The organism is Kribbella sp. NPDC004138 (assembly GCF_053603655.1).
The window spans coordinates 1-114,076 of the sequence record NZ_JBSGFZ010000011.1 but is presented as its reverse complement, the minus strand read 5'-3'; the positions used below and the strand labels follow the sequence as shown (position 1 = coordinate 114,076).

The window sequence follows — 114,076 nt, the reverse complement described above, 5'->3', positions numbered from 1 at the left end:
GGCGCCGTACCTCATGGGGCTGCCCCAATTGGGTTCGAGGCCGCGCCGGAGCTCGCGCCGCCCCAGCTCGACGGTCTCCTGACTCAGGACGCGGGAGCCGTCGACGTCGCCGATCAGCGACGCGTAGAACCGGGCCATCCCGCGGGCCGTCGCGTAGCCGCCGACCGCGGCCAGTCCCGCGGTGCGGTACTCGGCGCTGTTCCAGATTTTCTCCGAGCCCGGGATCCACAGCGGATTCGGCCGGTTCAGCTCGGTCCACGGCCCGTCGACGAGGACGCCGTCCGGCGCCGCCATCGTCGCGGCGCGCCGGTGCAGGTCCTCGGGCAGCCCGATCCACACCTCGAGGCCGAGCGGCCGCGCGAACTCGTCCGCGAAGAACCGGCCGATGGTCCGCCCGTCCACCCGGCGCACCAGCTCGTCCAGCAACCAGCCCCAGGTGACCGGGTGATAGACGAATCCGGCCCGAGCGTCCGCCGCCGGGGCCTGAGCGGCCAGATGGGCTGCCATCGCGTCGTGGTCGAGCAGATCGGCGTACCCGGCGTCCACCCACGGCAGCCGCGCCTGGTGGGACAGCACGTCGGCGATCGTGATCGACTCCTTGCCCTGGGCACCGAATTCGGGCCAGTAGCGGCTGAACGGATCGTCCAGCCGGAGCTGTCCGCCCTGCACCAGCAGGAGAACGCACGCGGTCGTGAGCCCCTTGGTCCCGGAGAACATCAAGTGGATCGTGTCGCGATCCCAGGCCCTGCCCGTGCCGGGATCAGCCGTCCCGCCCAGAGGTCCACCACCAGTTCGCCCCGGTGGTACGCCGCGAACGCCGCACCCACCTCGCCGCGCTCGGTGAAGTTCCGCGCGAACGCCTCAGCTACTTGTTCCCACATGACGAATGATAGTACCGATCGTTCTTATCTTGGTCCAGCTCGGTAGGGTGGCGGTGGAGGTGGTGGAGGTGGTGGCACGATGCCGGTGAAGGCTGGGGAACGGCTTGATCCCGAGGCGACCCGCGCGCGGATCCTGAAGGCGGCCGCGGAGGTGTTCGGCCGGCGCGGCATCCACGCGGCCGGGATGAACGAGATCGTCGAGACGGCCGGCGCGTCCAAGCTGACGATCTACAAGAACTTCGGCTCCAAGGAAGGGCTGGTCGAGGCCGTCCTGACCGACCGTACGCAGCGGGTCCGCGCCTGGCACAACGCGGCGGTCGACGCGGCGCCGGCCGGTCGTGAGCAGATCCTGGCGGTGTTCGAGCTGATCGCGACCTGGTACGCCGAGCCCGGGTTCCGCGGGTGCGCGATGATGAACGCGGCGACGGAGGATCGCGGGCAGGACGGGGCGCCGCGACGGCTCGCGCAGGACCATCTCAGGTTCTACCGGCAGCTGTTCGAACGCCTGCTGACCGGCGCGCGCAACCCCGAGGTGACCGCGCGGCAGCTGGTCGTCGTCCTGGAAGGTGCGACGCTGATCAGCGCGGTCGACCAGGACCCCGGGCTGGGCGCCGAGGCGCGCGTCATCGTCGAGACCCTGCTGGACGCGGCATTCTGAGCAGTACGGCGACGCACGCGAGTCCCGCACCGGCGGCCACCAGGAAGGCCGCGCGGAACCCGGCCCGCTCGGCGACGAGCCCGCCGAGCGGACCCGCGACCATCACCCCGAGATCCCAGAACGACGTCATCACCCCCATCGACACGCCGGGCCGCAGCCCGCGCACGCGATCCAACGTCATCGACACGCACGCCGGATAGATCAACGCCAATCCGACTCCGGCCGCCGCGATGAACACCAGCGCGCCGACAGGTCCGCTCGCCGACGCGATCCCGGCCAGCGCCACGACTTCCACCGAGATCGTCGAGACGGCCACGACGCGCCCGCCGTACCGGTCGACGAGCGGACTGCCGGCGAACCGGACGACCAGGAACGCCGCCGCGAACACCGCCAGCGCGACGCCATCGACCTCGAGGTGATCGGCTCGCAACCGCAGCACGAGCAGCGCAGCCACCGTCCCGTAGCAGTAGGCGGCCAGCCCGATCGTCACCCCCGGCAACGGAACTCCGGGCGGCACCAAACCCCGGAGCCGCACCAACGGCTCGCGCAGCCCTGGGTCCCGGCGAGTCGTCAGCACGAGCCCCACGGACACGAGCGACAACGCCACGACCACCCACCAGACCGCACCACCCGCAGCAGATCCGACGAGCGGGCCGGTGGCGAGGCCGCCCCACATCGACAGCCCGAACCAACCCGCCAACCGGCCGCGCTGCGCCGGTCGCACGCCAGACAACACCCACGGCAACGCGGCCGAGAACAGCGCCGCCTCCCCCACCCCCATCACCAGCCGCGCGACCAGCAGCACCCCCAGCCCGGGCGCCCACAGTTGCCCCAGGCCACCAATCGCCGCGAGCACTCCCCCGGCAAGCACGACCGGCCGCGACCACCCCGCATCAGCCAGCCGGCCCGCGAACGGCCGTCCGCACGCCGTGGCGAGAAACGCGATCCCGATCGCGGTCCCACTGGCCAGCGCGCCGCCGCCGTACCTGTCCGGCACGTACGACGGCAGCACCTGCAGCGCCGCCCCGAACGCGAGATACCCGCACAGCACCGCCACCCACAACCGCCGGACCGGAACCGTCATGGGCTAGATGGTACCGCTCGTTACTATCTATGCGAACCCGCCGTCCGGGGCGATGTGGTCGAAGATCTGGTCGACCAGCGCGACGACGTGCGGGTCGTCGACGGTGTAGATGTGCCGCCGCCCCGCCCGGCGGACCGTGATCAGGCCGGCGATCCGGAGCTTGCCGAGATGCTGGCTCGCGGTCGCGACGCTCACGCCGGCACGCTCCGCCAGCGTGCCCACGTCGTACTCGCCGTTCGCCGCGAACCACACCAGATGCAGCCGCACGGGCGGCGACAGCAGCCCGAAGGTCCGAGCCGCGGCGGCCAGCTGCCGGCGGGTCGGGGCGATCCGCCCGGACCTGACCGCGGCCGCCGCGGGCTCGGAACCGTTCATCTCACCTGGTCATCTCAGTAGATGTTCGAGGGCCGGACCATGCCCTCGGCCAGGTCGCCGAAGCCCGGGGCCAGGATCGCGCCGGGGTTGCCAATGACCTCCTCGACCACCGCGGTCTCGGTCGTGATCAGCAGCGCCGCGATCGACGCCGCGCTCTCCAGGGCCGCGCGGGTCACCTTCAGCGGGTCCATCACGCCTTCGTCGAACATGTCGTCGTAGTGCCCGGTCAGCGCGTTGAACCCGTGGCCCAGCGGCAGGCTCGCCACCTTCGCGACGACCTCGTCGCCGTCGTACCCGGCGTTGATCGCGATCCACCGCAGCGGCTCGGGCAGCGCGCGCCGGACGACCTCGCGGCCGATCGCGTCGTCGCCGGTGAGCTCGACGCGCGACACCGCCTCCTGCGCCTGGACGAGCGCCGTACCGCCGCCGGCCACCACGCCCTCCTCGACCGCCGCCCGGGTGGCGGCCAGCGAGTCCTCGACCCGCAGCATCCGCTCCTTGAGCTCGACGCTCGTCGCGCCGCCGACCCGGATCACGGCCACCCGCCCGGACAGCCGCGCCATCCGGAGCTGCAGGCTGTCCCGGTCGGCGTCGATCCGGGCCCGCTCGAACTGGGTCTCGAGCTGCCGCAGCCGTGCCTCGACGAGCGCCGGGTCACCGTGCCCGCCGACGATCGTCGTACTGGCCTCGCTGATCGTGATCCGGTCACAGGTGCCGAGGTGCTCCAACGCCACCTCGGCGAGCTCGAGCCCGGTGTCCTGGGCGATCACGTGCCCGCCGAGCGCCACCGCGAGGTCTTCCAGCTCGGCGATCCGCCGGTGCCCGAAGCCGGGGGCCCGGACCACGACCGACTGCATCGTGCCGTGCATGTTCCCGCCGACCAGGAACTGCAGCGCCGGCCCGGTGACGTCCTCGGCGAGCACGACCAGCGGCCGGTCCGCGCGCTTGGCCACCTCGACCGTCGGCATGATGTCCTGCACCTGGCTGATCTTGCGGTTGGTGAGCAGGACCAGCGGGCGCTCGTGGACGGCCTCCATCCGCTCCTTGTCGGTGACCATGTATGCCGAGGTGTAGCCGTGGTCGAACTCGATCCCGTCGACCACCTCGACCGACATCCCGAGCTCGTCGGACTCCTCCGTGGTGACGACGCCGTTGCGCCCGACGCGCTCGACCGCCGCCGCGATCACCTCGCCGATCGACTCGTCGTCACCGGCGGCCATGGTCGCGATGTGCCGCAGGTCCTGCCCGCCGCCGACCTCGGCCGCCCAGGACCGCAGCGTCGCCACCACCACCGGTACGGTCTGTTCGATGCCGCGGCGGACCCGCATCGGGTTGGCGCCGGCGTCGACGGCCCGCAGGCCCTCGCGGACCATGGCCTGGGCGAGCACCGTCGCGGTCGTCGTCCCGTCGCCGACCACGCCGTTGGTCTTCATCGCGACTTCCTTCACCAGCTGGGCGCCCATGTTCGCGAACGGTTCGCGCAGCTGGATCTCCCGGGCGATCGTCACCCCGTCGTTGGTGATCGTCGGCGGCCCGGTCAGCTTCTCCAGGACGGCGTTGCGTCCCTTCGGTCCCAGCGTCACCTTCACCGCGTCGGCCAGGGTGTTCACCCCGGCCTCGAGCAGCCGTCGTGCTTCTTCGTCGAACCGCAGTTCCTTGGCCATGGTCGGGCCGCCCTTCGGGTTTATGGGATGAGAATCGCCCGGCCGCGGACCAGTCCGCGGTCGAGGTCGTCGATCGCCTGCTGGAAGTCGGTGAGCGGGTACTTGCTGGTGTGCAGGGTGACCTTGCCCTGCGCGGCGAGAACCATCAGCTCCTGCAGGTCGGTGTAGGAGCCGACCAGGTTCCCGACGAAGTTGATCTCGGTCGAGATGACGTCGATCGTCGGTACGACGAGGTCCTCGCCGTAGCCGACGACGTAGTAGTTGCCGGCCCGGCGCAGCATCGCCACGCCTTCCGCGGTCGCCCCGCCCTCGCCGACGAAGTCCACCACCGCCTCGGCGCCGCGGCCGCCGGTGAGCTCCAGGACCTGCCGCACCTGGGTGCCGTCGGCAACGATCCCGTGGTCGGCGCCGATCGAGACCGCGAGCTCGACCGCGGCGGGGTTGCGGTCGACGACGACCAGCGTCGCCGCCGAGATCGCCTTCAGCACCTGGATCCCGATGTGCCCGAGTCCGCCGGCGCCGATCAGCACGCACACGTCGCCCGGGTGCAGCGCCCGCGCGGCCTTGCGCACCGCGTGGTACGCCGTCAGCCCCGCGTCCGCGAGCGCCGCGACGTCGGCCGGTTCGAGACTGTCGTCGATCCGCACCACGCTGCGGGCGGTCGTCTTCAGGTACTCGGCGTACCCGCCGTCGGTGTCGATCCCCGGGAACCGGCTGTTCTCGCAGTGCACGTCGTCGCCGAACCGGCACGCACGGCACAGCCCGCAGGTGACCAGCGGATGCAGGATCACCTTGTCGCCGGGCCTCACGTTCGTGACCGCGTCGCCGGTCGCGTGCACCCAGCCGGCGTTCTCGTGCCCGATCGTGTAGGGCAGCATCACGCCGGACTTCTCGGCCCACTGTCCTTCGAGGATGTGCAGGTCGGTCCGGCACACCCCGGCTCCGCCGATCCGCACGATCACGTCGAGCGGCCCCTCGACCTTCGGCTCCGGTACGTCGTCCAGTTGCAGACCTGTGTGGTAGCCGACCACCCGGACCGCTCTCATGCCGTGCTCCCGTATCTCGTAGCCAACAGTCCACGACAGAAGTGCGCGTTGCCCTCCATCGAGATCCGCACCGACTTCGCGAACCGCAGCCGGAGCGGGACGTCCTCGGGAGCCAGCGACTGCCCGTCCTCGGACACCACCAGCGGATCCGCAGGCCGTACGCCGAGCCCGACCGCGACCCGGCGGCGCAGCAACGCCTCCTTGTGCGGCCCTGCGGGGACGTCGGCGAGCGTGACCCGGTGGAGATCGTCCACGGTCACGTCAGTGGTCCGCAGAAGGTGCTCGGCGCACCGTTCCATCGCCGCGGTGTGCGCCTTGCGGTGGAAGATCTCCCGCAGCTCGTCGAGGCTTTCCTCGGCCTCGACGCCGAACGTCCCGACGTACCCGGCGTCCGCGGCCAGTCCGGCGTTGATCTTGTCCGAGTCGTGGTGGTCGTCCAGCCGGACGACCACCTGCCCGATCCGTTCCACCTTCCGGAGGGCGTCCAGTGCGTCGGACGCCATCAGGTAGGCGAAGTTCGGCGAGCAGAACGACGTCGGCAGCCGCAGGTGCACGGTGACGCACGCGTTCTCGATCCGGATCGAGCGGACGAAGCCGAGCTCGGTGATCGGCTCGTCCAGCTCGGGATCCGTCACCCCCGACAGGGCCGCCAGCACCCTGTCGGACAGTGACGTGGAGGACGTGGAGGACGTGGAGGACGTGGAGGACGTGGCGGACGTGGCGATCGCGATCATGACCGCGCGCCCGCAGCCACCTCGACGGAAGCGTCGCCGGCCTCGGTCGGCAGCCGCAACTCGGCCGGTACGTCGAGGTCGTACATCGCCGCGGCGTTCAGGCCGAGGATCTTCTTCTTCTGCGCCGTGGTGATCGGCGCGTACTCGGTCAGCTCCTCGGGGATCTGGAAGTCGACGAACTTCTCGACCAGCCACTTCGGCGTCCACAGGGCGTAGTCGCTGGAGAAGAAGATCTTGTCCTCGCCGAGCCAGTAGAGCAGCTCCCCGATGATTTGGGCGAAGTACTTCGGCCGGGTGTGGATGAACGGCATCGCGACCGCGAGACCGCCGTACACGTTGGACTCCTGGGTGGCGATCCAGCAGAAGTCCTCCAGCCGCGGCAGGCCGACGTGCTCGACGACGAAGTTCAGGTCGAGGTAGTCGGTCGCGACCTTGTCGATGTCCGCGACGTCGAACGCGTCCCGGTCCAGCGGGCGGATCGTGGGGCCCTTGTGGATGTGGATGTTGTGGATCCCGAGTTCGAGACACTCCTCGAGGTACCGCCGCGACCACGGGTCGTCGAGCTTGTAGCCGCGCGAGTCGCCGTGCCATTCGGCGGTGTAGAGCTTGACGCCCTTCAGGTTCATCCGCTCCGCGTCCCGGCGGAGTTGCTCCAGGCCGGCTTCCCCGTTGCGTGGATCGTAGGCGTGGTTGTACGTCAGCTTGTCCGGATGCTCCTGCGCCAGCCCGAACGCCTCCTCGGTCTGCCCGAACCCGTTGCGATAGAACTCACCGAGGATCGCCGGCTGGAAGATCGCGTGGTCGACGTAGCCGTCGTCGAACAGGTCCTTCATCAGCCGCTGGCCGCCGTAGTACGTGTAGGTGTCGTAGTCCCACAGGACCTCTTCCGGGCTGAGGTTCTTGTGGTAGTCGTAGAAGCAGTCGATGAACTGCTTGCCGTGGATGTTCTTGTGGTTCGACGCCCGCCCGTCCCACAGGGCGATGTGCGCGTCGACCACGAAGTACTTCTCGCCGTCCTTGTCGTACATGCGTGCCCTCCTAGTGGGCGGTGAGGTCGAAGCCGATGTACTCCGCGGCGTCCTCCGGGCTCGCGAACAGCAGCGTCCGCTCGTCGAGGTGGACCATCCGCCCGTAGTGCGTCGAGCTGATCTCCTCGAACACCGACCCGTCGAACTCCGACCCGAGCGCGTCGGTCAGCTCGGCGTAGTCGAAGTCCAGGACGCCGGTGCCGTCGACGCGGATCATCGACGGGTACTCGGTCAGCTCGACGCCGTCCTTGGTGCCCATCACCCGGGCCACGACCCGGCCGATCGGCGTGTTCATCAGGGTCACACCGCATTTGTTGGAGAACTCGGTGTCAGATCCGAACTGCATGCTCACTGGTCCAGCTCCTTCGGAACGTCGAGCCCGAGGTCCTCGAGCAGGGAACGGAACTTCTGCTTGGCCGCGTCCAGGCTGACCGCGAACGTGACCGACTTGTCGGCCGGCTGCGACCAGATCGGCTGCAGCGCGTGCGCGGCGTCGAGGCAGCGCGGCACCCAGGTCGCGAGCCAGTCGCCGAACAGTGCCTTGTTGGCCTCGCCGTACTCGGCGTCGCGGGTCAGCAGCCGGAACAGGCCGCGGGTGTAGCCGAGGTCGCGGTCGTAGTCGTGCTCGCCGGTGCCGACGATGGTCGGCGTGATGTAGTCGCCGTTGCGGGCGGCGATCTGCATCACCAGCTCGGTCCGGAACAGCGAGCCGACCAGCTGCTCGAACACGATGTTGGTGGCGAACAGCAGCTGGCACCAGTCACCGACGGCGGTCAGCCGCTCGACCACCTCGCGGGTCGGCTGCCACTCCGGCGCCGACTTCCAGACCTCCTTGTGCGCGGACCCGTCGAACGGTACGTCGGCCTCGGCGAGGTCGAGGTTGAACAGCGCGAGGTCCTGCGCGAACCGCATCTTGTGCGCCGCGTTGACCGCGACCGCGGTGTTGATCATGTTCGTCGGACCGGACCGCTGGATGCTGGTGAAGACGTGCAGCGCGAGCCCGTTCTCGGCGTGCATCCAGGCGCCGAGGTTGCGCTCGATGAACTTCAGCCAGGCCGGGTTCCAGCTGTCGTACGCCCTGGCCCGCTTGGCGTTCTGCAGGCACAGGTCGACCTGCCGGACGACCGCGGAGTTGTTCCGGTAGATGGTCTGGTTCCACTCCTCGTTCGGGTCGAGGAAGGCGTGCCAGTTCGACGACTTCGCGGCCGTCCACTCCTTCGGGTAGCCGCCGGGGCCGTCGCCGAAGCCGTAGATCCAGCCCTGCGTCAGGTGCCGGTCGGGGTCCGGCTGGACGTCGACGGTGACGTCCTCGTACATCGTCGCGCGCAGCTTGGCCGGCTTGTAGTAGTTGTAGCTGCGGCTGGTCGAGCTGGGGAACTCCAGCGCGCCGGCCTCGGAGTCGGTGAACTCGATCCTGGGGAAACTGCGGGGCTTGGTCTGTGTCATCTCAGACTCCATCGGTAGCTGGGCTGGTGAACTTGTCGTAGAAGACCTGGTCCTTCGGGACGGCGTGGTTGTCGAGCAGGGCGAGCGCGGCGTCGACCATCGGCGGCGGACCGCACAGGTACGCCTCGCACCTGCTCAGCTGCGGTTCCCGGCGCTCGACGACGTCGGTGACGTTGCCGACCTCGTACTCGCCCTCGGGCGACTCCGACAGGCAGGGCACGAACTCGAAATCGGTCAGCGTCGCCCCGAGGTCGCGGATCGCGTCCAGGTAGAAGAGGTCGGCCGCCGTCCGGGCGCCGTAGTAGAACCGGACCGGCCGGGTGCTGCCGGTCGCGCCGAGGTGCCGCAGGATGGACAGGATCGGCGCCATCCCGGCACCGCCGGCGATACAGACGACCGGCAGCACGTGGCCGTCCTTCAGCGTCGACGAGCCGTACGGCCCGGTCATCGACAGCTCGTCGCCGGCCGCGAGGCCGTCGTCGAGCAGCCCGGAGAACCGGCCGCCGGGGTACTTCTTGATCAGGAACTCGATCTCACCCGCCGGGGTCGTTGCCATCGAGAACGACCGGTGCTCGTCGGTGCCGGGGATGGTGAGGTCGACGTACTGCCCGGGCTTGAAGTCGAACTCCTCGGCGGGCTTCAGCCGCAGCGACACGATGTCCCGGGTGACCGGCTCGATCGCCGTGACCATACTCGTCACGGTGCGGATCGGAATGCCGCCGAGCAACTCGTCCTCGTCGAAGTTCAGCAGCTCGATCGTGCAGTCGCTGAACGCGTGTGACTTGCAGAGCAGCACGTAGCCTTCCGCGACTTCGGCGTCGTTGCAGGCGAACGTCGAGTAGCGCTCCATCTGGATGTCGCCCTCGAGCAGGTACGACTTGCACGCCGAGCACTGTCCCTCGCGGCAGCCGTGCATCAGGTGGATGCCCTGCCGGAACGCGGCGTCGAGGATCTTCTCGTCCTCGTCGACCTCCATCTCGATGCCGACCGGTTCGAACTGGATACGATGTTTGTCGGCCACCCGGACCACCTCAGCCCGCGCGGTACGCCGCGACGTGCGCCTCGCGGTCGGCGTCGGACATCTCGTTCAGCAGCACGTTCGGGCTGTTGAAGGTGTTGCCGCGGACGTCGTCGAGGGTCCACATCTTCTGCGGGTCCAGGTCGAGGTGCGGCTGCCCGATCAGGGTCTTGCCGTCGTCACGGACGTACCCGAGGTCGGAGACGATGTCGGCCAGGTCCTTGCCGTGGTGCAGGGTCTCCCACTCGCGGAACCCGGTCAGCCGGCCCATGTTCGGCGTCGGCCGGCCGTCGTACTCGCCGCGGAACGCGACCGCGTCGGTCCAGTAGCAGGTCTCCGAGCAGTACGTCCGCCACTGGTCGTCGACCTTCTCGACCACCATGTCCTCGCGGATCAGCGCCGGCACCATGCAGGTCCAGCAGCGGTGCGGGTACTGGTAGCCGACGTCCTCGAAGGCGATCGGCTTGTTCCGGCCCGGGTAGGCCAGCCGGTTGTAGTTCTCCCACCACTTGCCGTACTTCGAGTACCAGCCGGGGTACTTGTCCTCGAACCACGCGAAGTCCGTGTCCGTCATCGTGTCGATCCGCCAGTAGTTCACCGGCCAGCCGGTGGCGAAGAACCGGGCCACCTCGTGCACGTAGCCCTTGTTGGTGATCCGGTTCCACGCCTCCTCGACCAGATCGTGCGGAATCGTGAGGCCGTACTTCTCCAGCGGCAGCAGGTAGCTGCGGTAGTAGTCGTCGTAGATCCAGCGGCGCCACATCTCCGCATAGCTCTCACGATCCTTGCGCCGGTCCTTCGTGCCGTACTCGATGAACGTGCCGATGGCCGCGTCCACGACACAGTGGTTGTTCCACCACGCGTAGCGCAGGTCGCGCTCGAGCAGCGGGCGGTTGCGTTCGTCGGCCAGCGCCATCAGCAGGATCGAGTACCCGTTGCTGATGTGCCGCGACTCGTCGGACTGCACCGAGTGGAACACCGTCGGCAGCAGGTAGTCGCCGTTCGCGGCCGCCTCGTCGGGCATCGCGACGAACAGCGTGTTGGTGAACGCGGTCTCGGCGACCACGGTCAGGTAGATGTTCGCGGCGGTGATCGCGTCACCGGTGATGAACCCCTCGCCGAACTGCCGGCCGATGGTGCCCGCGTAGTTGTTCGCGAACGCCTTCTCGGTCATGTCGAAACCGGCCGGGTCGATGTAGTTGTTCATGTAGAGCCGCTTGAGGTTCATCTGGATCGTCGAGTGCCGGACCTCGTCGATCATCTGGACCGCGAGCCCGTTGTGGATCTCCGGGTTCGGTACGGCGTCGATCGCCATCGGCATCGCCCGCGCCGCCGAGATCTCCGGGAACGGGATGATGCTCAGGAACAGCTTCTGCCACTCCAGCCAGCGCTGCTGGACCTGGCGGAACATGTTGCCGCGGATGGCGCCGTCCATGGCGCCGTACACGCGGTTGTCCTTCTCCTCCTCCATCGGGAAGTACGACCGCATGATCTGCTTCAGCGGGTCCTTCTTCGGCGCCTTCTCGAACGTGTAGTCGGTGCCGAACCGGGTCGCCGGGGTCGCGAAGGTCGGCTCCCACGAGAGCTCGGTGATCTTCGCGTGGGCCTTGGTGAGACTCTGCCTGCTCATGTGCCTGCCTCCAGGGGTCGGGCTGTTGGCTGGAATGAAAGCGGGCGGGCGCAGGCGCTGCTGTCTCAATGTGAGATACCGGTCACACGGTTGCGGAACTACCTTGAGGGGTGTTCGCTGGCCTGACCCGTCGATGCAGGAGGTGGGAGATGCCGTCCAGCCGATCGGTCCGCGACTCGATCCTGTTGTCCTGGCAGCGCTCCGAGGCGTCACTGGTCGACGCCGACCAGCCCTCACCGGCGTACTTCGCGGGGATCGACGTGGACACCACGCTCACCCGGGCCGCCCGGCCGGTCATCGACGCGCTGGCGTCGGAGCTCACCAACGAGCCGGTCTGCATCATCCTCACCGATGCCAAGGGCATCGTCCTGGACCGTCGCGGCGGCGATCCGGGGCTGATCCGCAAGCTCGACTCGGTCGACCTGTGCCCCGGTTTCACCTACGCCGAGTCCGAGGTCGGCACCAACGGGATCGGCACCGCCCTCGAGGTCGGCGGCCCGATCCTGGTGCTCGGTCCCGACCATTACAGCGGTGTACTGCGGCGTTTCGCCTGCGCCGGCGCACCGATCACGCACCCGGTGACCGGCGGCCAGCTCGGCGTCCTCGACATCACCACCCAGGCCCAGAACTCGAACGCGGTCCTGCTGTCGTTCGCGAAACTCGCCGCCAGGCGGATCCAGGAGCGCATCGTCGAAGAGGCGAACGCGCTCGACCAGGCCCTGCTGAGCGACTACTACGCGGCCTGCCGGCACACCGGCGGATCGGTCATCGCGCTCGGCGACGAGGTCTTCATGATCAACGCGCACGCCCAGGCGCACTTCGACTCCGCCGACCAGGCCGCGCTCATCGACCGCACCCGGGACGCCCGCGGCGGGACCAGGCCGCGCACGTACCTCGCCGACCTGCCGAGCGGGATCACCGCGCGGCTCGCTTACCAGCCGACGTTCCTCGGCCACCGGCTGGCCGGCGGAATCGTCCAGGTCCGCGAGCAACGGGCCGGTCTCCGGAACGCCGGCGGTCCGGCCCGGGTGCCGTCGCTGCCGGGCGTGGTCGGCAGCAGCGCCCTGTGGCGGCGCACCACCCAGGAGGTCCTGGAGTCCGCGAGCCGGGCGGAGTGGATCGTCGCCGAAGGTGAGCCGGGCACCGGCAAGCTGACCCTACTGCGGGCGGTGCACAACTACTCGAGGTCCGGCCACCGGCTGGCGATCGTCGACGCGGACGATCCCGCACTCGTCACCGCCGTCGCGAGCGAACTCGAGTCGGGCTCGGACCTGGTACTGCGGCACGCGCACCTGCTGTCCACCGATGCCATCCACGCCCTGGTCGACGTCCTGCAGGGCGTCCGCGACAGCCTCGCCGAGGATCCGTGGATCGCGCTGACCGTCGCCACCGGTCAGTCCGGTGCGCAGGACGAGCTCGACACCCAGCTACTGCGGTTCTTCCCGCGCACGGTCGCCGTACCGCCGTTGCGGCATCACCTCGACGACGTCCAGGCGCTCGTACCGCACCTGCTCGCGCGCACCGGGGTCGCCGGGGTGACGCTCTCCCCGGCCGCGATCAGCCAGTTGATGCGGCTGCCGTGGCCGGGCAACGTGACCCATCTGCGGACGGTCCTCGCTGAGGTGGCACGGCGCCGCCGGTCGGGTGTCGTGGAGCTCGACGGCCTGCCTGCCGAGTGCCGCGCGACCACGCGCCGGCACCTGACCCGGATCGAAGCGCTCGAACGGGACGCGATCGTCGACGCGCTCGCCGCCCACCAGGGCGACAAGGCAGCCGCCGCGACCGCGCTCGGCATGTCGCGGGCGACCATCTACCGCAAGATCCGCGACTACGCGATCGTCACCTGAGGCGGTCGAGCAGGACGACCTCGCAGTCGTAGTGCTGCGACGCGGTCATGTGGCCGCGGAACCAGAGCAGCGGGATCCGGCCGGGGTCGCCGGGGGCGACGATCGGACGGAGGTTGTCGCCGGTCGAGTTCTCGGTCACCGGCGTCCACGTCCAGGTGGCGCCGGCATCGGTCGTCCGGCCGTGGAAGATCTCGTGGTACTTCAGCGCGCTGCCGTCGCGCGGGTCGATCGGCGTCGAGGCGTAGAGCGAGTCCAGGTCGTACGGGTCGATCGCGACCAGGCCTGTGTAGTCGTTCTCGTGCACGAGCAGGCCGTGGCCGGCCTTGGCCAACTGGCGGACCTGCCAGGCGCCTTCGGTGAGGCGCGCGTAGAAGAAGCGGTGGTCCGGTACCGGGTGCTCCCGGGCGAACGCGTCCTCCGGCTTCTCCGGCGTGTCGTGCCGGGCCAGCAGGATCGTCGCGACCTCGTCGCCGACACGACGGATGTCGACCGTCCAGCAGTGCGTCATCGGCTCGCCGTCCCAGACCGAGTCCGCGGCGAGGAGCGTGGTCAGCTCCGCCTGTGACGGCGCGGCGGCGTCGAGCGCGTGCGGATCCACGACGGTCCCGTCCGCCCGGTGCAGCGCGCCGGCTTCCAGGTAGCCGTGGTAGATCGAGTTGTTGTAGTCGCGCGGGTGGTGATCCGTCGTGATCAGGTCGATGCGGGCCGGCGTGGAGACGTATCGGGTGTAGCCGTTGACGTAGCCGACCTTGGGGCGGGTGAAGAGCTTCCCGGCGTACGCCCAGGTGTCGCCCTCGTCGTCGGACACCAGCGCACACGGGTCGTCGTTGACGGCTCGCGCGAAGCAGTAGAGGCGGCCGTCGAGTTCGTGCAGGTTCGAGTACGTAACGCCGCGGCCGCCGGTGAACTCGCTCCAGTCGACGGTCTGCTCCGGGCCCCACGTGCGCGGGTCACCCGGCTCGCTGATCCGCCACCGGGTCAGGTCGTCGGTCTTGTGCTTGGTGTACACGGCCAGCCAGCGCCCGTCGCGGCGCCGCCACAACGCCGGTACGTCGTGGTCGTCGGCCTCGAACCGCTCGTGCAGGACGACGACGTCGGTGGCGCCGGACCGCAGGTCCACCACGGTCAGCTCGACGTTGCCCGCCCGGCCGTCGCCGCCGGGGCCCTCGGGCGCCGCGATCGATCCGGCGACCAGCACGCCGGCGTCCGGATCCACCACCGCCCGCTCGTCCTGGAACCAGCACCAAGCACCGTTGTCGTTGATCACCCGAGCCGCATCCATGGGCACCCAGTGTCGCAGAGATCCCGTCTCATCGGTAAGCGTTTGCCAGCATGTGGTCAGTACCACCTGCGACGATCGGGATATGCCGATCGACCAGCACCTCCTGCTCGCGTTCCTGCTGACCACGACGATCGCGATGATCACGCCGGGACCCGACATGTTGTTCATCCTCGGCTGCGGTATGCGCAGCGGCCCGCGGGCAGGTCTGCTGGCGACAGCCGGTGTGGCGACGAGTGAGGCGGTGCACGTCGCGGTCGCGGCCGCCGGGCTGGCCGCCTTGTTCGCGGCGGTGCCGGTCGCGTTCACGACGGTGCGGATCGTCGGCGCGGCGTACCTGGTGTATCTGGGTGTCCAGATGATCCGGCACCGCAACGATGCCGTCGACGAGGCGCCGGCCGGTCAGGCCGCGATGTCCGGGCGGAAGGCGTACTTCGCCGGGCTGACCACGAATCTGCTGAACCCGAAGATGGTCACGTTCACCATCGCGTTCCTGCCGCAGTTCGTGGTGCCGGCGCACGGTCACGTGTGGCTGCAGTTCGCGGTGCTCGGCGCGATCCTGATCGTCCTGGAGTTCCTCGTCGACGGGACGGTCGGCCTGCTGGCCGGGCGGATCGGGGGCTGGCTGCGCACCCGCCGTACCGCCCGGCGCCGGATCGACACCGCGACAGGCGGCATCTTCATCGGGCTCGGCGTCCGTCTGGCCCTGCTGCGTTAGACGAGCGCCAGGCCGCCGGTCCAGGCGACCTTCTCGCCGACGGCGAGGGTGAGCTGCAGGAAGCCGGCGGCCTCGAGCTCACGAGCGCGCTTGAGCGCACCGGCGTCGACCGTCTGCAGGCCACCGGCCGAGACGATGCCGGCCAGCAAGGCCTTGGCGTCCGCGTCGTCGCCGGCGATCAGGACGGTCGCCGGCGCCTCGCCGGCCTTCCCGGTCGCGACCGTGGCGGCGAAGTTCGTGTTGAAGGCCTTCAGCACCGTGGAGTCCGGGAGCTTCGCGGCCAGCTCGGCCGCCGCGGAGCCGTCCGCCGGGACCACCAGCGAGTCGAAGGTCTCGAAGTTCAGCGGGTTGCTGATGTCGACGACGACCTTGCCGGCCAGCTGCTCGGCACGGTCGGCGAGCACCTGGTCGAAGGCCGGGTACGGCGTCGCGAGGATCACGACCTGACCGGTGACCGGCTTGTCCTTGTCGGTGGAGTTGAACAGCTCGACGGTGTTGCCGCCCTTGGCGACGACCGCCGCGATCGCCTGTCCCATGTTCCCGCTGCCGATGATGCTGACGTGCGTCATGCTCTCGCTCCTTTTGGTTGTACCTTCAACTATCACGATAGCGCATGATTGTTGTAGCTACAACCATTAAGATGAGGTCGTGAGCACCCGATGGCTGGACGACACCGAGATGACCGCGTGGGTGCGGCTGGCCGCCGTACTCGAGCTGCTGCCCGGCGTTCTCGACTCGCAGCTGCGCCGGGACGCGGAGCTGACCCACTACGAGTACTACGTGATGGCGATGCTGTCCGAGGCGCCGAAACGGACGCTGCGGATGACCGCCCTCGCTCAGCGGACCAACGCCACGCTCCCCCGGCTGTCACACGTGGTGAAGCGCCTGGAGGACCGTGGCCTGGTCGAGCGGTTCCCGTGCCCGGAGGACGCCCGCGCCACCAACGCGCGGCTGACCGCGCCCGGCTGGAAGAAGATCAAGGCGACCGCGCCCGGCCATGTCGAGACGGTCCGGCAGCACGTGATCGACGTACTCACGCCGGAGCAGATCTCCCAGCTCGCCGCGATCACCGGGGCGATCCTGGAGTCGGTCGACCCCGACGGCAACCTCAGCGCTGTGTATCGCCGCTGAGGTCGAGCAGCACCTTCGACGCGACCGTCCGGTCGCTGGCGAGATCGAACGCGGCGCGCGCCTCGTCGAGCGGGAACGCGTGCGTGACGATCGGGTCGACGTACAGCCCGTCGGCGAGCAGTGCGATCGCGGTGTCGAACTCATGGTCGAACCGGAACGCGCCGGTCAGCGTCAGCTCGCGGGTCATCAGCAGGCTCCCGGCGAACGCGGTGTCCCCGCCCGGCAACGAGCCGACCTGGACGACGGTGCCGCCGCGGCGTACCCGTTCCAAACAGGTCCGCAGGCCGCCCGCCGTACCCGATGCCTCGATCGCGACGTCGATCTCGTCCGGCCAGTCCGTCGTGTCGGCCCGGATCGTCTGCGTCGCGCCGACGTGGGACGCCAGCGCCAGCGGGGCTTCGTGCAGGTCCGTCACGACGACCTCGACCGCACCGGCCTGCCGCAGCGCCGCGGCCACCAGCAGACCGATCGGCCCCGCGCCGGTGACGAGCGCCCGCTTCCCGTCCACGGCTCCCTCGCCGGCCTGTCGTACGGCGTGGATCGCGACCGACAACGGCTCCGCGAGTACGGCGGTGCGCAGCGCGAGCTCGGCGGGTAGCACTCGCACCTGCTCGGCCCGGACGATCAGCTCCTGGACGAACCCGCCCTGGATGTGTGGGTCGCGGGCCGCGCTGCCCAGGTAGCTGCTGGAGGCGCAGATGTTCCGGCGGTCCCGAGCGCATTCCGGGCACGCGCCGCAGGGTGTCGCCGGGTGGATCCCCACCGGCGTGCCGGCTTGGAGATCGCCTCCGCTGATCCGGCCGACCACCTCGTGCCCGAGCACCAGCGGTTCGCGGATCCGGAAGTTCCCGACGCCGCCCTCGTGGTAGTAGTGCAGATCCGATCCGCAGATCCCGCCGTACTCGATCCGCACCGCGACCTGTCCCGCGCCGGGCTCGACGGCCGGCCGCTCCTCGACCCGCAGGTCTCCCGCGGCATGCACCACACAGGCGTACACGTCATCCACCATCCCGGAAATCGCTGTCCGCCCGACACTATCCGCCCGCGCCGCCGGGCAACTGCGGTGTATCGCGAGGTGGTCCTGGATCCTCCGTCCGGGTAGGGGCTGACCAACTTGGGGGGAGACAGGCATGGCGACGACGTACAAGATCCATCCGGCGATCGGTATCGCGCGGGTCGGGAACAGTCCGGACGAGTTCTTCGTCGGACCGGAACGACTCCGCGAACGGCCCGAGCCGGCGGGTGGGTTCAAGGACGCGCAGTGCCGGGTCAAGCGGCAGGCGGCGCGGTTCCGGATCTTCGCGCACCACGACGACGGCAGCGTCGAGGAGCTCACCGACGCCACCGCCGAGATCTCCTGGACCGTGCATCTGGTGAACGCCAAGGCCGCGCACCCGAACCGCGGCAACAGCGAGCCGGCCGGTCAGCTCACCATCGACCCCGGCCCGCGGACGCTGACCGGGCCGGACCAGCGGGAGCTGTTCGACACCGGCTCGATCGACTTCTCCGGGCAGCCGGCGGTGACGGTGCCGCTCGGCGAGATCCGCAGCGACGACGACAACCACCTGCTCGTCCTCGGCGGGCACGGGACCTCCGCGTCGCCGGCCGGCAACGTGATCGGCAGCTTCTGGGGCAACGCCGGCTGGTACGACGACGTGTCGGACGGACCGGTCACCGCGACGATCACGCTGCGGGCGGACAACTCGTCACCGGCGGTCGAAGGCGCCTGGGCGATCGTCGCGCCGCCCAAGTTCGCGCCGCACCAGGACAGTGTGACGACGCTGTACGACCGGGTCCTGCAGCGGATGATCGACCTCGGGCTCGCGGCGGCGCCCACCACGACGTCGTACACCGAGGACGTCTACCCGATCCTGCAGCGCGCCCGCGACATGCGCTGGGTGGAAGGGATCTTCGGCGCACACAGCTGGCCGGACCCGGTCACCGCGCAGCCGCTCGTCGACGCGATCTTCGCGCGGCTGCGGCCGCCGGGCGACATGCCCCGGCTCAACGGCGGCGATTCCGCGCTGACGCCGACGCAGTACGCGCACATGCAGCGCTGGCAGGCCGGCAACTACGCCGCCGACTGGACCGGAGTACCGCAGCCGCAGACCGACCTGACCCCGGACGGGATGGATCGCGCGGCGCTCGAAGCCTGTGTCGGCGGCGCGTTCTTCCCCGGGATCGAGGCCGGCGGGCTGTCCGCCGGCGACCGGCCGATCATCGAGACGTCGTACGCCGAGGCGTTCCGGCTCGCGTCCTCGGTCGGCGCCGGCACGATCAGCCAGGCGATGGCGCTGCCGTGGCAGGCCGACTTCAAGGCCTGCGGTGACAACTGGTGGCCGGTCCCCCGGCCCAACGACGTCATCGCCCAAGACACCGGCAGCCCCGCCCGCTGGGACCGCGACGTCGCCAGCATGGACGACATGGTGACGCTGTGGCACACGCTCGGCTTCGTCGTCGAGCAGGGGTCCGAGCACGTCGAGGTCGAGCACTGCGACGAGGCGTCGATCACGCTGCTCACCCCCGAGCTGCGGTTCGTCGACGTACCGCAGGGACCGATGGGCATGGTCCGCGAGGCCGCGCTGGCGATCACGTTCGAGGTGCTGTCGCCGGGGTCCGCGGTCACGCTCGACTACGCGCCCGGAGGTGCGCCGGCGCATCCGCAGCTGGTCGCCGCGACCACCTCGGTCACCGTCGGCCCGACCGCGCCCAACGGCGTCGCGACCGCTCGGCTGTGGGTCGTGTACCGCACCGGCGCGGCACCGTCGTCGATCCCGCCGCAGGTCCTCACGGTCCAGGAAGCCACGTCCGGTCAGACCTGGCAGGTGACCGTCACCGGCAACACCGTCGCGCGGACCACGGCAGCGACCGCCCTGGTGCTGGACCGCTCCGGCAGCATGAGCGAGGACCGCGGCGACGGGCAGAGCAAGCACGTCGCGCTGCAGCAGGCCGCGAACATCTTCGTCGACCTGATGCTCGAAGGCGACGGCGTCGGCATCGTCCGCTACAACGAGGACGCGCAGCCGCTGCAATCCGTCCTCGAACTCGGCGCGGGCGGGCTGTCCGACCTGAACCGCAGCGCGACCCACGACACGATCAACGGCACCGGGCTCGATCCGCAGGGCGCAACGTCGATCGGCGACGGCATCTTCGAGGGCCGCGGTCTGCTCGACGCGGCGCCGCCGTACGACGTGAAGTCGCTGGTCGTCCTCACCGACGGGATCGAGAACAGCCCGCGCTTCATCTCCGACGTCGCCGCGCAGATCAACGAGCGCACGTACGCCGTCGGTCTCGGGCAACCGCAGAACATCAGCGTTCCCGCACTGCAGACCATCGCCGGCAACAACGGCGGGTACCTGCTGGTGACCGGCGCGATCACCACCGACAACCGGTTCCTGCTGCAGAAGTACTTCCTGCAGGTGCTGGCTGGGATCAGCAACGCCGAGGTCGTGCTCGACCCGGACGGCGAACTGACGGTCGGCGCGGTGCACCGCATCCCGTTCCAGCTGTCCGACGGGGACTCGGGTGTGGACGTCGTCCTGCTGACGCCGCGGCCGGACGCCGTCGACTTCCGGCTGCAGACGCCGAACGGCCTGCTGATCGAACCGTGGCGGGCGCAGTCCGAGCCGGCGATGCGGTACGTGACCGGGGAGGGCGTCGCGTACTACCGGCTCACACTGCCCGTCCAGCTCCGGCCGAACCGGTTCGACCAGGCAGGGACCTGGCACGCGTTGCTGACCATCGGCCGGCCACACACCGGGAGGACTCCGGATGACTCCGACGGCGTCGACCTGTCGATCCTTCGCGGCCGCGCGCATCCGGCCGTGCACGCTGCTCCGCCCGCGCGGCGTCCGTTCGAGTTCGAGCGCGCGTTCGCGGTGGCGCAGGAGCCTGCCGTCGGCGAGCAGCCCGGGCGGCGCGGTCTTCCGTACAGCCTGGTCGTGCACTCCTACTCGAACGTGTCGTTGCGCGCCACGGCCGACCAGCGATCCTTCGAGCCCGGCGCCGCGGTGACCATCAACGCCTCCCTCACCCAGTCCGGCGTACCGGTCTCCGGGGATCCTTACGTGTGGGCGGAGGTGACGCGGCCGGACGGGTCCGTCGTGACGATCGTGCTCGATCCGTTCGCGGCTGGGGAGTTCGAGGCGAGCTTCCGTACGACGGCTCCGGGCGTTTACCGGATTCGGGTGCGGGCTCGCGGCCGGACGCGCATCGGGCGGCCGTTCACGCGGGAACGCACGCTCACCGCGGCCGTCTGGCGTGGCGGCGACAACCCGCCGCCGGTGGGTGGCGGCGATTCGTGCTGCTGCGAGTTGCTGTCCTGCGTGCTCAAGGGCTTCGACGACAAGCTGATCGAGCGGTTGCGGCGACTCGGGTTCGACCTCGACGCGCTGCGCAAGTGCGGTTGCTGATGTCCCCGACGTACGACGTCGTTGTCGCCGGTGGTGGCCCCGCCGGCGCAGCGACCGCCCTGCGCCTGGCCCGCGCCGGGCACTCCGTCGCGGTGCTCGAACGCAGCCGCTTCGAGCACCCGCGCGTCGGCGAGACGCTGGCCCCGAGCATCCAGCCGCTGCTGCGCACGCTCGGGCTGTGGTCCCGGTTCGTTGCCGCGGGCCACCTTCCGTCGTGGGGGACGCGGAGCCTGTGGTCCGGGGCGGGCGAGCACTCGCACCTGACGAGCGCGTACGGAAGCGGCTGGCACGTCGACCGGTGTACCTTCGACCGAATGCTCTTCGACGCGGCAGGTGACGCCGGGGCGTCGACGCGCCTCGGTTGTTCTTTGAGCTCGTGCTCGTACGACGGGATGTGGCAGCTGACCTGCTCCGACGGCGGCCGGCTGACCGCCCGCGTGCTGATCGACGCGACGGGCCGCTCGGCAGCCGTCGGGCGCTGCCTCGGCGCGCGTCGTATCCCCTTCGACCGTCTGGTCGGGATCACCGCGCGTTGGCCGGGCGTCGACGTGACGGACGAGCACTACCTACTGATCGAAGCCGCTGCGCATGGCTGGTGGTATACGGCGCCTCTCGCCCACAACGCGATGATCGCCATGCTGATCACCGACGCCGACATCTGCCGCCGTCACCACCTCTCGTCCCCTATGGCCTGGACGACCGACCTGAACCACACCTCCGCCACCTCCGCCCGTCTCCACAACAAAATCGCCGGGGTCGCGAGTTCACCTCGGGTGTGCTCGGCGGCGAGTCAGCGGTTGATTCGGTCGCGGGACCTGCGGCCGTGGCTGACCGTCGGCGACGCGGCTCTTGCCGTCGACCCGATCTCCGGCAGCGGCGTGCCCCGCGCGCTCCGCACCGCGGAAGCCGCGGCCGAAACAGCCACCCGACTCCTCAGCCACCCGTCCGACGCCGCGAACCTGATCACGCAGTATGAATCCGACCGCAACACCGAATGCACCACCTACCTGACCACCCGCGCCGGCTACTACAACGCCGCCGCCCACCACCCCACGCCCTTCTGGACCCGCCGCCGGACCCCCGTTCCTCGAGTCGTGGAATACGGCTGACCACCTGTTCGTCGAGTCGTGGGATGTGGCTGTGGAAAGCGACCACGATCCACGACTCGGCGTTCCCGCCACGAACCGATTGCCACGACTCGGCGTGCGAGCGTGTGGCTTTCCAGGAGCTCGAGGTACGTCGGACACCGCGGTCATCTGAAGTCGCGGGACTTGGTGCGGGCGGCCAGGGGGAGGTGTTGGAGGTGCTCGGCGGAGAGGTTGGTGACTTCGCCGGCGCGTTCCACGCGGCCCCGGATGATGAGGGCGGCGGCGTTGCGGGCCACGGCGGCGTAGTGGTGCCAGCAGCCGACGGTGATGACGATGTTGGCCATGCCGGTCTCGTCCTCGAGGTTCATGAACGTGACGCCGGACGCGGTGGCGGGGCGCTGGCGGTGGGTGACGACGCCGGCGACCCGGACGCGGGCGCCGTTCGGGGCGTTGCGCAGCTCGGCCGCGGACAGGATGCCGTCGGCGCGGAGTTGCTCGCGGACGCGTTGCATCGGGTGGCTCGTCGTGGTGATCGAGGTGGACCACAGGTCGGCCATGTCGGCTTCGATGTCGCTCATCCCGGGCAGCGTCGGCGGCGGACCGGCCGCCGTGATGCCGGCCAGTTGACCCGGGCGCTCCTCGGCGGCGCGGCCCGCCTCCCACAGCGCCTGCCGCCGGTCGAGCCCGAAGCAGTCGAACGCCCCCGCGGTCGCCAGCGCCTCGACCTGGGCCGCGGTGATCCCGGTCCGCCGGACCAGGTCGGCCATCTCCGTGAACGGCCCGCCCCGCTCCCGCTCCTCGACGATCAGCTTCGCGCCCTTCTCCCCCACCGTCCGTACCTCGGCCAGCCCGAGCCGGACCGCGAACGCGCCGTCCCGCCGATGCACCGTGGTGTCGAACGGAGCCTTCGGGTCGAACGGGCCCACCACCGGTTGCGGATCCGCCAGGCACGCGTCGAGACCGGTCGGGCCGGTCAGCTCCTGCCCCTCGACCAGCAGCTCGAGACCCGCGTCGACACCCGAGAGATGCAGGTGCGGGCGGCGGACCTCGACACCGTGCCGGCGGGCGTCGGCGACCAGGGACTGCGGTGAGTAGAAGCCCATCGGCTGCGCCCGGAGCAGCGCGGCCAGGAACGCGGCCGGGTAGTGCAGCCGCAGCCAGGTGCTGGAGTAGACGAGCAGCGCGAAGCTGATCGAGTGCGACTCGGCGAACCCGAAGTTCGCGAACGCCTCGATCTTGGCGTAGATCTCGTCGGCCAGCTCCCCGGTGATCCCGTTGCCCGCCATCCCGGCGTACAGCTTGTCCTTCAGCGACGAGATCTTCTCGATCCCGCGTTTGGACCCCATCGCGCGGCGCAGCAGGTCGGCCTCGTCGCCGTCGATCTCGCCGACCGCCATCGCCATCTGCATCAGCTGCTCCTGGAACAGCGGCACGCCCATGGTCCGCTCCAGCACCGGCCGCAGCTTCGGGTGCAGGTAGGTGATCGGCTCCTCGCCGGTCCGGCGGCGGATGTACGGATGTACGGCGCCGCCCTGGATCGGGCCGGGCCGGATCAACGCGATCTCGGTGACCAGGTCGTAGAACCGCCGCGGTTTCAGCCGGGGCAGCGTCGCCATCTGCGCGCGGGACTCGACCTGGAACACACCCACCGAGTCCGCCCGGCAGAGCTGGTCGTAGACCCCGGCTTCCTCCCGCGGGATCGTGTGCAGCTCCCACGACTCCCCTACCTGCTCGCGGACCATGTCCAGGCAGTACTGCAGCGCGGCCAGCATGCCGAGCCCGAGCAGGTCGAACTTCACCAGCCCCATCCACGCGCAGTCGTCCTTGTCCCACTGCAGGACCGTCCGGTTCTCCATCCGGGCGTGCTCGATCGGCACCACCTCGCCGACCGGACGCTCGGTCAGCACCATGCCGCCGGAGTGGATCCCGAGGTGCCGCGGGAACTTCAGCAGCTCGGTCGCCATCGCCACCACCTGCGGCGGGATGTCGTGTTCGGTCGAGGTGATCTCCGGGCTCCAGCCGTCCACCTGTTTCGACCACGCGTCCTGCTGACCGACGGAATACCCGAGCGCCTTGGCCATGTCCCGGACGGCGGACTTCGGGCGGTAGGAGATCACGTTCGCCACCTGGGCAGCGTTGTGCCGGCCGTACTTGGCGTAGACGTGCTGGATCACCTCCTCCCGGCGGCCGGAGTCGAAGTCGACGTCGATGTCCGGCTCCTCGGCGCGGGTGGTGGCCAGGAACCGCTCGAACGGCAGGTTGTAGAGGATGCTGTCCACCGCGGTGATCCCGAGCGCGTAGCAGACCGCCGAGTTCGCCGCCGATCCCCTGCCCTGGCAGAGGATCCCGTGGTCGTGGGCGAACCGGACGATGTCCTCGACGATCAGGAAGTACCCCGGGAAGCCCTTCTCCTCGATGACGTCGAGCTCCCGCTCCAGCCGCTCGTACGCGTCCGGGCGCTGCTCGCGCGTCCCGTACCGCTTCGCGGCCCCGCGGAACGTCAGCACCCGCAGCCACGACATCGGCGTCTCCCCCTCGGGTACGTCGCGCAGCGGCAGCTTCGGCTTCGCCCGGGCGAGGTCGAACGCGAGCTGGTCCGCCAGCGTCACCGACCGCGCCACCGCCCCGTCGTACCGCCGGAAACGGGCGGTCATCTCGGCGCCGGAGCGCACGAACGCCATCCCGCTCGACGGCAGCCAGCCGTCCATCGCGTCCAGGTCGCGACGGGCCCGTACGGCGGCCAGCGCGGCCGCCAGTTTGTGCTGCGCCGGGGTGGCGTAGTGAACGTTGTTCGTGGCAACTACCGGGAGACCGCGGTCAGCGGCCAGACCGGCCAGGATCCGGTTCCGCGTGGTGTCGGCGGGAAGGTGGTGGTCGATCAGCTCGACGACCACCCGGTCCTTGCCGAACAGCGCGGTCAGCCGGTCCAGCTCACGTCCGGCCGCGGCCGGGCCGTCGGCGCGCCCGCCGAGCTCGAGCGCCTGCCGGACCAGGCCCTTGCGGCAACCGGTCAGGATCACCCAGTGGTGACGGCCTTTCTCGGCCAGCCGCTCCAACGAGTAGACCGGCTTCCCCTTCTCCCCACCGGCCAACTGCGCCTCGGTGATCTCACCGGCCAGCCTGTGGTATCCCTCTTGCCCCTCGGCCAGCACCAGCAGGTGACTGCCCTCCGGATCGGCCACCCCGTTCTGCGGGCCGGTCAGATCCAGCGACAACTCGGCGCCGAACACGGTCGGCAGCGAGTACGCCGCCGCGGCCTCGGCGAACCGCGCCGCACCGTAGAACCCGTCGTGATCGGTCAACGCCAGCGCGTGCAGCCCCTGCCGGACAGCAGCCTCGACCAGATCCTCGGGCTGGGAGGCGCCGTCCAGGAAGGAGAAGTTCGAGTGCACGTGGAGCTCGGCATACGGCACGGCGCGCTCAGGGCGATGCACCACGTCAGGCACATACGGCCCGCGATGCTGCGACCAGGCAGGACTGTCCCCGCCGTCCGCCGTCACCGGACGCCCACCATGGCTGCCCGGACGCGAGCGGTCCGACAACTTACGCTCGAGCTCCGACCACTTGATCGGCGGATTGTTGTAACCCACGCAACCATATTAGAACATAGGTTCCCTTAAGCTCAGCCATCAGCTGTCCCGTCGTGGACATCATCCGCCTCGACTTGCCGCGCGTCACGGGACGGGAACCGAGTCACCCAGACCGGCGTACAGGTAGCGGTTGCCGAACGCCTCGCTCAGTGCCAGGAAGCCGGGTTCACCCGTGCAGTGGCCTGGGGCGACGGTCCGCACTTGCCACTCGTCGCGGAGTGCCTGCGCGACGCGACGCACCTCGGGCTCCTCGGCCAGGACGAGGTGGAGCCCACCGACGATGCAGTGGACACGGTCGTCGATCGCGGCAGTGGCCTCCAGGATCCGCTCGATGCCCGGGTGCGAGCACCCCACCACCAGCACCAGTCCCTGCGAAGTCAGCAACGCGAGGGAGATCTCGCGCAGCTCACGCGTTCCCGCCACCTCCGAGACGACGGGGATCAGCCACGCGCCGCTTCCCAGCGGGGTCGACTCCTCGATCCAGGTGAATCGTGCGCCCGGCCACGGCGTGCCGTGGCGGATGACGTCGGGCGGCTCGCCGTCGTAGTACTGCATGGACCGCGGCAGCGACGGGCGGCGCGGGTAGAAGTGGCCGGGAAGGCTCGAGCCGAACACGCCGTACAGCTCGGCCGGCGCGTAGACCGGCACGTCGGGGTTGACGTGCAGCAGGTGATCGAGCCCGGAGGTGTGGTCGCCGTGGCGGTGCGAGACCACGACGAGATCGATCGTGCGCAGGTCGACACCGAGGGCGTCGGTGTTGGCGGCGAACGTCCGCGAGTCGTTCCCGGTGTCGAAGAGGATCCGCCGGCCCTCGAACTCCACGAGCGCAGCGAATCCCCAGTCCTTGATCAGGCCGGGGCGGCTCCCGAACGCGTCGTGGAGGACCGTGATCCGGTTGGCCGTCCCTCCCCGAGGCTCCATGCCCTCACCTGACCACACCGCACGGCGTACGTCGAGTGGGCACAGACCGCCGTGCCCGCGGATCTCCGCGACTGTCAGGGGCTACGCGCCAAGTAGCCACGTCCAGGCGAGCTCAGTCCGGTCGGTGCAGGGCGTCGAAGACGTCTCGGACGAAGTAGGTGTCGGCCAGGGCGTCATGGATCGCGTACGACGACTGGTCGATGCCGACGGTCGCCGACATCTCGCCGACGTCCGCGGTCGGCGGGTGTTTCGTGTGGCCCAGCAGTTGGCTGATGACGCAGACGAGGCGAAAGTCCCACGGCACGTCCGCCGCATCCTCGGCGACCAAGCCGTGGAGATGCATCAGATGCAGTACGTCGGTGGCATCCATCCACGGCGCGGCCCCGACCCACAACGGCTCGTCCGCGGTCAGCTCGACCATGAGCTCCGCGACGTCCCGGCCGCTGCACACATCCTGTTCGGATCCGTTCAGCGACGGGTGACGATGGAAGCGGCTGATCTCCAGCGCCCGCTCGGTCGCGGCCGACAGGTCCAGCTCGTCCAGCCGGACGAACCGGTTGTACGCCGTCTCTCGCCCGTCGTCCTCGCGGCGGATCACCGCCAGCTGCCAGATCTGCCGGCCGCCCGGGAGCCACGGTTCCCGGACGCTGGTGGTTTCCAGATCAACGAAGAGAATCGCCATCCCGCAATCCAACCAGGGCGATACGGTGTCGGCATGTTGAGGCAGGTTGCGGAGGGTGTGCTGGTCCACCGGAGCGAGTTGATCCAGAACAACACCGTCGTCGTGCAGGGCCACGAGGGTGTGCTGCTCGTCGACCCGGGCATCACGGGCGAGGAGATGGCCTGCCTCGCGGACGACCTTCGGGCGATGGGCCAACCCGTCGTCGCCGGCTTCTCGACGCATCCCGACTGGGATCACACACTCTGGCATCCCGAGTTCGGCGACGCGCCCCGCTACGCCACCGCCCGCGGTGCGGCCTTCCTGCACGAGCTCCTGTCCGACGCCACCTGGAAGGACCGCGTCGCCGAGGGCTTGCCGCCGGAGATCGCCGACCAGATACCGCTGGACCTGTTCGGCCGGGTCACCGCCCTGCCGGCCGGCGCCACGAAGCTTCCATGGGACGGACCCGAGATCCGGATCGTCGAGCATCCGGCGCACGCCCAGGGCCACGCGGCGCTGCTGATCGAGGAGCCCGGCGTGCTGATCGCGGGCGACATGCTGTCCGACATCCTGATGCCGTTCCCCGACCCGGGCGCCGCGGATCCGCTGGCGGACTACCTCACCGGGCTGCAGCTCCTCGAGGGTGTCGCGGACGCCGTCGAGGTCGTCGTCCCCGGTCACGGCTCCCCCGCCGCCGGAGCCGATCAGGTCCGCATCCGGATCGCGCAGGACCGGGCGTACGTGCAGGCCTTGCAGGACGGCCGTCTTGCCGACGACCCGCGGATCGGCCCGTCGGCCACGTACGGCGCGGACTGGCTGCCCGCGGTGGCCGAATGGCATCTCCAGCAGTTCGGCCGGAAAACCGATTGACCGGCACCACGGCCGCGCTGGTACCGTGCCGTGGTCCGTGACATCACACCAGGAGGTGAGGCCCCGATGAACGCTGTAGCGCAGTGGGTGCTCCCCCTCTCGTGGTCACGGGCGGGCGATTGACGTAGGTGTCGTCGGGAGCGCCGCGAGAAGCTCCCGAAGGGAAACACCTATGAACTCTTTGCCTTTCAGTCCGGGCGTCGGCGCGGTGACGATCTCACGCGTCGCGGACAACCAGTGGCACGCGATCGAGAACGATCTCGTCGTCGGCCGCGGTCACGCCTCCCGGCGGCTCGACGGCCGGACCTTCCTCAGCATCGACACCTGGCGCGACGCCGTCTTCGACCGGCTCGCCGCCGCGATGCTGGCCGACCTCACGGGCCCGCTCCACACGGTCGTCGACGAAACCGACCGTGACCTCACGGCCAACTGGGAACGCGCTGGACTCACGATCTGGCGCCGCGAATCGGAGTACGTCGTACCCACCCGGCCGATCGCGCCGTCAGCGCCGTCCGGAGTGCAGATCGTCACCGATGTCGCCGAGGCGCCGCTGCGCGAGCTGGACCAGGCGATCCGCGACGAGGTCGGGTCCACCGTCGGCTGGCACACGATGCCCGCGGAGGTGCTGCCCTGGCAGGGCGGGACGCGGCCGATCGACCCGTCGAAGTACACGGTCGCCGTCCGCGACGGCCGGTACGTCGGATTCGTCCGGGTGGCCACGAGGACGCGGCGCCCGCGCATCGGGCTGGTCGCGGTCCTGGCGGCGGAGCAACGCCGAGGCATCGGCCGGGCGCTGCTGGGCCACGTGCTCGACGGGTTGCACCGCGCCGGCGTCGAGGCGGCCACGGCGGAGGTCGACGAGACCAACACCGCGGCGACGGCACTGCTCGAAGGGATCGGCGCCGAACGCACCGGCCGCACTCTCGAACTGATCACCGGGAAGGCCTGACCATGCCCAGAGCAGCAGGCGGTATCGAGATCGAGGGCACCGTCGTCGAGTGCCTCCGCAACGCCACCTTCCGGGTCGAGCTCAGCAACGGGCACAAGGTCCTGGCGCACATCAGCGGCAAGATCCGGAAGAACTACATCAAGATCCTCCCCGAGGACCGCGTCCTGGTGGAGCTCAGTCCCTATGACCTGAACCGGGGCCGGATCATCTTCCGCTACCGCACCTGATCCATCTCACACGCCACCCGTCTGATCAAGACTAGAACATGTGTTCGACGAAGCGGTAATCTGAAAACATGCTTGGTCGGTTCACGGTTCGGCCGTCCGACGACGGATCCACTGGATTCGGCGTCTGGGACGGTGCGGTCAACGGGTGGCGTGCAACAGGTATCGGCGACGAGGCGAAGGCGCGGGAGCTCGCCGCCGATCTCGACGTGCAGTACGACGCCCACGGTCCCCGGGCGGCGGACGCCGTGCGGCACGTCGACCCCGCGCAGCCGGTGCAGCGGGCGACCTGGTCCACCGGCGAGCTGGACGTCTGGATCCGCGACAACGGCGTCTGGCTGGGCCGGTTCCGCGACAAGGACGGGCGGATCACCTGGGTGCCGGGCACGGACCTCAGGCCGCTTTAGCCGGGCGGCTTCGGCTTGGCGGCGTCGGCGGGCTGGGGGTTCGGGTCGCCGATCAGGCGTTTCGGCGGCGCGACGAAGCTCTCGGCGGACAGGCCGCGGAGGGCGCCCTGCATGGCGGTCTTCCAGAGCGGGCCGGCGGTGCCGGAGCCGGTCGGGTCGGCGATGTCCTGGCCGTTCAGCGTGTGCCGGTACATCAGGTTGGTGTACGGCAGGTTGGCGTCGGCGACCACCGCCGCCGCGGCCAGGTTCGGGGTGTACCCGGCGTACCAGACGGCCAGGTTCTCCTGGATCGTTCCGGTCTTGCCCGCCATGTCACGGGTGCCGAACCGCAGCCGGCCGCCCGTCCCGCCCGGCATCATCACCGCGCTCAGCACCCGGTTCACGCCGTCCGCGACCGCCCGCGGGAGGACCTGCTTGCAGTCGTACCCAGGGCCCGGTACCGGGCGCCAGGACTTGTCCCGCACCGACGTGACGACGATCGGCGTGCAGTACTTCCCGCGCGCCGCGAACGTGGCGTACGCGTTCGACAGCATCAGCGGCGTCACGTACCCGACACCGAGCGTCATCGAGATCACCTGGTCGAGCGGCTGGCCGGTCTGGCCGTTGTACATCCCGAGCTCGGCCGCGACCGTGGCGACCGCGCACAGCCCGGTCCGCTGCGACAGCTGCAGGAAGTAGGTGTTCGTCGAGAACCGCGCGGCCTCGACCATGGTCAGGTTGCCGCTGTGGGTCGAGTTCTTCGGCCGGTACGTCGGGTCGCGCGTCCAGCCGTGGCAGGTCCGGAACTTCTTGTTGCTCAGATCGATCTGCTGCGGCGAGTTGATCCGGTAGTCCATCGGGATGCCCTGGGACAGCGCCGCGGCGATCGTGAACGCTTTCATCGTCGAGCCGTTCTGGAATCCGCCGTACCCGCCGGCGTAGGACTTCTCGACGTTGTAGTTGTAGTTCGTGTGGAACTTCCCGTTGCCGTACGGGCGGCTCTGCACCATCGCCTTCACCAGGCCGGTGCCGGGCTCGACGATCGTGATCGCGGCGATCGCGGAGTCGGTGCGCTTGCTGTGCTCCTCGATCGACGCCTGCGCCGCCGCCTGGATCCGCGGGTCGATCGAGGTCCGGATCAGCAGCCCGCCGGTCTTCAGGTAGTGGTCGCGGTCCTTCACGGTCGCGCCGAGCGCCGGGTTCGCGAGCAGCTTGGAGACCACGTAGTCGCAGTAGAACGGATACCGCGAGTTGGCGCACCCGTTCGGCACCGGCTCGACCTTCGCCAGGTCGATCACGGGCGTCTTCAGCGCCTGGTTCGCCTGGTGCACCGTGACGACGCCGAGCTCCAGCATGCGTTTGATCACCACGTCCCGGCGGGCCTTGGCGCGGACCAGGTCGTTGGTCGGGTCGTAGCCGGTCGGGTTCTTCACCAGTCCGGCCAGCATCGCGGCCTGCGGGAGCGTGAGATCGGCGGCGGAGGTCCGGAAGTAGTGCTGGGCCGCGGTCTGGATGCCGTACGTCCCGTCGCCGAAGTTCGCCAGGTTCAGGTACCGCTCGAGAATCTCGTCCTTGGACAGCTCGCTCTCGACCGCGATCGCGTACCGCAGCTCGGTGAGCTTGCGCTGGTACGAGACCTCGGTGGCCTTGGCCCGCTCGGCCGCCGTCTTCGCCTTCTCGACCAGGCTCATCTTCACGTACTGCTGGGTGATGCTCGACCCGCCCTGCTGCACCTCGCCGCCGGTCTGGTTGCGGACCATCGCCCGCACGGTGCCCTTCAGGTCGAGCGCGCCGTGGTCGTAGAAGCGGGAGTCCTCGATCGCCACGATCGCCTTGCGCATGATCGGGCTGACCGAGCTCAGCGGCACCGGCACCCGGTTCTGCTCGTACAAAGTCGCGACCAGCGTGCCGTCCGCGGCCAGGATCCGGCTGCGGACGGCCAGCGGGTCGCTCTCGAACTCGCGCGGCAGGCTCTGCACGGTCTCGGCGACCTGCTCCGAGCCGCGTCCGGCGAAGCCGGCGAACGGGATCACGAGCCCCGCCGCCAGCGCACCCGAAAGTACGCTCACGCCGATGAACAGAATCAACGACCGAGCCTTACTGCGACCGCCCCTGCCGGTACGCACCCTTCCAGGCTAGACGAGTGATCAAGCTCCGGGTACCCCGGAATTGATTGCCTCGATCAACTTCGGCCGCAGTTCCCGGGCACTGATCACCGCGTCGACCGACCCCACGTCGCGGGCCCGCTCGATGCTGTGCACCCGGTCGAACTCGGCCGCGACCTCGCCCAGTTTCTCCGCCCGGACGACGGTTCGCACGTCCGCGAGCTCCGTGGCCAGCGCCGCGCGCTCCGCTCCCGAGGCCTCGCCGACGCGCTCGGCCAGCGACGCCACCCGCGGATCCGCGGCGGTCCGCGCGTCGACCTCGGCCGCGAACACGACCGCCGCCGCCGGCGCGCCGCCGAGCACCGACGCGAACGAGCCCTCCACCGCGAGCACGGTCATCGACGGGTTCAGCGACTTCGAGAACACCACGAACGCGCCGCCGTGGTACCGCGACACGACGCAGAACACGATCGGCCCGCGGAAGTTCACCATCGCGCGCCCGATCTCGGCGCCGTACTCGAGCTGCAGGTTCCGCATCGAGTCCGGCGACCCGTCGAACCCGGACAGGTTCGCGAGCACCACCAGCGGCCGGTTCCCGCTGGCCGAGTTGATCGCCCGGGCGACCTTCTTCGACGACCGCGGGAACAGCGTGCCGGCGGTGTAGGTGTCCGGCCCGTCGGTGGGCGGGAACCCGCGCCGCGGCACCGACCGGGACTCGATCCCGACCAGGCACACCGGGAACCCGCCGAGCCGTGCGTCCTGCACGACCGCGGTGTCGGCGTCGGCCATCCCGGCCCAGCGCTCCAGCACCGGGTGGTCCTGATCGGTGACGGCCCGCATCAGCGTGCGGATGTCGAACGCCTTCTTCCGGTCCGGGTTGGTCGCCGCCGAGAAGATCTCGCCGATCGTCTTGAAGTCGCTCCCGGCCACCTCGTGCGGGTACGGCGTGACGTCGCGATCCGCCGGGTCGGACGTCTCCGCCCGCCGCGGCCCGCGCTCCCCCGGCGCGACGTACGTGTGGTCGTAGTACGTCATCAGCACGTCCCGGGCGCCCTTCAGGTCCGGCGCCCAGTACTGCCCCTGGCCGTTCGGGCCCATCACCCGGTCGTAGCCGCCGATGCCGAAGTTGTCCTCGGCCGAGACGCTGCCGGAGAAGTCGAGCGTTTGCTTGCCGGTCAGCACCATCGCGCTGTCCGGCGTCATCACCAGGATGCCCTTGGTGTGCATCAGCATCGTCGCCTCGGCGTTCCAGTACGGCTGCGCGCCGACGTTGATACCCGCGACCACGACGTTGATCTCGCCGCCGGCCTGGGTGAACTCGACGATCCGCTTCAGCGCCTTGGCGACCCAGTCCATGTTCTCGGTGCCGGAGTCCATCGAGATCCGGGCGCCCGCGGACAGCGAGTACCACTCGACCGGGACCCGCATCCGCTCGGCCAGGTCGAGGGCCGCGATGATTCGCGAGCACTCCGCCTCGGCCACCGCGCCGAGCGCCTTGGTCGGGTCGCCGCTCATCGCGACCCGGGTGACGCCGTCCGGGTACCGGTCGGTCGGGGTGCTGACGATGCCGACGATGATGCCGGCCTTGTTCAGGCCCTTCGGGCGGTCCACAGGCACCAGGTTGCCGCTGTCGTCCAGGTCGTGCTCGACGAACGAGCCGCCCTGGCCGGCGACCATACCGCTGACCTCGTACGGGTAGATCGTGTTCCGCCGCCGGGAGCGCTGCACCTTCTGCGCGTAGTCGTCGAGCGGCAGCAGCCGGCCGGTCGGCGGCTCCTCGATCGACGTCACGACCCCAGCGCCGTGCTGGTAGTAGAACCGCGCCGCGACCGGGTTGACCGACCCGTCCGGCGCCGCGACGTCGCCCTGCACCAGGACCTCCTCGATCCCGGCGCCGGCGGTCATCGGGGCGATGTTGCGCTGCAGCGCGGTCACCTCGTCGACCTGGACGTTCACCACCGGCCAGATCTGCACCCAGACGTGGTTCATGTCGAGTTTCGCGCCGGCCGCGCCGCGCGCGGTCCGGGCCCGGCGGATCGCCTCCAGGCAGTTCGAGATCGCGCGCTCCGCGTGCGGCAGCGACGTGACCTGGCCGTCCTCGTCCCGGGCGACCGCGAACTGGCGGACCTGCGCCAGCGCGACGAGCCTCCGGTCGGCCTCGTTGTCGCGGGCGACGCAGTAGTAGAGCAGCACGTCCTCCGGCGCGTCCAGCCGGGTGATCCGGAAGTCGCGCAGCCGCCAGAGGTTCAGGCGGCGGCCGACCATCGGGTGCACGCCGCGGACGTTGTCGTCCTCGGCCATCGACCCGCCGGCCGGCCGGTAGGTGAAGTACGAGACCGGGCGGCCCTGTCCCGGGGCGACCGCGACCGAGATCCGCCGGACCCGCTGGGCGATCGGCAGGTCCGCGACCATCCGGCGGTACAGGTCCGAGGCCTCCTGCTGCGACTCGGGCAGGTCCGGGCCGTACAGGTACAGCTCGAGGACGGCCTCGTGGCCCGCCGTCCGGGCTTCGATCCGGTCGGTCAGCGCGCGCGACAGGCCGCTGTCCCGGTCGGCCAGCTCGGCGACCGTGCCGACCGTCGTGACCAGGTGGCTCGGGCGATCGTCGATCGTGTAGTCGGCGGTCGCGAACGGCCGCCCGTCGACGGCGAACTCGCGCAGGTCGTGCAGTTCGTACTCGCGGTAGTGCCGCCGGACGAGCACCTCGAGCATCGGCTCCCGCTCGCCCCAGCCGTGCTCCAGCCGCTCGGCGAGGAACCGGACGATCGGCTCCGGGATCGCGGCCAGCGCATCGATCCGGCGCTGCCGGTCCGGCGAGTCCGGGTGCGCGGCCAGGTCGGCGACCTCGTCGCCCACGCCCGCGATGATCGAGGCCCGCTCGGCGTCGACCTGGGGCTGGTCGAACCAGCGGAACCGCACGCTCCGGGCCAGGTCCCCGACGACCGGGAAGCGCAGCTGCGTGGCCAGCACCAGCCGGTCGAGCAGCTCGTGCACGGCCTCGTCCAGCGGCGCGTCCGGCAGCGGCTCGGCGATCCACCGCTGCAGCACCGACGTCACCAGCAGCACGTCCGGAGTCGAGCGCTGCTGTGCCAGGAAAATCCGGAAGACCGCCTCCTCCAGCTCCGGGCTGCGCTCCAGCCCGGTCACGCCGTAGTGGCTCAGCACGCGGGTCAGGCGGGCCTGGAACTCGGCCGGCAGCCCGCCGCGGTCCGGATCCAGGCTCTGCAGGTAGGTGTAGAAGTACTCGCGCGGGCTGTGCACCCGGTTCTCGAGGGTGGTGTCGGTGCCGGCCGGCCGGTTGCGGCTCAGCTCGGCGAAGTCCGCGAACACCGTCAGCAGCTCGATCTCGGCGCCCACCGGCGGCTCGGAGCGCTGGTGCGCGAGCTCCGACCGCGCCGACAGGTAGTCGGCCAGCATGCCGCCCTCGTCCTGCGGGTCGATGTCGAAGCCGAGCAGCATGCTCCGCAGATCGTCCAGCCCGCGCTCCACCCGCTCGGCCGCGGACTTCTCCCCGGTCCCGTTCGGCAGATCCAGCTGTACGCCGTTCTGCACCGGAGCGGCCTGCTCCACCGCCGCCTCGTCCGCCACCGGCTCCAGCCGCAGCAGCGGCGCACCGGTCTCCACCTGGCTACCGGTCGAGACCTGCAGTTCCTTCACGGTGGCCTTGAACGGCGCGTACAGCACCGTCTCCATCTTCATGCTCTCGAGCACCAGCACCGGTGCGCCGGCCTCGACCTCGGCACCGGCCTGCACCGGCGTGGCCACGACGAGCGCCGGCGCGGGCGACCGAAGTACGCCGCCCTCGTCCCGGCTCACGCGGTGCGTGACACCGTCGACCTCGACCAGGTGCACCGGGCCGTGCGTCGCGGTCACCAGCCGGAACCGCTGCCCGCCGACGACCAGCCGGCCGCGGTAGTCGTCCAGCCGCTCCAGCTCGGCGTCCACCACCTTCAGGTGCTCGTTGCCGTTGCCGACGCCGACCCGGAACCGCTCCGGCCCGATCCGCGCGATCGTCACCCGGTAGCTCGCGCCGCGCAGCTTCAGGTCGATCGCGCGGCCGACCTCGTGCTGGACCTGCGGACGGCCGCCGTGCGCGGTCTCCAGCAGCCGGGTCCGCTCGACCTGCTCGGCGTCCTCGTACCCCTCGATCGCGGCCGCGACCAGCGCGACGCCCGAGTGCCGGTGCGACACCAGACGACCCTCGCCGCGGACCCGGTCGATCCAGCCGGTGTCCGCACTGCCGTCGATCACCTCGGGCTGGTCGAGCAGCTCGAGGATGAAGCTCTTGTTGGTCGCGCCGCCCTCGATCAGCACGGTCGTCGCCTGCATGGCGCGCCGCAGCCGCGCCAGCGCCTCCTCGCGGGTCCGCCCGTAGCCGATGATCTTCGCGATCATCGAGTCGAAGTCGGCCGGGATGCTGTCCCCGGCGCTCACCCCGGTGTCGACCCGGATGCCCGGGCCGGCCGGCAGGTCCAGGACGACGATCCGGCCGGGCGACGGCGCGAAGTCGCGGTCCGGGTCCTCGGCGTTCAGCCGGGCCTCGACCGCGTGCCCGCTCTCCACCGGCCGGGCGCCTTCCAGCCGGCCGCCGGACGCGACGTGCAGCTGCGCCTTCACCAGGTCGAACCCGGTGGTCAGCTCGGTGATCGGGTGCTCGACCTGCAGCCGGGTGTTCACCTCGAGGAACGCGAACGACTTCTCGCCCGGGTGGTACAGGAACTCGACCGTCGCGGCCCCGCGGTACCCGACCGCGATGGCCAGCCGCTCCGCCGACGCCTTCAGGTCCTCGACCTGCGACGCGGACAGCAGCGGGGACGCGGACTCCTCGATCACCTTCTGGTTGCGGCGCTGCACCGAGCAGTCCCGGACGCCGAGCGCCCACGCCGTCCCCTCGCCGTCGGCGATCACCTGGACCTCGACGTGCCGGGCGCCGGTGACGAGGCGCTCCAGGAACACCACGCCGCTGCCGAAGGCGCGCGCGGCCTCCTCACTGGTCCGCGCGTACGCGTCGGACAGCTCGTCGGCGGAGCCGACCATCCGGATCCCGCGGCCACCGCCGCCGGCCGTTGCCTTCAGCATCAACGGGTAGCCGATCCGGTCGGCGGCCGCGAGCGCGGCGTCGAGCGACTCGACCGCTCCGCGGCTCCACGGCGCGACCGGGACGCCGACCTCCTCGGCGATCAGCTTCGAGCCGATCTTGTCGCCGAGCTTGCGCATCGCCGCGGCCGACGGGCCGATGAACGTGACGCCGATCCGGTCGCACAGCTCGGCGAACGCGGGGTCCTCGGCAACGAATCCCCAGCCGACCCAGGCGGCGTCCGCGCCGGTCTCGCGCAGCGCGCGCTCCAGCACCCCGAGGTCGAGGTACGGGCGGGCCGACGCCGGGCCGAGCGGGTAGGTGATGTCCGCGGCCCGCACGAAGGTCGCGGTGCGCTCGCCGTCGGTGAACAAGGCCACGGTCTCGATCGGGTCACCGCCTTCGGCGTTGACTTCCCGGACCGCGTTGATCAGCCGCATCGCGGCCTCACCCCGGTTCACGATTGCGATACGCTTGAACATCGACCGCCTCCCTGTCGCACCCTGCCTTGTATTGCTGGGATCGCCAGCTCTGGCACAGGTTTTCAGCACATCACCGTTACCGTCGAGTCGGCCCCCTGTTCAGGCGTGTTTCGACCTCTGGTACCACGTCTCGCGCGAACCGGATCGTCTGCTCCAGCGGGTCGGCTTCCGGCCAGAACACGAACGCCCGGAACGGCTGCCGCGTGACCAGCTCGGTGACGAAGTCCGCCCACTGTCCCGGCGTCCCCCGCAACGGAGCGTCACCGTGCGTCGTGTCGGTGTCACCCGGCCCGTCGGTCACCGTGCCGACGATCTGCGCGATCCGCAGCACGTCGGCCGGATCGCGGCCCGACGCCTTGGCCGCCTCGTCGATGATCGCGTTCGCGGGCGCCAGATCCTGGTACGGCAGGTAGCTCGGGATCGGCGCCGCCCAGCCGTCGGCCAGCCGCCCCGTCAGCCGCAGCGACCGCGGGCCGATCGAGCCGATCCAGATGCCGATGTCGTGCGGCGGCGCCGGGACGGGGCGGGTGTTCACCGCGTAGTACTTGCCCTCCGCAACCACTCGCTCGGCGCCGGACCACAGCCGCCGCAGCAGGCCGATCCCTTCCTCCAGGGCCTCGATCGCCTCGCCCGGCGTCCGGTCCGGACCACCGAAACCCTTGATCGCGCGCGGGATGCCGCCGGCGCCGATGCCGAGCTCGAACCGTCCGCCGGACACCCGGTCGAGCGTCGCCGCGAGATTCGCGAGCATCGTCGGCGGACGCAGCGGCAACGGCGTCACGTCGGGGAAGAACCTCAACCGCTCGGTGCGGCTCATCAGGTCCCCGATCACCGCCATCGCGTCGAGCTGCGCCGGAGCGTACGGGTGGTCCTGCACACCGACGTACGTCAGGCCGCCCTCCTCCGCGGCGGCCACGACCTCGCGGTGTTCGGCGAGGTCCGGGGTCGGTGTCACCTGTACTCCGAAATCAACCATGTCTCGAGCATGACCCCAGGGTGCGGAAAACTGCGCGGCAGGGCTTTTGGGAGGGGAACCGAAGTGACGCAGGAACTGATTACGCAACTACGCAGCGAGGTCGCCGGACCGGTGTTCGCGCCGGGTGACGAGGGGTACGCCGAGGAGCTGTCCGGGTTCAACCTGGCGGTGACGCACACGCCGGACGTCGTGGTCGGGCTGACGTCCGAGGACGACGCGGTCGCGGTCGTGCGGGCCGCGGCGGCGAGCGGTACGCCGGTCCGCGTGCTGGCGACCGGCCACGGCATCCCGACCCCGATCCGGGACGGCATCGTCGTGACGACCGGCCGGATGACCGGCGTGACCGTGGACGCCGAGGCGCAGGTCGCGCACATCGCCGCGGGCAGCCGCTGGGCCGAGGTGGTCGCGGCGGCCGCACCGCACGGGCTGGCGCCGATCACCGGCGCGTCCGACGCGGTCGGCTGCATCGGGTACACGCTCGGCGGCGGGCTCGGCCCGCTGGCCCGGACGTACGGCTTCTCGTCGGACTGGGCCCGCGGCTTCCGGGTCGTGACCGCGTCCGGCGAGGCGGTGACCGCGAACGCGACCGAGCACGCGGACCTGTTCTGGGCGCTGCGCGGCGGCAAGGGCGGGTTCGGCATCGTCACCGCGATGGACTTCGGGCTCGTCGAGCTCGGCACGCTCTACGGCGGCTCGGTGTTCTTCGACGCCGAGTACATCGCCCCGGCCCTGACCACCTGGGCCGAGTGGACCAAGACGCTGCCGGAGAGCGCCAACACGTCCGTCGTCATCCTGCGGCTGCCGCCGCTGGAGTTCATCCCGGAGCCGTTGCGCGGCAAGACGGTGCTGAGCGTGCGGTTCGCGTACGTCGGCGCCGCGGCCGACGGGAAGGCGCTCTTCCAGCCGATCCGGGACGCCGGCACGACGCTGATCGACGCCGTCGGCGAGATGCCGGCGAGCGACATCGCGCTGATCCACAACGACCCGAAGGACCCGACGCCCGCCTGGGACCGCGGGCTGATGCTCGACGAGCTGGACGCCGAGTTCGTCACCGCGTTCCTGGAGGTGGCAGGCCCGGACCAGCAGCTCCCGCTGGTCGCGGTCGAGCTGCGGCACCTCGGCGGCGCCACCGAGCGCGACGTCCCGGAGGGCAGCGCGGTCGGCGGCCGCAGCGGTGCCGGCACGCTGACGATGATCGGCGTACCGGACCCGAACCTGTTCGAGAAGGTGCTGCCGGCAACGGTCGACGCGGTGCTCGGCCGGCTCGAGCCGTGGGTGTGCACGGAGACCACGGTGAACTTCGCCGGCGGCTTCGCGCTGCCCGGGTCGTACCAGGCGTCCTGGCCGGCCGACACGTTCGCGCGGCTGGCCGACGTCCGCGCGGCCTACGACCCGGACGCGCTCTTCCCGTTCGGGCCCCGCCAGGAGAACTCGGGTTCGTAGCCGAGCAGGCGGCGCGCCTTCTCGATCGACAGCAGGGTGTCGTTCGGGCCGAACGGCCGCTTCACCGGAACGCCGGGGAACACCTCGGCGAGCAGCTCCTCGTTCGGCCGGGACATCACCGTGTCGGCGTTCGCGACGATGAACACGTCCGTCCCGGTCACGTCGTACTCGAGCGACTTCCGGACGGCCTGCGCGCCGTCGCGGGCGTCGATGTACCCCCAGAGGTTCCACTTGCGCGCGTGCGCGTCCGCGTCGAACCCGGGGAACCGGGCGTAGTCCTCCGGGTACATCACGTTCGAGAAGCGCAGGCCGATCAGCTTCAGGTCCGGGTGCCACCGGCACAACTGCCGGGCCAGCTCCTCCTCGAGCGTCTTGACCAGCGAGTAGGTGCTGTTCGGCCGCGGCGGGTAGTCCTCGTCCACCGGCACGTACGGCGGGAACTCGTCGAACGGCAGCCCGAGCACGGTCTCGCTGGACGCCCAGACGATGTTCCGGACACCGGCCCGCAGCGCGGCCGAGAACACGTTGTACGTCACGGTCATGTTGTTGTGGAAGGTCGCCGCGTTCGGCCGCAGCCCCGGCGCCGGGATCGCGGCGAGGTGCACCACCGCGTCGACGCCGTCGTGCCGGTCGTCGATACCGGCGATCGCCTCGTAGGTCTGGCCGAAATCGGTCAGGTCCACGCGTGTCGACGTCACATCGGCCCGCGCCGGTGCAGCCTGGTCGAGAGCGACCACGTCCCAGCCGTGGTCCGCCAGGTGGTCGACGACGGCCTTGCCGAGCTTGCCGCTACTTCCGGTGACCGCTACCCGCCTCGCCTCGTTCACGCCGAGATCATCGCACTAATGTGTGACATGCCACTGTGGAAGGACACATCGTGAAACTTGCTGGCCGGATGGATCGGTTGGGAACCGAGTCGGCGTTCGAGGTGCTCGCCAAGGCGAAGGCCCTGGAGGCCCGAGGACGCGAGATCGTGCACCTGGAGATCGGCGAACCCGACTTCGACACGCCGCCGCACGTGATCGCGGCCGCGCAACAGGCCCTCGACAAGGGGTTCACGCACTACGTGCCGGCGCCCGGCATCCCCGAGCTGCGGACCGCCGTCGCGGACTTCCTCGGCCGCACGAACCGGCTGGCCACGACGCCCGACCGGGTGCTGATCACCCCGGGCGCGAAGCCGATCATGTTCTTCACGATCCTGGCGCTCTGCGAGGAGGGCGACGAGGTCCTCTACCCGGACCCAGGCTTCCCGATGTACGCGTCGATCACGTCGTTCGCCGGTGCGAAGCCGGTGCCGGTGCCGCTGCGCGAGGAGAACGGGTTCGTCATCGATCCCGACGAACTGCGGTCGCTGGTGACGGACCGGACCAAGCTGCTCATCCTGAACTCCCCGCACAACCCGTGCGGCAGCGCGTCGACGCCGGAGCAGCTGCAGGCGATCGCCGAGATCGCGATCGAGCACGACCTGGTCGTGCTCAGCGACGAGGTCTACTGGGCACTGCGGTACGACGGGGAGCACCACAGCGTGCTCGACCTGGACGGTATGGCGTCGCGGACGATCCTGCTCGACGGCTGGTCGAAGACGTTCGCGATGACCGGCTGGCGGCTGGGGTTCGGCGTGTTCCCCGAGCCGCTGGTCGAGCCGGTGACCCGGCTGATGATCAACTCGGTCTCGTGTACGTCGGCGTTCAGCCAGCACGCCGCGATCGCCGCCCTCGAAGGCCCCTGGGACGACGTCGACCGGATGCTCGAGGCGTTCCGCGAGCGGCGTGAGGTGATCGTGTCCGGGCTCAACGCCGTACCGGGCGTGTCGTGCGTGGAGCCGGGCGGAGCGTTCTACGCCTTCCCGAACATCACCGAGCTCGGCGTCTCCGCCGCCACCCTGGCCGACCGGCTGCTCGACGAGGCCGGCGTCGCCTGCCTGCCCGGCACGGCGTTCGGCACGTACGGCGAGGGCCACCTGCGCTTCTCGTACGCGAACTCGGTCGAGAACATCCGCCGCGCCCTCGACGCCTTCACGACTCTCGTGCGCTGACCGCCATCAGCCAGTCGGCGCCCACCACCCGGTAGCCGAGCCGGTACAGACCACGCAGGATGCCGGGCACATGCTTGGCGCCGTACACCACGGCCACCTCGAGCTCCTCGTCGCCGCGGTCCCGGACCACTTCGGCGACCGCCGCGACAGCACGGTCGTCGCGGCGGTCGAGCAGCAGGTCGAAGAAGCGGTCCCACTCCGCGCCGCGCAGCTCCTCCTGCCGGGTCGGCAGGTCGTCGACCTCGATGTCGGGTGTCAGCAGCGCCCGCCGCCCGGCGAAGAACTGGCCGATCGTCACGACCGGGGTCGCTGCCCACAGCATCGCGCGGGTCTTCCACGGCAGCTCGTCGAAGCCGTCCTGGAACTCCTCGCCGGACATGTCCGGGGCCACGAACGGCACGCCGAGGTCGTCGTACGGAATGTCGTCCTCGATCAGCCCGGACTCGGCATCGGCCGGCAACACGCGGTACGTCATGGTCATCCCCTCGACCGCCGACGACTGACCCTGGATGCCTTCGACGACGAGCAGGTCGCACCCGCGCAGCCGCGCCTCGACCTCGCGGAAGAACTGCGGCTCGGCCACGTGCAGCATCGGGAAGATCACGATCGCCGGTCCCCCGCCGCGCTTGGTCAGCCGCAGTACGGCGGACCGGGTGCCGACGATGCTGTTCTCGATGATCTGCATGTCCCCATCCCCCAACGGCCGTGTGGCACAGTGAGCTGATCATGACTGATCAGCACGGGCACACCCATCGGCTCGATCTCGACGACGCGTCCGTCCGGGAGTGGGACGCGACGGTGGTCGGATCGGATCCCGAGCGCGGGATCGTGCTCGACCGGTCCGCGTTCTACCCGGGTGGCGGCGGGCAGCCGCCGGACCAGGGGGTGCTGCTGTGGGGCGGCGTCCGGACCCGGATCGTCGGGACCACCAAGGGTGACGACCTGTATCTCGTACCGCACGAGGACGACCCGGTCCCGCCGGCCGGGACCGCCGTCCGCGGGGCGCTCGACGACGAACGGCGTACCCAGCTGATGCGGACGCACTCCGGCCTGCACGTGCTGACCGGGGTGGTGTTCCGCGACTTCGGCGCCCTCGTCACCGGCGGGAACATGGAGCCGCTGTCGGCGCGGATGGACTTCGACCTGGCCGAGGTGCCGCCGGACTTCAAGGACCGGGTCGCCGAGGCGGTGAACGCGGAGATCCGCACCGACCGCCGGATCACGGTGAGCAACTTGCCGCGCGACGAGGCGTTCGCGATCCCGGACATCATCCGGACCGCGACCAACCTGCTCCCGCCCGATCTCGAGGTGGTCCGGATCGTCGACATCGCCGGCCTCGACACCCAGGCCGACGGCGGCACCCACGTCGCCTCGACCGCGCTGATCGGCCGCATGGAGGTCGTCAAGATGGAGAGCAAGGGCCGGGGCTTCCGGCGTCTCCGGGTGCGGATCGTCTGAACTGGCCGACGGTCAGTCGGCCGGCTGCTGCTTCTGCTCGGCGGCCTGCCGGCGCACGTCGGCCTGGACCGCGCGCTCGTGGTCGAGCCAGTCCGGGTTCTCGGTTTTGATCGCCTCGATCTGGGTGCTGGTGAGCGCCTCGGTGATGCCGGCCCGGGCCAGCCCGCTGATCGACACCCCGAGCTTCGCGGCCACCACCGGGCGCGGGTGCGGACCGTCGCGGCGCAGGTCGCGCAGCCACTCGGGCGGGTCCGCCTGCAGCGCGTTCAGTTCGTCGCGCGACACCTCGCCGTCCTGGAACTCCGCCGGGGTGGCCGGCAGGTACACGCCGAGCTTCTTCGCCGCCGTGGCAGGCTTCATGGTCTGGGTCTTGCGCGCCGTCATGGCAGCAGCGTATCGGCAGGTAGCCTGACCACCGTGACCGGATTCCGGCTGGGCTACGTCCCCGGCGTGACGCCCGCGAAGTGGGCCCGGATCTGGACCGAGCGACTCCCCCGCGTTCCGCTCGAGCTCGTCCAGGTCACCGCCGCGGACGCCCCCGGCGTCCTGCGCCGGACGGAGGTCGACGCCGCCCTGCTCCGGCTCCCGATCGACCGCACCGGGCTGCACGCGATCCCGCTGTACGTCGAGCAGACCGTCGTCGTGGTCCCCAAGGACCACCTGATCACCGCCGCCGACGAAGTCACGCTCGACGATCTGGCCGACGAGCTGATGCTGCATCCGCGCGACGACGTCCTCGACTGGGAGCATCCGCCCGGCCGGTTGATCGACGACCGCCCGGCCCGGACCGCCGACGCGGTCGAATTGGTTGCCATGGGCACCGGGCTGCTGGTCGTACCGCAGTCGCTGGCCCGCCTGCACCACCGTAAGGACCTCACCTACCGCCCGCTGGCCGGCGTGCCGGAATCGCAGGTCGCGCTCAGCTGGCCCGAGGACGAGACCAGCGAACTCGTCGAGCACTTCATCGGCATCGTCCGCGGCCGGACCGCGAACAGCACCCGCGGCCCCGCCGTCGCGAAGAAGCGGCCGGTCCGGACCCCGCCGCCGCCCCGTCCGAAGAAACCGCGCCGCCGCCGCTAGATTTCAGTTGAGCCTTCAACTATCATCGTCGTATGGCGATCTTCCGGTTGAACCACGCGGTCCTGTACGTGCGCGACGTCGCGGCGAGCGTCGCGTTCTACCGAGACGTTCTCGGCTTCGGTTACACCGAGACCGGTGACGCCATCCCCGGCGCGGCGTTCCTGCGCGCGCCCGGGTCCACCAACGACCACGACCTGGGCCTGTTCCAGATCGGTTCACAGGCCGGCCCGTCGGGCGCCGGGCGGACCACGGTCGGGCTGTACCACCTCGCCTGGGAGGTGGACACCCTCGGCGACCTGGAGGACCTGGCCGCCGCGCTCAGCGAGCACGGCGCCCTGGTCGGCGCGTCCGACCACGGCACCACGAAGTCGCTCTACGGCAAGGACCCTGACGGCCTCGAGTTCGAGATCGTCTGGATCATCCCTGCCGACCTGCTCACCGACGAGGACCGGGGCAGGACCGGCATCGCCCGGCTCGACCTCCCGGCCGAGATCGGCAAGTACGGCCGCGAGGCGCGGAGCGGCGTCGGCATCTCCCGCGTCGGCTGACACTGACGAAAGGAGGTGTGCCGCGATCCGCGCGGGTTCGCGGCGGACTCAGGCGGGCGACGGCATATACGTAGACGACTACGTCCTGTCGTCACGGCACAGGTGGTCGGCGATGCGGAGAGCATTGGCGAGGACGGTGAGGACCGGGTTGACCCCGCCGTTGGTGACATGGACGGAGGCGTCGGCGATCCAGACGTTGTCGTGGCCCCAGACCTTGCCGTACGGGTCGGTGACCGAGCGTGCGGCGTCGTCGCCCATCCGGCAGGTGCCGGCCTGATGCTGGCCGGTGCTCGCCCCGCCCAGCGTACCGAGCTTGCCGACCGCCGTCCGGACCGCGCCCGCTTCCTCGAGCCAGGCCTTCGCCTTGGCGCTCATGAAACCGTGCGCACGGACGTCCTCCGGGTGGATCGACCCGCTGGTCACCACCACGGGGTTGCCGAGACGGTCCACGACGGCCGGATCGACGCGCACACGTGAGTCCGCCGATGTGACTTCCTGGATCGGGCCCACCACCCGGAGCATCCGCCGTACCTGGAGACGCATTCCGTCCACGCTCTCCGCGCCGGCCGGCGGGATCAGCCCGGCACCGGTCAGGTAGTCGTACGTCGCCGCGGGCGTCGGCACGAACTCGTTCGCGAGCATGCCGCCGCCGACGATCCCGTCGTTGCCGTGCCGGAAGTCGCAGGTCGCGATCGACACTCCGGGCCCGACGAGATCGGCGACCTCGTCCGCGAACAGTCCGACCGCACCGGCGTACACATGCGCCTGCAGGTGCCGGCCGACCTGGTCCTGGTTGTTGCCGATCCCGTCCGGCTCGCCGTCGTGCGCGCTGTTCAGCAACAGCCGCGGTGTCTCGGATGCCCCGGCGGCGACCACCACCTCATCGCACGACACGGTACGTCGCCAGCTCCCGTCGCTCGCAGCCAATGCGACGCCGACGACCCGGCCGGTCGAGTCGGTCACGAGACGCTCCGCCGTGGTCTCGGTGACGAGCGTGCAGTTCCCGGTTGCGAGCGCCGCGGGCAGTGCGGTGTTGTGCGTCCCACCCTTCGCCTCCACCGGGCAGGCGAACCCGACGCACAGGCCGCACCGCACACATCCCGCGCGTCCTTGGTAGTCGACCGAGTTGATGAGCAGCGGTACGTCGAGCGTCCCCCACCCCAGGCGGTCCGCCGCAGCGGCCAGCGCCGAGGCCGGTCCGGTCCGCGGCAGCGGCGGCATCGGCAACGGGATCGACCGCGGCGCGTGCCACGGATCGGTCCCACCACCGCTGACCCCGAAGCGCTGCTCCGCCAGCGAGTAGTAGGGCTCGAGGTCGTCGTAAGAGATCGGCCAGTCGGCGAGCGCGCTCCCGTCCGGTACGCCGTACGTCGTGGCCATCCGGAAGTCCCGCGGCACGAAGCGCCACGCCTGCGCGCCGTACACGCGGGTGCCGCCGCCGACCGTGAACGCGTTGTTCCCCCAGCCGCCGTCGGGCGGGAGCACCTCGCTCCGTACGCCGTCCACCAGGGACACCCGCGGACGCCCTGCCGGATCCGGGTCCGTCAGCGCCGGAAGGCCGGCCACCGACCGCGGATTGCGGAGGTGGTCGCGCGCCAACGACTCCGTCGACGGGTAGCTGCCGAGCTCGACGACGAGCACCGACCGCCCCGACTCGGCGAGCACCTGGGCCGCCGCGCCGCCGCCTGCGCCGGACCCGATCACCACGCAGTCGTACCGCTCCGCCACCTGTTCAAGCGGCGTCACGGTCAGGTCGGTCCGCACCGGCTCCACCTCGCCGCTCCGCCAGCCGACCATCGCCCAGGCCGCCGGATCCGCGTAGAACCCCTGCGCGATCAACCGCACCAGCCAGGCCCGGTCCGCGTCCGTCGCGTTCGAGAGCCCGCGCTCCACGCGACCGAGCCAGTCCGGCCGATCCTGCGTCAGCACCTGCTCGACGAAACCGACCGCCGCCCGCTGCCACCCCTGCCCCGGCACCACGGACTCCGACAGCCGCTCCAACCCGACCCGTTGCTCTTCAGACAGGCGCACCCGCAGATCCTTTCACGATTCGAGGTTCTGTACTTGCTGGTCCATTTTTTGCGAGCAACGCTGTGGGCATGGCACTTGACGACTATTACCTGCTCGGGCGATCGGGGCTGCGGGTCAGCCGGCTCGCCCTGGGCACGATGAACTTCGGGCAGTCCGGTTTCCACGCGCCGTACGGCAGGACCGAGGACGAGGCGCGGGCGATCTTCCGGGCCTATGTCGATGCCGGCGGCAACTTCATCGACACCGCCGACTTCTACACCGCGGGTGAGAGCGAACGGATCCTCGGCCGGCTGATCGCCGAGGCCGGCGTCCGGGAGCGGATGGTGCTCACCACGAAGGCCACCAACAGCGTCGACTCCGGCGACCCGAACGCGGGCGGCAACAGCCGCAAGCACCTGATCCGCGCGCTCGACGAGTCCCTGCGCCGGCTCGGCACCGACTACGTCGACCTGTTCCTGCTGCACACCTGGGACCGCATCACGCCGGTCGACGAGGTGCTGCGGACCCTCGACGACCTCACCCGCGCCGGCAAGATCCGGTACGCCGGGCTGTCCGACGTACCGGCCTGGTACGCCGCCCGCGCGCAGACCCTCGCCGACGCGCACTCGCTGACGCCGATGGTCAGCCTGCAACTGCCGTACTCGCTGGCGGAGCGGACGATCGAGACCGAGCACGTTGGGATGGCGCAGCAGCTCGGTCTCGGGATCACGGCGTGGAGCCCGCTGGCGGGCGGCTTCCTGACCGGCAAGTACCGGCGTGACGACACCCACGGCGTGACCGGCGACGGCCGGCTGACCGGGGACGGCGCACCGGAGCGCACGTGGACGGAGCAGCACTGGGACCTGCTCGCGACGGTCCGGGACGTTGCGGACAAGCTCGGCGTGACACCGGCGCAGGTTGCGGTCAACTGGGCCGCGACCCAGCCCGGGATCGCGTCCGCGATCGTCGGGGCGAGCCGCCCCGAGCAGCTCGAGTCCAGTATCGCGGCGCTCGGTTTCGAGCTGCCGGCCGAGCTCCGGGCCGCCCTCGACGAGGCAGGCGCCGTCCCGCCCGACTCGGTCTACCGGATGTTCACGCCGCAGTACCAAGGCTGGCTGGTGAATCCGGGAGCGAAGGTGGCCGACAAGCCGGCCGGATACCAGCCGCCGGTGCTCAACTGGCGCTGAGGTAGTCCAGGCACAGGTCGAGCGCGTACTCCAGGTGTGTCGACGAGCCGGACGACATCAGAATCGCGACGCCACCCTGGATCGCGGCGATCAGTGCGCCGGCCGCGCGGGCGGGATCCACATCGGCACGGATCTCGCCCGTGGCCTGCATCTCCCCGATGCCGAGCTCGAGCCGGTGCTGCCACTGCGCGAGCAGCTGACCCGTCACCGCCTGGGCGGCCGGGGTGTGCCGGCCGATCTCGGTGATCAGTACGCCGAGCGGGCAGTGCACGCCCTGCCGGCGGTACTTCTCGACCACGGCGTCCCGCCAGTCGTGCCACGCATCCCAGGTGGTGAGCTTCCCCAGGTGCGGCTCCTGGTCCTCGAGCACCTGCTGGGCCTCGCGCTCGGCGACGGCGAGCAGCAACTGCTCCTTGCCCTCGGGGAAGTAGTGGAACAGCTGGCTCTTCCCGGTCCGGCTGCGCCGGCCGATGTCGTCCAGCTTCACCGCGGTGATGCCCCGCTCCCGGATCTCCGCCGCGGCCGCCGCCACGATCCGCTGGCGCGTCGCCACGCCCTTCGCTGTCAGCACACCGTCAAATGTACCTGCGGGTTCATTCGTTCAGCGCGGCCAGCTTCGCGAACACCGGCTTCGGCTCCCAGTGCCCGTCGTCGTCGACCGCGACCAGCCCGTACGACGAGAGGTCGAGATCGTGCTCCGGGTCGTCCGGACGGTGCGGCAGTGCGAAACCCGCGAAGCTGAACCAGAACGCCGCCGCCAGCTCGATCCGGTCGAACTCCTCGACGAGCTCGATCAGGTACTCCACTTGCTCCTCCTCGTCCCGCTCGTACCCGCCGTTGACGACCGGCGGGTCGACCTCGCGGTTCACGATCATCCAGCCGGTTCCGCCGCGGTCGGCCGCGCCGCGGTAGGCGCAGCAACCGAACTCGGTCGCGACGACCGGCTTGCCCCACTTCTTCCGCGCCGCCAACTCCTCGGCGAAAGTCGCCGCGTTGGCGGCGTCCCGGTACGCGTCGACGGCGACGATGTCGAACAGGTCCCAGTTCACGTCTTCCCACAGCCCCGCGGCGTATGTGATCCGGCCGCCGAAGACGCTCCGCGCCGCGGACGCCAACTGCTGCTGAACCTCGCCCCAGCGCGCGAGTCCCGCCTGCAACTGCGTGAGCTTCGCGGGATCGGTCCAGGTCGCGGGATCGGCCAGCAACGCCAGCCGCTCCCCCGACGTCTCGCCGGGCACGAAACCCTTGCAGAACACGGACAGCTCGCACCCGAGCACGAGCACCACCTCTCCCCGGCCCGACTGCCGCAGCGCCTCGGCGCGCCGGCCGCAGTCGGTCAGGAAGGCGACGAACTCGTCCGGCTCCAGGTCCATCGGCACCGGCGAGAACCACAGCTCCAGACCCGCCGCCAGCGCGGCCTCGCCGGCCGTCCCGAGCCGGTCCGGATCGTTGCCCGACACCCGGACCGCGGGCGCGTGCAGCTGGTCGGCGATCACCGTCAGGTCGCGGCGCACCTCGTCGGCGTCGAAGCGCTCGCGGGTACTGCGGCCGTCGTACCGCAGGCCGGTGTCGTAGTTCACCCCGATCGAAAGCATGACCAGCACGGTAGCAAGCAAAGTCATACCCAGTACATCTTTTTATCCGGTATGGTCAGCGCCATGGAGGGGCGCCGGGAGCGGAAGAAGGCGGAGGTCCGGGCCCGGATCTCGGAGATCGCGACCGCGCTGTTCCTCGAGCACGGGTTCGACGCGGTGTCGGTCTCGGAGGTCGCCGAGGCGGCCGACGTCGCGCGGCCCACGGTGTTCGCGCACTTCGCGCGCAAGGAGGACCTGCTGTTCGACCGCTATCCCGAGGCCGAGGCGCTGGTCGTGGCCGCGGTCGAGGATCGTCCGGCCGGGACGTCCGCGGTGCACGCACTGTCCGGTCTGCTCGTCACGCTCGCCGACGAAGGGCATCCGCTGTCGGCGATGCGCGGGCAGTTCCGCCGCTTCTGGGAGGTCGTCGCCGAGTCCCGGGCGCTGCAGTCCCGCGCTCGCGAACTCCTCGACCAGCTAGAGCAGGCGATTGCCGCCGCGATGGCGCACACCGCCGTACCGGAGCCGCGGCTGACCGCCGCGCTCGCAGTCGCCGCGTATCGCACCGTCCATCTGGAGGCGGTACGCCGGATCCTCGCCGGCGAAGACGCCACGGCTGTCGCGGTGGACCACCGCGCGCAGACCCTGCACGCCCTCGCCGTCGTCGCCGGTCACCTGGCAGACGTCAGGTAGGCGGCGATCGCGCGGGCGCAGTCGACGGACTCCGCACGCGAGCTGTCCACCTCGACGTCGTACGTGACGCCCTCGTGGACGACGTACGCCTGCTGCGCGGCCATGCCGCGGGTGCGGTCGCCGCGGGCCAGTTCGCGCCCGGCGGCGACCTCGGGGTCGCAGTGGACGCCGACGAACAGCGTCTCGACGTCACCGGCCGCGTCCCGCCAGCGCTGCTGCGAGCCGGCGCCGCCGAGGAAGACGTCGTCGACGATCACCCGGCCGCCGGCCCGGCACATCGCCACGATCCCGGCGGTCCAGGCCGCGTCCAGCTCGCGGAACGCGGGCCCGACCGAGACCTCGCCGTCCGGTCCGAACTCGATCCCGCCGTCCATCACCGCGGGCAGCGCGTCCACGAAGTCGTCCACGCTGAACCCCAGCCAGGGCTCCGGCAGCACCGCCTGCAGACAGCGCACGATCCCGGTCTTCCCGGAGCTGGAGCCGCCGTTGATGATGATCAGTCGAGCCGTCACCCGCGCAAGGCTAGGGCCTGACCGGCCGTCGCCTCGACAGATTTCCTGCGCCGCGCGAGCCCGAGCAGCGGCAGCGCCAAGGTCTGGATCCCCGCCGTCACCAGGTACGCCGGCCCGTAGCCCCAGGCGTCCGCGGACCGGCCGAGCACCGGCTGGATCACGACGCCGCCGGCCGATCCGAGCAGGCTGTCGAACGACAGCACGGTCGCCCGTTGCGCCGACGGGATGTGGCTGTTCAGGTACGCCTGCCGCACCGGCGACATCGCCGCGAACAACGTGCCCCACAGCATCAGCAGCACGAGCGCGACGCCGAACGACGTGACCAGCCCGATCACCGCGATCACCACTCCGGACGCGGTGATCGCCCCGATCAGGATCCCGATCCGGTCCCGGAACACGCGGGCGACGGACGCCGCGGACGCACCGCCGGCGATCTGCGCCGCGGCGACGATCCCGGCCGACAGACCCGCGATCGCGTACGAGCCGGTGTGTCCGTACAACTGCAGCAAGTACGGCTGAGCGGCGTAGAAGCCGTAGACGGTCGCCCCCGCCGTGAACGGCCCCGCCAGCATGACCCAGCGCACCCGCCGGTCGAGCAGCCCGTGCCGCAACGACGCCCGGACGATCCCGGCCATCTCGCCCCGCACGGACCCGCGGGCCTTCGGGGTGAAGCCGATGTCGCGCATCGACCGCGCGGCCACCACGAAGGTGACCAGCAGCAAGGCGGCCCGCACGACGTACGGCGTGCCCAGGTTCGTGAGCTGCGCCAGCACCCCGCCGCCGATCGTGCCGGCCATCATCGCGATCCCGTTCACCACCTGCCCTTTCGCGAACGCCGCGTCCAGCGACCCGGCGTACCCGGTCGCGTGCAGTCCGTCGACGAGCCACGCCTCGGTCGCGCCGCTGAAGAACGTGAACCCGAGACCGAGCAGCATCGACACGATCGCCCACCACACGAACGGCGCGTGCGCACGCCACAGCAGCAGGTACAGCACCGTGGTCCCGATCAGTGTGGCGGTGCCGAGCAGGTACGACGTACGCCGCCCGACCGTGTCCGCGACCACGCCGGTCGGCACCTCGAACAGCACCATGCCCGCGGTGAAGAACGCGTTCGCGGCGAACGTCTGCCCGATCCCCAGTCCGGCGTCGAGCAGGAACAACGTGTTGATGCCCCAGATCATCGACGACGCGCCCGTCGACACCGCGACCAGCGTGAGGTAGGTCCGTAGTACCCGTTCGGCTGTCATATCCGCTACGTCGGAGCCGGGAGCGGCGGTTCGACACGCCGTAGCTCCGGGGGCGGGTATCGTCCGGGGACGTGACGGACCAGAAGGCGGAGACGGCGGAGGCGCCGCAGCCTCATCACAACGCCCACGACACGGCCAAGCTCGCGGTGATCGTCGGCGCGCTCGGCGTCGTGTTCGGTGACATCGGAACCAGTCCGATCTACACCCTGCAGACGGTCTTCAACCCGGAGGACCCGCACCCGGTCCCACTCAGTGACCACAACGTGTACGGCGTGGTGTCGCTGATCTTCTGGTCGGTGATGATCATCGTCACCGTCACGTACATCCTGCTCACGATGCGCGCTGACAACAACGGCGAGGGCGGCGTGGTGGCGCTGATCACGCTGCTCCGCAAGTGGACCCGTACGCACCCGGGCCGGAAGGCTTCCGCGGTGCTGGCCACGGTGGGCCTGTTCGGCGCGTCGCTGTTCTTCGGCGACGGCATGATCACGCCCGCGATCTCGGTACTGTCAGCGGTCGAGGGACTCAAGACGGTGGAGCCGTCGCTGGGCGAGTACGTGGTCCCGATCACCGCGGTGATCATCGTCGGGCTGTTCATGGTCCAGCGCCGCGGCACCGAGCAGATCGGCCGGGCGTTCGGGCCGGTGATGATCGTGTGGTTCGCCGTGATCGGCGCGGCCGGGATCGGCGGCATCCTCGAGCACGGGGCGATCCTCAAGGCGCTCTCCCCGACGTACGCGATCGGCTTCCTGACCGGGCACTTCCACATCGCGTTCTTCGCGCTGGCGGCGGTCGTGCTGTCGATCACCGGCGCCGAGGCGCTGTACGCCGACATGGGGCACTTCGGCCGGAAGGCGATCAGCCGCGGCTGGCTGTTCCTGGTGCTGCCGGCCCTGACGCTCAGCTACATGGGCCAAGGGGCGCTGATCCTGAAGAACCACGAGAACATCACCAGCCCGTTCTTCCTGCTGGTCCCGGGCTGGGGCCGGCTTGCGCTGGTGCTGCTCGCGACCGCGGCGACCGTGATCGCGTCGCAGGCCGTCATCACCGGCGCCTACTCGGTGATGGCCCAGGCCGCCCGGCTCGGGTACCTGCCCCGGCTCCGGGTGACGCACACATCGGCGACGACGATCGGCCAGATCTACGTACCGTTCGTGAACTGGCTGCTGTTCGTGTCGGTGCTGACGCTGATCTTCGCGTTCCGGAGTTCGGCCGCGCTGGCGTACGCGTACGGCATGACCGTGACCGGGACGATCACCATCACCACGCTGCTGTTCTTCTACGTCGCGCACTACCGCTGGAACGTGCCGCGCTGGCTGATCCTGGCCGGCGCCGTACCGCTGCTCCTGATCGACGGTCTGTTCATCGCGGCCAACCTGACGAAGCTGCTGCACGGCGCGTGGCTCCCGCTGCTGATCGCGCTCACCGCGTTCACGGTGATGACAACCTGGCAGCGCGGCCGTGAGGTCGTCACTCGCGAGCGGGAGCGGGCCGAGGGTTCGCTGCAGGAGTTCATCGACGAGCTGAGCTCCGGCAAGCTGCCGGTCCGGACGGTCCCCGGTACGGCGATCTTCCTCAACCGCGGCGGCGTCAGCGCACCGCTCGCGCTGCGGGCGAACGTCGAGCACAACCAGGTCCGGCACGAGCACGTCGTGATCGTCGCGATCGAGACCGAGCCGGTACCTCGGGTCCCGGACGACCGGCGGGTGACCGTGAACGACCTCGGGTACGGCGACGACGGGATCACCCACGTCACGATCAAGTTCGGGTACATGGAGTCGCCCGACGTACCGACTGCCCTCGCGCGGCTCGATCCGGCCGCCTCCGAAGGCCCGCTCGATCTCGGCAAGGCGTCGTACTTCCTGTCGAAGATCGAGCTCCGGCGGGGCAAGGAGCCGACGATGGCGGGGTGGCGCAAGCAGTTGTTCCTGGCCACCTCGCACATCACCGCGGACGCGGCCGAGCACTTCGGGCTGCCGCGGGACCGGACCGTGATCATCGGCTCGCACATCGAGCTCTGATGGACCAGACGTACGACGAGAGCGCGCCGGTGCCCGCACTGGCCGGCCTCGTCCGTACGGTCTGGATCCAGCGCACCGGCGCGCAGCCCTATCCGCAACGGGACCTGCCGACCGGCGGCGTCGAGCTGCACTGCCCGGTCGGCGGCGTACCGCGGCTGATCGGGCCGTTGACCCGGGCGCACCTGCAGGTGATCCCGCCGCGGACGACGATCGTCGGCGTGCGGTTCATGCCGGGCGCGGGCACGCCGCTGCTCGGCGTACCGGCGGACGAGCTGGTCGACTGCGCCGTCGACCTGTGGGGCCCCGCGGCGGACGCGATCGGTGCGGCGGTTGCGGACGCGCCGAGCCCGCAGGCGGCGCTGCTCGGCGTGCAGCGATACCTCACCGGGCAGGAGCTGCGCCCGGATCCGGTCGTGGCGGAGCTGGTACGGCGACTCATGCCGTGGGAGCGGACCGGGATCGCGTCGCTGGCCGACGAGCTGGCGTTGTCGGAGAGCCAGCTGCGGCGGCGGTGCCTGACGGCGACCGGAGTCGGGCCGAAGGCCTTACAGCGGACGCTGCGGTTCCAGGGCTATCTCGCACTGGCACAGGCCGGATTCGGCAGCGGGCTCTCGGACCTCGCCGCCGAGACCGGGTACGCCGACCATGCGCACCTGACCCGCGAGTGCGTCCGGCTGACCGGCGTGACGCCGCGCGAACTGCTCGGCGACAAGGCCGATCGCTGCGACTGCGGTCACGACCACTCCGCGTCGTACCGGCCGTTCCTCGCCGGGTGGTACGCCCGTTTCGTTCAAGCGCGGCGTGGCGGTTCGCTCCTAGCGTCGGCTCATGGACCTGATCGCTCCTGACCACGAGCTGTACGACGCACTGCGGCGCCCGGCGATGCCGCAGTACAAGGACATCCGCCCGCGGGTGATCGCCCGCTGCGCTTGCGTCGACGACGTCGTCGAGGCGCTCGGCTACGCACGCTCGCACGGTCTGCCGGTGACTCCCCGCGGTGGCGGCCACTGCTTCGCCGGGCGCTCGTCGACGACGGGCTTGATGATCGAGCTCTCGGCGTTGTCGGCGATTTCGGTGGAGGCCGGGCTCGCGACCATCGGGGCCGGTGCTCGGCTCGCGGATGTCTACCGCGGGCTGCACGAGTACGGGCTGACGATTCCGGCGGGGTGCGGGCCGACGGTCGGGATCGTGGGGCTGACGTCGGGCGGTGGGCTCGGGTTGCTCGGTCGGCGGTACGGGCTGACGTGCGACCGGCTCGTCGCCGCGACCGTCGTCCTCGCGGACGGCGACGTCGTGACGTGCGACGCGGAGCGGGCGGCCGACCTGTTCTGGGCGCTGCGCGGGGCGGGCGGTGGTCAGTTCGGCGTCGTCACCTCGCTGGTGTTCGCCGCCGTACCGTCGCCGGCCGCGACGCGGTTCCGGCTGACCTGGCCACGCGACCGGGCGCCCGACGTGATCGCTGCGTGGCAGGAATGGGCGCCCGACGCGCCGGACGAGCTGACTGCGAGCCTGCAGGTGACCGCTGACGAGGTGCGGGTCTTCGGCGCCACCCTCACCGCCTTCGACATCGGTCCGCTCGGCGACGCTCCCGAGGTCGACGTCCGCAGCGATCTCAGCTGGCCCGCGCTGAAGGCCTCGCTCTCGGAGGGTGATCCGGTCGACCGGGTCGTGCACAGCAAGTCCGAGTTCTTCCGTTCCGCGCTGCCGCCGGAGGCCGTCGGCCGGCTGCTCGGCACCGGCTGCGAGCTGAACTTCACGCCGATGGGCGGCGCCTACAACCGCGTCCCGGTCGACGCCACCGCCTTCGCCCACCGCACCGAACGCTTCCTGCTCGAACACGTCGGGCCGGATCGGACCGCCGTCCGCCGGTCCTGGTCCATCGCGCACGCCTACGGCTCAGGGCATGTCTATCCCAACTTCCCCGATCCCGATCTGACCGACTGGGCCGCCGCCTACCACGGCGCGAACCATGCCCGGCTCGAGAACGTCAAGGCCGCCTACGACCCTGGCGACGTGTTCCACTTCCCCCAATCGCTTGGAGGTGGCAGATGATCCGGCTGTACATGAGCTTGTCGGTCGACGGCTTCGTGGCCGGGCAGGGCGACAGCACCAAGGAGCCGATGGGGCGCGGCGGGTTCCGCCTGTTCAACTGGCTCGACGACCGCAACTCCGACGGGCCGAGCGGACAGGTCTATCGCGAATGCCTGGCCACGGGCGCGCTGATCGCGGGCCGTCGCACGTACGAGCACGCCGGGCGCTGGAACGGCGACCACCACGACGGCGTACCGATGTTCATCCTCACCCACCATGCCGACGACGATCCGCCGGGAAGTGCCGTCTACGTGACCGACGTCGCCGAGTGCGCCGCCCGCGCGAAGGCGGCCGCGGGCGACCGCGACGTGATGGTCCACGGCGCCGGCGCGGCCCAGTCCCTGCTCCGCGCCGGTCTCCTCGACGAAATCGAACTCCACGTCGTCAACGTCCTCCTCGGCCAGGGCCGCCGCCTGTTCGACAACCTCCCCGCCGAATACATCGAACTCGAACCCCTCCGCCAACTCCCCGCCCACGACGTCACCCACCTGCGCTACCGCGTCCTGAAGTAGCGCCCGCGGTCTTCACTGCCGGTGGGAAGAATGTTCGGGCTGGAGCCTTGAGCTGGTTGGAATTTGGCTTCACGATGTGGTGCGACTGATCCCACGCCCCTGGGAGGTTCGTTCGCATGTGGAAGGCTGCTCTTCTCGTTCTTGCCGGTTCGTTGGTCGCCGTGCTGCCTGCTCAGGCTGCCGCGCCTGGTCCTGTGTACGCGCCGGACAACTCTGTTGCCGATCCCGGCGTACTGCGGGCCGGTGGTGACTTCTACGCCTTCACGACGGGGCCCAAGGGGCGCGTGAGTCGTGGGGACACGGCGAGTGGGCCGTGGCAGAGCGTCGGTGCGGCGCTTGATCTGTCGACGCCGCCGGCTTGGATGGACACCAGTGCCGACGTCTGGGCGCCGGACGCGTGGCAGACATCCGCGGGATACGTCCTGTACTACTCGGCCGTGGCGAAGAGCTTCGGTGGCCAACGCTGCATCGGGGTTGCCACGTCGAGCGGTATCGGCGGGCCCTACACGCCGATCGGCGACACCCCGCTCGTCTGCCCGGGAGGGCGGCACGGCGGCGAGGACGCCGTACCCGGGCGGCCGATCGCGGCAGCCGGCGTGATCGACCCGTCCCCGTTCCAGGACAGCGAAGGGCGGCGCTTCCTGCTGTACAAGACGCAGCAGGTCCCGTCGTCGTTGCGCATGGTCCGTCTCACCGACGCCGGACTGCACTGGGCGGGCAGCGACAGCCGCGAACTCCTGCAGCGCGACGGCATCATCGAGAACCCGACAATGGTCCAGCGCGGCTCGCAGTACGTCCTGTTCGCGTCCCGCTACGGCTACGACAACTGCAGCTACGCGACCGTCTGGCTGCGCTCGACGGATCGCTGGAACTTCGCCGGCGCGACCGAACACTCACTGATGACGTCGTCCGGCACCGGCCTGTGCGGCCCCGGCGGCGCGGACGTCACGCCGTCCCTCGACGGCGGCTGGCGCGTCTTCCTGCACGGCTGGGTCTGCGGCACCGGTACGTCGCCCTGCACCGACAGCCAGATCGCCAACGGCGTCGCCCATCGCCGCGCCCTGTACGCCGCGATCCTCAACTGGGCCTCCGACGCCACACCGTCCGTCGGCATGTTCCTCTGACCAGAACGGGAATCCCGATGCGCCGCCGCCTCGCCGACTTCGTCGACAAGCTCACGAACGGCCGCTGGGTGCGGATCGCCTCCCTGCACATGCCGCCGCCGCGCTGCCAGACCGGTGTCGGGAGCCCGTACGACCGGATGTCCGGCAGCGTGGTCGACTTCGTCCAGCGGACCGACATGTTCACGGTCCTCGGCGCCGACTGGAACAAGACCGTCGACGACGACCCGAACGAGATCGGCCGTGGCTCCGGACTCGAGCCCAACGGACCCGACAGCGGTGACCGCATCGACGGCTTCCTGTACTCACCGCAGCTGACCAACTGCTGCATGACGCAGCTCGGGCAGGTGAGCGACGGTCACCAAGCGGTCCAGCTCAAACTCACGGTCTCCGCGCCGTGACCCCGCTCAGAGCCAGGGCGGGAGCGACTCCGCGGGAGTGCCGTCCGAGCTGACGACATCGGCGTACGGACGACCGGACAGGTAGGCCGCGAGCTCGGGCAGGGGCCCGCGGACCTCGGGTACGTCGCCGCGCTGCGTGCGGATGTCCTCGCACAGCGCCTCGAGGAAGTCCGGCGGAAGATCGGCGAACGTCAACCCGGTGCCGAGGTCCACCGCGTGGATCATCACCTCGCGGGACCGCATCCACGGGATCTTCGTCGCCGGCACCGGAACGCCTTGCGCGGTCCGGATCGCGGCCTGCCACCGCGCGTCCGTCAGCGTCGCCATCGACGCGTTCAGCCGGGCGGACGACGCGTCGAACCACGACCGCAGTTCGTCGGCGGACCGCGACGTACCGGCCTCGATGTCGGCGTTGCGCGCCGCTGCGGACGGGTACATCGGCCGCTCCTCGCCGGTGCGCGCCCACTCGACCAGGTTCCCGAGCGCTTCGGCGTTCAGCGACAGGTGCGCGGCCACGTGCCGCCGCGACCAGCCCGGTAACAGCGACGGGGCCTCCAGGTCACCCAGTGCACTCCGGCACAGCGCCGTACCCTCGTCGATCCACTCCAGCACGCGCTTCATCAGGCGAACGTAGCCCACGTCGGCGCGGGTTCTTGCAGCGGTGGGGTCTTGTGGTGAGACTGGCCCGCATGAAGGGGGCCCGCGCATGGTGACGACGATCGGCGTAGTAGGACCGTCGGACCTGGTCACCTCCACCAGCAGGATCATCAAGGGACTGCGGGGCGTCGAGGTGGTCCCGCTGCGGTACCGCCGGGAGACCGACACACCCAAGGTGATGGCCGACGCACCGGGCAGTGTCGACGCGTGGCTCTTCACCGGTGTCGTCCCGTACCAGATCGCCGCCGCGCAGGACCTGCTGGACCGCCCGGCCGCCCACGTCGAGTACACCGGCGCAACCTTGATGCGCGCCCTGGTGCAACTCCTCCGCGACGGGCAGGACGTGACCTCGCTCAGCATCGACGTCCTCGACGAGGCCGACGTCCGGGAGACCTTCGACGAGGTCGGGCTCCCGATGCGCGGCGTGCAGGTGCTGCCGTACCGGCCCGGGCTGAGCCTCGACGAGATCGTGGCGTTCCACCAGGACGCCGGCGCGACCGTCGCGATCACCTGTCTGCGGACGGCGTACGAGAAGCTCCGGACCGAGCAGACCACGCTCCGCCTGGCGCCCTCGGTGCACTCCGTCCGCGCGGCGGTGAACAGACTGCTGCTCGTCCATGACGCTTTGCGCAGTGACGATGCGCAGATCGCGCTCGGCCTGGTGGAGATCTCCCCGGACGCCGAGACCGCGCTCCGGCGCGAGGCCGGGTCGCTCGGCGGCAGCGTGATCCGGTACGACGACAAGCGCTGGCTCGTGGTGGCGACCCGCGGACCGCTCGAGCAGGCGACCGCGGCGTTCACCGAGCTCGGCATGCTGACCCGGCTGAAGGAGCAGTTCGGGCCGGTCCGGATCGGGTTCGGCATCGGCGGGTCCGGGACCGAGACCGAGGCCTTGGCCCGCCGCGCGCTGGGCCGGGCGAAGACGGCCGGCCGGACCGCGGCCGTGGTGTCGCTGCGCAACGACATCGATCTCGTGCTGGTCGGCGGCGCAGCGCCGCGGGCCCAGCAGCGCTCGAAGCTGCAACTGCTCGCCCAACGCGCCGGTCTCTCGAAGGCCACTCTGGAGCGGCTGCAGGAGCTCGTCCACTCCACCCCCGAGGAGGGGCTGACCACGCGCTCGGTCGCCGACTACCTCGGCATCCAGCCGCGGACCGCGCGCCGGGTCCTGAACCGGTTGGAGCGCGCCGGCCTCGCGGACGCCACCGGCACCCAGCTCGGCACCGGCAGCGGCCGCCCGCTCGTGGTTTATCGCGTTCATCTCTGATTATTTCTCAGGCGGTTGACGCACTGACGCACGTCCGGCTAATTTCAGCCATGACCGTAATTCGGTGCGTACTGTCCCGGGAGGCCTTGTGGACAAGCGATTCGCACGGGGATTGATTGCTCTGCTGGTCAGCTGCGCAGGATGGATGAGCGTTTCCACTCCAGCCGGCGCCATGATTCCGGTCGGGACCGAAACCCCGACCGTCACCAGCCTCGGTTCGGCGTCAGCCGTGACCTCGACCAGCGTCGCCGAGCAGGTCGGCGACCGGATCTGGACCATCACGTCCGGCGTCTCGCCCGTCCAGGTCGGCGCGTTCGACCCGGTCGGCAGGACCGTCGACCGCAAGTTCTCACTGCCGACCGGCGCCGGGGCCTGGGCGATGACCCACCTCGGCACCGACCTGTACATCGGCCTCTACACCCCCGGGGACGTCTACAAGGTCGACACCACCAGCGGCACCGCCGCCAAGGTCGCGCAGTTCGGCTCGTTCATCTGGTCGCTGGCCGCGACGCCGGACGGCAAGATCGTCGCCGGCACGTACCCCGACGGAGCCGTCCACGAGTACGACCCGGCGACCGGCGCCACCAAGTCGTACGGCGCGGCGGTCGCCGGTGAACAGTACGTGCGCAGCATCGCTGCCGACGCCACCACGATCTATGCGGGCGTCGGGACGAAGGCGCACCTGATCGCCATCGACCGCGCGACCGGCGCACGCCGCGACGTCCTGCCGGCCAAGTACGCGGACCGCACGTTCGTCGCCACGCTGGCGCTCGACGGGACGAAGCTCGCCGCGAGCCTGTCCCCCACCGGCACGATGCTGGTCTACGACACCGCCGACCTGAGCAACCCCGTCGAGGTCCAGACCCCGGGCGGCGATCAGTACATCACCGCGATCACGATCGACGGCCCGGACATCTACCTCGGCACCCGCCCCTCGGGCACCCTCTACCGGTACCGCGACGGCACGCTGACGCGCCTCGGTTCGCCGTACGACGGGGCGTACTTCAACCGGATCTTCGTCGACGGCGGCACCATACGCGCCGAACTGACCAGCCAGGTCGTCGACTTCGACGAAGCGAGCGGGAGCTTCACCGGCACCGATCTCGGTCAGGCCGGTCTGCCGCCCGCGCCCGAGCAGGCGATGGCGATCACCGCCACGCCGACGTCCGTCCTGGTCAGCGGCAAGGCCGGTGTCCAGGTGCACGACCTCGCCACCGGCGGCAGCAGCCGCACTTTCCTGCCCGGCGAGGCGAAGACCATGACCCCGGTCGGGAACAGCGTGTACCTGGGCGTCTACACACTGGCCCGGCTCTGGCAGATGCGGCCCGACGGCACCGGCCTGCACGAGCTCGGCCAGATCGGCAACGAGCAGACCCGCCCGACCGACGCCGCGTACGACGACCGCTCGCGGACGTGGCTGATCTCCACCGAGCCCGACTACGGCAAGTACGACGGCACGCTCGTCGAGCAGCATCTGGACAGCGGCGCACGCGAGGTGCACCGCGGCGTCGTACCGCACCAGTCGGTGCGCTCGGTGACGACCGCTGACGGGATCGCGTACCTCGGCGGCGCGACCCGCAACAGCCTCGGCACCGACCCGATCCTGCCCGAGGCCACCGTGGTCGCCTTCGACCCGCGCCGCAACCGGGTGCTGTGGGAGTCGGCTGCACTGCCCGACGCACAGACGTACAGCGATCTCGTGCTCTATCGCGGCCGTCTGTACGCGACCACCGACGACGGCCGCCTCGCCGTCATCGATCCGGCCACCGGCAAGCTCGTCGGCAGCGCCACGCTCGGCACCGGCCAGAGCCGGCTGACGATCGCCCGCTCCGGCCTGTACGGCACCGACAACAAGCGCGTCTTCAAGGTCACGCCGAGCCCGACGGGTGCTCCGACGGTGAGCACCGTGGTCGACGGCCTGGCCGCGCAGATCTACAGCTACCCACTCATCACCACCTCGTCGACGGGTGACGCCCTGTACACGATCAAGGGCCGTGACCTCGTCCGGATCGGCGGACTCCGATGATCATCTCCCGACGTACCGCGCTCGCCGGCGCGCTGGCGACCGGCGCGGTCACCGCTCTCCCCACCACCGCCCACGCGGAGGACAGTCCCATCGACGGATCCACGCTGCCCACTTCCGGTCCCGCGGTCGTCACGGCCGCTGTCGTCGCGATGGCGGTGCACGACGGCCACGCCTACGTCATCAGCCGCGGCATCGTGCCGCCGCGGCTGACCGAGATCGACCTGACCACCCGGCGCGTCACCAGGACGGTCGAGCTGCCGACCGGCGAGGGCGGCTGGGGCATCACCGTTGCCGCAGGCAAGGTGTACGCCGGTCTGTACCCGACCGCCGACGTCTACTGTTTCGACCCGGCCGACGGGTCCGTCGTCCACGTCGGGGCCCTGGCCGGTCCGGGCGGCTTCGTGTGGGACATGACGACGGCGCCCGACGGGCAGGTGTTCGCGGTCAGCTACCCGAACGGTGCGGTCTGGCAGATCGATCCCGCGACGAACGTCCCCACCCGGCTCGGCGCCCCGGTGGCCGGCGCGCAGTACGGCCGGTACGTCGGGGCCGCGGGCAACTACGTGTACGCCGGGATCTACACGCCGGCACAGCTGGTCGGATACGACCGTGGCACCGGCGTCTTCCGGGATCTGACACCCGAGGCGTTCCGCGGCCAGACCTTCGGTCCGGTCACCGGCGCCGGCGACCGGCTCTACGTGGGCACCGGCAAGGCCCTGCTGACCATGGCGCTCGACGGCACCGACGTACGGAGCGTGCCGCTTCCCGCGGGCGAGTCGAGCGTCGACGCGATTACGGTCGCCGCTGACGGTACGGCGTACCTGACTACCCGGACCTCCGGGACCGTGTGGGCGTGCGGGCCGCAGGACACCAGCCTGACCGCGGTCGCGACGCCGGCGCCCGCGGACGAGCACCGCCGGCTCGTGATGCTCGATCCGGGCACGCTGCTCGGCTCGACCGGGTCCGGCGTGCTCTGGTGGCTCGACATCGGAACGGGTGAATTCGAGCTGCTCGACCTCGTCGACGCCGGGTTCACGCCCGCGCCCGACAAGCCGCAGTCGATCATCACCGGCGACCCGCACCTGTACGTCGGCGGGCACTGGGTGGTCACCGAGCACGCGATCGACACCGGCGCGACCCGCCGGATCCGGGTCGCCGGCGAGGCCAAGACGCTGACCTGGGTGCAGGGCGAGCTGTACTCCGCCCTGTACCCGAGCACCGAGGTGGTCCGGATCAACCCGCGCACCAAGGAGGTGCACAGCTTCGGGCCGATCGGGCACGAGCAGATCCGTCCCTGGCAGGCGGCGTACGACGCGACGTCGAAACTGCTCGCGATCGCGTCGGCGCCGGGCACGGGCAAGCTCACCGGGGCCCTCACGCTGCTGGACATCCGGACGGGCGAGCTGGACGTGCACTACGGCGTGCTCCCCGACCAGAGCGTGATGACGGTCGCGGTCGTCGACGGCATCGCCTACCTCGGCGGGGACGTGGTCGGCGGCGGTGGCATCACCCCGACCCGCACCTCGGCGGCGATCGCGGCCTTCGACCTGTGCCGCCGGGAGCTGCTGTGGACCGTCGAGCCGCTCGCCGGGGAGCGCTCCCTGCAGAGTGTCGCCGTCCACGACGGCGTCCTGTACGGCGTGCTGAAGCGGACCAGCGGGGGGTGGTTCACCTACGACCTGCGAACGCGCGCTGTCGTGCGCGGCGCGAACAAGCTCTCCGGCTACGGTCAGATCCACACCGACCGGACCGGCGTCTACTGTGAGACGAACTTCGGCGGGAACCTGTACCAGCTGGGTCCGGGGCTCAGTACGGCGAAGCTGCTCGTGAACAAGCTCGGCGACGGGTGGTACACCGTGCCGCAGCTGACCCCGGTGCGCGGCGCCCGGCACAGCGTCTGGGGCCTGTCCGACCGCGATCTCGTCCAACTGCCGTTGCCATAAGCAAAGGATTTGAGTGATGGAGAACAGTCAGCTCGCCCGCGACGGCGGGACGCCGGTGCGCACCGAGCCGCTGCCGTCGGTGATGAACGCCAGCGGCCGGCGCTTCGGCGACGACGAGGTCAAGGCGGTCGAGCGGGTGCTGCGCAGCGGCATGCTCTCGGCCACCTGGGGCACCGAGGTGCCCGCGCTCGAGCTCGAGTTCGCGTCCCTGCTCGGCGCCGGGCACGCGGTCGCGTGCAGCTCGGGGACGGCGGCCCTGCACCTCGCGGTGGCCGCGGTGAACCCGGAGCCGGGCGACGAGATCATCACCACGCCGATCAGCGACATGGGCACGGTGTTCCCGATCATGATGCAGAACGCCGTCCCGGTGTTCGCGGACGTAGACCCGATCACCGGGAACCTGACGCCGCAGACCGTGGCGGCCGCGATCACGCCGCGGACCAAGGCCGTGATCGTCGTCCACCTGTTCGGCAAGCCGGCCGCGGTCCGGGAGCTGCGCGAGCTCTGCGACCGGCACGGGATCCTGCTGATCGAGGACTGCGCGCAGGCGTACCTAGCCCCGGTCGGCGACAGCTACGTCGGCCGGATCGGGCACATCGGATGCTTCAGCCTGCAGCAGACCAAGCACATCAGCGCCGGTGACGGCGGGCTGGCGGTGACCGACGACGCGCAGCGGGCCCGCCGGATGCGGCTGTTCGCCGACAAGGGCTGGCCGCGAGACACCGACGAGCGGACCTACCTGTTCCTCGCGCTCAACTACCGGATGACCGAGCTGGTCGCCTCGGTCACCCGCGCCCAGCTCACCAAGTTGCGCGGCGTCGTGCAGGATCGCCGTGCGGCGGCCGCGCGCCTGTCCTCCGCGATCGAGGACCTGGCCGGGGTGACGGCACCGCGGGACGGTGGCGACCACGTGTACTGGCAGTACCCACTGATCATCTCCCCGGAGGCAGGCGACATGCGGGAATGGGCCGCCGCGCTGACCGCCGAGGGTGTGCCCGCGAACGGCGGCTACCTGACCAGCCCGCTGTACGGCGCGCCGGCCGTCCGCGAGCGGATCACGTACGGTCGTTCCGGGTTCCCGCTGCAGGACGTCTCGTACCCGGCCGGCCTGTGCCCGAACGCCGAGGAGCTGATCGAGCGCCGGCTGCTCGTCCTCGGCTGGAACGAGAACTACACCGCGTCCGACGTCGACGACATCGCGGCGGCGATCCGCAAGGTCCACCACGCCCTGTCCCGGAAGGAATCATGACCGACACTCCCCTGCTGCTCGACTGCGACGTCCTGGTCGGGCACGACGTCACGACGGGCCGCTGGGGGCGGCCCGAGAACGTCGCGAAGGTGTTCACCGACAGCGGGATCTCCGGCGGCGCCGTGGCCGCGCTGCGCGCGGTGCACTTCGACGTACCGTCCGGGAACGACGAGGCCCGGCAGGTTGCCGACGGCAACGGGTGGACGACGTGCCCGGTGCTCGACCTGCGGGACCCGCTCGGCGCGGAGAAGGAGCTCGAGCGGCAGCTGGCGAGCGACGCGCCGCCGCGGGCGATCCGGCTGGCGCCGACCGCCCAGAGCGTCGAACCGACGTACCCGGCCTTCGGTCACGTCGTGCAGCTGCTGGTGAACGCCGGGCTGACGATCTTCGTCGAGGGCGACGTTCGCAAGATCGGGCCGGCGCTGCGCGGGCTCGGCGCCCGCGTGGTGTTCCTCGACACGCACTTCTACTACCTCGGTGACTTCGTGCTGCTGGCCCGCACCGAGCCCGGGTTCCACACCTCGACCCGGATGCTGACCGGGCCGGACTCGCTGGAGATCGTGGCCGCGGAGGTCGGCGCCGAGCGGCTCGTGCTCGGCTGCCGGACGCCGTTCCACGAGACCCGCTCGGTGATCCGCCGGCTGCTCACGTCCAAGCTCAGCGCCGACGAGATCGCCCAGGCCGGAAGCCGCAGCCTCACGACCCTGCTGGAGCCCGCATGCTGATCGACGTGCACGCGCACTGGGGACCGTGGTTCTTCTCGATGGACGTGGCGAGCATCGACACCAACATCGACGGACTCGACCGGTTCGGCATCGACCTGCAACTGGTCTCCGCGATCGAGGCCATCGTGTACGACGCCCCGCTCGGCAACCGCTCGCTCGCCGCGCAACTGCCGGCCGATCCGCGGCTGCGCGGGATGGTCGTCGTCGACCCGCGCCGCCTGGACGAGGCCCGGACCGATCTCGACGAGCTGCTCGCCGGCGACGGGCGGAGCCGGTGGGTCGGCGCGAAGATCCACAGCGAGTACAGCCGGACGCCGATCAGCTCCCCCGCGATGCAGGCGGCGATCGAGCTGACCACCGAGTACGGGCTGCCGACGCTGGTGCACACCTGGGGCGACACCGTCGTCGATCTCGCCGACGTCGCCGCCCGGGTGCCCGGGGCACGGCTGCTGGCCGGTCACATGGGCGCGAACGGCTGGCCCCGGGTCCCCGAGGCCGCGGACCGCTCGGACCGGATCTGGTTCGAGCCCTGCTGGTCGGCGCCCGAGGCGAACCGGATCCGCTGGATCCTGGACCGGATCGGCCCCGGCCGGATGATGTTCGGCACCGACGCCACCCTGATCGACCCGTCCGTCGCGCTCGGCGCCCTGGAGGCGGCCGACCTGACGCCCGAAGAACACGCCGCGGTCACCCACGCCAACGCCATCGCGCTGTTCGGCCTCTGACACCGCCGGGTTGCCCCCGCTGCTCTCCGCTCTGTGCAACCTCGACAGGACGTATACGCCCACTCCCGCGACCGCACAGCGGGCGACCGGCCGCATGGCCGCTCAGTGGGCGTATACGTCCTGTTGACCTTGCACGCAGTCACAGCGTGACGAACACGACGATGTCGTGTTCGGGCCCGCGGACCTCAGGTTCCCGCCAGCCGACGTGGCGGTAGAAGGCGAGCGCGGTGTGATTCTGGTTCCAGGCGAGGAGCCAGGCTCGGGCGTGTTCGCGGGTGGCGGCTTGCAGGAGCCGGCGGGCGAGGCCGGTGCCGCGGGCGTGCTGGAGCACTCCTAGCTCGTCCACCTCGAAGGCGCCGATCAGCAGCTCTTCCACCTGCTCGGCGCCGAGCCGGTCCAGGACACTGCCGTACGACCGGTCGGTGCGGAACGGCGCCGGCGTCGTCCAGCCGGTCACGAACCCGGCGATCCGCCCGTCCGCCGACCGCTCGACCCACGCCTGGAACCCGTCCCGCTCCGCGTCGGACTCGAGCCGCGTGCTGAACGCGGCCGCGGTCGCCCCGGATCGCGGTGCGCGAACGGCGGCGCGGTGAACACCTCGACGTACGCCGTGGTGAGCTCGTCCGCGATCTCCAGGATGTCCCGCCCATACGTCTGCACCGCTCCAACCTACTGATGGAGCGGTGCGTCCTGCGGGGACCGCGTCAGTTGGTCGTCGCGGCCGCCGACTCGAGGTCCGCCGGCGCGCTCTCCGCGACCGCCGGCGGTGTGCCGGTGGGCATCGAGCCCGGCGCCGCCGCGATCGTCTCCAGCTCGTCGCGGAACTGCGGGAGCATCCAGCGCAGCGGCTGGTCGAGAACGCGGGCGATGGCGGCCTCGTCGACCTTCAGCAGCGCGCCGATCCGGGCGAGCGCGTCCGGCTCGTCGGTAGCGGCGTACAGCAGGTGGACGACCTCGTGCCGGTGTGCGAACACGGCGAGGGCCGCGGCGGCCAGGCCGGCGTCGATTTCGGGCGGACTGGTGATTTCCCCGTTGACTGTCACGACACCAACAACCCGTCGGAGCCCTGATCGGTTACGTCCGGGCCTTGACAGTTGACCAATGCTCAACAGCCGTCAGCTGGGCAGCCAGGACACTTTGCCGAGCAGATACGTGGCGCCGATGAGCGCGGCGGTGTCGATCAGGGCGTGCGCGACCACGAGCGGCATCACCCGGCCCCAGCGCCGGTACAGGTAGGTGAAGATCACGCCCATGATCACGTTCCCCGCGAACCCGCCGAGCCCCTGGTAGAGGTGGTACGAGCCGCGCACCAGCGCGCTGGTCGCGGTCGCCCGGCGTACCGACCAGCCGAGCTGGTCCAGGCGGTGGTTCAGGTAGCCGAGCACGATGACTTCCTCGAGGACGGCGTTCTGCGCGGAGACCGCGATCAGGATCGGGATCCGCCACCAGTAGTCCGGCAGCTGCGACGGGTCGACGGTCAGGTTCGCACCGGTCGCGTGTGCACCGATGTAGAACAACAGTCCCGCTCCGCCGACGGCAGCCGCGATCGTCGTTCCCCGGCCGAGGTCGCGCAGCCGGTCCCGCAGGTCGAACCCGATCGTCCGGAACGACTCCCGGCCCCGCGCCAGGAAATGCCCGACCAGCGCCACCGGCACCAAGGCGGTCACCACCGCGAACACCTGCCACGCGAGATCCAGCCACGGCCGCCCAGGAGCCCGCGATCCGACGATCACCGCCGTCTGCCCACTGATCGGCTTCGCCGACGTCAGCACACCGGCGAACGAGATGATCGCCGCCACCCCGGAGGCGCCGAGGGACAGCGCCAGCACGAGCCAGACCTCTTTTGTCAGCACCGACCGGGTGATGGCGGCCGGCTCGACAGATGCTGCAGGTGCCGGAGTCGCGGCGGAGGGCCCGGACGCCGCCGAAGCCGCGGCTGGTGGACTGGCGAGCTCCGCCGGAGGGTCCTGGTCGTCGGCGGCACTCGTCATGGTTCAACTATCGCGCGTAGGTCCGGCCAGCAGGGTGAGCAGGTGGTCGAAGAGGTCGCCAGGGTCGGTCGACAGCTCGTACTGGGTCTGGATCTGGAGCCCGTCCGACAGCGCGATCAGCAGCGTTGCGATCGCGTCGGGATCGGCGGAGGGGTTGAACGTGCCGGCGGACTGGCGGGCCCGGACCGCGTCGGCGAGGGCCTCGCGAATGCCGGCGTACCGCTCGACGAAGTACTCGTGCGAGCTGTGGTCGGGGTCGCCGGCCTCGGCGGAGAACGTCGAGTAAAGCTGCACAAGGCCCGGCACCGACCGGTTGTGCCGGACGATCGCGGTCAGGTTGTCGATCGGATCGGCGGTGCCGAAGCGGGTCATGTCCGCCTCGTCCCGCGCCCGGAGCACCGCCTCGAAGAGCTGTTCCTTCGAGCCGAAGTAGTGCAGCATCCCGGCCTCGCTGAGCCCGGCCGCGGCGGCCAGCTCGCGCGTCGACGTCTTCCGGTAGCCGTGCCGCGCGATCACCTCCAGCGCCGCCCGCAGGATCTCGGCGCGCTTGGCCACACCCTTCGCATACGGACCCCGGGAATTCGCCATGGCCAAAACCTAGCATCACTTGGTTTTCGCACGTAGCATCGGCGCCATGAACGTCGACGACCTGCTCGGCCGCCTCTCCCTGGAGGAGAAGGTCCGGATCCTGACCGGCCAGGACTTCTGGTCCACGCACGCGCTGCCCGCGATCGGGCTGCGCTCGATGGTGCTGTCCGACGGTCCGAGCGGCGTCCGCGGCGCGGTCTGGGACGAGCGCGACCCGTCGCTGAACCTCCCGTCCGCCACCGCGCTCTCGTCCTCCTGGGACCTCGGCATCGCGCATCGGTACGGCGTGGTGTCGGCGCTCGAGGCCCGGCGGAAGAACGTCGACGTCGTGCTCGGCCCGACGATCAACCTGCACCGCTCCCCGCTCGGCGGCCGGCATTTCGAGGCCTTCAGCGAGGACCCGGTGCTGACCGCGGACCTTGCCGCGGCGTATGTCGCCGGCGTGCAGGAGCTCGGTGTCGGCGCCACCCCGAAGCACTACGTGGCCAACGACTTCGAGACCGACCGCTTCACCGCGAACGTCGTGGTCGACGAGCGCACGCTGCGCGAGGTGTACCTGCTGGCCTTCGAGAAGGCGGTCACGCAGTCGAAGGCGTGGCTGGTGATGAGCGCCTACAACTCGATCAACGGCGCCACCGCGTCGGAGAACGAACTGCTCGAGACCCCGCTCAACACCGACTGGGGATTCGACGGTGTCGTCGTCAGCGACTGGACGGCGGTCCGGAGCGTGGAGAGCGCCAAGCACTCGCAGGACCTCGCGATGCCGGGGCCGGTCGGCGCCTGGGGCGACGCGCTCGTCGACGCCGTGCGGTCCGGCGAGGTCAAGGAGGACGCGATCGACCGCAAGGTCCGCCGGATCCTCGCGCTCGCCGCCCGTGTCGGCGCCCTCGAAGGCACGGAGAAGCCGTCGGACCCGCCGCAGATCGACGGCGTGGCCTTCGCCCGTACGGCGGCCGCGGAAGGCACCGTCCTGCTCCGCAACGAGGGCGCGCTGCCCTGGAGCGACGTCCGCAAGCTCGCGGTCATCGGCCACAACGCCCGGGACGCCCGGACTCAGGGCGGCGGCAGCGCGACCGTGATCCCGGAGCAGGTCGTCTCGCCGCTCGACGGCCTCCGCGCTGCTCTCCCCGACGCCGAGATCACCTATTCGATCGGCGCGATCGTCCAGGAAGGCGTGGCCGAGCTGCCGCCGGCGACCATGACCAACCCGGAATCAGGTCAGCAGGGCGCCCGCGTGCGGTTCCTCGGCGCCGACGGTGCCGAGCTGTTCGCGGAGGACCGGTTCTCCAGCGCACTCGTCTACCTCGGCGGCGACGCACCGGTCGTCGAAACCGCGACGTTCGAGTTCCGCACCACCTGGACACCGGCGGAGTCCGGCGCCGTCCGGCTCGGCTTCGCGTCGGTCGGCCACGGCCGGATCTTTGCCGATGGCAAGCTTCTCCGCGAGGACACCGCGGTGCCGGTCGGCAACGACCTCGGCGCCGCGATCCTGTCGCCGCCGTCGATCTCCACGCCACTCGACGTGACCGCCGGAACGCCGGTCGACGTGCGCGTCGAGCTCGACCTGCACACGGCCGAGGGCGGGCTGGGCAACGCGCTCAGCATCACGGTCGGCGTCGAGCCGGCCGATGACGACCCGCAGGCCCTGATCGACGAAGCGGTCGCGGCAGCGCGTGATGCGGACGTCGCACTCGTTGTCGTCGGCACCAACTCGAAGGTCGAGTCCGAGGGGTACGACCGGACCTCGCTCGCCCTCCCCGGTCACCAGGACGACCTGGTCCGCGCGGTGGCGGCCGCGAACCCGCGCACGGTCGTGGTCGTGAACGCGGGCTCGCCCGTCCTGCTCCCCTGGCGCGACGACGTCGCCGCGGTGCTGGCGACGTACTTCGGTGGTCAGCAGTACGGCGACGCGCTCGCCGACGTGCTGCTCGGCCGCGTCGAGCCGGGAGGTCGCCTGCCGACCACCTGGCCGCGGACGCAGGAGGACGTCCCGGTCATCGACGTGACCCCGAAGGACGGTGTCGTCCGGTACGACGAGGGCGTCCACATCGGGTACCGGGCGTGGCTGAAGGCCGGGACCGAGCCGGCGTACGAGTTCGGGCACGGGCTCGGCTACACCACCTGGGAGCTCTCCGAGCTGCGGGCGAACGACCCGTCGTCCGTGGCGCTGACCGTGCGCAACACCGGCGACCGCGCCGGCAAGCACGTGGTCCAGGTGTACGTCGAACGTCCGGAAAGCACCGTCGACCGGCCGGTGCGCTGGCTGGCCGGGTTCGCCGTCGTCCGCCTCGACGCGGGTCAGGCCCGCGAGCTCACGGTGCATCTCCACGAGCACACCTTCGAGCACTGGGCTGTCACCGACCACGGGTCGGGCTGGACGACCGAGCCCGGTGCCTTCACGATCCGAGCCGGCTCGTCGGTTTCGGACCTCCCGCTCTCCACGGAGCTCGAGATCCGTTAGCTGCCCGGCTGCACGAGCTTCATCGGGGCTCGGGGCGGTTCGACGCCGGTCGCCGGACGACCCGGCGGCCGGTGTCGGACTGCCAGTACAGGACCGATCGGCCAGAGCGGCGGCGTTCCAGCAGCCCGGCGTCGGTCAGGACACGCAGGTGATCGGACACGGTGGCAAGCGACAGCCCCGTGGTCGCCACCAGCACGGTCGTGCTCACCGGTTCGGCCGCCTCGACGAGAATGCTGGCGCGGTTCCGGCCGAGGAGCTGGACCAGCGGTTCGTCGGGAGTCGCCGTGGTCGCGAAGATTCCGGTCACCGGGTACGTGAGCGCGAACCGGTCCGGCAGCCGCCAGCTCACGTTGACCTTCTGGGTATGCGCGGCGATGAACATCAGGTCGCGGCCGCGTACGTCGGTCACCGGGTAGTCCCAGCGGTTGACCTGGATCCGCCCGTCGCCCAGCCACCGCACGTCGGGGCCGAGTCCGCGCAGCACACCGGACCACCCCTGCTCGCTGAGCCGCGACGTCCGCGACACGACGTCGGCCTGCAGCACCCGCAACCGCCGCGGCCAGTCGGGCTCGACCGTCTCCTTCCACACCCAGCGCAGCAACTCCGCGGCCTCCGCGGCAAGCCCGGACGCCTCACTCAGCACGGCCGGCACCGGCGTCCGTACGACGCTGAGATCGGCGCGGATGCGGTCGTCGTCGAGCGATGTCAGGTACTCGAGCTCCTCCTCGATCGTGAGATCGGGCTCGAGCGGCGGAACGGTCAGGAAGTCCGCGACCCAGCTCCGCCCGAACGCACTGTCCACGAGCGCCGCCCACACCGGATCGGCGGCCACCGCAGCCTGGAACGCGGCGCTGTGCGTCTGTTTCCACAGCCGGAACCACGGCTCGACCGGCGCCCGCAGCAGCTTCAGCGCGGACACCGTCTCGGTGAGCTGCGACGTACCGAACCGCGCGTTCACCAGCGTGTCGGCATCGACCAGGAACTCGGACAATGTTTCGCCTCCACCCGAAACTGTAGGTGACCCGGGGCCGCCGGTCGATGCTGCCAGGCATGGGCACCTACCGGGCGATCTTCGCCAACCCCGAGTTCCGGAACCTGTGGATCAGTAGCGCGCTGGGCAACGCGTCCTCGACCATGACCAGCCTGACGCTCGCGATCCTGGTCGACGCCGCGACCGGCTCCGCGTTGCTCGCGGCGGCCGTCATGTTCGGGCCGTCGCTCGCCCAGGTTCTCGGTGTCTCAACGCTGATGTCCGCTGCGGACACCGCGCGGCCCCGCCAGGTGCTCACGCTGCTCGCCGTACTCTCGACCGTCGCGGTCGCCGTCCAGGCCGCGGCCGATCTGTCCGCCGGCCTCCGGCTCGTCCTGTCGCTCGCGGTCGCGTACGGGCTCTCGATCGGCGCCGGCGTTCGCTGGGGTCTGCTCGGCGAGGTGGTGTCGCCGGACGAGTTCGTGCTCGGCCGGTCGGCGATGAACCTGTCGGTCGGCGCGATGCAGATCGCCGGCTTCGGCATCGCGGGCGTCCTCCTGCAGGCGGTCGGCCCGTCGACGGTGCTCTGGATCGCGACCGGATGCGCGGCGCTCGCCGTACCGGTCATCCGCTTCGGTCTGCACGACCGCGCGCCGCGCCGGGTCGCGCGGACCGGTCTCGCCGAGACGTGGCGCGGCAACCGTACGCTGCTCGCCCAGCGCCGTACTCGCCCGCTGCTGCTCGCACTCACGCTCCCGAACGGCCTCATCGTCGGCTGCGAAGCCCTGTTCGTCCCGTACGCCGGTTCGCGCGCCGGTTGGCTGCTGGCCGCCGGAGCCGCCGGCATGATGACTGGCGACCTCGTCGTCGGCCGCTATCTCAGCTGGCAGCGGCGCCGCAGCGTGGCGCACTGGCTGCGCTTCCTGCTCGCCGTACCGTTCCTGGGCTTCGCGTTCGATCTCCCTCTCGCGGTGCTCTGCATCCTGGTCGCGGTCGGCAGCAGCGGGTACTCCGCATCGCTTGCACAGCAGGAGGTCCTCGTCGACCTCACGCCGTCTGAGATGCGCGGTCAGGTCCTCGGGCTGGAGTCCGCGCTCCGGATGACGACGTTCGGCGTGACGGCGATCCTGGCCGGCGCGCTCGCCGACCTGACGGCGGCCGCGCCGGTGATGACAGCCTTCGCGGTCGCGTCCCTGCTGGTTTCCGTCGTCCTGAGTAGACCGCTGGCCCGGATAGGCTCGCCGCATGGAAGTGGTCCGGCTCCGGAAGGTCTCCAAACGGTACGGGCGTCGGGAGATCCTCGCTGACGTCGACCTGGGCCTCGACGCCGGCGAACTGCTGGCCCTGGTCGGTGCGAACGGCTCGGGCAAGTCGACGGTACTGCGGCTGCTGGTCGGCCTGTCGCAACCGTCCGCCGGGACGGTGCAGCGCAACGCCCGCGTCGTCAGCTACGTGCCCGACGTGTTCACGTCCCACGACCGTCTGTCGGCGTCGGCGTACCTGCGGCACATGGGCCGGATCCGCGGACTCAGCACGAGAGCGGCGCGCGACCGGTCGCTCGAACTGCTCGACCGGCTCGCGCTCGCGGGCGGTGCGGACACCCCGATGCGAAAGCTGTCGAAAGGCAACGCGCAGAAGGTCGCGCTGGCGCAGGCGTTGCTCGATCCGCCGCAGTTGCTCGTCCTCGACGAGCCTTGGGCCGGACTCGACGCCACCGCCCACTCCACGCTGCGCGAGCTCCTCACCGAGGCCGCCGAGCAGGGCGCGGCGGTCGCGTTCACCGAGCACTCCGCCGACGTCGTCCGCTCGACCGCGACCCGGGTCTGCGAGCTCGACCGCGGCCGGTTGACCACCGTGCGCCGGCCGGCCGATCTCACCGAACTCCACCTGATCCCCGGCGCCCGCCTCGACTGGGATCACCACCCGGACGTGCTCGACGTACGGCGGACCGATGCCGGCGTCGTCCTGCTGCTGCCGACCGGCTGTCACGACGCCGCCCTGCTCACCGCGCTGAACCACGGCTGGTCGGTCGTCACCGTGCGGCAGGTGAAACCCGAGTGAGCGCGCTCTACCGCTACCTGCTGGCCAGCGTCCTGCTCTCCCAGCGGTACCTGCCGCCGACGCTGATCTTCCTCGCCGCGATGGCCGTCGGTACGACGTCCGACAACGGGCCTCTGCAGTCGTCGTACGCGTTCTGCGTGCTCGCGATGCTCGTCTGCACCACCTGGCTCGCCGTCAGCGTCGTGAACCACGAGGATCCGACGCAGCGCAAGATCACGGTCGTGACGGTCGGCAGCTCGTTGCGCGTCCTGACGGCCACGGTCGCCGTCGTCGTCACCTGGTGCGTGCCGCTGCTGGTGATCGGTCTCGTCTACCCGATCGTGACCGGCAAGCACAGCGTCACCGCCGCGGACCTCGCCGTCGGCGCCGCGGCACAACTCGGGGCGGCGATGACCGGGATCGCGATCGGCCTGCTCTGCTCGCGTCTCGTCGTCGCGCGGATCGGCGTCGCGATGCTGACCGCGGCAGCCGCGATCCTCGCCGTCCTGCTGGTCCGCTGGATCTCGCCGATCCGCCCGATCATGACCGTGCTGTCCGACGAGAAGCCCGCCGGCGCCAACGCCGTACCGCTGACGCTGCTCGCCGCCGTCTCGGCGATCCTGCTGACCGCCGCGGTGCTCGCGACGAAGGTGCTCGCCGACCGGAAGGAATGATCAGGACGCCGCGATCGACGTCAGCCCGTGCGGGGCGGCCGAGCCACGGATGATCAGCGTCGTGGCCAGCTCGACGTGATGCGACGCGACCGGCTCCCCCGCGGCCAGCTGCAGCGCGGTGCGGACCGCGACCGCGCCCATCTCGCGCAGCGGCTGCCGGACCGTGGTGAGCGGCGGCGAGGCGAGCCGGGAGACCTCGGTGTCGTCGAAGCCGACCACGCTGAGATCCTCCGGTACCCGCAGGCCGCGCGCCCGCGCCGCCTCCAGGATCCCGAGAGCGACCTCGTCGCTGCCCGCGAAGATCGCGGTCGGCCGGTCCGGCAGGTCGAGCAGCTTGGTACCGCCGGCCAGCCCGTCCTCGTACAGGAAGTCGCTCATCCAGAGGTACTCGGCCGGTACGCCGGCGCCGACTGACTCCATCGCGCTGCGGTAGCCGCTCAGCCGGGCCTGGTTGCAGCCGGACGTCGGCGGACCTCCCACGTAGCCGATCCGGCGGTGACCGAGGGACAACAGGTGCTGCGCCGCGGCCATCCCGCCGGCGAAGTTCGTCGAACCCACGCTGATCACGTCGGGCTCCGGGGTGTTCGCGGGGTCGATGACCACCAGCGGCAACCTCGCCCGGGCCAGCGCCGCCAGGTCCGCGGCAGACAGCTCGCTGGTGACACCGATCGCGGCCAGCCGGCTGCTGGCGGTCAGCTGCCGGATCCAGCCCGCCGCCCGGCCCGCGGTCGCGCCGCCGCTCGCGGTCGGCGGATGCTTCGGATGCGACGTCAGCACGACGTCGACGCCGGCTGCCTGACCGGCCTCGACGACGCCCTGGATCACCTCGACCGAGTAGGCGTTGACGACGCCCTGGTAGAACAGCTCGATCGTCTCCCGTTGCACCGTGTCCGGGCGGCGCCCGACGTACCCGTGCTTCTCGAGGACCTCCTGGACCCGTGCGCGAGTCGCCGACGACACGTCGCTGCGCCCGTTCAGCACCTTGGAGACCGTGGCGACCGAGACCCCGGCCGACCCGGCCACGGTGGCCAGGGTGACGCGCCCCTTCAACCGCGACATCTCATCACCCTCCTCCAGGGTCCTCGCTGATCGTCACCGGGGTGGTCAGCACCCGGTCGTGCCCGACTACCCTCACATCCCCGGTGATCCGCAGCATCGCACGACACGGCAGGTCGAGCGACGACGTGCCCACCATCACTTCGACGTCACCCGGCTCGACGATCCGCCGCAGGCCGGGATCCGTGTACGCCGTGCGGTCGGCGTGCACCCGGAACGTGACGTCGACCACCTGTCCCGGCGCGAGCGACACCCGGGCGAACCCGGTGAGCAGCTTCAACGGCCGGGCGACCCGGGCGACGACGTCGCGCAGGTACAACTGCACGACCTCGTCGCCGCCCCGGTCGCCCGTGTTCGTCACCCGTACCGTGGCGGTGAACTCGCCGTTGCTGCCGATCTCCGGCACGCTCAACCGGAGATCGGCGACCGTGAAGTCCGTGTACGACGCGCCGTACCCGAACGGATAGAGCGGCCTCGTCTCGAGCCCGCTGATGCCCGCGCTCTCCACACTCCCGAGCGCCGGCTGCAGGTACGTGCCGGGCTGCCCGCCGACGTGCCGCGGGATCTGCACCGGCAGCTTCCCGCTCGGCACGATCCGCCCGCTCAGCACACCCGCGATCGCCGCGCCGCCTTCCTGCCCCGGGATGAACGCCTGCACCAGCGCCGCCGCGCGATCGGCGTACTCGCCGAGCGCATACGGCCGCCCCGACACCACCACGAGCACGACCGGCTTCCCGGTCTCCAGCAACGCGTCGAGCAGCTCACCCTGGACCCCGGGCAACCGAAGGTCCTCGGCGTCGCACCCTTCCCCGGACGTCCCGTGCCCGAACAGACCCGACAGATCACCGACGAACGCCACCGTCAGCTCACAGTCCCCGGCCAGCGCGACAGCTTCCGCGAACCCGGAACGATCCGCGCCGGTCACGTCACAGCCCTTGGCGTACGACACATTCGGCAGCTCGTTGCGCAAGGCATCCAACGGCGTGGTGATGGTGATCCCGAGGCCCCGCTCGGGGTACCGCGGCAGCACATGGTTCGGGAACGCGTAGCAGCCCATCAGCGTGCGTGCGTCGTCGGCGCACGGTCCGACGACCGCGACCTTGGTGGGGGCGGCGATCGGGAGGACCGAACCCGCTTCGAGCAGAACCACCGATTTCTCGGCCAGCTCGGCGGCGACGGCCCTGTTCGCGTCCGAGTCCAGGTCGACACCCCCGGCCTGGACCGAGCGCTCCGGGCTCCAGTCCTCGTCCAGCAGGCCGAGTTGTACCTTCTGCAGCAGCACGCGGCGCGCCGCGCGGTCGACCAGGTCCTCGGACACCTCACCGCCCTTCACCTTCTCCAGCAGGCCGGCGTACCCGATCGTGTCCGGGAGTTCGACATCTGTGCCGGCCGTCAGCGCCAGCGCGCCGGCGGCATCGTCGTCCACGGCCACTCGGTGCATCGACGCGAGGAACGGCACCGCCCAGTAGTCCGAGACGACCGTCCCCTCGAAACCCCAGTCGTCGCGCAGGACGTCGGTGAACAGCCACGGGTCCGCACTCGCGGGCAGGCCGTCGAGGTCGGAGTACGAGCTCATCACCGACCCGGCGCCGGCCGTCGCGATCGCGGTCTCGAACGTCGGCAGGATGATGTCCAGCAACTCCCGGCGTCCCATCGACACCGGCCCGTGGTTCCGCCCGGCCCGCGAGGCGGAGTACCCGGCGAAGTGCTTCAGTGTCGCGACCACACCACCGCTCTGCAGACCCCGCACGTACGCCGAGCCCAGCATCGCCACCAGGTAAGGATCCTCGCCCATCGTCTCCTCGACACGCCCCCACCGGTAGTCGCGCACGACGTCCAGCACCGGCGACAGTCCCTGGTGCACACCGACCGCGGCCATGTCCCGCCCGATCGCCGCCGCCATCCGCTCGACCAGCCCCGGGTCGAACGTGGCGCCCCAGGCGATCGAGGCCGGGTAGACCGTCGCGCCGTACGTCGTGAACCCGGTGAGGCACTCCTCGTGGACGATCGCGGGCACGCCGAGCCGTGAGCCCTTCAGTACCACCTCGTGCTGCCGGATCACCTCGGCGACGCCCTGCTCGACCGTCTGCGGGTAACTGCCCCAGACACGGGTCAGATGGCCGAGGCCCTCGCGACTGGCGTCCTCCAGCGACAGCGCGCCGCCGACCGAGAACACGTCCTCCATCGGCGCGACGTTGATCGTCTCGTCCGCGGGCAGCTCGGTGTCGGCCATGTCGTTGCCGGCCCAGCGACTGCCGAGTTGCGCGATCTTCTCCTCCAGGGTCATCGCCGCCAGCAGCAGGTCCGCCCGCTCCGCGGCCGGCCGCGCCGGGTCGCGCCAGGGCCGCTCAGTGTCGATGGACAAGAAAATCTCCCTTGATGAACGTTCGTTTCGGTGAGCAATTATCGAAAACTTTTCGATACTCTCCGTTCGATCCGGCGAGCGCGCTCCGGTCGCTGAATCGCCTGCGTAACAGGGGATTGCGTGACCTTACTGTGACCCCAAACTGGGGTTAGTTCAAGTCTTGACAGCACTATCTCCGAAATCTATGTTTCGAAAACAAGTCATATCGGCAGGTGCTTCCGCAACCTGTGGGGGCAGCACGGACGACGGAGATCACTGTGGATCCCAACACGACATCCCGGCGGACCTTCCTGGGTCTCGTCGGTGGCGGCGCACTCGCTGCCGGCCTCGCCGCGTGCGGCAGTTCCGGCCCGACGAGCACGCCGGGGTCGACCACCGGAGCCAGCGGCAACGCCGGCAGCGGGGCGACATACTGGTTCCTCACCGGCCAGCCGCAGCAGGGCATCCGGGAGGCGCAGGTCAAGCGGTTCAACGACGCCAACTCGGGCACCAAGATCAAGACCACCGAGTTCCAGAACGATGCGTTCAAGCAGAAGATCAAGACCGCCATCGGCGCCGGCCAGGGCCCGACGCTGATCTGGGGCTGGGGCGGCGGCGGCCTGAAGAGCTACGTCGAAGCCGGCCAGGTCGAGGACCTGACCGACTGGTTCAACAACGAGCAGGCCGACCTGAAGAACTCGATCTTCCCGTCCGCCTTCACCGCGGCGACCGTCAACGGCAAGCTCTACGCGATTCCGGGCGAAACGGTGACGCCGATCGTGCTGTTCTACGACAAGCGCTCTTTCGAGAAGATCGGCGCGCAGCCCCCGCAGTCCTGGGGCGACATCATGGACCTGGTGCCGAAGTTCAACGAGAAGGGCATCGCGCCGTTCTCGCTCGGCGGCCAGTCGCGCTGGACGAACATGATGTGGCTGGAGTTCCTGTTCGACCGGATCGGCGGCGCCGAGGTCTTCCAGAACATCTTCGACGGCAAGAAGGACGGCTGGTCCGACCCGTCCGCGATCAAGGCGCTCGAGGAGATGCAGAAGCTGATCAAGGCGAACGGCTTCGTCAAGGGCTTCTCCTCGATCACCGCCGACTCCAACGCCGACCAGGCGCTGCTCTACACCGGCAAGGCCGCGATGATGCTGCACGGCGCCTGGACCTACGGCAACATGAAATCGTCTGGTGGCGACTTCGTGACCGGCGGGCACCTGGGCTACATGAACTTCCCGCCGGTCGACGGCGGCAAGGGCGACCCGAGCGACACCGTCGGCAACCCGGGGCAGTACATGTCGATCTCCTCCAAGGCCAGCGCCGCCGACAAGGAGACCGCCAAGAAGTTCATCGCCAACAACACCCTCGACGACGCGACCGTGTCGGAATGGGTGAAGTCGGGCAACATCCCGGTCGTGAAGAGCGCGAAGGACAAGCTCTCCTCGATCACGGACAAGAACGACTCCGCGTGGCTGAACTTCGTCTACGACACCGCGGCGAACGCGAAGAACTTCGCGCAGTCCTGGGACCAGGCGCTCAGCCCGACCCAGGCCGAGACGCTGCTCGACAACATCGCGAAGCTGTTCCAGCTGTCGATCTCGCCGCAGCAGTTCGCCACCAACATGAACGCGGTGATCGGCCAGTGACGGCGACCGCTCCGCCCGTAGCGCCGGAAGCAGTGCGTAACAGGCCCACGTCCGGCGTCGGGCGGAGCGGTCCGGTGACGTGGATGGTGCTGCCGGCGCTGGCGCTGTTCATCGTGTTCGGCGTCGTCCCGCTGGTCGGCGTCCTGGTGCTGAGCTTCACGACCTGGGACGGTCTCGGCGCGATCACCCCCGCCGGGATCTCCAACTGGAAGTCCGTGCTCAACGACCCCCAGTTGCCGCACACCATCCTGGTCACCTTCGAGATCATGATCTTCTCGTGGCTCGTGCAGACACCGATCAGCTTGCTGCTCGGCGTCTTCCTCGCCGGCCGGCAGCGGTACCGCGCGTTCCTCGCGGTGCTGTACTTCATCCCGCTGCTGCTCAGCTCGGCCGCGATCGCGATCACCTACAAGGCCCTGCTCGACCCGAACTTCGGGCTCGGCCCCGGTCTGCACCTGGACTTCCTCACCCAGGACTGGCTCGGCAACAGCACCCTCGCGGTCGGTGTGGTGATCTTCATCGTGTCCTGGCAGTTCATCCCGTTCCACTCGCTGATCTACCAGGGCGGCGTCCGGCAGATCCCGACCACGATGTACGAGGCGGCGGCGATCGACGGCGCCGGCCGGATCCGGCAGTTCTTCAGCATCACCGTGCCGCAGCTGAAGTACACGATCATCACCTCGTCGACGCTGATGGTGGTCGGATCGCTGACCTTCTTCGACCTGATCTTCGTCCTCACCGCGGGCGGACCCGGCGACGCCACCCGGGTGCTCGCCCTCGACATGTACAAGCGGGGCTTCATGTCCAACCAGATGGGCCCGGCCAGCGTGATCGCGGCGATGATCGTGCTGCTCGGCCTGGCGCTCGCCCTGTTGCTACGCCGGCTCGGCGGCAGTACGACGGCCAGCCAGCAGGAAGGTGCGTGAGATGGCAGTGGCAACGAGCAGCACCAGTACGACCGCGCGGCCGGTGAGCCAACGCCCGAGCCCTGCGCACAAGCTGCTCCGGCTGAACTGGTTCGGCGGCCTCGCGGGCTGGATCTGGCTCGGGATCGTGCTGGTCCCGCTGTACTGGATCGTCGTCACCAGCTTCAAGGACCAGAGCGCGTACTTCAGCCAGAACCCGTTCGCGCTGCCGTCCGCGCCGACGACGAACAACTACAAGCTGGTCATCGAGTCCGACTTCCCGCGGTACTTCCTGAACAGCGTGATCGTCACCATCGGCACGATCCTGCCCGCGGTCGCGATCTCGTTCATGGCGTCGTACGCGATCATCCGCGGGGCCGGCAGCCGTTTCCTGGCCGGCGTCAACGGGCTGTTCCTGATGGGACTGGCGATCCCGCTGCAGGCGACCATCATCCCGGTCTACCTGTTGATCATCCGGATGCAGCTGTACGACAGCCTGCTCGCGCTGATCCTGCCGTCGGTCGCGTTCGCGATCCCGCTGTCGGTGCTGGTGCTGTCGAACTTCATCCGCGACGTCCCGAAGGAGCTCTTCGAGTCGATGCGGGTCGACGGCGCGACCGAGTGGGGCATGATGACCAAACTCGCGCTGCCGCTCACCCGGCCGGCGCTCGTCACGGTCAGCATCTACAACGGACTCGGCGTCTGGAACGGTTTCCTGCTCCCGCTGATCCTGACCCAGAGCCCCGACAAGCGCACTCTGCCCCTTGCCCTGTGGACCTTCCAAGGCCAGTACAGCGTGAACGTCCCGGCCGTCCTCGCCTCCGTCGTCCTCACCACCCTGCCCATCGTCGTCCTCTACGCCGTCAGCCGCCGCCAACTCCTCAGCGGCCTCACCGCAGGCTTCAGCCGCTAGATTCTTCTGCTCCGGGGACGGGTCGCCCACGACGCGAACGCCAGCACGGCGAACGCGGCGGGGGCGATCATCCCGGCGTACTCGTGTGCGGCGGCGTTCGAGGCCGCCGCGCCGGTCATGTTGATCAGCACGCCGGCGTACGCCCATTCCTTCAGCCGCGGCAACCGCGGTACGGCGATCACCACCGCGGCAGCGAGTTTCGCCGTACCGAGGATCGTGGCCAAGTAGCTCGGATACCCGAGCTCGATCAGCATCGGGTAGAACGGCGCCAGCCGGAACAGGTCCATCGCACCGCCGACCGCACACTCCGCCACGACGATCGAGGTCACCGTCCAGTACGTCGCGGTCCTCATCGCGATCACCTTCTATCGAAACGGACCCGTACTCCTCGCTAACGGTACGATAGCGTTTCGATGGAGGTGGATCAATGGTCTCGCGGGGAGATGGCGCGCGGCAGCGGATGCTGACCGCCGCGCTCGAAGTACTGGACGAATCCGGGCTGGCGGGGTTCACCATGGAGGCCGTAGCGCGGCGGGCCGGGGCGAGCAAAGCCACGCTGTACCGGCGGTGGCCGACCACCGGCGCGTTGCTGGTGGACGCGATGGATGCGACCTACCGGCCGTTTCCGACGCCGGACACCGGGTCGGTGACCAAAGACGTCGCGGAGATCCTCACCGCGTTCGTGTTGCTGCTCGAACGGACGCCGTTCCCGCGGCTGCTGGCGGCGTTCATCGATGCCGCCGAACGCGATCCCGCTCTCTCGAAGCTCCACACCGATCTGACCAACCGCCGCCGCGAGCCGCTGCTCACGGTCCTGCAGCGCGGCCGGGACCGCGGCGAACTTCCTGCCGACACCGATCCCGAACTCACCACGGATCTGCTCACCAGTCCGTTCTTCTACCGTCACTTCGTCGCCCACCGCCCCATCCCTCGCCGGATGGTCACCGATGTCATCACCCGCGTGCTGAATCCGGACCGTGTTCCTGGCCTCACGGACTGCTAGCCTCGACGCTCGGTCTGGCCAGTGGGGTGATGAGTACGTTGGTGGATGAGAAGCCCGAAACGAACAGCTGGTTCGACAGGCACCAGAGGAGTGCGTGGATCGCTGCCGCGGCGTCGATCGCCACCGCTCTGATCGCCACGTTGGTGCCGATTTTCGCCAACTCCGGTGACGACAAGGACACGGCAGGCGGCCCGGCCGCCGTACCCACGTCCTCGGCTTCCACGTCGCCGACGGCGTCGGCACCGACGAGGACGCCGACCACGACGCCCGGCGAGAACGAGTCGCCGAGCTCCAGCGGCTCGCCCGCCGGGAGCGAGCGGTGGAAGGGGGCGCTGCTGGTCGACGCCGAGCCGAAGGATCTGGACGCGTTGCCGGACCCGGATGGCGCCGACGACCAGGGCGACGTGTTCATGGTGCTCAACTACGAGTTCGGCGGTCAGAACGGCACGCGGATCGCGCAGTGGGCAGGAGCTTCCGGCGCCCTGCCCGGGTACCAGGAATGCTCGGATGCGATCGACGCGCTCGGGAGCCGCGACAACGTGAAGCTCTCGAAGAAGACCGTGCTGTGTGTGCGGACCAGCGCCGGGAACGTCGTCAGGCTCAAGGTCTCCAAACTCGGCGAGACCGACATCGACACCCACACCACCTTCGACGCGGTCATCTGGAACGCGAGCTGAGCCGGTCTGTCTGTCCGATGAGCTGGCGGGTTCCGTCGGTGAGGATGGCGAGGCCGGTGCGGTTGGGGCGGGCGTGGAGCCAGGCGGGGCCGTCGGGGCCGAGGGCGAAGGCGGTGGTGGCGTCGATGTCGGCGTGGGTGAGCGAGCGGTGGATGACGGTGACCGACGCGAGCGCAGTCGGTGTCTCGCCGTTGCGGGCGTCGGTGATGTGCGGGCCGCGGCGGTGCAGGCCGGACGTGGCGACGGCGCCGTTGCGGATCGGCAAGATCGCCGCGATCTTCTCGGGGTCGAACGGGTCCTCGATACCGATCCGCCAGGCCTCGGACTCCGGTCCGGCGACGCGGCAGATCAGGTCACCGCCCGCGGAAAGGCAGTAGTCCGTGCCGGCCAGCCGCTGGAAGGGCGCCGCGGCCCGCTCGACGGCCCAGCCCTTCACGACGCCGCTCGGGTCGAGTAGACCAGCCCGGCGTACGTCGAAGGCGCCGCCGGACTCGAGCCGTGCCCGCTCGCCGAGCCGGAGGACCTCGGCGACCTCGGGCGGGCAGTCGACGACGGTCAGCTCGCCGCAATTCAGGCGGGAGATGTGCGAGTCGGCGCGGTACGTGCTGAAGATCCGGTCGGCGGTGTGCAGGATCTCCAAGGCGTCGGCCCAGGCCTGGGCGGCGAGTTCGTCGTCGGTGTGCCGGCCGCGCAGCGCGAGGCTGATCGGCATGCCCATCACGTGCTCGACGTAGCGCTTCACTTCGTCTGGTCCAGGGCGCTCTGCAGGGACCGGATGTAGCCGTCGCTGGTGACGGTCGCGCCGCTGACCATGTCGATCTGCGCGTTCTGGGCCTTGACGGTCTCGTCGATCAGGATCGGCAGTGCGTAGTCGTTGATCTCGACGTCGCGGTGGTTCCCGTTCGGGTACTGCAGGACGTTGACCGCGGTGATCTTGCCGCTCTGCACGGTGAGCTGCACCTGTACCGGACCCCACTGCGTCTGCGCGACGTCCCCGGTGACCGTCGACGATCCCGAAGAGGCCGACGGCGTCGCCGACGGTGAGGCGGACGGTGAGGTGGACGGCGTGGTGGACGGCGTGGTGGACGGCGTTGTTGTCGGCGTGCTCGGAGTGCTGTTGCTGTCGGCGCCCTCGCCCCCGGCGATCGGCGTGACCGCGGCCTCCGGGCCGGACGTCGAGGTGTGGTAGCCGAACATCAGGACGACCGCCGAGACGGTGCCGAGGAGCCACAGGACGATTCGTTTCACAGCGGTCACCACTTGAAGGTCTCGAGATGGAGCCGCTCGGCCGGCAGGCCGGCGGCGGTGAGGCTGGAGCTGACCAACGCGGTCCACGCCTCGGGTCCGCACAGGTACACGTCGCGCTCGGCGATGTCCGGAATCCACTGCAGAAGTGCCTGTACGTCGTCGTACTCCCGCACGCCGGCACCGAACCACGAGTCCGGCCGCCGCCGCGATCCCGGCAGCGTCAGCAACGACAGGCCCCGGTCCCGCCACAACGCCTGGAACTCGTCGTGGAAGAGCTGCTGATCCGTGTACCGCTGCACCAGCACCGCATCGCCCGGCGCGTAGTCGAGTCCCTCGGCGAGCGCCCGCAGCGGCGTGACGCCGACACCCGCGCCGATCAGCGCGACCTTGCGCCGGGTCCGGGCCCGCGGGCTCATCCGCCCGTACGGTCCTTCGATCAGCACCCGCGTTCCCGGCAGCAGTGAACCGACGGCCGCGCTACCGTCCCCCGCGTCCTGCACCGTGATGCGCAGACCTCGACCGTCGGGCGCGGCGGACAGCGAGTACGGGTTCGCCCGCGTCCAGCCGGGCCGCCCGAGGAACCGCCACGAGAAGAACTGCCCGGCCTCGGCCGGCAAACGGTCCAGCCGGCGCCCGGCGACGTACACCGACACGATCCCCGCGCCCTCCGGTACGACGGCGGTCACCCGGAGCCGATGCCGCACGTTGCGGCGGATCGGTACGCCGACCCGGAAGACGAGCACGGCCGCGGCGGCGACCGCCCAGGCCGTCCACCAGAACACGGTCCGCCCGGTCGACGACAGGAACTCCTGGCCGGTCCACAACTGGTGCGGGAGCGCGATCCCGACTCCGAGGTACGCGTAGAGGTGCAGGAGATGCCACGACTCGTACCGGATCCGGCGACGGGCCGCCCTGATGCTCGTCAGCACACTCAGGCACAAACAGACCGTGCCGCCGACCGCGAGCAGCATGCCCGGGTAGTCGATCGTCAGGTCCCACAGCGTCGAAGGAGTCCGGTGCAACTCCCCCACCGCGTAGCCCCAGGTGATCGTCACGACATGCGCCAGCATCAGGTTGAAGGACGTGAAGCCGGTGATGCGGTGGATCCGCGCGAGGCGGTCCTGCCCGAAGGCCGATTCCAGCATCGGTACGCGGGCCATCAGCACGACCTGCGCGAGCAGCAGCACCGAGGCGACCAGACCGGTGATCCGGCTGATCGAGGTCAGGCCGGTCGCCCACCCGCGGAGCTCCTGCACGCCGCCGCCGGCGACCCACCAGTACATGACGAGCAGCAGGCTCAGCCACAGGGCTGCCAGCGCGCCGAGCCGTACGGCGCTGTCGTTACGAGACCGCATGCCCGTCAGTCTCACGGCGCCTGCTGAGCGGGTCCTTCGGGTTGTCTGTGAGCCGGCTGTGAAGCGCTCGTTTGGCCGCTGCTGGTTGCCGGACGCCCCAGAAATAGATACCGTTGAGATTTGTGCCGGAAAACAAAAAAGAAGCCCTCTCCGGGCTTCTGAGTTCAGAATATCAGAGCTTTTCGGGCAACGCAAGAAACGATCGGGGGCAGGGGTGCTGGAGCAGGAGATCGCTGCAGAGCAAGGCGAAGTGACCGTCATGTACGAGCGGCTCGACGTGCTGCGCGAAAAGGCCCGTGGCGAACTCGGCCGCGTTCAGGTCGAGGAAACCACCGGGACGGATCAGGCCTGGTCGGAGCGCGAATCGTTCACGGAGCTGTTCTCCGGGCGATTCTCGCAATTGTCGTCGGTCGAACGCGGATTGTGTTTCGGGCGGATCGACGAGACCGCCGGCGAGCGGTTCCACATCGGGCGGATCGGCCTGTTCGACGACGACTACAACCCGCTGCTGATCGACTGGCGGACACCGGTCGCGCAGGTGTTCTACCGGGCCACCGCCGCCGAGCCGCTCGGCGTCAAACGCCGGCGGCACATCCGCCTGCACGGCCGGACCGTGGCCGGGATCGACGACGACCTCCTGGACGCCGAAGCACTGGGAGACGGGGAACGCAGCACGCTGATCGGCGAGGCGGCGCTGCTGTCGTCGCTCGGCGCGAGCCGCACCGGGCGGATGAACGAGATCGTCGCGACGATCCAGTCCGAGCAGGACGAGATCATCCGCTCCGGACTGCCCGGGGTGCTGGTGGTGCAGGGCGGTCCGGGGACCGGCAAGACCGTGGTCGCGCTGCACCGGGCGGCGTACCTGCTCTACACGCATCGCGAGCAGCTCGGGCGGAGCGGCGTCCTGGTCGTCGGGCCGAACAGCACGTTCCTGCGCTACATCGACCAGGTGCTGCCGTCGCTCGGCGAGAACGACGTCGTGCTCGCGACGATCAGCGAGATGTTCCCGGGCGTCGTCGCCTCCGCGCCGGAGCCGGCCGACGCGGCGCGGATCAAAGGCAACCCGGCCATGGTGGAGGTGATCGCCCAGGCGATCGCCGGCTTCCGGGTGGTTCCTGCCGAGCCGATCCGGCTGAAGGTCGACCAGGACGAGCTGGTGCTCCGGCCCGCCGCGATCCGCACGGCGCAGCAGGCAGCGCTCGCGGCGCAACCGCTGCACAACCGGGCCCGGCCGCTCTTCGTCCGGCGCATCCTCAAGACCCTGACCAACCAGGTCCTCGACCGCATCGGCCGGCAGTACGTCGGGGAGGCGGACATCGAGGACATCCAGCGGGAACTGTTCGAGGACGAGCGTGTGCTGCAGCTGCTCGACCGCTTGTGGCCCGAGCTCACGCCACAGCTCCTCGTCTCCGTCCTCTTCTCGTCCGACGATCGACTGGCCGCCGCGGCGCCGCATCTCACCGGGGCGGAGCGTGCCGCCGTACTGCGACCACTCACCGCGGGCTGGGCTCCGTCGGACGCCGCTCTGCTCGACGAGGCGGCCGAGTTGCTCGGCGAGACCGCGGAGGTCGTGGTCGGACGCAAACGCCGGGCGGCCGGGGAATCCGCCGCGGCGGAGGCGAGCCGGGAGTACGCGCACGGCATCGTCGACATCGAGCTGACCGCCGAGCGGATCACGATCGAGCCCTGGGAGATCGAGCAGTTCAAGGACCTGGTCGCCCAGCGCACGCGCGTCTTCGACAATCCGGCGGGCCCTACCGACAGCGTCGTGTACGACCGCAGCTGGGTGTTCGGGCACGTGATCGTCGACGAAGCCCAGGAGCTGTCCGCGATGGACTGGCGGATGCTGATGCGCCGCTGCCCGCGGCGGTCGATGACGATCGTCGGCGACATCGCGCAGACCGGATCCGCGGCCGGCGTCCGGTCCTGGGCGGAGCTCCTCGACCACTACGCCCCGCGCCGCTGGCGCACCGCCGAGCTCACCGTCAACTACCGCACCCCGTCCGAGATCATGACCGTCGCCGCCGACGTCCTCGGCGCGATCGACCCGGCCCTGACCCCGCCGACCTCGGTCCGCGAGACCGGCACCGAGCCCATCCTCGACCCGGTCCCGGCCACGTGCCTCACCGATTCGGTCCGCACCGCGATCAAGTTCGAACGGAGCGAGATCGGCGACGGCCGACTGGCGGTGATCGTCTCGGCGGGCCGGTACGACGAGTTCGCCGCCGCCCTCCCGGAAGTTGCCCACGGCCATGACCCGTCGGTCCTCGACGGCACGGTCGCGCTGCTCGACGTAGCGCAGTCCAAGGGGCTGGAGTTCGACGCGGTGCTGATCGCCGACCCAGCCGGCATCGTCGCCGAGTCCGACCGCGGCCTGTCCGATCTCTACGTCGCGATCACGCGTGCGACCAAGCGGCTGGTCGTCCTCGGCGACCTCCCGGAGGTGCTCACTCGGGGACGACGTACTCCGCGTCGGTGACGTGGTCGCCCCACTCGGTCTCGGGCCGGTCGCTGTCGACGCCTTCCCAGATCGCGGTGTGAACCATGAAGTTGTCCGGGCAGCCACCGTGCCAGTGCCACTCCCCCGGCGGCGTGTAGATGACGTCGCCGGGGCGGATCACGGTGACCGGACCGCCGCGGGACTGGATCAGGCCGACGCCGTCGGTGACGTGCAAGGTCTGGCCGTTGGCGTGCCGGTGCCAGGCGGTCCGGGCGCCCGGAGCGAACCGGACGGTGTTCACCCGGACGCGCGACGGGGCCTCGCCGCGGATGATCACGTCGAACCAGACGTCACCGGTGAACCACTCCGCGGGCCCCTTGACGGTCGGCGGTTTGGGAAGGATCTGCACAGCTATTCCTTGTCGTGAGCAACGGTTTCCTGGGTGGCCGCCCAGCTGGCCAGCAGCTGCAGCGCGTCCGCGGTCGGCGAGCCGGCCGGCGCGGTGTAGACGACCATGGCGAGCCCTGGGTCGGACGGGAAGTCCATCGCCTCGAAGTCGATCTCGAGGTCGCCGACCACCGGGTGGTGCAGCTTCTTGCGCCCGGAGCGGTGGAAGCGGACGTTGTGGTCCGCCCAGCGGGTCCGGAACGTCTCGCTGCGGGTCGACAGCTCACCGATCAGATCGCTGAGCGCCTTGTCGTGCGGGTTCTTGCCGGCCTGCAGTCGCAGGACCGCGGCGATGTCGTCGGCGGCCCGGTCCCAGTCCACGAAGAACTCCTGCGAGGCCGGGTCGAGGAACGTGAAGCGGGCGGTGTTCGGCGGCCGGTGCGGATCGGCGAACATCGACGTGTACAGGGCACGCGACATCCGGTTCGCCGCCAGGATGTCCAGGTGGCCGTTGCGGATCCACGCCGGGGAGTCGGTGATCGCGTCGAGGACCTGCTGCAGGGCCGGGCGGACACCCGGGCTCGGAGCGCGCCGGCGGACAGGAGTCGCGTCCGACTCGTGGGCGAGCGTGAACAGGTGATCGCGCTCGGCCTCGTCCAGCTGAAGTGCCCGGGCGAGCGCCTCCAGCACGCTCTCGGAGGCGCCGGCCAGGTTCCCCCGCTCCATCCGGACGTAGTAGTCCACCGAGACACCGGCGAGCAGGGCGACCTCCTCGCGCCGCAGTCCTTTCACGCGGCGGTTGCCGCCGTACGCCGGCAGGCCTGCCTGCGCGGGGCTGAGGCGGGCGCGGCGGGAGCTGAGGAACTCCTTGATCTCCGCTCGGTGGTCCATGTCGTCCAGCCTACGGACCGCGCGGGACCCGAGGGAGGCACTGGTGTTACCTGGAACGACAGGCACTGCCACGTCGCCGTACGACGTCCTTCACTGGAGCCATGCGAGCTACTTATCTGTACGGCGCCGGAGATGTGCGTGTCATCGACGTACCGGATCCGGTGATCCAGCAACCAACAGACGCGCTGGTACGCGTCGTCAGGTCCTGTATCTGTGGCAGCGACCTGCACCCGTTCCACAACCTGCCCGCGACACCGGCCGGCAAGACCATGGGCCACGAGTTCGTGGGCGTGATCGAGGACGTCGGGCGGGACGTGACCACGCTGCGGAAGGGCGACTTCGTGATCGCACCGTTCGCGTGGTCGGACGGGACCTGCGACTTCTGCCGGGAGGGACTGCAGACCTCCTGCCGCCACGGCGGCTTCTGGAACGCGAACGGCGTCGACGGCGGACAGGCCGAAGCGGTCCGGGTACCGCTGGCGGACGGCACGCTGGTCAAGGTGCCCGGTGGTGAGGACCCCGCGCTGCTGCCGTCGCTGCTGACACTGTCCGATGTCTATGGCACCGGGTACCACGCGGCGCTCAAGGGCGGCGTCTCGGCGAGGACCACGGTCACCGTGATCGGCGACGGCGCGGTCGGGCTGCTCGCCGTCCTCGCGGCGAAGCAGTTCGGGGCGGAGCGGATCGTGCTGATGGGCAGGCACAAGGACCGCACGGATCTCGGGGTCGAGTTCGGCGCGACCGATGTGGTCGCCGAGCGCGGCGCGGAAGGGATCGCGAAGGTCCGCGAACTGACCGGCGGCGACGGTACGCACGTGGTCCTCGAGGCGGTCGGCCAGTTGCCGGCGTATGAGCAGGCGCTGGGCGTGGTCCGCGCGGGCGGGGTGATCAGCCGCGTCGGCGTGCCGCAGTACGACGAGGCGCCGATCGGCTTCGGCACGCTCTTCCTGCCGAACCTCACGCTCACCGGCGGCCCGGCGCCGGCCCGCGCGTACATCGAGCGGCTGCTCCCCGGCGTCCTCGACGGCTCCGTTGCGCCCGGCAAGGTGTTCGACCGGACCGTCGGCTTCGACGACATCCCGGCCGGCTACCGCGCGATGGACGAGCGCACCGCGCTGAAGGTCCTCATCGAGCCCTGACAATCGGCGAACAGTGAAGATGTGGTCACTGCGGGTGAGATTGTCATTCAAGTGAGTAAATTCCGTGACACCTGAGCTGCCGGGAACCCCTTCCCTCACGTACTCTGCCCAACCATGCACAGAGGCGAGCGGCGGGCCAAGCGGCCCAATGTCGTGTGGTCCGTGTTCGTGTTCCTCGCGGTCAGTGCGCTCGCCGGTGCGCTGACCGCCGGACTGGCCCTTCCGTTCGCCGGTCTGGCCGGTGTGACCACGTCCGCGGCGCACGACAGCGTGCAGTACCTGCCCCAGGACCTGCAGACGGCACCGCTGGCGCAGAAGTCGATCATCCAGGACAGCGACGGCAAGGTCATCGCGACGCTGTACCAGCAGAACCGGACCCCGGTGACGCTGAAGCAGATCAGCCCGGTGATGCTGCAGGCGATCGTCGCGATCGAGGACGACCGCTTCTACGAGCACGGCGCACTCGACTTCAAGGGCACCCTGCGCGCGCTGCTGCGCAACCAGTCCTCCGGCGGTGTCCAGCAGGGCGGCTCGAGCATCACCCAGCAGTACGTGAAGCTGAGCCTGATCAACAAGGCCCAGACGCCGGAAGAGGTCAAGCAGGCCACCGCCGAGACCTACGAGCGGAAGGTCGCCGAGCTGCGCTACGCGATCGCGGTCGAGAAGGAGGTCAGCAAGAGCGAGATCCTGAACCGCTACCTGAACCTGGCCTTCTTCGGCGACCGGTCGTACGGCGTCGAGGCCGCGGCCATGCACTACTACGGCGTGCACGCCGCCAAGCTGACACTGCCGCAGGCCGCGATGCTGGCCGGCCTGGTGAAGAACCCCACTGGCTACGACCCGATCGACAACCCGAAGCGCGCCAAGGCCCGCCGCGACGTCGTCCTGCGCCGCATGCAGGAGCTGAACGTCATCAACGCCAAGCAGGCCGCGGCCGCGATCAAGACACCGGTGATCGACCCGGCCAAGGTCCGCGTGATCCCGAGCGGCTGCGCGAACTCGACGTACCCGTTCTTCTGCGAGTACGTCGTGTCCAAGCTGAAGGCGAACAACGCGTTCGGCAAGACCCCGGAGGAGCGGGAGAACTACATCGAGACCTCGGGCCTGGTGATCAAGACCTCGCTCGACCGGAAGATGCAGGCCGCCGCGGAGTCCGCGGTCCGGAGCCACTCGAAGCCGACCGACCAGGTCGTCGCCGCGATCACGCTGGTCGAGCCGGGCACCGGCCTGGTGAAGGCGATGGCGCAGAGCCGCCCGTACGGCGCGAAGAAGGGCCAGACGGCCTACAACTACAACGTCGAGAAGACCTATCCCGGCGGGTTCGGCGGCTTCCAGAACGGTTCGACGATGAAGGCCTTCACGATCGCCGCCGCGATCGCGAAGGGCGTGCCGACGACGTACCGGATCCGCTCGCCGCAGACGATCGACCTCAGCGGACAGAACTTCAGCACCTGCAACGGCGCGGTGGCGGATCCGTCGTACATCCCGAAGAACTCCACGAAGACCGTCCTCGACCCGTCGATGGTCGACGCGGCGCGTGCCTCGACCAACACCTACTTCCTGCAGCTCTCGCAGCAGATCGGCATCTGTCCGATCGCGACGATCGCCTCGAAGCTCGGCATGTACGACGCCCAGACACTGAAGCCGCTCGACCAGGTGGTCTCGTTCACCCTCGGCTCGGCGGGCCTGATCACGCCGCTGATGCTGTCCAACGCCTACGCCACGTTCGCGGCCCGCGGCATGTACTGCACTCCGCAGATCATCACGTCGGTCGCCTCACTGAAGACCGGCAAGGCGATCCCGACGCCCGGCCCGAACTGTCACCGGGTGCTGTCGCCGGGCGTCGCGGACGGCGTCAACTACGTCCTGCAGCAGGTGATGGACAAGGGCGGCACGGGCGCCAAGCTGAAGTTCGGCAAGAGCGACCTGGCCGGCAAGACCGGTACGATCGACGAGAACAAGGCGGTCTGGTTCGCCGGGTACACGTCGAAGCTCGCGGGGGCCTCCGTGGTCGCCGACGCCGATCCGCCCGCGGAGAACATGATCAACCAGGTCTTCAACGGCAAGACGCTCAAGGACGCCTCGGGTTCCGGGACCGCCGGCCCGATCTGGGAGGCCGCGATGCAGGCCGCGCTGCAGGGCATTCCGACGAGCAAGTTCGTGAAGCCGGACGACAAGATCATCCGCGGCAACGTGAAGGACCTGCCGTACCTGAAGGGCATGACGCCGGCGGACGCGGCCGCGAAGCTGCTGTCGATGGGCTTCAAGGTCCAGATGAGCCACGGGCCCCAGGTCGACTCGGACGCTCCGGCGGGCACGGTCGCGTGGACGACCCCGCGACAGGAGGACGGCGCCCCCGAAGGCTCCACGGTCCTGCTCTACATCTCCAACGGAAGCAAGGCCCAGCCCCCGACGCCCCCGGTCACCCCGCCGGTCCCGCCGGGCACCCCGCCGCCGACCATCAAACCCCCGCCGGGCTGGCCCACCTGCCCACCATGGGACCCGCGCTACCCCAAGTGCAATCGCCGCTGACTAGGCTGGGGTCCAACACCTAGTACTTGTGAAAGGACCCCCCGTGAGTGTGGATGAGCTGACTGCCCAGGTCGAGCGTGCGCGCCAGGACTACGAAGCGCTGGTGGCGAAGGGGCTCAAGCTGGATCTGACGCGGGGGAAGCCGTCGCCGAAGCAGCTCGACGCGGCCAACGGGGTGCTCGGCCTGAGCGGTGAGCCGGTGAGCGCGGACGGCACGGACCTGCGCAACTACGGCGGGCTGAACGGCCTGCCCGAGGTGCGGGCGATCTTCGCCGCGGACCTGCAGGTGCCGGTGGAGCAGCTGCTCGCGGCCGGCAACTCGAGCCTCGAGCTGATGCACGACGCGATCGTGTTCGCGCTGCTCGGCAAGGTGCCGGGCGCCGGGCAGCGGTGGGCCGACGTGGAGGGGCTGACGTTTCTCTGCCCGGTCCCGGGGTACGACCGGCACTTCGGCATCTGCGAGCGGTACGGCATCAAGATGGTCCCGGTGCCGATGACGCCCGAAGGCCCGGACATGGACGTGGTCGAGGGGCTGGTCGCCGAGGACGCCGCGATCAAGGGCATCTGGTGCGTGCCGAAGTACAGCAACCCGGACGGCACCGTGTACTCCGACGAGACGGTCCGGCGGCTGGCCGCGATGGAGACCGCGGCGCCGGACTTCCGGATCTTCTGGGACAACGCGTACGCCGTGCACCACCTGACCGACTCCCCCGCGGAGCTCGCCGACATCCTCGCGCTGAGCGCCGGGAACGGGCACCCGGACCGGCCGTTCGTGTTCGGCTCGAGCTCGAAGATCACCTTCGCCGGCGCCGGCGTCGCGTTCTTCGGGTCCTCGCCGGCCAACATCGAGTGGTGGCTGAGCCACACGGTCAAGCGCAGCATCGGGCCGGACAAGATCAACCAGTTGCGGCACGTGCAGTTCCTGCGTGACGCCGACGGCCTGCACGAGCACATGCGGACGCTGGCGGCCCTGATCCGGCCGAAGTTCGACGCGGTCGACAAGATCCTCACCGCCGAGCTCGGCGGCACCGGCCTGGCCTCCTGGACCGCTCCGGCCGGCGGCTACTTCGTCAGCCTGCAGGTCCCCGAGGGCTGCGCGCGCGAGGTGGTCGCGAAGGCGAAGGCCGCCGGGATCGCGATCACACCCGCCGGCGCCACGCACCCGTACGGCGACGACCCGACCGACCAGACGATCCGGATCGCCCCGACGTACCCGGAGCTGCCCGAGGTCGAGACGGCGATCGCGGGCCTGGCCACCTGCGTCCGGCTGGTGGCCAGCGAGAAGCTGCTCGCCGACCAGGACCGTCAGGCCTGAGGCAGGTCGAAGATCAGGCAGTTCGACGTCGCGTGGGCGAGGAGCTTGCCGCGTTCGTCGTACAGGTGCGCCTCGGCGACCGCCGTACGACGACCGCGGCTGATGATCCCGCCCTCGCAGCGGAGCAGGCCTGAATCGATCGTGACCGGCCTGACGAAGCGGGTCATCAGGTCGAGCGACGTGTAGCCGACGCCGGGCGGCAGCGTCGAGTGGACGGTGCACCCAGCGGCGGTGTCGAGCAGGGTGGCGATCACGCCGCCGTGCACCGTGCCGAGCGGGTTGTAGTGGAACTCGGCCACCGGCATCAGCACCGCGACCTTGCCTTCCTCGACCTCGATGCCGGACCCGCCGACCAGGTGCAGGATCGGCGGCGCCGGGAGCTCCCCGTCACGCATCGCCCGCAACATCTCCAGCCCCGACGACCGGCCGACCCGGGCCGCGGTCTCCGCCGGGTCCGACCACGAGAAGGTGCGGCTCCGGGTCGCCTGCTGCGCCGCTTCCTGGGTCGCTTCCTGGGTCTCCGTCATGGACCGAGCCTCACACCGGCGACCTGGGTCTGTCAACGAGACCTAGACCTCACTACCATGACGGCATGAGTGGTACGACGTACAACGCGCTCGACTGGTCGGTGGCGAACTGCCCGATCGGCCGCGCCATGGAGATCATCGGCGAACGCTGGACCGTGGTCGTGCTGCGCGAGGTGTTCAACGGCATCCGCCGGTTCGACGACCTCCGGGTCCGCACCGACATCCCGCGGCAGGTGCTGTCCAACCGGCTCGCCACCCTCGTCGAGCACGGCATCCTGCGGCGGACGCCGTACCGCGAACCGGGCGCGCGGCAGCGGTACGAGTACCGCCTCACCGAGCAGGGGCTCGACCTGTACCCGGTGCTGATCGCGATCCGCGACTGGGGCGACAAGTACCTGGCCGGCCCCGAGGGCTCGCCGCTCAGCATCGAACACCGCGACTGCGGCGCCCCGGTCCACACCGAGATCCGCTGCGCGTCGGGCCATCGCGTGCTGTCACCACGCGACGCCGTACCGCGACCGGGTCCGGGCGCGCGCCGACGGGCAAGCGCTTAATTTACAGGGATTTTCGGCCCTGCTGTCTCCCCGTGACCCGTCACTCGCTAGTCTTCTGCGGGTACTGGGGGAGGAAGAGTGAGGCAGTTCAACGCACCGCCTGGTTGGCCCGACCCGCCGACCGCACGCTGGAGACCACCGAAACGCTGGCAGCCGCCCGAGTCGTGGCCGCCCGCACCGGCAGGATGGGCCTTCTGGGTCGACGAGTCCGGCAAGCGGGTTCGCGGTCCGATCGGCAGGTACGGCGCACCGAGCAGGACCAAGGTCGCCACGATCGCGACCGTGCCGCTCGCGCTGATCACGCTGGTGCTGCTCAACCCGTTCGACGGCGGCGACGAGTCCGCGAGCACGGCGCCTGTGCGGACCTCGGAACCCACGTCGGCGCCGACGAGCACGCCGGTCACCGAGCCGTCGACCACCGGGCCGACAGCGACCACCGAGCCGTCGACTCTGCGCTCGACCGAGCCGAGCTCGGTACCGACGCCGACGACGACGCCGTCAGCGGAGCCGTCGGAAAGCCGGACGCCGAGTGTGACGCCGAAACCGGCCGAGCCGTCACCGACGAGCTCGCGGACGGAGCCGACGCCGACCACGGTCCCGGTCACCACCGGGGCGGCCGTGTACCAGAGCTGCGCGGAAGCTCGCGCGGCAGGCGCGGCACCGCTGCACCGCGGGGATCCCGGCTACTCGGCGGCGCTCGACCGCAACGGGGACGGCGTGGCCTGCGACCGCGGCAACTCCTGACGCAGGCCCTCGTTCCACAGCTCCTCCGTCTGGCTGATCCAGAAGGCGGCGAACAGCACGATCAGCGTGCCCTCGATCCACAACACGGCATGCTCCCAGCCGAAGACCTTCTTCCAGCCGACCATCAGCAGCGGTACGACGACCATCGCCGCCGCGATCACGGAGTACCGGTTGGCCGGTGAGTGCCGGACCGCGTGCGTGCGCTGCTTGCGCCGGAACTGCTCGGCGTTCAGCAGGACGACCGCGACGATGCACCCGAACATCACGATCGCGGCCGCGTAGTGCGCGTCGCCGATGAACCCGGGCCGGTCGACCAGGAACCAGGCCAGCCCGCCGCCGAAGATCAGCGCCGCGACCGCGAGACCGAGCACGTACATCGGCGTCCAGCCGGCGGGCTGCCGGATCCGGTCCCGGATGATGAAGACGGCGGCCAGCAGCAGGCACGGTACGCCGACCACGAAGACCGCGAGCATGTTGTTCGTGACGTTCGCGGCCGCGTCACCGAGCACGACCGGCACCGAGTGGCACCGGCCCTGCCCCGGCGTCGGCACCAGCGCGACGCCCGGGGCGAGGATGCCGGCCACGTTGAGCAGGATGTCCTCCGGCTCGGTGTTGCCCTTCAGCACCACCATGCAGACGCCGATGGTGATCAGCGAGCCGACGAAGATCGCCCGCACCGGCGTGTAGTAGTACGCGCTGATCGAGGTCTGCAGGCAGTGCGGATCAGTCGTGGACCACTCGATCACCAGCGACACGGCGAGCAGGGCGATCATGGCCACCATCGCCATCCGCAGGTACCGATAGGTCTTGATGGCGTAACCACCCGGCACGGTCATCCACGGCCCCCTCGCGACGAGCTCCCTGGTGCCGTCAGTATGCGCCCGTTCACGGACCGACGCCGACCGGACGGAGCGCCGCCTGTCAGCCGAGCCGGATGGACTTCTTGTTCATGAACTCCTCGATGCCGGCCGGGCCGAGCTCGCGGCCGAGGCCGGAGCGCTTGATGCCGCCGAACGGCAGGTCCGCCTGCGAGCCGCCGGCCCGGTTGAGGTACACCATGCCGGCGTCGATCCGGTCGGCGACGCGGCGGTTGCGGTCGGGGTCGGTACCCCACACCGAGGCGCCGAGGCCGAAGGGCGTGTCGTTGGCGAGCTCTACCGCGTGGTCCTCGTCCCTTGCTGCGAAGACGATCACGACCGGGCCGAAGATCTCTTCGTAGTACGCGTCCATCTCCGGCGTGACGTCGGTGAGCACGGTGGCCTCGAGGTAGGCACCGGGGGTGATCCGGTTCCCGCCGGCGCGCAGCGTGGCGCCTTGCTCGACCGCCTTCGCGACCTGTGCGGCGACCTCGTCCGCGGCGGCGGCCGAGGCGAGCGGCGGGAGCTTGGTCGCGGGATCGGCCGGGTCGCCGGGCAGGTAGTACTCCGTGACGCGCTTGGTCAGCCGGTCGACGTACTCGTCGTAGATATCGGCGAGCACGATCATCCGCTTCGGCGCGTTGCAGGACTGCCCGCAGTTCCGCATCCGCGCGGTCGCGGTGGCGTTGACGGTCTCGTCCAGGTCGTCGGTGTCGAGGACGATCAGCGGGTCGGAGCCGCCGAGCTCGAGCACGGTCTTCTTCAGGTTCTTCCCGGCCTCGGCGGCGACCGCGATGCCGGCCTGTTCGCTGCCGGTCAGCGAGACGCCGGCGATCCGCGGGTCGGCGAGGATCGCCGGGATCTGCCGGCTCGAGGCGAACGTGTTCACGTACACGTCGGCCGGGACGCCGGCCGCGTGCAGGATCTCCTCGATCGCTTGCGCCGACCGCGGGCAGATCGAGGCGTGTTTGAGCAGGATCGTGTTCCCGAGCACCAGGTTCGGCGCGACGAACCGGGCGACCTGGTAGCACGGGAAGTTCCACGGCATGATCCCGAGCAGCGCGCCGATCGGCCCCTTGGTGATGACCGCCTGCCCGCCCCTGATGTCGATCGGCACGTCGGCGAGCAACGCGGGTCCGTGCTCCGCGTAGTACCGGAAGATGTCGACGACGATCCCGACCTCGCCGAGCCCTTCGCTGACCCGCTTGCCCATTTCCAGCGTCATCGTCGCGGCCAGCTCATCGGCCCGCTCCGCGAACACCTCCGCCGCCCGCGCGACAATCCCCGCCCGCGCCTGCACACCGCGCCGCCGCCAGTCCGGGTACGCCGCATGCACCCGCCCGATCGCCGCCCGCACCTCCTCCTCCGTCGAGTTCGCCACTTCCTCCACCAGCACCCCGCGCGCCGGATCGACAACCGAGTACATGGGCAACCTCCATCCAGAAGCCGAAGACGCCACCATACTGTATGCAATCCTGCTTTGAGCACCCATCAACCGTTTCGGACGCCGCGAACTGGTTGGTGGGTGCTCAAAGTCGCGGTGCAGCGCGCCGGGTCGTGTTGTGTCAGTTGTGTCTTGCGGGCATGCTCGTGGCTGCCCGTTGTCCCGCCTCATTGATCGGATGCCCGCCCGTGTCTGAGCAACGGAAGTTTCGTCGTGTTGTGCAGCTGGTCGCCGTACTGGCTGCTGTTTCGGTGCCCTCGATGGCGCTGGCCGCGCCTGCGGCGCCGCCGGATCCGGTGAACGCCTGGCAGTATCCGCACTGGCCGCAGAAGCAGCCCTGGCAGGAGTCGGGGCCGGACTCGCGCGTCGCGAAGACGCTCTCGAGCGGTCTGCCGGGGCCGATCGACCCGCAGAACTGGGAGAACCCGGACCACATGACGTGGGACGACTACGTCAAACCACCGGGGACCAACTGGGCCGACCCAAAGGTCTTGGGATCCCAGCGCACCTTCAAGGGCGCGCTCGTGCTGCTCGACTACCCGAACCAGGACTTCGTGGTCACCCAGCCCAAGGGCTCGACCGTGTTCGGCAATCCCAGCGCCGCCGCCAACGGCGTACCGCGGGACCAGGTCGCGAGCTTCTACCACGACTTCCTCAACAAGCCCGAGCCGCTGAACCACGGCCACACGCTGCACGAGTACTGGATGGAGGACTCCGGCGGCCGGTACGGCGTGGACCTCACCGCGTTCGGCCCGTACCGGATGCCCGGCAAGTCGCACGAGTACGCGATGGAGTTCCAGGGCCCCACGGCCTGCCCCGCCGGCGACACCTGCGACCGCGACATCCGCACCGACGGCCGCGCCGCCTGGGTCGCCGACCAGGGGCCCGACGTACCGGCCGGCTACGACTTCGTGTTCTTCCTCAGCGCCGGCCAGGACGAGTCGTCCACCTGGCAGGAGTTCGGGATGATGAAGTTCCCGACCAAGGAGGACGTCACCGACGACTTCGGCCCGCCGGACCCGGCGCTGCCGAACTGGTCCGACACCCGGTACGTCGACTGGACGTCGTGGGCCGCGGGCGCGTCGATCTGGCCGAACGCCGGCGGCGGCTCGTCGACCCAGGCGGAGAGCTCCGGGATGGCCGTGTTCGCGCACGAGTTCAGCCACATCCTCGGCATCGGCGACAACTACAACAATCCGTACGGCGTCCCGCCCCGGCGCGCGTACACAGGCATCTGGGAGATGCTCAGCCGGGGCAGCTTCAACGGCCCCGGCGGACCGCACAGCCGCTGGATGATCCCGGCCACCGGCGGCGCGTCGATGGGCGCGCAACACATGCTGCGCAACAAGATCAAGCTGCAGATGGTCGACGAGCAGAACGTGCTGCGGCTGTCCCGCGAGGCGCTCGCGTCGTCGGGGGTGGTGGTCGCGAACGTGAAGGCCCGCAGCGTGAACCCGGGCGCGAAGGACCTGTCCGGGATCAACATCGAGCTCGGCGGCGCCGGCGATCTGGACGCACCGTGCAGCACCGCGACCGACCCGATGTGCGACGGCCGCGGCTATCAGAACTACACGGTCGAGGTGGTGGACCGGATGGGCACGGACTCGTTCACGCCCGACGCCGGCGTCCTGCTCGCGAAGACCAAGAACCAGGACCGCGCGCCGTTCGAGTGGGTCATCGACGCCAACCCGCAGAACATCAACATGACCGACTACGTCCTGCCGGACGGCACGAAGGTCCCGATCACGATCGGCGACTACCGGCAACTGTCCGACGCGCTGTTCCACGCCGGCACGAACTCCGGCAGCGAGTACGAGTACACCGACACCGCGAACCGTCTGCACTTCTACGTCACCAACGTGCACCGCGACCGCCAGGGCATCCTGTCCTACACCGTCGCGATCCGCTCCCTCGACGGGGCGGGCGCCCAGCAGCGCGGCGTACGGCTGCTGCCGGCCGTCGCGAAGCCGGACCGCAGCGGCGTCCAGACCTGCAGCTTCAGCCTCACCAACACCGGCAAGGCCGGTACGACGTCGGGCCCCGAGGACATCACGCAGTACGTGAAGGGCGACGTCTACCGCCTGTCCGCGAAGTCCGACGACTGGCCGATCTCCCTGCCGAACGCACTCGCCACCGCGAACGCGGGCCAGCAGGTGACCGTCCCCGTCCACACCACGGCCGGTGCCGGTCCGCTCGCCAAGATCGCCCTGACCGCCACCTCCGAAAGCGATCCGACGAAGTCAGCGACCGCCACCTGCATCGCCGTCAAGCGCTGACCGCAGCGCGCCGGGCGTCCACGCCAGACCGACGCCCGGCGCCGCGTGCAGGTAGTCGATCACGCGCGTGAGCGCCCAGCCGTGGGCCTCGATCAGGCCGGTCGCGATCCAGCGCAGGTACGGCGCGGTGGGCGCGACCGGTTCGAGGTCCGCGGCGCTGTCGTGGGTGACGGTGAACATCGGTACGCCGTCGCGCTCCCCCAGGCGGACCACGGTCTCGTACCGGCCGGGGCCCATGGTGTGGATCGCGTCGACGTCGGGCAGCAGCGCCGCCACGTCGCACGCGAACTCGCCGCCGGGCTCGCGACGCATTTCCTGCGCGACGACGTCACCGACCTGGCCGGGCGTCAGCAGGTACGCGCGCGCGGCGACCTGACCGGGCGCGGAAGCGTCGTAGAAGGCGGAGCCGCCGCCCCAGACCTTGGAGGCGCCGGCGAAGACCAGACCACCGGGAACCAGGACCCCTGCGGTGCGGGTGGGATCGGAGCGATCACGGCAACCGGGGTACACCCGGGCGCCACCGTGTGGCCGTCCGCCGGACAGGTAGCAGCGGAATCGTGCGAGGGCGAGGTTGGAGCCGTAGGCGACGTACCAGACGCGATCCACCGCACCTCCGTGAGCCGGCCACCAGCTGCCGCTCACAATAGTTTGAAACTCACTTCAACTGAACAGCACGGTTCACCTTCCGTCAGTTAAACGTTCAGACTAAGGTGCCGGGAGGCTCCACCCGCCCCGACAAGGAGACCCGTATGCCAGACATCAATCGCCGGAGATTCCTGCAGCTGGCCGGTGCGTCGGCCGCGTTCACCGCGATGGCGGACAGTATCGAGCAGGCCGCCGCGATCCCGGCGCACCGCCGCTTCGGCAGCATCCAGGACGTCGAGCACATCGTCGTGCTGATGCAGGAGAACCGGTCCTTCGACCACTACTTCGGCACCATGAACGGCGTCCGCGGTTTCGGTGACCCGCGGCCGGTCACGCTGCCGAGCGGGAAGCCGACGTTCTACCAGAAGAACGCGCTCGGCAAGGAGATCCTGCCGTTCCGTCCGGAGGCGGACAACCTCGGTCTGCAGTTCATCCAGGACCTCGCGCACAGCTGGCCGGACGCGCACCAGGCGTTCAACAACGGCAAGTACGACCAGTGGATCCCGGCGAAGAGCCCGACCACGATGGCGTACCTGACCCGCGCGGACATCCCGTTCCACTACGCGCTTGCGGACAAGTTCACGGTGTGCGACGCCTACCACACCTCGTTCATGGGCTCCACCGACCCGAACCGGTACTACATGTGGACCGGCTACACGGGCAACGACGGCACCGGCGGCGGCCCGGTCCTCGGCAACGACGAGGCCGGCTACGGCTGGACGACGTACCCGGAACGGCTCGAGCAGGCCGGTGTCTCGTGGAAGATCTACCAGGACATCGGCGACGGCCTGGACGCAGCAGGCAGCTGGGGCTGGATCAACGACGCCTACCGCGGCAACTACGGCGACAACTCGCTGCTGTACTTCAACAACTACCGCAACGCGCAGCCCGGGAACCCCTTGTACGACAAGGCGCGCACCGGCACGAACGCGAAGGCCGGCGAGAGCCTGTTCGCCCAGCTCGCCGCGGACGTGCAGAACAACCGGCTGCCGAAGATCTCCTGGATCGCGGCGCCGGAGGCGTTCACCGAGCACCCGAACTGGCCGGCCAACTACGGCGCCTGGTACATCTCCCAGGTGCTCGACGCGCTCACCGCGAACCCCGAGGTGTGGAGCAAGACCGCGCTGTTCATCACCTACGACGAGAACGACGGCTTCTTCGACCATGTCGTACCGCCGTACCCGCCGATGGACGCCAACCAGGGCCTGTCGACGGTCGACCCGAACCCGGACCTGTACACCGGCAGCAAGGCCGCGCACGGCCAGTACGGTCTCGGTCAGCGCGTCCCGATGCTGGTGGTGTCACCGTGGAGCACCGGCGGCTACACGTGCTCGGAGGTGTTCGACCACACGTCGATCATCCGGTTCATGGAGACGCGGTTCGGCGTCCACGAGCCGAACATCTCGCCGTGGCGCCGCGCGATCTGCGGCGACCTGACCTCGGCGTTCGACTTCGGTACGTCGGCCACACGCCCGGCGCAGCTGCCGGACACCAGCGCCTATGAGCCGCCGGACAACAAGCGGCACCCAGACTACGTACCGACGCCGCCCGCGGTCGGTCAGCTCCCGGCCCAGGAGCGCGGCTCCCGTCGTACCCGTCCGCTGCCGTACGCACCGGTCGTCGACGGGGCCGTTGCCGACGGCAAGTACCGACTGACGTTCGGCTCCGGGGCACGCGCCGGCGCGCAGTTCCTGATCACGTCCGCGAACCGTACCGACGGCCCGTGGACGTATACCACCGAGGCCGGCAAGACGGTCGCCGACAGCTGGAACCCGATCTACTCGGGCGGCGTCACCGACCTCACGGTGCACGGCCCGAACGGCTTCCTCCGCACCTTCAAGGGCAAGCCCGCCACCGGCCTGGAGATCACCGCCCGCGAGAACCCGGCCACCGGCAACGTCGACCTCACCTTCACGTCCGACGCCGCCCGCACGGTCACCCTCGCCAACTCCTACGGCGGCACGCCGAAGCAGATCGCCCTCCGCACGGGCCAGACCACCTACACCGTCACCACCACGAACCGCTGGTACGACGTCTCCGTCACGACCACCGCCGACACCACCTACCTGCGCCGCTTCGCCGGCCACGTCGAAACCGGCGCCGCGGGCGTGAGCGACCCCGCGATCAAGACCGTCTGATCCGGGATCGTTCGAGGGGTTCACCTCGCCGCTTGCCCCTTCGCCCGCTGCATGCGAGGGGTGAAGGGGCAACGCGGACGGTGAACCACTGAAACGTCAGATGATCGGGGCTTCCGGCTTTGTCGTGTCGGCCGGGGTGTTGTCGTCGACCTGGTCGAGTTCGTCGACTGCGATGCGGCTGGTCCAGCGCTGGTCGGGGTCGGGTTGCGGGATGGAGTCCAGGAGGAGCTTCGTGTACGCGTGCGACGGCTCGTGCATCACCTCGGAGACCGGGCCGCGTTCGACGATCTGGCCCTTGGTGATGACCATGACCTCGCCGCCGAGGTAGTAGACCGTGGACAGGTCGTGGGTGATGAACAGCGTCGTCATGCCGTGCTCGCGCTGGAAGTCGAGCAGGATGTCCAGGAAGTGCCGGCGCACCTGGGCGTCCAGCATCGACACCGGCTCGTCGGCGATGATGAACGACGGCCGCAGCATGTGCACCCGGGCCAGCATGATGCGCTGCCGCTGACCGCCGGACAGCTGGTGCGGGTACCGCCCGAGCACGTTCTCCGGCTCCAGCCGGACGGCGCGCAGCGACTCCTCGATCAGCGCGAGACCGGCCTCCCGGGTGGACGCCAGCTTGAACTTCTTCACCGCCTTCCAGAGCACGCGATCGACCCGGTAGAACGGGTTGAAGATCGCGTACGGGTCCTGGAAGACCGGTTGCACGTCGCGCCGGTACTCGTCGTACTCGGCCCGGCTCAGCTTGAAGATGTCCTTCCCGCCGTACAGCACCGATCCGGCCGTGGGCTTCTGCAGGCCGAGCACGTTGCGGGCGATCGTGCTCTTCCCGCTGCCGCTCTGACCGACCAGGCTGACGATCTGCGGCGGCGACGCGGCCAGCGTGAAGCTCACGTCGTCGACCGCGGTCACGTACCCTTCCGCGACCCCGCGGGCGTGGAACCGTTGCTGTACGCCGCGGAGTTCGAGTTCCGACTTCATGAGGCCCTCCGTCCGACCTGCGGGATCGAATCGATCAGCTGCCGGGTGTACGGGTCCTGCGGATCCTTGAACACCTGCCGTACGCCGCCCACCTCGACCAGCCGGCCCTCGTACATCACCGCGACCCGGTCGGCGAGCTGTGCGTGCACGCCCATGTCGTGCGAGATCACCATCAGCGTGACGCCGAAGTCGGTGCGCAGATCGGCGAGCGACTGCAGGATCACCCGCTGGATCGTCACGTCCAGCGCGGTGGTCGGCTCGTCGGCGATCACCAGGTCGGGCTCGAGCGCGACCGCGATCGCCATCAGAATCCGCTGCTTCATCCCACCGGACAGCTCGTGCGGGTACATCCGGGCCACCCGCGGCTCGAGGCCCACCTGCGCCAGGAGCCGCGGAATCAGCTCGCCCAAGGAGTCCCGGCGCTGCGGCGCGTGTTCGAGGATGACGTCCTTGAACTGGTCCTCGACGCGCATCACCGGGTTCAGCGAGCTCATCGAGCCCTGCGGCAGGTAGGACAGCGCCGACCACCGCAGCACCCGCAGCTCCTCGCCCTGCACCTTCAGCAGGTCGACCGGCGATCGTCCGGCCGGATGGAACATCGCCGAACCGCCCGTCACCTTGCCGGGCGCCTTCAGGAGCCGCAGCAGCGCGACCGCGAGGGTGCTCTTCCCGCTGCCCGACTCCCCCGCGATCCCGAGGATCTCGCCGCGGCGGACGTCGAGGTCGATCCCGCGGACCGCCTTCACGTCGCCGCGGTTGGTGGAGTAGGCGACCTCGAGTCCCTTGACCTCCAGGACGTTCCCGGACACGTCACTCACCGGCCACTCCCCTCAGCCGCGGGTTGTAGACCTCTTCCAACCCGATGTTCACCATGTTCAGCGCCGCGAACAGCAGCGTCAGCAGCGCGATCGGTACGACGAACATCGGCCACGCTCCGAGCGTCAGCGCACCGGTGCCGATCGCGTTGAAGATGATCTGGCCCAGGTCGATCACGCCGCCCGGCCCGAGGCCGATGATCTCGAGTCCGACCAGGCCGAAGATCGCGCCCAGCGCCGACGACGCGAACCCGACGCCGATGAACGGCAGCAGGTTCGGCAGCAGCTCGGTGACGATGATCTCCAGGTCGCGCGACTTGCTGACCCGCGCCAGGTCGACGTACGGCCGGGTGCGCAGGCTGAGCACCTGGGACCGGATCGTCTTGGCCGCGAACGGCCAGGAGAAGATCGAGATCATCACGCCGACCTGGAACAGGCTGACGTTCTTCGCGTACGCCGACAGCGCGATCAGCAGCGGGAACGTCGGGATGACGAGCAGGATCCCGGTGAACGTCGAGAGCACGTTGTCGATCCAGCCGCCCTTGTAGCCGGCGACGAACGCGACGACGACACCGGCGACCGTCGAGATGACACCGGCGATCGCGCCGATCTGCAATGAGACCGAGAGCGCCTTCACCACCATCGCGAACACGTCGCGGCCGAACTGGTCGGTGCCGAGCAGATGATCAGGCCCCGGGACCAGCCACTTGTCGTACGCCGCCAGCTCGATCGGGTCCTTGCCACCACCGATGGCCTTGGTGATCAGCGGGCTGAACAACGCGATCAGCACCAGCGCCCCGAGGATGGCCAGTCCGGTCGCGAGGCGCCTGCTGTTCCGGATCGTCCGCAGTACCGCGGTCAGGATTCTCATCGCCATCACTTCCAGTACTTGACCCGCGGGTCGAGCAGCGGGAGCAAGAGGTCGAGGAGCAGGACAGCGGTCAGCACCGAGAAGATCGCGATGTCGGTGACGCCGAGGATCGTGTTGAAGTCGAGCTGCTGGATCGCGGTGACCAGCGTGGTGCCGAGCCCCGGGTAGTTGAACAGCTGCTCGACCAGCACATTGCCGTTGAAGATGAAGCCGAGCGAGATGCCGAACGCGGTGACCTGCGGGAGGTAGCAGTTGCGCAGCGCGTACCGGGTCAGGATCCGCCAGCCCTTCAGGCCCTTCGCCTCGGCGTACACCAGGTAGTCCTCGCCGAGCACGGGGATCATCAGCATCCGGGTGGACAGGATCCAGCTGAACGTCCCGATGATCACGATCGACAGGCCGGGCAGCAGTCCGTACTTGAGCACGCTGCCGATGAACTCCGGCGTGATCCCCGGATTGATGTTGGAGTCGTACGCCGATCTCGCAGGCAACACGCCCATCGAGTACGCGAAGATGTACACCAGGATCAGCGCGACGAAGAAGTACGGCACGTGCGACAGCGCGATCGACAGGTTGGTGGCGATCGCGGAGCCGAGCTTGCCGCGCCGCCAGCCGGCGATCGCGCCGATCACGACGCCGAGGATCCAGGCCAGCACCGCCGAGATGCCGAGCAGACCGATGGTCCAGGGCAACGACCGGAGGATGACGGTCTGGGCCGGCGTCGGGTAGTTGATCAGGCTCGGGCCGAGGTCGCCGTGCAGCACCAGCTTCTGCATGTACGTCACGTACTGCGTCAGCAGGTTCCCGTCCAGGCCGAACTCGTGCCTGTAGCGGGCGATGATCTCCGCGCTCGCGGTCTGGTTGTAGATGTAGTTCTGCTGCAGGGTCTGGATCAGCGTGTTGATCGGGTCACCCGGCATCAGCCGGAAGAAGAAGAACGCGATGGTGAGGGCACCCCACAGCTCGACCACGTACAACCCGAGCCTGCGCAGGGCGTACGCCGCCAGCGGATGCCGCGACAGCCAGGCCCGCACCCCCGAACGGGGTGCGGAGTCCTGGCTCTTGTCGACAGCTACCACCGGCGGGGCTTCCGCCGTCACGCCGGGCCCTTCTGCCCGGTGGGCTCGATCTTGCCGAGGACGAAGATGAAGTGCTGCCACCAGTTCAGCGGGACCTCGTACAGGTCGTCGTCGGTCGGCCAGCCCTTCCAGAACGTGGTGTTGAAGTACGACGGGTAGCCGGTCTGGATCACCGACAGCATCGGGAGCTCCTGGAAGTAGATCTCCAGCGCCTCCTTCAGCAGCGGCTTGGCTTCCTCGCTCTCCGGGTTCAGCCCGGCCAGCTTCTTGGAGATCTCGTCGAACTTCGCGTTCCGGAATCGCAGCTTGTTCTTGCCGGCCGCGTTCTTGCCGACCGGCTGGTACTTGTCGCTGGTCCAGTCGGTGTACAGCTGCTCGGGGTCGATCGCGATCCCGGCCCAGCTGGAGTCGATGTCGTACTCGCCGCGCTGGAACTTCTCGTCGTGCACGTTGCCGGCCAGGCTGCGCAGCGTGGCCGGGACGCCGACCTTCGCGAGCTCGGTCTTCAGCACGTTCGCGATCGCGTACTCGCCGCCGTCGACCGGCGACGGCGTGATGATCTCGAGGTTGATCTCCTTGCCCTTGTACATCCGCTTTCCGGCGGCGTTCTTGGGGGCGATCTCGTCGAGCAACTGGGTGGCCTTCTCGGGCGAGAACTCGAACTTGTACTTGTTCGCGATCTCGTCGTCCTTCCACTTGTCGTTGGTCGGGTAGTCCGCCCACGGGTACTGCGCCGCCGGCACCGGAACCGGCCAGATCGACTTGCCGATCTTGTCCCGGTCGAGGCAGTAGTTGATCGCCCAGCGCATCTTCGGCTCCGAGATCACGCCCCGCGACGGGTCGCAGTTCAGCCACATCACCCGCGGGTTCGGGTCGTGGAACTGGGTGGTCTGCAGGGCCGGGTAGCCGGTGTTGCGCAGCTGCTTGGCGTGCTGCTCGTCGATCGAGCCGACGTCGAACTCCGCGCGCTCGAACGCCAGTGACGCCTGGTCGAGCTGCTTCGACGTGCTCTGGAAGACGACGTACTGCGGCTTGACGTCGAGCTTGTCCTTGTTCCAGTAGTTCGGGTCCTTCTCCCAGACGAACATCTTCTGGGCGCGGATCGCCTGCTTCAGCTTGTACGGACCGCTGTGTACCGGCGGGTTGTCCTTGTACTTGGTCGGGTCCTGGGTCTTCCAGATGTGCTCGGGCATGATGCCGAGCGGCGGACCGGCGATCGCGGAGATGAAGTTGTAGTGGAACCGGGGCGTCGGCTTGAGCAGCTTCACGACCGCGGTCTGCGGGTCCGGAACGTCGATGGCCTTGACGAACTCCTTCAGCTCACCGCCGCCGCCGAACAGGTCCGGCCGGTCCTTCAGCAGCATGATCGTGAACTTGAAGTCGGCGGCGCCGAGCGGCTTGCCGTCGTTCCAGTGCGCCTTCGGGTCGAACTTGAACGTGACCTCGGTGAAGTCGTCGTTGTACTTGTACTCGGTGGCCAGCCACGGCTTCATCTCGCCGGTGGCGAAGCTGAGGTAGAACAGCGGCTCGGTGCTGAGCTCGACGCCGGCGCCGCCGGGCGAGCCGTTCGGGATCATCCCGTTGAAGCTGTCGAAGACCGTGTACTCGACCTGGCCCACGATGACCGCCTGGTCCCGCGGCACCGGGATGTTGGCCTTGCCGATCTGGATCGACTTGGTGGCGACGGGCTTGTTGTTGTTCGCCGGTTTGTCGGAGTACGAGGAGCCACCGCCGGAGCAGGCCGCCAGGAAGGCGGTCATCGCGGCCGCGGCACCTCCTCCGACCAGGCTTCGCCGACTCAGTTGATAGCGGACGACGTCGTTGACGTCTTCGAACTGGGGCCGCGGTGCTTCGTTCATGACGAAAGTCACCTCCGTTTCCGTTGCGCGGACGAGCTGATCACCGACCGAGAGGTGCCACGGACTATAAGTAGGCCTGACAACGTTGGCAAGAGTTCATTCCCACGTTGAAACCGTGAGGTTATATCCGCAGATCAGTCGATATACCAACCGATGACAACGTTGGCTCGCTCTCCGTGACGCCGTACGCGGAAACGCTTCCAGCGACGGTCACGCGGAGTGTATTTTCGGGCCCTGCGGCCGGTTCCGGTCAGTCGTAGACGGCGTCGACCAGAAGTTCCACGGATCGGTCCGGTTCGTTGAGAACCGCGCGGATCACATGCCGCCGGTCCCAGCGCCCGGCGGCCCAGGCGAGCGCCTTCGCCAGCCCGTCGAAGGTGGCCGCGTGCGGGGCGCCGCCGGCGTCCACCCACCACGACACCTCGACACCGTCGACGGTGAGCTCTTCGTGCTCCCACCAGGTCGCCGGCACCTCGGGCACCAGCTCACCGACCAGCGCCGGGACGTCGGCCTCCGTGCCGGCGGCGTCAAGCTTGCCCTCGGCAACTTCCTGGGCGAGCGGTACGTCGAACAGGTCACTGAGCCCGTCCGCCGCCGCGCCGGATCCGATCACGAACCCGCCGAGGTCGTCCCGCTGGACCCACATCGGGCCGTCGACCACCACGGCGTGCTCCGCGTCGGTCACCCGGGTCGTCCCGTCGGCGTCGAGCACCCGGACCCGGGCCGGGGCGTCGCCGGGGAACAGCGCGAGCGTGCCGAGCCGGTTCCACAGCCGCAGGATCGACGCCTCGTCCACCTCGCGCTCGGGGTCCGCCAGCCGGTCGAGCACCAGGGCGAGGCCGTCGGCGTCGAGGTCGGTGACGTCACGGACCAGGCCGGCCGCCGTCCGAACCTCGGGATCGAGCCCGGCGGTCCAGGCGGGCGCCTCCTCGAGGAAGGTCGCGAGCACCGGTTCGGCGTCGGGGTCGGCCCGTCCGGCCAGCGGTTCGCCGTCGTCGAGCAGGACGTGCTCACGGATCCACCAGGCCGCGTACGACGGTACGCCGAGCGGCCGGTCGTCCGGGCCGACGACCCGTACCTGCGTGACGAGCGCGCGGCGCAGTGTGGGGTCGGATCCCAGCAACTGAAGGACTTTCGGCCAGCTGTCCTCGGTGATCCAGTCGAGGTCGCGGATCGCCTCGAGTTCGCCGACGGTCGCACCGAAGCGGGATCCGTCCGGGGCGACGTCGTACGCCCAGTCCTCGATGCCGTCGAGATCCTGGAGGGCCTCGGGCAACCGGTCGAGCGTGACGTCGGACGCCGCGACCACACCGAGCGACGCGAGGACGCCGACGGCCTCCAGCGCGGGCAGTCCATAGCGGTCGAGGAGGTCGCGCGCGATCGGTGCGACCTCCTCGGCGTCGAGGACGGCGTGCGCGTCGGAACCCTCGACCACCAAGGCGTTCGCGGGCACGAGGTCGCCGTCGGCGTCGCGCAGGACGAGGTCGGACAGCCACCAGAGTCCGTCGGCCTGCGCCGGGTCGGCGGCGATCAGGCTGAGCACGGCGTCCGCGATCGCGTCCGGATCGTCGGCGTCGGCGGAGTGCTCGACCGCGGCCCGGACCGCGCCGTCCTCGAGGAGTGAGCGAGGTGTCGCGGGGATCGCGCCGAGACGCTCGAGGACCGGGTCGACAGCGTCCGGGTGGACGACGCGGACGCCGTACGCACCGAAGGCGGCGAGCGTGCCGACCGGGATCTCGGGCCCGGGCAGCAGCAGTCCGCGGGCGCCGCGGACGAGCCGGCCGTCGGCGAGCGGAACCGGGACGGTGCCGAGCGATTCGCGGATCAGCGGGTCGGTGGTCATCGTCGCGAGGCTGGTGTAGAGCGCGCGCCACCAGTGCGGCGGCTCTTCTCCCCCGAGTTGGTCCACCACCTCGGCGAGCTCGAGACGCTTTACCTGCAAGGCATCCAGCGCGATTCGGTCCTCACGGCGCGCGTGGATCAGCCCCGGGACGAGCGGTGCGAGTACGGCGTCGAACGCCTCGTCGGCGCCCTCCACCAGCACCGCCTCCGACGGCCGCAGTACGGCGCCGTCGACGCCCTGGAGCATCGGGGTCCGGGGCAGGGTTGTGAGGATCTCGTCGCGGAGCATTCGATCGAGTGCACCCGCCGCGAGACCGGTGGGCACGAGCCGCAGTACGTCGTCGCCCTCCGCGGCTCGCTCCTGCAACAGCTGCGCGTACGCTGTCGCCGCCTCCTGGACGAGCCGATCCGTCAGCGGGCCTTTCGCCACGTGCCGCCGGGTGGAGTCGAGCGGGAAGGTTGCCAACAGCAACGCGGGTAGTGCCAACGGCTCGTCGGTCGGGGTGGGCGCGTGGACGACTCCGGGCAGGTCGGTGAGCGGTCCGCGTGGGAGGGCCCAGACAACGGACCAGTTCGGTCGGCTCCGTTCTTCGGTGGGCCGGTCGGCGAGAAGAGCCGGGTCGAGAGTGCCGGCGGCGCGGTGGATGTGCCAGCGGGCATTGACGTTCTCGAGGATCCGGTGGCCGTCCTCGGTCTCGATCTCGATGCGTTCCAGGCCGGGGAGAGCGAGGAGGAGAGCATCGTCGGCGTCGGCAAGCAGGCGGCGGACCAGGGCCGCGGCGGCCTCGTCGCGGAGCGGGAGGATGACGGCGGTGTCGTACCCGGCGGGCGGTTCGCCTTCGGTCGCGAACGGCAGCCGCAGAACTGGCACCTGACCGTCGCGACGGCGGAGTTCGGTGTCGAGGGACGCGTTGCCGAGGTCGGCGATCGCCGCCGCGGTGTCCGCCTTCGAGAACCGCACCCCGCCGGTCCGCGACAACACCACTGGCTCGTCCGTCACCGCCAGCACGGCAGAGAACCCGACCCCGAACCGCCCCACCGGCTCCCCCGCGTCGTCCGGTCCGGCTGTCAGCACCTCGCGCTTTGCCGACGCGCGCAGGGTGGCGAGCGACTCGACGCCTTCTGCGTCGAGCGGAGCGCCGGTGTTGGCTACGACGAGGGTGTTGTTGCGGAACTCGTACAGCACTCGGCCGGGAGTGCCGGCGCGGGCAGCTGCGTCGGCGGCGTTCTGGGCCAGTTCGACGACCAGCCGGTCGACGTACCCGCCGAGGGCGAGTTCCTCCTCGGCGTTGGCGTCCTCGCGGAACCGTACGGGGGCCGCTGCCCACCCGGCCAGCACCCGTTCGCGGATTCCCGTCGTACCGAAGGCGTCGTCAGTCACCGACGCAGTATGCCGTACCGCCGGGCACCGGGTTTCTGCGTCCGGTGGAGAGGTGGGAGCCATCATCTATCGTGGTGCGGTGATCACATCCGGCAGTCGGTACGTCGCACTCGGCAGCTCGTTCGCGGCCGGCCCGGGGATCAGCCCGATCGAGCACCCGCAGGCCGGCCGCTCGGGCAACAACTACGCGCACCTGGTCGCGCGCGAGCTCGGCCTCGACCTGGTCGACGTCTCGTACTCCGGCGCCACGACCGCGCACCTGCTCGACACCCGGCAGGACGACGCGCCGCCGCAACTGGAAGCACTCACGCCGGAGACGGCGCTCGTCACGATCACGGCCGGCGGCAACGACCTCGAGTACGTCGGCAAGTTCCTGCGCGGGAGTTTCCTGAACACGATCGCGAAACCCGCGACGATCCTCGGCCGCCGGGTCGCGAACCGGATCCGTGCGCGGGTCAGCTACCTCACCGACGACGCGGCGTACCAGGCCGTCACGGATTCGCTGACCGCCGTGGTCGAGCAGGCCAGGAAGCGATCCCCCGAGGCGCGGATCCTGCTCGTCGACTACCTCAGCCTGGTCGGACCGGCGACCCGGCCGCGTCTCGACGTACCGCTGAACGAGGAGCAACTGCCGAGCATCGCGCTGATGGCCGACGGCCTGGCGGCTGCCTTCGCGAAGGCAGCCG

Annotated in this window: 102 protein-coding genes (1 of these 102 cut by a window edge); 47 read left to right on the top strand and 55 right to left on the bottom strand. The window is 70.0% G+C overall.

What is annotated here, in order from left to right; translation table 11 throughout:
- Together ACWEOO_RS17625 and ACWEOO_RS17620 are read right to left on the bottom strand one after the other, a co-directional pair.
- Positions 1-717, bottom strand: the 5' portion of a protein-coding gene (locus tag ACWEOO_RS17625) for a serine hydrolase domain-containing protein (RefSeq protein ID WP_452143859.1). 210 nt of this gene lie to the left of the window's left edge; the window shows 717 of its 927 coding nt (coding positions 1-717); the start codon lies at positions 715-717; the stop codon falls past the left edge of the window.
- Positions 717-881: a hypothetical protein gene (locus ACWEOO_RS17620; protein WP_452143858.1), complete on the bottom strand. Its 165-nt coding sequence runs from the start codon at positions 879-881 to the stop codon at positions 717-719. Before ACWEOO_RS17620 ends, ACWEOO_RS17625 begins: the two co-directional genes overlap by 1 nt.
- Before the next feature lie 79 nt (positions 882-960).
- Here ACWEOO_RS17620 and ACWEOO_RS17615 point away from each other — a divergent pair, with 79 nt between their 5' ends.
- Positions 961-1,539, top strand: coding sequence for a TetR/AcrR family transcriptional regulator (locus tag ACWEOO_RS17615; RefSeq protein WP_452143857.1), 579 nt, complete (start codon positions 961-963; stop codon positions 1,537-1,539).
- Here ACWEOO_RS17615 and ACWEOO_RS17610 read toward each other — a convergent pair.
- The 10 genes from ACWEOO_RS17610 to ACWEOO_RS17565 form a co-directional block, all read right to left on the bottom strand.
- Positions 1,505-2,623 (bottom strand): MFS transporter, encoded by a 1,119-nt coding sequence (locus ACWEOO_RS17610; protein ID WP_452143856.1) that lies wholly within the window; start codon positions 2,621-2,623, stop codon positions 1,505-1,507. The genes ACWEOO_RS17615 and ACWEOO_RS17610 overlap by 35 nt on opposite strands.
- A gap of 27 nt (positions 2,624-2,650) precedes the next feature.
- Positions 2,651-2,998, bottom strand: a complete 348-nt coding sequence (locus ACWEOO_RS17605) for an ArsR/SmtB family transcription factor (protein ID WP_355692010.1) — start codon at positions 2,996-2,998, stop codon at positions 2,651-2,653.
- A gap of 14 nt (positions 2,999-3,012) precedes the next feature.
- The gene (groL, locus tag ACWEOO_RS17600) at positions 3,013-4,662 is read right to left on the bottom strand and encodes a chaperonin GroEL (RefSeq protein WP_452143855.1); all 1,650 of its coding nucleotides are present in this window, start codon (positions 4,660-4,662) and stop codon (positions 3,013-3,015) included.
- 20 nt (positions 4,663-4,682) lie between these two features.
- Positions 4,683-5,708 (bottom strand): NAD(P)-dependent alcohol dehydrogenase, encoded by a 1,026-nt coding sequence (locus ACWEOO_RS17595; protein ID WP_452143854.1) that lies wholly within the window; start codon positions 5,706-5,708, stop codon positions 4,683-4,685.
- Complete coding sequence (locus ACWEOO_RS17590; RefSeq protein ID WP_452143853.1) at positions 5,705-6,364, bottom strand: iron-sulfur cluster assembly protein; 660 nt, start codon at positions 6,362-6,364, stop codon at positions 5,705-5,707. The genes ACWEOO_RS17595 and ACWEOO_RS17590 overlap by 4 nt, the downstream gene beginning before the upstream one ends.
- A 74-nt stretch (positions 6,365-6,438) precedes the next feature.
- Positions 6,439-7,470 (bottom strand): amidohydrolase family protein, encoded by a 1,032-nt coding sequence (locus ACWEOO_RS17585; RefSeq protein WP_452143852.1) that lies wholly within the window; start codon positions 7,468-7,470, stop codon positions 6,439-6,441.
- Positions 7,471-7,480: 10 nt separating this feature from the next.
- Positions 7,481-7,816, bottom strand: coding sequence for a propane 2-monooxygenase effector subunit MimD (mimD, locus tag ACWEOO_RS17580; protein ID WP_363708670.1), 336 nt, complete (start codon positions 7,814-7,816; stop codon positions 7,481-7,483).
- Positions 7,817-7,818: 2 nt separating this feature from the next.
- Positions 7,819-8,916, bottom strand: a complete 1,098-nt coding sequence (locus ACWEOO_RS17575; protein ID WP_452143851.1) for an aromatic/alkene monooxygenase hydroxylase subunit beta — start codon at positions 8,914-8,916, stop codon at positions 7,819-7,821.
- A gap of 1 nt (position 8,917) precedes the next feature.
- Positions 8,918-9,937: a 2Fe-2S iron-sulfur cluster-binding protein gene (locus ACWEOO_RS17570; RefSeq protein WP_452143850.1), complete on the bottom strand. Its 1,020-nt coding sequence runs from the start codon at positions 9,935-9,937 to the stop codon at positions 8,918-8,920.
- 10 nt (positions 9,938-9,947) lie between these two features.
- On the bottom strand, positions 9,948-11,564 hold the full coding sequence (locus ACWEOO_RS17565; protein ID WP_359923976.1) for a ferritin family protein: 1,617 nt from the start codon (positions 11,562-11,564) through the stop codon (positions 9,948-9,950).
- Positions 11,565-11,713: 149 nt separating this feature from the next.
- Between ACWEOO_RS17565 and ACWEOO_RS17560 the strand changes: the two genes are divergently transcribed.
- Entirely contained in the window at positions 11,714-13,411 is a 1,698-nt protein-coding gene (locus tag ACWEOO_RS17560) for a sigma-54-dependent Fis family transcriptional regulator (RefSeq protein ID WP_452143849.1), read from the top strand.
- Here ACWEOO_RS17560 and ACWEOO_RS17555 read toward each other — a convergent pair.
- Complete coding sequence (locus tag ACWEOO_RS17555; RefSeq protein WP_452143848.1) at positions 13,404-14,693, bottom strand: BNR-4 repeat-containing protein; 1,290 nt, start codon at positions 14,691-14,693, stop codon at positions 13,404-13,406. The two genes, ACWEOO_RS17560 and ACWEOO_RS17555, sit on opposite strands and share 8 nt — an antisense overlap.
- A gap of 82 nt (positions 14,694-14,775) precedes the next feature.
- Here ACWEOO_RS17555 and ACWEOO_RS17550 point away from each other — a divergent pair, with 82 nt between their 5' ends.
- A complete protein-coding gene (locus ACWEOO_RS17550; protein ID WP_452143847.1) occupies positions 14,776-15,408 on the top strand; it encodes a LysE family translocator in 633 nt (210 codons plus the stop codon).
- Here ACWEOO_RS17550 and ACWEOO_RS17545 read toward each other — a convergent pair.
- On the bottom strand, positions 15,405-15,977 hold the full coding sequence (locus ACWEOO_RS17545) for an NADPH-dependent F420 reductase (RefSeq protein ID WP_452143846.1): 573 nt from the start codon (positions 15,975-15,977) through the stop codon (positions 15,405-15,407). The genes ACWEOO_RS17550 and ACWEOO_RS17545 overlap by 4 nt on opposite strands.
- A gap of 79 nt (positions 15,978-16,056) precedes the next feature.
- On the opposite strand from ACWEOO_RS17545, the gene ACWEOO_RS17540 reads away from it, so the two are divergent.
- The gene (locus ACWEOO_RS17540; protein ID WP_363708685.1) at positions 16,057-16,539 is read left to right on the top strand and encodes a MarR family winged helix-turn-helix transcriptional regulator; all 483 of its coding nucleotides are present in this window, start codon (positions 16,057-16,059) and stop codon (positions 16,537-16,539) included.
- Here ACWEOO_RS17540 and ACWEOO_RS17535 read toward each other — a convergent pair.
- A complete protein-coding gene (locus ACWEOO_RS17535) occupies positions 16,517-17,548 on the bottom strand; it encodes an L-idonate 5-dehydrogenase (protein WP_452143845.1) in 1,032 nt (343 codons plus the stop codon). The genes ACWEOO_RS17540 and ACWEOO_RS17535 overlap by 23 nt on opposite strands.
- A 121-nt stretch (positions 17,549-17,669) precedes the next feature.
- Here ACWEOO_RS17535 and ACWEOO_RS17530 point away from each other — a divergent pair, with 121 nt between their 5' ends.
- Positions 17,670-20,951, top strand: coding sequence for a LodA/GoxA family CTQ-dependent oxidase (locus tag ACWEOO_RS17530; RefSeq protein ID WP_452143844.1), 3,282 nt, complete (start codon positions 17,670-17,672; stop codon positions 20,949-20,951).
- Positions 20,939-22,060: an NAD(P)/FAD-dependent oxidoreductase gene (locus ACWEOO_RS17525; RefSeq protein ID WP_452143843.1), complete on the top strand. Its 1,122-nt coding sequence runs from the start codon at positions 20,939-20,941 to the stop codon at positions 22,058-22,060. The genes ACWEOO_RS17530 and ACWEOO_RS17525 overlap by 13 nt, the downstream gene beginning before the upstream one ends.
- Positions 22,061-22,203: 143 nt before the next feature.
- Here ACWEOO_RS17525 and ACWEOO_RS17520 read toward each other — a convergent pair whose 3' ends face one another.
- The 3 genes from ACWEOO_RS17520 to ACWEOO_RS17510 all read right to left on the bottom strand — a co-directional run bounded on the left by ACWEOO_RS17520 (position 22,204) and on the right by ACWEOO_RS17510 (position 27,232).
- Positions 22,204-25,629 (bottom strand): error-prone DNA polymerase, encoded by a 3,426-nt coding sequence (locus ACWEOO_RS17520; protein WP_452143842.1) that lies wholly within the window; start codon positions 25,627-25,629, stop codon positions 22,204-22,206.
- A gap of 84 nt (positions 25,630-25,713) precedes the next feature.
- Positions 25,714-26,550: an MBL fold metallo-hydrolase gene (locus ACWEOO_RS17515; protein ID WP_452143841.1), complete on the bottom strand. Its 837-nt coding sequence runs from the start codon at positions 26,548-26,550 to the stop codon at positions 25,714-25,716.
- A 112-nt stretch (positions 26,551-26,662) separates the two neighbouring features.
- Positions 26,663-27,232 carry a hypothetical protein gene (locus ACWEOO_RS17510; RefSeq protein WP_452143840.1) on the bottom strand — a complete coding sequence of 190 codons (570 nt, stop codon included), beginning with the start codon at positions 27,230-27,232 and terminating at the stop codon, positions 26,663-26,665.
- Positions 27,233-27,265: 33 nt separating this feature from the next.
- On the opposite strand from ACWEOO_RS17510, the gene ACWEOO_RS17505 reads away from it, so the two are divergent.
- From ACWEOO_RS17505 to ACWEOO_RS17490, 4 genes are all read left to right on the top strand, one after another.
- Positions 27,266-28,081, top strand: a complete 816-nt coding sequence (locus tag ACWEOO_RS17505; RefSeq protein WP_452143839.1) for an MBL fold metallo-hydrolase — start codon at positions 27,266-27,268, stop codon at positions 28,079-28,081.
- Between the two features lie 172 nt (positions 28,082-28,253).
- A complete protein-coding gene (locus ACWEOO_RS17500; RefSeq protein ID WP_452143838.1) occupies positions 28,254-29,030 on the top strand; it encodes an N-acetyltransferase family protein in 777 nt (258 codons plus the stop codon).
- A gap of 2 nt (positions 29,031-29,032) precedes the next feature.
- Positions 29,033-29,257 (top strand): translation initiation factor IF-1, encoded by a 225-nt coding sequence (infA, locus tag ACWEOO_RS17495; protein WP_359923940.1) that lies wholly within the window; start codon positions 29,033-29,035, stop codon positions 29,255-29,257.
- 68 nt (positions 29,258-29,325) lie between these two features.
- The gene (locus ACWEOO_RS17490; protein ID WP_359923938.1) at positions 29,326-29,661 is read left to right on the top strand and encodes a hypothetical protein; all 336 of its coding nucleotides are present in this window, start codon (positions 29,326-29,328) and stop codon (positions 29,659-29,661) included.
- On the opposite strand, the gene ACWEOO_RS17485 is transcribed toward ACWEOO_RS17490, so the two are convergent.
- From ACWEOO_RS17485 to ACWEOO_RS17475, 3 genes are all read right to left on the bottom strand, one after another.
- Entirely contained in the window at positions 29,658-31,709 is a 2,052-nt protein-coding gene (locus tag ACWEOO_RS17485; RefSeq protein WP_452143837.1) for a transglycosylase domain-containing protein, read from the bottom strand. The two genes, ACWEOO_RS17490 and ACWEOO_RS17485, sit on opposite strands and share 4 nt — an antisense overlap.
- A 78-nt stretch (positions 31,710-31,787) precedes the next feature.
- Positions 31,788-37,304, bottom strand: coding sequence for an ATP-binding protein (locus ACWEOO_RS17480; protein ID WP_452143836.1), 5,517 nt, complete (start codon positions 37,302-37,304; stop codon positions 31,788-31,790).
- A 76-nt stretch (positions 37,305-37,380) separates the two neighbouring features.
- Positions 37,381-38,280 carry an LLM class flavin-dependent oxidoreductase gene (locus ACWEOO_RS17475; RefSeq protein ID WP_452143835.1) on the bottom strand — a complete coding sequence of 300 codons (900 nt, stop codon included), beginning with the start codon at positions 38,278-38,280 and terminating at the stop codon, positions 37,381-37,383.
- A gap of 63 nt (positions 38,281-38,343) precedes the next feature.
- On the opposite strand from ACWEOO_RS17475, the gene ACWEOO_RS17470 reads away from it, so the two are divergent.
- The gene (locus ACWEOO_RS17470) at positions 38,344-39,723 is read left to right on the top strand and encodes an FAD-binding oxidoreductase (protein ID WP_452143834.1); all 1,380 of its coding nucleotides are present in this window, start codon (positions 38,344-38,346) and stop codon (positions 39,721-39,723) included.
- Here the strand turns inward: ACWEOO_RS17470 and ACWEOO_RS17465 are convergent.
- A complete protein-coding gene (locus tag ACWEOO_RS17465) occupies positions 39,666-40,550 on the bottom strand; it encodes an NAD-dependent epimerase/dehydratase family protein (RefSeq protein ID WP_452143833.1) in 885 nt (294 codons plus the stop codon). The genes ACWEOO_RS17470 and ACWEOO_RS17465 overlap by 58 nt on opposite strands.
- Positions 40,551-40,600: 50 nt before the next feature.
- Here ACWEOO_RS17465 and ACWEOO_RS17460 point away from each other — a divergent pair, with 50 nt between their 5' ends.
- On the top strand, positions 40,601-41,758 hold the full coding sequence (locus ACWEOO_RS17460) for a pyridoxal phosphate-dependent aminotransferase (protein ID WP_452143832.1): 1,158 nt from the start codon (positions 40,601-40,603) through the stop codon (positions 41,756-41,758).
- On the opposite strand, the gene ACWEOO_RS17455 is transcribed toward ACWEOO_RS17460, so the two are convergent.
- On the bottom strand, positions 41,739-42,443 hold the full coding sequence (locus ACWEOO_RS17455) for a hypothetical protein (RefSeq protein ID WP_452143831.1): 705 nt from the start codon (positions 42,441-42,443) through the stop codon (positions 41,739-41,741). The two genes, ACWEOO_RS17460 and ACWEOO_RS17455, sit on opposite strands and share 20 nt — an antisense overlap.
- Positions 42,444-42,484: 41 nt before the next feature.
- Here ACWEOO_RS17455 and ACWEOO_RS17450 point away from each other — a divergent pair, with 41 nt between their 5' ends.
- Complete coding sequence (locus ACWEOO_RS17450; protein WP_359923918.1) at positions 42,485-43,216, top strand: alanyl-tRNA editing protein; 732 nt, start codon at positions 42,485-42,487, stop codon at positions 43,214-43,216.
- A 12-nt stretch (positions 43,217-43,228) separates the two neighbouring features.
- Here ACWEOO_RS17450 and ACWEOO_RS17445 read toward each other — a convergent pair whose 3' ends face one another.
- Complete coding sequence (locus ACWEOO_RS17445; protein WP_359923916.1) at positions 43,229-43,600, bottom strand: DUF5997 family protein; 372 nt, start codon at positions 43,598-43,600, stop codon at positions 43,229-43,231.
- A 33-nt stretch (positions 43,601-43,633) separates the two neighbouring features.
- Here ACWEOO_RS17445 and ACWEOO_RS17440 point away from each other — a divergent pair, with 33 nt between their 5' ends.
- Both ACWEOO_RS17440 and ACWEOO_RS17435 read left to right on the top strand, forming a co-directional pair.
- Positions 43,634-44,296 carry a LysR family substrate-binding domain-containing protein gene (locus tag ACWEOO_RS17440; RefSeq protein ID WP_452143830.1) on the top strand — a complete coding sequence of 221 codons (663 nt, stop codon included), beginning with the start codon at positions 43,634-43,636 and terminating at the stop codon, positions 44,294-44,296.
- A 32-nt stretch (positions 44,297-44,328) separates the two neighbouring features.
- Complete coding sequence (locus tag ACWEOO_RS17435; protein ID WP_452143829.1) at positions 44,329-44,844, top strand: VOC family protein; 516 nt, start codon at positions 44,329-44,331, stop codon at positions 44,842-44,844.
- 78 nt (positions 44,845-44,922) lie between these two features.
- On the opposite strand, the gene ACWEOO_RS17430 is transcribed toward ACWEOO_RS17435, so the two are convergent.
- The gene (locus ACWEOO_RS17430; protein WP_452143828.1) at positions 44,923-46,875 is read right to left on the bottom strand and encodes a GMC oxidoreductase; all 1,953 of its coding nucleotides are present in this window, start codon (positions 46,873-46,875) and stop codon (positions 44,923-44,925) included.
- Between the two features lie 68 nt (positions 46,876-46,943).
- Here ACWEOO_RS17430 and ACWEOO_RS17425 point away from each other — a divergent pair, with 68 nt between their 5' ends.
- Entirely contained in the window at positions 46,944-48,041 is a 1,098-nt protein-coding gene (locus ACWEOO_RS17425) for an aldo/keto reductase (RefSeq protein WP_452143827.1), read from the top strand.
- On the opposite strand, the gene ACWEOO_RS17420 is transcribed toward ACWEOO_RS17425, so the two are convergent.
- Positions 48,028-48,612 carry a TetR/AcrR family transcriptional regulator gene (locus ACWEOO_RS17420; RefSeq protein ID WP_452143826.1) on the bottom strand — a complete coding sequence of 195 codons (585 nt, stop codon included), beginning with the start codon at positions 48,610-48,612 and terminating at the stop codon, positions 48,028-48,030. The two genes, ACWEOO_RS17425 and ACWEOO_RS17420, sit on opposite strands and share 14 nt — an antisense overlap.
- Positions 48,613-48,634: 22 nt before the next feature.
- Entirely contained in the window at positions 48,635-49,636 is a 1,002-nt protein-coding gene (locus ACWEOO_RS17415) for a hypothetical protein (RefSeq protein ID WP_452143825.1), read from the bottom strand.
- A gap of 63 nt (positions 49,637-49,699) precedes the next feature.
- On the opposite strand from ACWEOO_RS17415, the gene ACWEOO_RS17410 reads away from it, so the two are divergent.
- Positions 49,700-50,308, top strand: a complete 609-nt coding sequence (locus tag ACWEOO_RS17410) for a TetR/AcrR family transcriptional regulator (protein WP_452143824.1) — start codon at positions 49,700-49,702, stop codon at positions 50,306-50,308.
- Here the strand turns inward: ACWEOO_RS17410 and cpt are convergent.
- Positions 50,287-50,820 (bottom strand): chloramphenicol phosphotransferase CPT, encoded by a 534-nt coding sequence (gene cpt / locus ACWEOO_RS17405; RefSeq protein WP_452143823.1) that lies wholly within the window; start codon positions 50,818-50,820, stop codon positions 50,287-50,289. The two genes, ACWEOO_RS17410 and cpt, sit on opposite strands and share 22 nt — an antisense overlap.
- On the bottom strand, positions 50,817-52,067 hold the full coding sequence (locus tag ACWEOO_RS17400) for an MFS transporter (protein WP_452143822.1): 1,251 nt from the start codon (positions 52,065-52,067) through the stop codon (positions 50,817-50,819). The genes cpt and ACWEOO_RS17400 overlap by 4 nt, the downstream gene beginning before the upstream one ends.
- 71 nt (positions 52,068-52,138) lie before the next feature.
- Between ACWEOO_RS17400 and ACWEOO_RS17395 the strand changes: the two genes are divergently transcribed.
- The 6 genes from ACWEOO_RS17395 (at position 52,139) to ACWEOO_RS17370 (ending at position 58,213) form a co-directional block, all read left to right on the top strand.
- Complete coding sequence (locus ACWEOO_RS17395; protein ID WP_452143821.1) at positions 52,139-54,088, top strand: potassium transporter Kup; 1,950 nt, start codon at positions 52,139-52,141, stop codon at positions 54,086-54,088.
- Positions 54,088-54,936 carry a helix-turn-helix domain-containing protein gene (locus tag ACWEOO_RS17390; protein ID WP_452143820.1) on the top strand — a complete coding sequence of 283 codons (849 nt, stop codon included), beginning with the start codon at positions 54,088-54,090 and terminating at the stop codon, positions 54,934-54,936. Before ACWEOO_RS17395 ends, ACWEOO_RS17390 begins: the two co-directional genes overlap by 1 nt.
- A complete protein-coding gene (locus ACWEOO_RS17385) occupies positions 54,917-56,140 on the top strand; it encodes an FAD-binding oxidoreductase (protein WP_452143819.1) in 1,224 nt (407 codons plus the stop codon). Before ACWEOO_RS17390 ends, ACWEOO_RS17385 begins: the two co-directional genes overlap by 20 nt.
- Positions 56,137-56,691 (top strand): dihydrofolate reductase family protein, encoded by a 555-nt coding sequence (locus ACWEOO_RS17380; RefSeq protein WP_452143818.1) that lies wholly within the window; start codon positions 56,137-56,139, stop codon positions 56,689-56,691. Before ACWEOO_RS17385 ends, ACWEOO_RS17380 begins: the two co-directional genes overlap by 4 nt.
- Positions 56,692-56,807: 116 nt before the next feature.
- Positions 56,808-57,815, top strand: coding sequence for a glycoside hydrolase family 43 protein (locus ACWEOO_RS17375; RefSeq protein ID WP_452143817.1), 1,008 nt, complete (start codon positions 56,808-56,810; stop codon positions 57,813-57,815).
- 17 nt (positions 57,816-57,832) lie between these two features.
- Positions 57,833-58,213 (top strand): hypothetical protein, encoded by a 381-nt coding sequence (locus ACWEOO_RS17370; RefSeq protein ID WP_452143816.1) that lies wholly within the window; start codon positions 57,833-57,835, stop codon positions 58,211-58,213.
- Between the two features lie 6 nt (positions 58,214-58,219).
- Here ACWEOO_RS17370 and ACWEOO_RS17365 read toward each other — a convergent pair whose 3' ends face one another.
- Entirely contained in the window at positions 58,220-58,834 is a 615-nt protein-coding gene (locus ACWEOO_RS17365) for a maleylpyruvate isomerase family mycothiol-dependent enzyme (protein ID WP_452143815.1), read from the bottom strand.
- A gap of 85 nt (positions 58,835-58,919) precedes the next feature.
- Between ACWEOO_RS17365 and ACWEOO_RS17360 the strand changes: the two genes are divergently transcribed.
- From ACWEOO_RS17360 to ACWEOO_RS17335, 6 genes are all read left to right on the top strand, one after another.
- The gene (locus ACWEOO_RS17360) at positions 58,920-60,134 is read left to right on the top strand and encodes a helix-turn-helix domain-containing protein (RefSeq protein ID WP_359923869.1); all 1,215 of its coding nucleotides are present in this window, start codon (positions 58,920-58,922) and stop codon (positions 60,132-60,134) included.
- Between the two features lie 145 nt (positions 60,135-60,279).
- On the top strand, positions 60,280-62,160 hold the full coding sequence (locus ACWEOO_RS17355; protein ID WP_452143814.1) for an outer membrane protein assembly factor BamB family protein: 1,881 nt from the start codon (positions 60,280-60,282) through the stop codon (positions 62,158-62,160).
- Entirely contained in the window at positions 62,157-64,103 is a 1,947-nt protein-coding gene (locus ACWEOO_RS17350; RefSeq protein WP_452143813.1) for a hypothetical protein, read from the top strand. Before ACWEOO_RS17355 ends, ACWEOO_RS17350 begins: the two co-directional genes overlap by 4 nt.
- Before the next feature lie 16 nt (positions 64,104-64,119).
- Positions 64,120-65,352, top strand: a complete 1,233-nt coding sequence (locus ACWEOO_RS17345; protein WP_452143812.1) for a DegT/DnrJ/EryC1/StrS family aminotransferase — start codon at positions 64,120-64,122, stop codon at positions 65,350-65,352.
- The gene (locus ACWEOO_RS17340) at positions 65,349-66,077 is read left to right on the top strand and encodes a hypothetical protein (protein WP_452143811.1); all 729 of its coding nucleotides are present in this window, start codon (positions 65,349-65,351) and stop codon (positions 66,075-66,077) included. Before ACWEOO_RS17345 ends, ACWEOO_RS17340 begins: the two co-directional genes overlap by 4 nt.
- Positions 66,071-66,802, top strand: coding sequence for an amidohydrolase family protein (locus ACWEOO_RS17335; protein WP_452143810.1), 732 nt, complete (start codon positions 66,071-66,073; stop codon positions 66,800-66,802). Before ACWEOO_RS17340 ends, ACWEOO_RS17335 begins: the two co-directional genes overlap by 7 nt.
- Positions 66,803-66,941: 139 nt before the next feature.
- Here ACWEOO_RS17335 and ACWEOO_RS17330 read toward each other — a convergent pair whose 3' ends face one another.
- The 5 genes from ACWEOO_RS17330 to ACWEOO_RS17310 form a co-directional block, all read right to left on the bottom strand.
- Positions 66,942-67,271 (bottom strand): GNAT family N-acetyltransferase, encoded by a 330-nt coding sequence (locus ACWEOO_RS17330; RefSeq protein ID WP_452143956.1) that lies wholly within the window; start codon positions 67,269-67,271, stop codon positions 66,942-66,944.
- The gene (locus ACWEOO_RS17325; protein WP_452143809.1) at positions 67,256-67,462 is read right to left on the bottom strand and encodes a hypothetical protein; all 207 of its coding nucleotides are present in this window, start codon (positions 67,460-67,462) and stop codon (positions 67,256-67,258) included. Before ACWEOO_RS17325 ends, ACWEOO_RS17330 begins: the two co-directional genes overlap by 16 nt.
- A 44-nt stretch (positions 67,463-67,506) precedes the next feature.
- Entirely contained in the window at positions 67,507-67,845 is a 339-nt protein-coding gene (locus ACWEOO_RS17320) for a hypothetical protein (RefSeq protein ID WP_452143808.1), read from the bottom strand.
- 72 nt (positions 67,846-67,917) lie between these two features.
- Positions 67,918-68,793 (bottom strand): CPBP family intramembrane glutamic endopeptidase, encoded by an 876-nt coding sequence (locus tag ACWEOO_RS17315; RefSeq protein WP_452143807.1) that lies wholly within the window; start codon positions 68,791-68,793, stop codon positions 67,918-67,920.
- Positions 68,794-68,796: 3 nt separating this feature from the next.
- Positions 68,797-69,381: a TetR/AcrR family transcriptional regulator gene (locus ACWEOO_RS17310; protein WP_452143806.1), complete on the bottom strand. Its 585-nt coding sequence runs from the start codon at positions 69,379-69,381 to the stop codon at positions 68,797-68,799.
- Between the two features lie 46 nt (positions 69,382-69,427).
- Between ACWEOO_RS17310 and ACWEOO_RS17305 the strand changes: the two genes are divergently transcribed.
- On the top strand, positions 69,428-71,842 hold the full coding sequence (locus tag ACWEOO_RS17305; protein WP_452143805.1) for a glycoside hydrolase family 3 protein: 2,415 nt from the start codon (positions 69,428-69,430) through the stop codon (positions 71,840-71,842).
- A gap of 19 nt (positions 71,843-71,861) precedes the next feature.
- On the opposite strand, the gene ACWEOO_RS17300 is transcribed toward ACWEOO_RS17305, so the two are convergent.
- The gene (locus ACWEOO_RS17300) at positions 71,862-72,833 is read right to left on the bottom strand and encodes an ArsR/SmtB family transcription factor (protein ID WP_452143804.1); all 972 of its coding nucleotides are present in this window, start codon (positions 72,831-72,833) and stop codon (positions 71,862-71,864) included.
- A gap of 59 nt (positions 72,834-72,892) precedes the next feature.
- Here ACWEOO_RS17300 and ACWEOO_RS17295 point away from each other — a divergent pair, with 59 nt between their 5' ends.
- From ACWEOO_RS17295 to ACWEOO_RS17285, 3 genes are read left to right on the top strand one after another with little or no spacing between them, the layout of a single operon-like run.
- Positions 72,893-74,119 (top strand): hypothetical protein, encoded by a 1,227-nt coding sequence (locus ACWEOO_RS17295; protein ID WP_452143803.1) that lies wholly within the window; start codon positions 72,893-72,895, stop codon positions 74,117-74,119.
- Positions 74,058-74,873: an ATP-binding cassette domain-containing protein gene (locus ACWEOO_RS17290; protein WP_452143802.1), complete on the top strand. Its 816-nt coding sequence runs from the start codon at positions 74,058-74,060 to the stop codon at positions 74,871-74,873. The genes ACWEOO_RS17295 and ACWEOO_RS17290 overlap by 62 nt, the downstream gene beginning before the upstream one ends.
- Positions 74,870-75,526: a hypothetical protein gene (locus ACWEOO_RS17285; protein WP_452143801.1), complete on the top strand. Its 657-nt coding sequence runs from the start codon at positions 74,870-74,872 to the stop codon at positions 75,524-75,526. The genes ACWEOO_RS17290 and ACWEOO_RS17285 overlap by 4 nt, the downstream gene beginning before the upstream one ends.
- On the opposite strand, the gene ACWEOO_RS17280 is transcribed toward ACWEOO_RS17285, so the two are convergent.
- Together ACWEOO_RS17280 and ACWEOO_RS17275 are read right to left on the bottom strand one after the other, a co-directional pair.
- A complete protein-coding gene (locus ACWEOO_RS17280; RefSeq protein WP_359923828.1) occupies positions 75,527-76,585 on the bottom strand; it encodes a LacI family DNA-binding transcriptional regulator in 1,059 nt (352 codons plus the stop codon).
- A 4-nt stretch (positions 76,586-76,589) separates the two neighbouring features.
- Complete coding sequence (locus tag ACWEOO_RS17275) at positions 76,590-78,947, bottom strand: glycoside hydrolase family 3 N-terminal domain-containing protein (RefSeq protein WP_452143800.1); 2,358 nt, start codon at positions 78,945-78,947, stop codon at positions 76,590-76,592.
- A gap of 257 nt (positions 78,948-79,204) precedes the next feature.
- Here ACWEOO_RS17275 and ACWEOO_RS17270 point away from each other — a divergent pair, with 257 nt between their 5' ends.
- The 3 genes from ACWEOO_RS17270 (at position 79,205) to ACWEOO_RS17260 (ending at position 82,387) form a co-directional block, all read left to right on the top strand.
- The gene (locus tag ACWEOO_RS17270; RefSeq protein WP_452143799.1) at positions 79,205-80,569 is read left to right on the top strand and encodes an extracellular solute-binding protein; all 1,365 of its coding nucleotides are present in this window, start codon (positions 79,205-79,207) and stop codon (positions 80,567-80,569) included.
- A gap of 83 nt (positions 80,570-80,652) precedes the next feature.
- On the top strand, positions 80,653-81,495 hold the full coding sequence (locus tag ACWEOO_RS17265; protein ID WP_452143955.1) for a carbohydrate ABC transporter permease: 843 nt from the start codon (positions 80,653-80,655) through the stop codon (positions 81,493-81,495).
- Between the two features lies 1 nt (position 81,496).
- The gene (locus ACWEOO_RS17260) at positions 81,497-82,387 is read left to right on the top strand and encodes a carbohydrate ABC transporter permease (RefSeq protein WP_452143798.1); all 891 of its coding nucleotides are present in this window, start codon (positions 81,497-81,499) and stop codon (positions 82,385-82,387) included.
- On the opposite strand, the gene ACWEOO_RS17255 is transcribed toward ACWEOO_RS17260, so the two are convergent.
- On the bottom strand, positions 82,384-82,740 hold the full coding sequence (locus ACWEOO_RS17255) for a DoxX family protein (protein WP_452143797.1): 357 nt from the start codon (positions 82,738-82,740) through the stop codon (positions 82,384-82,386). The genes ACWEOO_RS17260 and ACWEOO_RS17255 overlap by 4 nt on opposite strands.
- 74 nt (positions 82,741-82,814) lie before the next feature.
- Here ACWEOO_RS17255 and ACWEOO_RS17250 point away from each other — a divergent pair, with 74 nt between their 5' ends.
- Together ACWEOO_RS17250 and ACWEOO_RS17245 are read left to right on the top strand one after the other, a co-directional pair.
- Positions 82,815-83,390, top strand: a complete 576-nt coding sequence (locus tag ACWEOO_RS17250) for a TetR/AcrR family transcriptional regulator (RefSeq protein ID WP_452143796.1) — start codon at positions 82,815-82,817, stop codon at positions 83,388-83,390.
- 29 nt (positions 83,391-83,419) lie between these two features.
- The gene (locus ACWEOO_RS17245; RefSeq protein ID WP_452143795.1) at positions 83,420-84,067 is read left to right on the top strand and encodes a hypothetical protein; all 648 of its coding nucleotides are present in this window, start codon (positions 83,420-83,422) and stop codon (positions 84,065-84,067) included.
- On the opposite strand, the gene ACWEOO_RS17240 is transcribed toward ACWEOO_RS17245, so the two are convergent.
- The 3 genes from ACWEOO_RS17240 to ACWEOO_RS17230 are packed head-to-tail and all read right to left on the bottom strand — an operon-like array spanning position 84,048 to position 86,670.
- Positions 84,048-84,809, bottom strand: a complete 762-nt coding sequence (locus tag ACWEOO_RS17240) for an FAD:protein FMN transferase (RefSeq protein ID WP_452143794.1) — start codon at positions 84,807-84,809, stop codon at positions 84,048-84,050. The genes ACWEOO_RS17245 and ACWEOO_RS17240 overlap by 20 nt on opposite strands.
- A complete protein-coding gene (locus ACWEOO_RS17235; RefSeq protein WP_452143793.1) occupies positions 84,806-85,315 on the bottom strand; it encodes an FMN-binding protein in 510 nt (169 codons plus the stop codon). Before ACWEOO_RS17235 ends, ACWEOO_RS17240 begins: the two co-directional genes overlap by 4 nt.
- 5 nt (positions 85,316-85,320) lie before the next feature.
- Positions 85,321-86,670 carry a ferredoxin reductase family protein gene (locus tag ACWEOO_RS17230; protein ID WP_452143792.1) on the bottom strand — a complete coding sequence of 450 codons (1,350 nt, stop codon included), beginning with the start codon at positions 86,668-86,670 and terminating at the stop codon, positions 85,321-85,323.
- A gap of 259 nt (positions 86,671-86,929) precedes the next feature.
- On the opposite strand from ACWEOO_RS17230, the gene ACWEOO_RS17225 reads away from it, so the two are divergent.
- Positions 86,930-89,149 carry a HelD family protein gene (locus ACWEOO_RS17225; RefSeq protein ID WP_452143791.1) on the top strand — a complete coding sequence of 740 codons (2,220 nt, stop codon included), beginning with the start codon at positions 86,930-86,932 and terminating at the stop codon, positions 89,147-89,149.
- On the opposite strand, the gene ACWEOO_RS17220 is transcribed toward ACWEOO_RS17225, so the two are convergent.
- Complete coding sequence (locus tag ACWEOO_RS17220; RefSeq protein WP_452143790.1) at positions 89,118-89,519, bottom strand: (R)-mandelonitrile lyase; 402 nt, start codon at positions 89,517-89,519, stop codon at positions 89,118-89,120. The two genes, ACWEOO_RS17225 and ACWEOO_RS17220, sit on opposite strands and share 32 nt — an antisense overlap.
- Positions 89,520-89,521: 2 nt before the next feature.
- Positions 89,522-90,388, bottom strand: coding sequence for a helix-turn-helix transcriptional regulator (locus tag ACWEOO_RS17215; RefSeq protein ID WP_452143789.1), 867 nt, complete (start codon positions 90,386-90,388; stop codon positions 89,522-89,524).
- Between the two features lie 101 nt (positions 90,389-90,489).
- On the opposite strand from ACWEOO_RS17215, the gene ACWEOO_RS17210 reads away from it, so the two are divergent.
- The 3 genes from ACWEOO_RS17210 to ACWEOO_RS17200 all read left to right on the top strand — a co-directional run bounded on the left by ACWEOO_RS17210 (position 90,490) and on the right by ACWEOO_RS17200 (position 95,374).
- The gene (locus tag ACWEOO_RS17210) at positions 90,490-91,527 is read left to right on the top strand and encodes an alcohol dehydrogenase catalytic domain-containing protein (protein ID WP_452143788.1); all 1,038 of its coding nucleotides are present in this window, start codon (positions 90,490-90,492) and stop codon (positions 91,525-91,527) included.
- A gap of 114 nt (positions 91,528-91,641) precedes the next feature.
- Positions 91,642-94,059: a transglycosylase domain-containing protein gene (locus ACWEOO_RS17205; RefSeq protein ID WP_452143787.1), complete on the top strand. Its 2,418-nt coding sequence runs from the start codon at positions 91,642-91,644 to the stop codon at positions 94,057-94,059.
- Between the two features lie 43 nt (positions 94,060-94,102).
- Positions 94,103-95,374, top strand: a complete 1,272-nt coding sequence (locus ACWEOO_RS17200) for an aminotransferase class I/II-fold pyridoxal phosphate-dependent enzyme (protein ID WP_452143786.1) — start codon at positions 94,103-94,105, stop codon at positions 95,372-95,374.
- On the opposite strand, the gene ACWEOO_RS17195 is transcribed toward ACWEOO_RS17200, so the two are convergent.
- Positions 95,365-95,901, bottom strand: coding sequence for a PaaI family thioesterase (locus ACWEOO_RS17195; protein WP_452143785.1), 537 nt, complete (start codon positions 95,899-95,901; stop codon positions 95,365-95,367). The two genes, ACWEOO_RS17200 and ACWEOO_RS17195, sit on opposite strands and share 10 nt — an antisense overlap.
- Positions 95,902-95,966: 65 nt before the next feature.
- On the opposite strand from ACWEOO_RS17195, the gene ACWEOO_RS17190 reads away from it, so the two are divergent.
- On the top strand, positions 95,967-96,455 hold the full coding sequence (locus ACWEOO_RS17190) for a winged helix-turn-helix transcriptional regulator (RefSeq protein ID WP_452143784.1): 489 nt from the start codon (positions 95,967-95,969) through the stop codon (positions 96,453-96,455).
- Between the two features lie 47 nt (positions 96,456-96,502).
- Here ACWEOO_RS17190 and ACWEOO_RS17185 read toward each other — a convergent pair whose 3' ends face one another.
- Complete coding sequence (locus tag ACWEOO_RS17185; RefSeq protein WP_452143957.1) at positions 96,503-97,063, bottom strand: hypothetical protein; 561 nt, start codon at positions 97,061-97,063, stop codon at positions 96,503-96,505.
- On the opposite strand from ACWEOO_RS17185, the gene ACWEOO_RS17180 reads away from it, so the two are divergent.
- On the top strand, positions 96,987-97,199 hold the full coding sequence (locus tag ACWEOO_RS17180) for an excalibur calcium-binding domain-containing protein (protein ID WP_452143954.1): 213 nt from the start codon (positions 96,987-96,989) through the stop codon (positions 97,197-97,199). The genes ACWEOO_RS17185 and ACWEOO_RS17180 overlap by 77 nt on opposite strands.
- Here ACWEOO_RS17180 and ACWEOO_RS17175 read toward each other — a convergent pair.
- Both ACWEOO_RS17175 and ACWEOO_RS17170 read right to left on the bottom strand, forming a co-directional pair.
- Complete coding sequence (locus ACWEOO_RS17175) at positions 97,139-98,035, bottom strand: hypothetical protein (RefSeq protein ID WP_452143783.1); 897 nt, start codon at positions 98,033-98,035, stop codon at positions 97,139-97,141. The two genes, ACWEOO_RS17180 and ACWEOO_RS17175, sit on opposite strands and share 61 nt — an antisense overlap.
- Positions 98,036-98,120: 85 nt before the next feature.
- A complete protein-coding gene (locus ACWEOO_RS17170; protein WP_452143782.1) occupies positions 98,121-99,482 on the bottom strand; it encodes an NAD-dependent succinate-semialdehyde dehydrogenase in 1,362 nt (453 codons plus the stop codon).
- A gap of 206 nt (positions 99,483-99,688) precedes the next feature.
- On the opposite strand from ACWEOO_RS17170, the gene ACWEOO_RS17165 reads away from it, so the two are divergent.
- A complete protein-coding gene (locus tag ACWEOO_RS17165) occupies positions 99,689-101,776 on the top strand; it encodes a M6 family metalloprotease domain-containing protein (RefSeq protein ID WP_452143781.1) in 2,088 nt (695 codons plus the stop codon).
- Here the strand turns inward: ACWEOO_RS17165 and ACWEOO_RS17160 are convergent.
- A complete protein-coding gene (locus tag ACWEOO_RS17160) occupies positions 101,741-102,382 on the bottom strand; it encodes a histone deacetylase (protein ID WP_452143780.1) in 642 nt (213 codons plus the stop codon). The genes ACWEOO_RS17165 and ACWEOO_RS17160 overlap by 36 nt on opposite strands.
- 143 nt (positions 102,383-102,525) lie before the next feature.
- Between ACWEOO_RS17160 and ACWEOO_RS17155 the strand changes: the two genes are divergently transcribed.
- Positions 102,526-104,559 (top strand): phosphocholine-specific phospholipase C, encoded by a 2,034-nt coding sequence (locus tag ACWEOO_RS17155; protein ID WP_452143779.1) that lies wholly within the window; start codon positions 102,526-102,528, stop codon positions 104,557-104,559.
- Positions 104,560-104,655: 96 nt separating this feature from the next.
- Here the strand turns inward: ACWEOO_RS17155 and ACWEOO_RS17150 are convergent, their stop codons facing one another.
- From ACWEOO_RS17150 to ACWEOO_RS17125, 6 genes are all read right to left on the bottom strand, one after another.
- Positions 104,656-105,543, bottom strand: coding sequence for an ABC transporter ATP-binding protein (locus tag ACWEOO_RS17150; protein WP_452143778.1), 888 nt, complete (start codon positions 105,541-105,543; stop codon positions 104,656-104,658).
- Entirely contained in the window at positions 105,540-106,361 is an 822-nt protein-coding gene (locus ACWEOO_RS17145) for an ABC transporter ATP-binding protein (RefSeq protein ID WP_359923759.1), read from the bottom strand. The genes ACWEOO_RS17150 and ACWEOO_RS17145 overlap by 4 nt, the downstream gene beginning before the upstream one ends.
- A complete protein-coding gene (locus ACWEOO_RS17140; RefSeq protein WP_452143777.1) occupies positions 106,354-107,229 on the bottom strand; it encodes an ABC transporter permease in 876 nt (291 codons plus the stop codon). The genes ACWEOO_RS17145 and ACWEOO_RS17140 overlap by 8 nt, the downstream gene beginning before the upstream one ends.
- A 5-nt stretch (positions 107,230-107,234) precedes the next feature.
- Positions 107,235-108,329 carry an ABC transporter permease gene (locus tag ACWEOO_RS17135; protein ID WP_359923754.1) on the bottom strand — a complete coding sequence of 365 codons (1,095 nt, stop codon included), beginning with the start codon at positions 108,327-108,329 and terminating at the stop codon, positions 107,235-107,237.
- Entirely contained in the window at positions 108,326-110,167 is a 1,842-nt protein-coding gene (locus ACWEOO_RS17130) for an ABC transporter substrate-binding protein (protein WP_452143776.1), read from the bottom strand. Before ACWEOO_RS17130 ends, ACWEOO_RS17135 begins: the two co-directional genes overlap by 4 nt.
- Before the next feature lie 250 nt (positions 110,168-110,417).
- Positions 110,418-113,390: a sacsin N-terminal ATP-binding-like domain-containing protein gene (locus ACWEOO_RS17125; RefSeq protein ID WP_452143775.1), complete on the bottom strand. Its 2,973-nt coding sequence runs from the start codon at positions 113,388-113,390 to the stop codon at positions 110,418-110,420.
- A 79-nt stretch (positions 113,391-113,469) separates the two neighbouring features.
- On the opposite strand from ACWEOO_RS17125, the gene ACWEOO_RS17120 reads away from it, so the two are divergent.
- On the top strand, positions 113,470-114,076 hold a 607-nt coding region (locus tag ACWEOO_RS17120), incomplete at its 3' end, for an SGNH/GDSL hydrolase family protein (protein WP_452143774.1).

What these genes read in the sequence shown, in the direction of transcription:
- ACWEOO_RS17445 (WP_359923916.1), bottom strand. Translation starts at nt 43,600, where the DNA reads ATGACGGCGCGCAAGACCCAGACCATGAAGCCTGCCACGGCGGCGAAG.
- ACWEOO_RS17610 (WP_452143856.1), bottom strand. Translation starts at nt 2,623, where the DNA reads ATGACGGTTCCGGTCCGGCGGTTGTGGGTGGCGGTGCTGTGCGGGTAT.
- ACWEOO_RS17425 (WP_452143827.1), top strand. Translation starts at nt 46,944, where the DNA reads ATGGCACTTGACGACTATTACCTGCTCGGGCGATCGGGGCTGCGGGTC.
- ACWEOO_RS17490 (WP_359923938.1), top strand. Translation starts at nt 29,326, where the DNA reads ATGCTTGGTCGGTTCACGGTTCGGCCGTCCGACGACGGATCCACTGGA.
- ACWEOO_RS17250 (WP_452143796.1), top strand. Translation starts at nt 82,815, where the DNA reads ATGGTCTCGCGGGGAGATGGCGCGCGGCAGCGGATGCTGACCGCCGCG.
- ACWEOO_RS17195 (WP_452143785.1), bottom strand. Translation starts at nt 95,901, where the DNA reads ATGACGGAGACCCAGGAAGCGACCCAGGAAGCGGCGCAGCAGGCGACC.
- ACWEOO_RS17380 (WP_452143818.1), top strand. Translation starts at nt 56,137, where the DNA reads ATGATCCGGCTGTACATGAGCTTGTCGGTCGACGGCTTCGTGGCCGGG.
- ACWEOO_RS17620 (WP_452143858.1), bottom strand. Translation starts at nt 881, where the DNA reads ATGTGGGAACAAGTAGCTGAGGCGTTCGCGCGGAACTTCACCGAGCGC.
- groL (WP_452143855.1), bottom strand. Translation starts at nt 4,662, where the DNA reads ATGGCCAAGGAACTGCGGTTCGACGAAGAAGCACGACGGCTGCTCGAG.
- ACWEOO_RS17565 (WP_359923976.1), bottom strand. Translation starts at nt 11,564, where the DNA reads ATGAGCAGGCAGAGTCTCACCAAGGCCCACGCGAAGATCACCGAGCTC.
- ACWEOO_RS17210 (WP_452143788.1), top strand. Translation starts at nt 90,490, where the DNA reads ATGCGAGCTACTTATCTGTACGGCGCCGGAGATGTGCGTGTCATCGAC.
- ACWEOO_RS17560 (WP_452143849.1), top strand. Translation starts at nt 11,714, where the DNA reads ATGCCGTCCAGCCGATCGGTCCGCGACTCGATCCTGTTGTCCTGGCAG.
- ACWEOO_RS17260 (WP_452143798.1), top strand. Translation starts at nt 81,497, where the DNA reads ATGGCAGTGGCAACGAGCAGCACCAGTACGACCGCGCGGCCGGTGAGC.
- ACWEOO_RS17530 (WP_452143844.1), top strand. Translation starts at nt 17,670, where the DNA reads ATGGCGACGACGTACAAGATCCATCCGGCGATCGGTATCGCGCGGGTC.
- ACWEOO_RS17510 (WP_452143840.1), bottom strand. Translation starts at nt 27,232, where the DNA reads ATGGCGATTCTCTTCGTTGATCTGGAAACCACCAGCGTCCGGGAACCG.
- ACWEOO_RS17475 (WP_452143835.1), bottom strand. Translation starts at nt 38,280, where the DNA reads ATGGTTGATTTCGGAGTACAGGTGACACCGACCCCGGACCTCGCCGAA.
- ACWEOO_RS17505 (WP_452143839.1), top strand. Translation starts at nt 27,266, where the DNA reads ATGTTGAGGCAGGTTGCGGAGGGTGTGCTGGTCCACCGGAGCGAGTTG.
- mimD (WP_363708670.1), bottom strand. Translation starts at nt 7,816, where the DNA reads ATGCAGTTCGGATCTGACACCGAGTTCTCCAACAAATGCGGTGTGACC.
- ACWEOO_RS17130 (WP_452143776.1), bottom strand. Translation starts at nt 110,167, where the DNA reads ATGAACGAAGCACCGCGGCCCCAGTTCGAAGACGTCAACGACGTCGTC.
- ACWEOO_RS17190 (WP_452143784.1), top strand. Translation starts at nt 95,967, where the DNA reads ATGAGTGGTACGACGTACAACGCGCTCGACTGGTCGGTGGCGAACTGC.
- ACWEOO_RS17585 (WP_452143852.1), bottom strand. Translation starts at nt 7,470, where the DNA reads ATGTACGACAAGGACGGCGAGAAGTACTTCGTGGTCGACGCGCACATC.
- ACWEOO_RS17375 (WP_452143817.1), top strand. Translation starts at nt 56,808, where the DNA reads ATGTGGAAGGCTGCTCTTCTCGTTCTTGCCGGTTCGTTGGTCGCCGTG.
- ACWEOO_RS17605 (WP_355692010.1), bottom strand. Translation starts at nt 2,998, where the DNA reads ATGAACGGTTCCGAGCCCGCGGCGGCCGCGGTCAGGTCCGGGCGGATC.
- ACWEOO_RS17205 (WP_452143787.1), top strand. Translation starts at nt 91,642, where the DNA reads ATGCACAGAGGCGAGCGGCGGGCCAAGCGGCCCAATGTCGTGTGGTCC.
- ACWEOO_RS17385 (WP_452143819.1), top strand. Translation starts at nt 54,917, where the DNA reads ATGGACCTGATCGCTCCTGACCACGAGCTGTACGACGCACTGCGGCGC.
- ACWEOO_RS17535 (WP_452143845.1), bottom strand. Translation starts at nt 17,548, where the DNA reads ATGGTGGATGACGTGTACGCCTGTGTGGTGCATGCCGCGGGAGACCTG.
- ACWEOO_RS17345 (WP_452143812.1), top strand. Translation starts at nt 64,120, where the DNA reads ATGGAGAACAGTCAGCTCGCCCGCGACGGCGGGACGCCGGTGCGCACC.
- ACWEOO_RS17550 (WP_452143847.1), top strand. Translation starts at nt 14,776, where the DNA reads ATGCCGATCGACCAGCACCTCCTGCTCGCGTTCCTGCTGACCACGACG.
- ACWEOO_RS17455 (WP_452143831.1), bottom strand. Translation starts at nt 42,443, where the DNA reads ATGCAGATCATCGAGAACAGCATCGTCGGCACCCGGTCCGCCGTACTG.
- ACWEOO_RS17365 (WP_452143815.1), bottom strand. Translation starts at nt 58,834, where the DNA reads ATGAAGCGCGTGCTGGAGTGGATCGACGAGGGTACGGCGCTGTGCCGG.
- ACWEOO_RS17410 (WP_452143824.1), top strand. Translation starts at nt 49,700, where the DNA reads ATGGAGGGGCGCCGGGAGCGGAAGAAGGCGGAGGTCCGGGCCCGGATC.
- ACWEOO_RS17500 (WP_452143838.1), top strand. Translation starts at nt 28,254, where the DNA reads ATGAACTCTTTGCCTTTCAGTCCGGGCGTCGGCGCGGTGACGATCTCA.
- ACWEOO_RS17310 (WP_452143806.1), bottom strand. Translation starts at nt 69,381, where the DNA reads ATGGCGAATTCCCGGGGTCCGTATGCGAAGGGTGTGGCCAAGCGCGCC.
- ACWEOO_RS17545 (WP_452143846.1), bottom strand. Translation starts at nt 15,977, where the DNA reads ATGACGCACGTCAGCATCATCGGCAGCGGGAACATGGGACAGGCGATC.
- ACWEOO_RS17290 (WP_452143802.1), top strand. Translation starts at nt 74,058, where the DNA reads ATGGAAGTGGTCCGGCTCCGGAAGGTCTCCAAACGGTACGGGCGTCGG.
- ACWEOO_RS17595 (WP_452143854.1), bottom strand. Translation starts at nt 5,708, where the DNA reads ATGAGAGCGGTCCGGGTGGTCGGCTACCACACAGGTCTGCAACTGGAC.
- ACWEOO_RS17480 (WP_452143836.1), bottom strand. Translation starts at nt 37,304, where the DNA reads ATGTTCAAGCGTATCGCAATCGTGAACCGGGGTGAGGCCGCGATGCGG.
- ACWEOO_RS17400 (WP_452143822.1), bottom strand. Translation starts at nt 52,067, where the DNA reads ATGACAGCCGAACGGGTACTACGGACCTACCTCACGCTGGTCGCGGTG.
- ACWEOO_RS17245 (WP_452143795.1), top strand. Translation starts at nt 83,420, where the DNA reads ATGAGTACGTTGGTGGATGAGAAGCCCGAAACGAACAGCTGGTTCGAC.
- ACWEOO_RS17615 (WP_452143857.1), top strand. Translation starts at nt 961, where the DNA reads ATGCCGGTGAAGGCTGGGGAACGGCTTGATCCCGAGGCGACCCGCGCG.
- ACWEOO_RS17355 (WP_452143814.1), top strand. Translation starts at nt 60,280, where the DNA reads ATGAGCGTTTCCACTCCAGCCGGCGCCATGATTCCGGTCGGGACCGAA.
- ACWEOO_RS17555 (WP_452143848.1), bottom strand. Translation starts at nt 14,693, where the DNA reads ATGGATGCGGCTCGGGTGATCAACGACAACGGTGCTTGGTGCTGGTTC.
- ACWEOO_RS17295 (WP_452143803.1), top strand. Translation starts at nt 72,893, where the DNA reads ATGGGCACCTACCGGGCGATCTTCGCCAACCCCGAGTTCCGGAACCTG.
- ACWEOO_RS17230 (WP_452143792.1), bottom strand. Translation starts at nt 86,670, where the DNA reads ATGCGGTCTCGTAACGACAGCGCCGTACGGCTCGGCGCGCTGGCAGCC.
- ACWEOO_RS17175 (WP_452143783.1), bottom strand. Translation starts at nt 98,035, where the DNA reads ATGACCGTGCCGGGTGGTTACGCCATCAAGACCTATCGGTACCTGCGG.
- ACWEOO_RS17265 (WP_452143955.1), top strand. Translation starts at nt 80,653, where the DNA reads ATGGTGCTGCCGGCGCTGGCGCTGTTCATCGTGTTCGGCGTCGTCCCG.
- ACWEOO_RS17415 (WP_452143825.1), bottom strand. Translation starts at nt 49,636, where the DNA reads ATGCTTTCGATCGGGGTGAACTACGACACCGGCCTGCGGTACGACGGC.
- ACWEOO_RS17255 (WP_452143797.1), bottom strand. Translation starts at nt 82,740, where the DNA reads ATGAGGACCGCGACGTACTGGACGGTGACCTCGATCGTCGTGGCGGAG.
- ACWEOO_RS17450 (WP_359923918.1), top strand. Translation starts at nt 42,485, where the DNA reads ATGACTGATCAGCACGGGCACACCCATCGGCTCGATCTCGACGACGCG.
- ACWEOO_RS17335 (WP_452143810.1), top strand. Translation starts at nt 66,071, where the DNA reads ATGCTGATCGACGTGCACGCGCACTGGGGACCGTGGTTCTTCTCGATG.
- ACWEOO_RS17370 (WP_452143816.1), top strand. Translation starts at nt 57,833, where the DNA reads ATGCGCCGCCGCCTCGCCGACTTCGTCGACAAGCTCACGAACGGCCGC.
- ACWEOO_RS17515 (WP_452143841.1), bottom strand. Translation starts at nt 26,550, where the DNA reads ATGGAGCCTCGGGGAGGGACGGCCAACCGGATCACGGTCCTCCACGAC.
- ACWEOO_RS17575 (WP_452143851.1), bottom strand. Translation starts at nt 8,916, where the DNA reads ATGACACAGACCAAGCCCCGCAGTTTCCCCAGGATCGAGTTCACCGAC.
- ACWEOO_RS17435 (WP_452143829.1), top strand. Translation starts at nt 44,329, where the DNA reads ATGGCGATCTTCCGGTTGAACCACGCGGTCCTGTACGTGCGCGACGTC.
- ACWEOO_RS17315 (WP_452143807.1), bottom strand. Translation starts at nt 68,793, where the DNA reads ATGACGAGTGCCGCCGACGACCAGGACCCTCCGGCGGAGCTCGCCAGT.
- ACWEOO_RS17390 (WP_452143820.1), top strand. Translation starts at nt 54,088, where the DNA reads ATGGACCAGACGTACGACGAGAGCGCGCCGGTGCCCGCACTGGCCGGC.
- ACWEOO_RS17150 (WP_452143778.1), bottom strand. Translation starts at nt 105,543, where the DNA reads ATGAAGTCGGAACTCGAACTCCGCGGCGTACAGCAACGGTTCCACGCC.
- ACWEOO_RS17305 (WP_452143805.1), top strand. Translation starts at nt 69,428, where the DNA reads ATGAACGTCGACGACCTGCTCGGCCGCCTCTCCCTGGAGGAGAAGGTC.
- ACWEOO_RS17140 (WP_452143777.1), bottom strand. Translation starts at nt 107,229, where the DNA reads ATGAGAATCCTGACCGCGGTACTGCGGACGATCCGGAACAGCAGGCGC.
- ACWEOO_RS17350 (WP_452143813.1), top strand. Translation starts at nt 62,157, where the DNA reads ATGATCATCTCCCGACGTACCGCGCTCGCCGGCGCGCTGGCGACCGGC.
- ACWEOO_RS17225 (WP_452143791.1), top strand. Translation starts at nt 86,930, where the DNA reads ATGTACGAGCGGCTCGACGTGCTGCGCGAAAAGGCCCGTGGCGAACTC.
- ACWEOO_RS17170 (WP_452143782.1), bottom strand. Translation starts at nt 99,482, where the DNA reads ATGTACTCGGTTGTCGATCCGGCGCGCGGGGTGCTGGTGGAGGAAGTG.
- ACWEOO_RS17340 (WP_452143811.1), top strand. Translation starts at nt 65,349, where the DNA reads ATGACCGACACTCCCCTGCTGCTCGACTGCGACGTCCTGGTCGGGCAC.
- ACWEOO_RS17360 (WP_359923869.1), top strand. Translation starts at nt 58,920, where the DNA reads ATGGTGACGACGATCGGCGTAGTAGGACCGTCGGACCTGGTCACCTCC.
- ACWEOO_RS17215 (WP_452143789.1), bottom strand. Translation starts at nt 90,388, where the DNA reads ATGGACCACCGAGCGGAGATCAAGGAGTTCCTCAGCTCCCGCCGCGCC.
- infA (WP_359923940.1), top strand. Translation starts at nt 29,033, where the DNA reads ATGCCCAGAGCAGCAGGCGGTATCGAGATCGAGGGCACCGTCGTCGAG.
- ACWEOO_RS17280 (WP_359923828.1), bottom strand. Translation starts at nt 76,585, where the DNA reads ATGTCGCGGTTGAAGGGGCGCGTCACCCTGGCCACCGTGGCCGGGTCG.
- ACWEOO_RS17155 (WP_452143779.1), top strand. Translation starts at nt 102,526, where the DNA reads ATGCCAGACATCAATCGCCGGAGATTCCTGCAGCTGGCCGGTGCGTCG.